This window comes from Thalassotalea ponticola, assembly GCF_041379045.1.
GTDB lineage: Bacteria > Pseudomonadota > Gammaproteobacteria > Enterobacterales > Alteromonadaceae > Thalassotalea_A > Thalassotalea_A ponticola.
On the sequence record NZ_CP166871.1, the window covers coordinates 2,709,521 to 2,824,863 of the forward strand.

Genomic DNA, 115,343 nt, shown 5'->3' on the forward strand with positions numbered 1-115,343 from the left:
TACTGGTAATGTTAGAATCCAAAGCAATAACACCCAAACAATATCAGTAGCCCAATATGCGATTAATGGTATTAAAACCAAAAAGATATTGGATATCATAAAATATTGACACTTACTCGAAACATTAACGCGTATACCTAGCGCCGCAAACAGGGGCCGCAACGCAGGCGCGAAGCGCCGGAGTGGAGGTCCCGGCCGTGCAGCGGCCCTTGCTGGTTTGCTTTGTTAAATGTGCTCAATTTCGAACCACTCTCAGTTTTTGGGCAGTAATTACACTAAGCTCGTGTTCGTTGAGAGATCCTTTTACTTCGCGAACCTGATAAGAATCATCGCTATATTCTAGTGCGATCATTCTTGAATCTTTAGGATCATCTGATCTTTCAATGATATAAAAAGGATACCCCAACAAAATAACTTTATGGTCCCCCTTTAGTGGTATCAGTGAGGACCTCCAGCACATAACCGCAGATGTGCTGTCTTTGACGCCTGATGGAAGCTCAATTGCTCCCTTGCGGGCTTGATCAATAACACTGAAACCTTCTAGTTCGGTAAATTTCCCGTCCTTTGTTTGTACGCCGCACATATATTCAGTTGTATCTGCTTGTGCGGAAAGTGAAATAAATAAAAATAAATATATTGCCCGTTTTATCATGTTCATATCGGAGCTTCTTGTACATTTAACGAATGATATGGACTCCCCTACATAACGGCATCAATGTGCCATATTGATTGTGCAAACATTCAATTAAAGAGGAGAGTCCATATGTCCTTAATTAAAGTTGTTGGCATTGATTTAGCCAAATCTGTTTTTAGTATCCACGGTGTTGATGAGCATGACAAGTGTAAATTACGTAAAACTATCAAAAGAAACAAACTGTTAGAGGAAATCGCAAAACTTCCACCGTGCATTATTGGTATGGAAGCGTGTTCTGGCTCTCACTATTGGGCAAGAGAATTTTCGAAGTTTGGTCATGATGTTCGTATCATGGCATCGAAGTTTGTTATTCCTTATCGTCAAAACGAAAAGAACGACGCCAATGATGCGGAAGCTATCTGTGAAGCCGTTAGCCGTCCTAAAACACGATTTGTAACCATCAAAAGTGAAGAGCAACAAGCCGTCCTTTGCTTGCATCGTATTCGACAAGGAGCTATCAAAGACAGAACGGCATTAATCAATCGTCTACGTGGATTATTAGCAGAGTTTGGTATTGTTATGCCTAAGGGGCGATATCCAGCACAAAATGCCATTTCCAGTATTTTGGAGGATGCTGAAAATGGCTTACCAGTACTCGCTAGGGAATTACTACACGACCTTTGGCAAAACATTAAAATGTTAAATCAAGAAATACTCAAGCATGATAGAAAGCTATATCAATTAGCTAATCAAATGAACGCTGCAAAACGGTTAATGACCATACCAGGCGTCGGTGAAATTACGGCAACTGCAGTCGTTGCCACAGTCAATGATGCAAAAGACTTCGATACGAGTCGTGCCTTTAGTGCATGGATAGGCTTAGTGCCTAAGCAATACACCACAGGCGGCGTAGCAAGGCTGGGGCGAATCAGCAAGCGAGGTGAAAAACATATTCGAACCTCATTAATTCATGGTGCCCGAGCCGTTATTGCTAACTGCAAAAACAAAACAGACCGCACCAGTCTATGGGTTAAAGACCTCATAGAAAGACGCGGCTTCAAACGAGCGACAGTTGCATTAGCGGCTAAAAATGCACGCCTCATTTGGGCACTACTACGCAGTGAAAAAGAATACCAGATTGATTATGTGAAATAGACAAGTTTGAAGTAAAGAACGGTTAACCCCACCGAGTCTTAGCACTAGCAATTGACGATAACACGGTCAGACCGAGAGCATAAAAGCCTGTTTATTCGGGAAGAGATAAAAACTCTGTTTAACGAATGAGGCCATGCTCAAGCGCAAATCATCAGGGCGATAGCACAAGCTGTTACGGCAGTATGCTAATAAACGCCGAATGTAGAGCTGCTGTCAGATCTTCTTGTTATCCAGGATAGCTATTGCTTGACAAAGGGGAGTCCATGTAGCCCGCATAAGGGGCTAAGTAATGCTTGCTAAAATGTGCAGCGAAGCGGAACCGAGCAAGCTTTACGTGTCCCGTGCTTAATGCGCTTGTTAGGAGTACTTTACAACAACCCCATAAAATATTGTATTGGTGGCACAGAAACCAATAAACAGCCCAAAGCCAGCAACCACTTCTTACTTGGAGGGTAAAAAAGCGTTTTACTAACACCTGCCAAGCCTTTAAAAAAAATACACATATTGGTTTTGAAATACGCTAATAAACATATGCAACCAAGAAAAACAGCATAGATTACAGAAAGCAGAGTTTTTTCAGGGGTTAGGAACCAAGGCGGAATAAAAACTAAAGCAGTCAATAAAATGCTTATAGCTTTATTTTCACCTTCTGAATTCTGGAGTCCTGATTTCCATATAATAACCAAAATAGTGGTTACTATTATTAGGGCAAACCAGTGCCCAAATATGAACTCCATTTCAGTACTCCTAACAGTTGTAATAAGTGGAAATATCCATGAAATACGGAATTATTCCACGTTTTATTTAATGATAATTATCGGTATTACTAGAACGACCGTTGTTCGCTCTTTTCAGCCCGTGGGCTTTTGATTACATTACGTTAATTCATTGAACGGTTCAACAGTGCCAATAGCCACCAGTAGTAAACACGCAGATTACTTTGTTAGCGGTGAAAGAAACTTGCATATTTAACCTTATTATCACCTACTATGCCTTTAATGTTTTCGGTGAAAGCCTCCATGTTATTAATACCTTCAATCTTTTCTAAGGAACCTGATGATGGAAAAAGCAATATCGATATAGGCTGTTTTTTTCTGGTTTGAATAACTACCTTTTTTACGGATGTTAGTAAGAATTTACTTTCGAATTCAGGACCTGAAATCACCAAGTTTGAACCATCAAAACCAAATCGTATCATTCTGGAAGTTTCTACCCAGCTCTGCATTCCTTTATATGCTTGCCAAGCCATACCCAAGAATATTAAACCAATAAACATTCCGTAATTTTTCGTTGAAACACCAATTAATGCAAGAACTAAAGCTACAGTAGTAAACATAACTACCGCTGTAACCATACCTCTCTTTCGTTTTTTTAAGTATTCTTCAGATAATTGGTATTTCATAATTTACCGCTAACAGCTTAATAAATAGAAAGCACCTACATTAGCTGTGTAAAATCTAGGTCTTGAAGAGGGTAGCGACTGTCGCCTAATCGCTCTCAGCGGCCGCCGACGGCCACTTTATCCTTACATTAATTTACCGATTAATAAACCAAAGTCAAAGTAAATACATGCCTAAACCCTCATGGATAGGAGCAACATCCATTAGCTTTAGCACTTTATTCGCGGTATATCATGCCAACGCGTTGTGTAATGCGGTGATAAATACTCTCGCCGCATGTGCAACTTTGTTTGTTTCGTTGAAGCGGTGTGCAATGCGCCGGCGCCGTAGCGCTGATTAATGGCATCAATGCAGGCCATCAATGTCGGGTTGTCATGATTTGTACTTAACAGATCTGTTTGGATAAAACCCGTTTGCAACTCAACAGCCCCCACGCCGCAACGAATAAAGTCAACACCCTCCATAAAAACGCTAGCCAGCCCCCGACGAATCGCATTATTAATCACCAGCGTATCATTTGAAGGATTTACTAAGTCGATAGATAACGTTTTCGCATAATGACTTTCCTTAAACGGAGAGGACGCGGCAAACATTATTAATCGTTTAACGTATGAGCCTTGCTGCCTAGCTTTATAGGCGACAGTTGCACCATGTGTTGCAAAGGCACTCGCTAATTGATCGATATCTCGAATAGGCTCACCAAACGAACGAGTACTAAAGATTTGTTGCTTGGGTGCCTTAACATCTTCCCAATCTAAAGCTTTTAAACCGTTCAGTTCATTGACAGTGCGTTCAAGCACTACAGAGAATTGTTTACGGATATCTTTAGGTGACTGTTGTGATAAATCCAATGCACTAGTCAGATTTAATAATTTTAGTTTTCTCGATAATCTGCGACCAACGCCCCAAACATCAGAAAGTTCCATTTTCGATAAAACTTGAATACGATGCTGCTCATCATCAATCACACAAACACCTCGGTAACCATCCATTCGCTTAGAAGCGTGATTGGCTGCTTTGGCAAGCGTAGCCGTATTGGCTATGCCGACACCAACAGGTAGCTTCACTTCACGCCAAACAGCTTTGCGAATTTCCAAAGCAACACTTTGATGGTCGGCATCGTCAGGTAGGGTAATAAAGCTTTCATCGATACTGTAAATGTGTTGTCGTTGCGCAAAGCGCCCTATTACGGTCATCATGCGTTCTGATAAGTCAGCATACAGCTCATAATTACTCGAACGGATGACAACGCCAGCTTGATCTAAAAACTTACGAAGTTTAAATAAAGGTTCAAATTTAGGGACACCTAACGCTCGTGCTATCGGGCACATTGCCACGATACAGCCGTCGTTGTTGCTCACACAAACCACCGGCTTATTGCGTATCTTAGGATCAAAAACCTTTTCACAAGCACTGTAAAAGCCAGTTGCATCGATAAGACCTATCACGCCTTTAGCTCCCTTGGTTGCCGGTGTAATCGTATCGACGAAACGACAACACCTTCAATTGAAAAGCTATCTTCTGAGGTAACGGTTACCGGTGCATAATGAGCTGAGGCTGACAGTAATTGCGCTTTTTCCTTATGAATAATTTTGCATACGAATTCACCGTTAAAGGCAGCAACAATCACATCCCCAGTATGAACGTCAACAGAACGATCAACAATCAGCAAGTCACCGTCAAAAATGCCGACCTGCTCCATCGAACGACCTTGTGCTATGCCAATAAAGGTGGCGTTAGGATGCATGATAAGCAAACTATCTAACGATAGCCCTATCTCTTTATACTCCGTAGCAGGACTCTCAAAGCCAGTTATCCCAGCTTGAATATAGTAAGGACAAACTTTCATTTAATTAAATACTGTATACATATACAGCAATAATATACCAGCAACACTATAACTAACAAGTTCAAATTAATCAGAGGTAAAAATGTAAGCCGTTATCGCCAACGAGATCCTCCGACAGTTCATCGTCTAAATGGAGTTCATGTTTGGTTATATTGTGCGTACCGCTAAAAATAGATATACGAAGATTTTTGAATCGCACGAACGGACACTCAAGAACTGACCTGAAAGCCACACCTTTTGGAGTAGGTAAATATCCTCCTCGTCTGCATACGAAACAATGCTACTACTTAACTCGACTTTCTAGACAGAAGAAGGATTTGCGTGAAGATAAGAATGTTATTAATCACTTAAGGAGAACGAATGAATAACATAGCAAGTATCGATTTTACTGTTAACGCAGTTAAGAATTGTCTAAAAAAAGGGCTTTTAAACGCCGGCGTTATTAACTTAAATGATCATATCGCCGCGTATTCAGAGGGCATAAGAATGTTGGTCGACGATGCCATGGAAGGCAACACACTGACAAAAACTGACGCAATAAAGCTCGCTGATAAACTTGCTTCAAAAATATTAACTAACCAAGGTTTCTAATACGCATAGGAGAAAAGTTAAACATTAACTCTGTTTTATACATTACTGTTACAATAGCTTGAACAGCCAAAAACAGAGTTAGTGTTCTATGGTCTGTCGTACCAAGACCACGAAATAGGCCAGTGAGTTAAACAAATTTTAGCCCAGCTTTGCTGATCTCGAAAGCTAAAGCTCATGGGAACTACTTAGAAGATGCGCTGGTATTAAAAATGCCCCCTCACACGCTAACCCTCTTCAATAGAGTGAGAAACTAAGAATTACTGAAAAATCACTTAGTCACTTAAAGTTTTGCCAGCTAGAGTGGTGCTTTTGCTAAAGCAAAGTTTATCCTGACCAGTGCTTATTAGTGCCTGGTTAAGCTGTTCTAGGATATCCTCACTAACCTCACTTGTATTTATCTTCAATAGAAGACCATCAAGGCCGAAAAATTCAGAATATACCTCTTTGGCTTTCAAGAGGTATGTGATCAATTTAGCCAGAGAGTTCGAGTGATGCACAGCCCAATCTTTATTATTGAGACTATAAACCAGATGAGAGTGACGTAGATCAGGAGCAGGCATTTGAATAGCAACCTCAACTAACTCATCAAAAAGCTCTGGAATACTTCCCAGCAGTCCTAACATAGCTCCTGCCTCTTGTGCATCAAGAGGAAGTGGCCTTCCATTAATACGATTCAACCAATAATCTTTCAACCAGTTTCTCCAAACCGCTACTCGAGCTTCAGCAGGTTTACCAGAAAGGTGACTATATAATTTTCTGGCTACTATGCTTCTATGTCCGGCTGATAAGTTATTCAATATTTGGGGTAACCACTCAATATGTGGATCTTCAATATGCCAGAATGCGACTGCAACATAGTGATCAATAAAAATATCTTCTTTCCCAGGTAATATTTCAAAAAGTCGCTCTCGCATTTTCTCAAAATAAGGTTTTACACTCGCGAATGAAGCTGCTTGAATGCCACCGCTAGTAAATAGCCCATCCCAAGCTTGCTTTGCTTGATCAACACTAGGATTGAGCAAAGGTAATAAACGCTCAATAGTCCACTGAGCATTTACGTGATATAGAAAATTGATTTGCCTACTCACAAGTGGAATCGTATAGATTGTTTTTGGATTTTCGGTATTAACCAACGCGCTGATCTGATCAAGATACTCAGTATACTGACTTTCTTGACCTAACTTCACTATAATATCTAATGCTGAGATCCAATAACTTGCAATTTCACCTTCTAGTGTATTAATAGATTGGGTAATCCAGTCTATAGTATCTCCTGATAGAGGCGCTTGCGATAAACTACAGCTCTTCCATATATTCAGCACTACTCCGTTAGCTTTATGATGTACTTCACTTAACGAGTCGAATGCATCGCATTTCAGATGCCCCTCTAGAGCTTTTACAACTGCCCGAGGATGATGCTGATAAAGCCCTGGCAATGAAAGTATGGATATGACTTGGTGAATGGAACTATCATCACTTGGCCATTTGTTAAATGATGCGATTAAGCTGGGCCAAAGATCATTTTCCCAATCTTTAATGTTTTCTAGATAGAGGCAAAATTTCAAAGCCCATGTAGGTTGCTCAATGGCAGCTTGTTGCACTACTTGAATGAGGTGCCAACGATCGAAGTGAGCAGATTGCTGAGGCTTAAATTTTTTTATTTCTTCAAACCAATCGTTAGTTTGCTTGCCTAAGAGTTCGGTAACACTCCAAGGGCTATTTAAATCATTAGAGGCCAAAATGCTCGAATGCCACATATTAAGGTCTGGATATTCTCGTGCTGTCAGATCAGGATATTTCCTTTTTAAAGCGTTCATTTGGATTTTCAGCAACTCGCAGTTTTCGTCAGCTTGATGTAAAACATACAGCCATTGCCAACTTTCAAACGCTTGTTGTTCGGCATTTAAGTCTTCTTTAGAGCTATTAGATTTTAAAATTGTATGAATTAGTTGATGTCGGTCTGCCCCTCCTAGGTTCGGGTAGAGTTCACGTATCAATTCAAATATTTCATGCCTCAAATCTGATTTATCAATTCCACATTGCTGTCCCCAATTTAACTTGGTTGCCGCACTTAAGTATTTATTTTTCCTCAGGCCATGAACAGCTATGCGAGATACTAAAACATTATCTGACTCAAGGTGCTCAATACACCAACGTGTAGCCCAAGCTGGATCAGTATCAATACATGCCTCGATACAGTCTCTCATTGCATGAATAACTACATCAATAGCTCTTCTATCACTATCCTGCTCATGCTCTTCAATGGCAGAGCGTGACCAACTATCAATTCTCGTCGCGGAAATTCTTTTCATCCAGACACTTCGACTTTCTAAAGTATCCTTAAACCATAAGCAGCCTTTATTGAGTAGATCTTTGCAAATAAATTGTATTTCTGGTTTAAGTAACTTTTGCCAGACTTCGTTTAAATTCCAATGCGGTGAATGTATATCAAGCTCAACTTTCCATATAGGATCTTTGTTGGCGCTTGAGTAGTCTATTCCTTGATTTATACGAACATAACGTTTAGCTAATTTAAAAAACAGTCTAAGTACGTGATACCTCATACCTGACTTTGAGGCTTCAGTTGCTAAAAATTGTAGGCCATGTATGTTAGGATGATGAGGGCAAAGGTGAAGTAGCAAATCAATCCATTGCTTAAGTTGTGAAACATTTTCACTTGTATGGATTGTTCGCACTAGGTTAAACCAAAGCCTGCTGCTGATCTGATGACGCTCCTTTGCAATCAACTCAAATAAAACTTCCGGTTTACTGCAAACAAACGTATTAAGAAGCCAACTTTCAAAACAGAGTGAAATTTCATCAACATTCTCTCTGCGAAACAAAGGTTCCAAGACTTTTTGTTCATACAACCAAAAAGCCCATTTTTCAGATGACGCTTTTGACGTAAAGTATCTAACTTTTGAAATATCCTTTAAAGCATGTTGAATAGTATGCTCTGCAACAATATCAAGCGGCCCATCTTGTTCAGCAATAAAGCCTATATGGGTCTGCCAATCACTAGGCTGACGAGATAAGAATTCTGCTAATTTAAGGGTGCACAAATCTAACTTTGTATAGTCGCCAACATCCTGCTGTGGAAAATATACAGGCGTTATACCCAGACTGCGCCATTTTGATTGATTTCTTTCTTGAGATTTACCCTCTAAGGCAAACCGCTTTCCTTGTGCCTTATCAGGTAATGCTCGGGCTAAATAGCTCATTACCACATCATCATGGCTATAGCCGACAAAGAGCACAGTATAGGCTTCAAACATCTTAACCAAAAATCGACTTGCCCAACCATCTGCCAAATAAGCTTTACCAAAACCACGATCAGTAATGATGATACTTTTAGGGTGAGTGTTTGCACCATGAATATGAACAATACCTTCAAAATCATCGCCAATTGGTAGCGCTGGTGCAGTAAATATTTCGGGCTTAGTTGACCACAGTAAGTCTGCTGCATCAGTGAAAAGAGGGTCGAAATTCGTCGTAACAATTCTCACTTTTTCACTTGAAGGGAAAAGGTTTAACAAATGTTGGTGTAAATATTTAGGTTTACTATTAATTTCTTCCAAGGAACTTATTGCTGCTTTTTGAATAACAAGTTCTTCTGGAGATAAGCTACCAAGAAACTGATCTAGCGGTTTTTTTGGTTCCTTACCAAATCCATTTGCAATATCTCCGGCCAGTTGCTCAAAACTAGGTAAATTAGCAGGAGCCCCCATCGAAACACCTGCACCAGCAAAAATAACCAGTTTACCTTCAATTGCCGCATCAACTAATTGAGATGGAAAGTCCACTTCTCCAAGAATCATAGGTACTTCTTCCTTGCTCTGATTTTTAAATAATTAGCCTGTCATATTAACAACAAAATGTTTTAAACGATAACAGTAAAAGCATGTTTTATATTATAAAATATCATTTTCAACTGACCATAACATCTCCTAGAGTCTCGTTTGGTCATAGTCTTTTAAGCTCAGTATTAGCAAATAAACAATCGTTAATTCGGTATCGGCGGTACGATTCTTTTCAACGACATCTTTCAGCGTTACGGCTTTATCCAGTAGCTTTTTAGTCCAAGCTTGAGCCTTTCGTTTACTTATATCTAGGTGCTCTAGGTCATCGTACTTAAAGATGCCTGAAATAAATAATGTTGCGATAACGTCTTTATGGAATTGGCTAATTTCTTTCATGAGTAAGTTCTCTGCTCTTTTTGATGTAAGAGCAATCTAGCGCACTTAATAAGTCTACAAAGCTTAAAAAAGGCTCGAATTCCGTCTAATTTTAAAGTATTCAAAATAGTCGACGTTAAGTGACGTTAGTTTTTTATTGGCTTTTCCTGTCCCTTGCGTGACTACACGGTGAAACGCACAGATGGTTGGTAGCATTATACGATACGGTACAATATTGACCTGTTGGTAATATCACCTCCCCTGTTAAGCAAAGTTATACTGGTAACAACATTGACTGATAGTGCGTTGGCTATAATGAGGTGACAATCACCTAATAACCGAGATAGTCCATGGACGAGTTACCATCGCCGATACTTTGGGGTAAACAAACAACACTATCATTAAAGTATTTTGATATTGGTGAGCACAAGTTTTCATCCGATTTCATCTATGCATTGGTTGAAATAAAACGTGCTTGCGCTGCCGTAAACTACGAGCTAAATGTTTTATCAGTATCGCAAATGCAAGCGATAGTTAAAGCGTGTGACGAGGTATTAGCCGGAAGCTTTAACGAACAGTTTCCCTTACGAGTCTGGCAAACTGGCTCTGGTACGCAAACGAACATGAACGTCAACGAAGTACTTGCCACAATAGCAAATCAGTTGTCTCAAAGCGGAGACACCGATAACGCTCATTGCAATGTGGAGCTGTTACATCCGAATGACCACATCAACCGTTCACAGTCGTCTAACGATGTTTTTCCAACAGCCATGCACATTGTTGTTAGTCAATGGACAGAAAGAAAGTTACTCCCCGCAATTAACGTATTGCAACGGCAACTGCGATTGAAACAGCGCGAATTTACCCGTGAATATTCTGTCGCGCGAACTCACTTAATGGATGCTATACCCATCGATGCAGGTGCCCTATTATCAGCCTTTGACAGTCAACTTGAATTGTCAGAAGTAGCAATAACGGATAGCTTGCAATATGTCTATCGGCTGGCCATTGGTGGTACTGCTGTTGGCTCTGGTGCTAATGCACCAAAGGCATTTGGCAAGATGGTCACCCACAAGCTTGCAGAACGTTTACAGCTCCCTTTTAAACAAGATGAAAATCTTTATGCTGCGGTGAGTGGCGAAGATGCCATGATCCGCTACAGCGGTGCGTTAAAGCAATTAGCTTCAGCCTTGTTGAAAATAGCTAATGATTTTCGCCTGCTGGGTAGTGGGCCTCGGTGTGGTTTAAATGAGTGGAAGCTACCCGCCAACGAACCTGGCAGCTCAATAATGCCAGGGAAAGTAAATCCAACTCAGTGCGAAGCTCTGAGCATGGTGTGTTTTCAAGTCTTCGGTAATGACCTTACAACGTCTCTAGCGGGCGCCAACGGTCAGTTACAACTTAACGCCTGTCGGCCGGTAATTATTCATAATGTGATGGAAAGTATCTCATTGCTAACCGATGCCATATTATCGTTTGCACACAATGCAGTTATGGGATTGGAACTCAACAGCGAACAAGTACAGCATAATATGCAGAAAAACTTATCTGTTATTACCTTACTTACCGAACAGTTAGGCTATGACATGGCGGCGAAAATCGTTCAAAAAGCACAGCATGACAATACCTCTTTAGCACTATCCGCTGAGTCACTTGGGGTATGTTCAGTAACAGAGTTTGAACTGTTGATAACAACCAAGCTTAAAGAGCAAAAGCTTAGCGATAATACGAACTGATAACCATGAATTGATACGCCACTTCTCGTCCTACATAGTTACTCAGATACAACGGGTCAGATTTAATTAACACACATTACCAGTAAAGCTTGCCTCGATTGCTAGCGAGCCGTTTGTAAAGCTGGTAATGAGAATATATAAACTGAGTTAACTCGCTCGATTTACTGGCTAGGTGTGTCGCTTCAAATGACTCAACGAAAGAGCATCAACGAGATAAAGTTTTGATCTGATGTTGTCTCACTGAGACTGTGTTCCCTGTTGCTCACGAAAACTGTATTAGAACATAGCTAAATGCTACCGCTTGTTTCGTTGCAGCCATGAGATATTGGGTGACTAAAAAATTAACTTACTCGCTCTTTCACGCTAATATAATTAACACATATACATTAACGAGGTAATTTAAGTATGAGTATCGAGCTTTTATGGTTATTACCGACAGCGGTTATTACTCTCGGGATAATTTACAAAGTGGTGAAGCTGAAGTATTACTAAATCCTTTTGTTTGACCAAACGTTAACTTTTTACTTAATTTGTAAAACTTTCTCTCTGGAGATTATTCTAGATTACCGCGAAAGCCATTATCAGCGTCCTTTAAAAGGGCTGTCATCCATCGTTTTATCATTTGCTCCGAAATACCTAATGACGACAACTCCTCTATTGAAACGACATCGGTTAGCAAGAGTAATACGAAAATTGAACGTTGTGCTGCATTTGTTCTCATGAGTGCCTCAGTGTTGATTAATGACAGCACTATCGTATAACGCTTTGGAGCGCGCCTTGATTCAAAACAGAGGTTTTACGGCCCGCCTTTTTACCCCTTATTAATTACTCGCCGGATACCGACACAACTATTTATCGAAAATATACCACCAATTATTCTGCGTATTATTCCTCGCAGGAAATGCGTTTTTCTGCGGTAACGCCCATTGTTATATTTGCAGCAAAGTCTGCAATACCTCGCAGGTTTTACTGCATGAAGCAAAAAACTGCTAACAATAGCTTAATCAAATCTCTGCGAGTTCTCGCAGAAGTCTCTGCAAGATAAAAAAATAGAAAGTTGTCATTTAATGAAAAGTCTGCGAGAACTCGCGGGTATTGCTAATACCCATAAAACTTTCACTACTCCATCAAGGGGAATTTAGACTCCCCAAATTTAGCTAAAAAACGTGCGCTAGAAAATTTTTTATCGAATGCTTCGCGAATAATTGAGGGAAAAAGATCACGACGGTATCGTGGCAAGCAAATATTTTAGATTATCTTTTTTAATGGCATTTTTTACTCTTAATCAAGCTGCTGAACTCCTTGGTGCCCCGGCACCGTGGTTGCTATCGGCTATTGAAAGTAAACAAATGTCTGCATGGAAACCGGTTGGTTGTGATGAATATCAAGTTTGTGCCGCTAACTTAGCCGAGCTATATAATGTCGATGTTGCTGAAATGCTAACTCAATTAGAATGGCAGCAAAATAAAATACCCCAGCAAAAGACCAGTAACGTGCAATCTAATGATAGGGGCAGTCAATGCACTCCTGCCGATAATGGCCAGGTACCCAATCATGTTATCGCTCCTAACGCTCACGATTCATTATTAGAATCGGAGAACGTTCTAATAACAGCTAATGCTAACGGAAATGGTGCAGATAACGGCGATGCAAACAAGACTATAGCTAGCGAACAACAAAATGAACACCCTTTAGCAAGCGACGAAAGTATTAACGACAGCAACACCAATACACTGTCAGAAACGAGCCTGCATAGCTCTGAGTTACATACTGATGCTAAAGGCGGTAAGGCACATTCTCACCTATTAGCCGAAGATCCAATAACAGTCGTCAAAAATAACATCGATAAATATAAAGAATACGTGAAATTTCGAACTTCTCAGCGCAAAGCTTTTGATGATTATGCGGAAAATAACGTTAAAGGTATTCCAGATTACGTCACGGCATACAATTTAAAAATAACGACAAGCAATGGCCGAAATTTAACCCTAGATACCAGAAAGAATAGCCTCCCTATGCTCAAGAAACTATTCCCTAGTGGTCGGAAAAGCTTAGGAACCAAATGTGAAAATGAGGCTATCAACATCGCCAACAAGATAATTTATGAGGGACTTTTGGAGCATGGCTACTCAACCATTGAAAAGACTAAAGAATCCGATTTATGGCATCACTGCTTTAAAGATACGTACTTAAAAAATAAAGTAGCGAAGAATAAAACCATGTCTGACATGCAATCAAAGCTATCGTTTTGGTTTTATGTATTGAGCCCGATTTCTCCTGAACAAATAGACCGCTCGATGATATTGTTAATTTGTGATCACCTAATGGATAAGCATGGTATGCAAGGGTCGACTATTAGTGGGTATTTTACCGAATTACGAAAGGTGCTAACGTACGCACATGAACGAGGGTTAATAAAGTCTGAACTCAACATACCTTACCTGAAGAGTAATCAGCGCGGACTTATTATGGTAAAGCAACTTACTATGGCTTTATTTATTAAGATCTATGCACGTAATAAAAGCGAAAAAGTACTTCTCTGGCTACTTTGGCTAACCGGCCTGCGCGTAGATATGATAATAAGCCTGACTGTAGAACAAATTGACTTTAAAGAGAGAGTGATTACCTATGCTCCTGACAAAAACAAGTCACAGAAATTTATATCTATCCCTATCAGTAAGTTGACGGCAAGGTTACTCCAATCACAATGGAAAAGTATAGGTGCGCCTGTATCAGGCTATATATTCCCCGGTCTCAAAATCGATTACAAAAGATCCAAAAAAGCTGCTGAACAAGCAGGCTTAGGAAAGGAATTTGTGCCACATCACCTGAGACACAACGCTGTTAGAGTGTATTTAGATGCCGGAATTTCTGTAGAAGACATAAAGGTCATTTGTGGCTGGACATGCTCTGAGTCTATGAAAAGATACATGCACAACCATATCCCTAAAACGGCTAAAGATAGTTTAGATGAAGTCAGATGCAATCGCCCCATCAATAAGGAGGAAAATCTGGACAATCATGTTTCTCATATTACTGTGACAGGTAACAACAACAGTGTAGAGATAAATCAGAGTAATGCTTTACAAAAAAAAGAATAGTAAGTATTGGTACACGAAATTTGAACTAACTCACAATGGCGTTAGGAAACGTTTTCATAAAAGCACGAAGGAAACGAAAAAGTCAGAAGCCGAGAAAATTGAATTGGCTTTAAAGCAGCAAGCCTGGGAACGGCTTATCAATCCAGAACGAACGCAATACAGGTGCTCTGACGCCCTGCCTATTTACTTACAATCGAAGCAATCCAATAGAACCCTAGCCGAGAAGAAAACCAAGCTTGAGTGGTGGCTAAAGAAACTCGACAACTGCCCTATCAAAGCTATCACGTCGCAGACTTTATTATCGATTTTAAGTCATAAGCAAGGCATAGCCGTTGCCACACGAAATCGGTATTTATCTGAGATAAAAGCCTTTCTCAATTTTTGCTACCGCGATCTGGAGTGGATTGATAAAGTCCCAAACATACGGCTCATCAAAGAGCCTCCGAGAGACTTTTATAAACTCGACGGCACCGACATTAAAAGATTACTCCACGCCAGCCCTGATTATTTAAAACCCGTAATATTATTCGCGCTTTTTACCGGTTTTAGACGAAGTAATATATTAAACCTATGCTGGCGTAACATCGACTTTAATACAGGGCAAGTTTACATCAGTAGCAGTGAACACAAATCTAAAAGCAGTGTGGCAACACCATTATCGGACGACGCAATACGATTATTAAAAGCGATCTACCACAATAATAGCCCTTATGTATTTCTCAACTCACGTAATAACCCAATCAAGGATATCAAACATTACATGTGGAAACGTATCGTCAAAAAGGCCGGACTAGAAGGATTTCGATTTCATGATCTGCGTCATAACTGGTGTCATCAACACCTCAATGCACAAACACCGCTGATGGCGCTTAAAGAACTTGGTGGTTGGAAAACATTAGAAATGGTTCAACGATATGCTCACCCGAATGAAAGTTACTTAAAAGCTCACGTTAACAACGTGCATGCAAAGCAAGTTATTCAAGATGAAATTAATGCGCTTACTGTGGCAAAGAAAAGTGTGTCAAAAACGGGAGAAAAGTCAGAGTGTGGCAAAAAATCGTCACACTTGGAGGTTGTCACTGAGGACTACGTGATAATTGGGGAACCCCAAAAACTAAAAAACCTGCTTAAAATCAGCAGGTTAATTATGGTACCGGAAGCCGGACTTGAACCGGCACGCCCGCAAAGGCAACGGATTTTGAATCCGTCGTGTCTACCAATTCCACCACTCCGGCAACACGTGCATCAACGTTTCGTTGATGTTTGGCATTATAGGCAAGAAATTTTTTGGCGCAAGTGTTTTTATTACCTAGCGCTATCAAACGAACATTTTTTCAACGATTTTAAATTTGGTAAGCAAATTTAGCAGGTCAAATTGGCGATACAGTCGTTGTGACAACAAAGCATTGCGGTCTTTTACATTTGGATAACGGAATTGATTGGGCTTAGGGAGTACTATTACTGCAAGTTAACTTTTCATAGTTTTCCTCCCTGAAATGCTGTATTCGCCTCGCTCTTTAGCGAGGCTTTTTTTTGCCTTCTCTCCCCTCGCTGTTTACAGATAATGTCTTAGACTCTTATACACGTCATATCTCTGTCAAAACATTACCCAGATAAGCGCTATACTAAGCATTAGTTAGACTTACGCCAGCATAGCAATTAAGGCGTATATTCAATAAGGCGCCAATAAGGGTAATATATGAACGCTTATCACTCGAAGCAAACGCACTACATCAGAGTCAGTTTGATTGTATTTATTATGCTTTTATTGGGTGCATGTAGCTCGTCAAAAAGCAATATTGATTATGATGTAAATACCGATTTCAACGCCATTAACAGTTTTCAATTTTCAAGCTCAACTAAGGTCACCAATCTAGCTTTGGATGATTTAACCGAGCAACGGGTAAAGAATGCCATTGCAGATGAGCTAGCCAACAAAGCTCTGTTAGAAAGTTCGGATGGTGCAGACGTACAAGTCAGCTTTTTTCTCAGTGAGCAACAAAAGGAAAATAACTCATCGTTCAGCATTGGCTTAGGAGGCAGTACTGGCGGTCGAGTATCAACAGGTATTGGCCTTGGCACAACGTTCCCTATCGGTGACAGGGTTGATACACTGACGAACTTAACAATTGAATTTTATCGAAATGGCAAACTCATTTGGCGTGGTTTTGACGAGTTAGATTTCGGCAAAAATGCATCGCCAGACAAGCGTACTGAGGCTATCAATAAAACTGTAGCCAACATTTTAACCAAGTACCCACCTAGCTAAAGGTACCACTAACGCTGAAGGTGAATAGATATAGCTAGCTTGCGGTTCGATTGTGGACGTATCTGGTCGGTGCTATAAACAATACCACGCTACACAGACAGGCTTTAAAGTAATAAGGAGTATATTTCTTATTACTTTAAGCTTTATTGATATAATCGCAAAACCGCCAATCGTAAAACTATATTTACACCCATAGTAAGTCGCAAGTGCTATTGTTTATCTATTAGGTTATTTATCTCGCCCTTAAAAGCCCTATGGCTCAGATGTTTAGATGTGTTATGTAATATGTGTGGTTCGCAGCCGCTACAATGATCAACCCTATTTCGATTTACTCCCCCTCTTGATTGGCAATCACAGACTCTGCTAGTTTTTCGCTTTAAATGGGCAAAATATTATTTTTTAACGAGGAAAATTGTTACCATAGCGCACTGCGCTGGTCTGTCCATGCCCGTAACCAAGCCGTTGTGTTAAGGCGCTAAATTGAGCCCTTATATCAAGCGGCGTGTGAATACCATCCTCGAAGAAAGTTAGGAAGTAAGATGTCTAATGAATTAATTGAAAATCAGAATGAGTCTGCCAAGCACTCTTCTGCTTTTAATCGTTTTCTTGCCACCGTCGAATGGTTAGGCAATTGCTTGCCACACCCAATCACCTTATTTGCCATGTTTTGCTTATTCATTATTGGTTTAAGTGGTATTGCAAGCTTTTTTGAATTGAGTGTTATCGACCCACGTCCAGAAGGCACTGTTGGTCGTGCTGCCGACGGCGTGATAAGCGTCGTAAACCTACTTAGCGCGGAAGGTTTACGTATGATTGTGGCCAATCTAGTCACTAACTTCACCGGTTTTGCTCCGCTAGGCACTGTTTTAGTTGCGTTGCTTGGTGTGGCTATTGCAGAAAAGTCTGGGTTACTAGAAACCGCGATGCGCAGCTTGGTTATGGGTGCATCGAAGAAGATGGTGACCTTTACCATAGTGTTTGCCGGTATTCTTTCCAACACAGCCTCTGAACTAGGCTACGTGGTACTGATTCCGTTAGCGGCAATGATATTTCACTCTCTTGGACGTCACCCACTGGCCGGCCTTGCTGCCGCTTTTGCAGGCGTTTCGGGTGGCTACAGTGCCAATCTATTACTCGGTACTGTTGACCCATTATTGGCCGGTATCACATCTGCCGCGGCGCAATTGATCGAGCCTGGATATAACGTTGGCCCAGAAGCCAACTATTACTTTATGTTTGTCTCGGTGTTTTTAATCTCAGGGGTCGGTACCTATGTTACCGAAAAGATTGTCGAGCCGCGTTTAGGTACCTATAACGAGAAAGAAGCGTCAATCGATTTACATGCACAAAAGATTAGTCATGTTAGCGCTAACGAGAAGCGCGCTTTAAAAATGGCCGGTTTATCGTTTGCCCTAATGTGTGGGCTTCTAGCGTTAACAATTGTCCCAGAGTGGGGTATTTTGCGCCATCCTGAAACTGGCGAAGTAAAAAATTCACCCTTTTTAAAAGGTATCGTTGCCTTTATCTTTATTACTTTCGCTATCCCTGGTTACGTATACGGTCGGTTCGCCGGAACGATGCGCACTGATCGCGACGTTATTAAAGCAATGAGCGATAACATGGGGACGATGGGGATGTACATTGTACTTGTGTTCTTTGCCGCCCAATTTGTTGCCTTATTTAAATGGTCAAATCTAGGTACTATTATGGCGATCAAAGGCTCACAGCTGATTCAAACCCTAGGCCTAGCTGGACCTGAACTGTTTATTATTTTTATCTTAATGTGTGGCTTTGTTAACCTAATGCTCGGCAGTGCGTCAGCTCAGTGGGCAGTGACAGCGCCCATTTTTGTTCCTATGCTAATGCTTGTTGGTTACTCTCCAGAAGTGATTCAGGCAGCCTACCGCATTGGTGATTCAGTAACCAACCTCATTACCCCGATGATGAGTTATTTTGGCTTGATATTGGCGGTTGCGGTGCGCTACAAAAAAGACTTAGGTATTGGTACGTTGATTGCTACTATGTTGCCATATACCATTTTCTTTATTATTGGCTGGTCGACTCTATTCTACCTTTGGGTATTCTTATTCGGTATGCCGGTTGGCCCAGGTGCGCCAACCCTTTACCCTGCAAGTTAACGCACTACTGACAACATAGTGGTGCTATGACACAGGCTTAACTGACACTTGCTCAGTTAAGCCTTTTTTATAGGTTGTAAAAGGGTACTACGCTTAAAAACTGCGCTTAAGAACTGTGAAAACCGGCATAGCGAATACCACTTAAGCGCGCCATCTCAAAGTTCCACGTAGCCAAATCGCTGTGATTAAATTTTGACAAGCTGTCGTGACCACACGCTCTGGCCATTACCTGCATCAATGCCACGCTTGCATTAAAGAAATTGGCCAACTGCTGTGCAGACTTATCCACATTTAGCCGCTGTCGCAAGTCTTTATTTTGCGTTGCGATACCTGCAGGACAATTATTGGTGTTGCAAATACGAGCCGCTACACAGCCGATTGCTTGCATAGCACTTGTTGATATTGCGACACCATCAGCTCCCAGAGCCATTGCTTTAACAAAGTCGATCGGCAACCTTAAACCGCCGGTAACAATTAAGGTTACCTTGCCACTTGCGCCCTGTTGATCTAAATAACGACGGGCTCTCGCCAGCGCAGGAATGGTTGGCACACTTATGTGGTCTCGAAACATTTGCGGTGCCGCGCCTGTGCCACCGCCACGTCCATCAATAATAAGGTAGTCGGCACTGGCGTCTAAGGCGAACTGAATATCGCGTTCAATGTGATTGGCACTGAGTTTAAAGCCAACCGGGATACCACCTGTTATTTCACGTACTCGGTCGGCAAAGTTTTTAAAGTCAGCTACCGAGGACATATCAGCAAAGGTTGGTGGCGAGATGGCTGGTTTCCCCTCGGCAATACCGCGCACTTGCGATATCTTACCAACGTTTTTATTTCCTGGAAGATGCCCTCCCGTGCCTGTTTTAGCGCCTTGCCCTCCTTTAAAGTGAAAGCTTTGCACCTTTTTTAACAGTTGTTCACTATAACCAAATTTAGCACTGGCAAGTTCATAAAAGTAACGACTGTTCTCGGCTTGCTCTTCGGGTAACATTCCGCCTTCGCCTGAGCAGATGCCGGTGCCAACAAGCTGTGCGCCTCGTGCCAAAGCAATTTTTGCTTCTTCTGATAACGCACCAAAACTCATATCCGAAACAAACAGCGGTATCTTTAACCGCAATGGTTTCTTCGCCTCGGGACCTATCACCAACTCGGTGTTAACTTCGTCGTCTTCCATCAGTGGCTTGCGCGCTAGTTGTGCAACCATGAGTTGAATATCATCCCATTTGGGTAAACTATCTCTTGGCACGCCCATAGCCACCATTGGCCCGTGACTACCAAGCGATGACAGCCCCTCTCGAGCGAGTTGATGAATAAGCGTTACCGTCGGCTCTTCTGGCGTCGCACTGACGGTAGGCGGTTTATCTTTTGCCTGTTCAGTTGACTTGTCTGCAATTTGAGGCCCCTGTTGGCCAACCATTTGATCGCTAAATTGCTTGTGCGAACCATCACAAAATGGCGTGTTATTACTGTACTTACATTGGCATAAGTACTGCTCTTCATCAGCGTTGGCAGTGAACGCTTGAGGTGTAAAAGGCGAGCCCGCATGAGAACCATCACAAAATGGTTGATTACTTGAGCGACCACACGTGCAAAAGTAGTATTGCTTGTCTTTTTCCAATTGAACCTTAATCGGCTTATTGTCGGCAATTATCGCGGGCTGTTTATTATTCATAAGCGGTTCCAATAACAAAACGTAAGTTAACTATAGAAGTAAAAGATGACTTTGCTTAATGGCTAAGCTAAACCATTGTCATTGATATGCTTGACAAACGACCATAAAAAAACCCGAGTGGTTACTCGGGTTTTTCGATAGCTGTTTACGCTAGGGACTGTTGAGGATTACTGCATTTCTGGCAACGATTTTTTAGCATGTTCTCTTTGTTGCTAAGTGTTGGTATGGCCTAACCACACTGCTCTCAAAGCACCTCGATTAAATCCGTTTTAATTCGAACAAAGCCTATATCAAAACGTTCTAGATGTTTTTCACGTCAATCGCGTTTTCTTTTAACGCGGCTTTACGCTCACGCTCTTGGCGTTTTTCACAGGGATTGTCACAGTTACACGCCTTATCAATACCGATAGAGCCTAAACCACCACAGCTACCCGCTAATGTTTTCTTTTGCAAAATATAACCGATGGCCATCGCCACGACGATGATCATGAAAAAACCAAATGTTAATAAAAATAAGGTCATAATATATCTCGTTCAGCTGGCTAATATTATTCAGCCAGATACTGCTTAAACTGTTCCGTCATGGTTTCGCTAAACGCGTCACCATCTTTACTAATAAGGTACACCGCAAATTGCTGCTGCTGGGCAAAAGCTAAGCCTTTTTCCGGGCCCATGACTTCAATAGCTGTCGCTAAACCATCCGCGGTCATCGCCGATGGATGCACCACCGTCACCGATACCAATTTGTGGCTTATCGGCCAGCCGGTTGTTGGATCGATGGTGTGAGAATAGCGCACGCCACCCTCTTCAAAATAGTTGCGATAATCGCCTGAGGTGGCCACCGCGTTATCGCCCGGCATTATAACCTTTTGTACCGCTCTTGTCCCAGAAATTGGCTTCTCTACCGCAATACGCCACGCTTGACCATTGAGCTTTTTACCTTTTAAGCGCATTTCACCACCAATATCGACTAAGTAATTGTGATGTCCTTGTTGCTCTAAAAGGTCAGCAACCATGTCTACCGCAAAACCTTTAGCGATAGCTGACAGATCGACATAAACCTCGGCGTCTGTTTTCGCGAGCAAATTTTGGTTTAGCGTAACTTTATCAATACCAATGCGCTGCTTGGTTTGCAGGATTAACTCGTCGCTTGGCACACGTTCAGGGCGCTTCTCAGGCCCAAAACTCCATAGATTAACCAATGGACCAACGGTAACGTCTAACGCACCGTGAGTAATCTCGGCCAGCCTAATTGACTCTGCTAAGACCTGATTAAGTTCAGGTGACACTGAACGCGCTTCAAAACCGCGATATTGATTAAATGCCGATAACTCCGAATTAGGATCATAAGTCGACATTTGACCGTTAATTTTCTTTAATAACTGATCAACTTGCTCGGCAAGCAGTGTGTCTTCAATGTGTTGCTTATTGGCAATGAGCTTAACCGTATAAACAATCGGCCCCATAGTTCGGCCCGATAGTTGCAGCTCCTGCAACTGTGGCTGCTCTGGCGCTTCAGTGCAAGCAAGAAGCATCAGTAACGTTGTCGCTAAGATAATTTTTTGAATCAAGGCGCGCATGCAAAATTCCAATGACTAAAAACCGAGCGGATTATAAGGGAAAATAGTCAATAACGCTAATAAGCCAAGTACGAGTTCGTAACTAATCGTCACCCACTTGTATCTAATTAGAAAACAGTGAATTCTGTGCTCGCTGTGTGCCTTGGTCTGCCATAACCGCACGGCCATAGCGCTAACCATCACCGGTATCAATAAACTCGTTAACTAGAGACAAAAAGAGCGCCCTAAGGCGCTCATTTTAGTGATTCTTTCGATTAACCACCGAAGTCATCTAATAGGATGTTTTCATCTTCAACACCCAAGTCTTTCAACATGCCGATAACAGCCGCGTTCATCATTGGCGGCCCACACATGTAGAATTCACAATCTTCTGGTGCTTCGTGGTCTTTCAGGTAGTTTTCATACAAAACGTTGTGGATGAAACCTGTGTAACCTTCCCAGTTGTCCTCTGGCTGAGGATCTGAAAGTGCTACATGCCACTGGAAGTTGTCGTTTTCAGCCGCTAAGCCATCGAAATCTTCAACGTAGAACATTTCACGCTTAGAACGCGCACCGTACCAGAAAGAGATCTTACGCTTAGATTGAAGACGCTTAAGCTGGTCGAAGATGTGCGAACGCATTGGTGCCATACCTGCACCACCACCAACGAATACCATTTCTGCATCAGTATCTTTGGCAAAGAACTCACCAAACGGACCAGAAATCGTTACTTTATCGCCAGCCTTAAGGCTCCAGATGTAAGACGACATTTTACCCGCAGGCAAATGTAAACGTCCTGGAGGCGGAGTCGCGATACGAACGTTTAGCATGATGATGCCTTCTTCTTCTGGGTAGTTAGCCATTGAGTAAGCACGCAATGTATCGGTGTCTACTTTTGACTCTACATCGAAGAAACCAAAGTGTTCCCAGTCTGGGCGGTATTCTTCTGGAATATCGAAATCAGAGTACTTAACATGATGCGCAGGTGCTTCGATTTGGATATAACCACCAGCGCGGAATGGAACCACTTCACCATCAGGGATCTTAAGCTTAAGTTCTTTGATGAAGGTCGCTTTGTTATCGTTAGAGATAACTTCACATTCCCATTGCTGTACACCGAAGATTTCATCTTCGATTTCAATGTCCATGTTTTGCTTTACGGCTACCTGACACGATAAACGACAGCCTTCTTTGGCTTCGCGCTTAGTGATGTGACCTAGCTCAGTCGGCAGAATGTCACCACCACCTGAGTGAACGTGTACACGACACTGGCCACAAGTACCACCACCACCACAGGCTGATGGAATAAAAATACCTTGATCAGCTAAGGCGCCAAGTAATTTACCACCCGCTGCTGTTGTTACAGCTTTGTCTGGGTCGCCATTAATTGAGATTGTTACATCGCCTTCAGCTACCAACTTCGACTTGGCAAATAAGATAACCAATACCAAAGCGACAACGATAGCGGTGAACATACCTACGCCTAGAATAATTTCTTGCATAGTTGTTTTCCTTTAAAACATCTTGCTAGGGAGCCGTAACTCCCTAGACGCAATAACTTTATAACGAAATACCACCGAATGATAAGAAGCCAAAAGCCATCAAACCAGTCGTGATAAACGTAATCCCCAAACCTTTCAAGCCATCTGGTACATCAGAGTACTTCATCTTCTCACGGATACCCGCAAGAAGGACAATAGCTAATGCCCAACCAATGCCCGAGCCGATACCGTATACTACTGATTCACCTAAGGTTAGGTTTTTAGCAACCATGAACGATACCGAACCAAAGATCGCACAGTTTACGGTGATCAGTGGTAAGAAGATACCTAACGCGTTGTATAACGGCGGGAAGAACTTGTCTAGTACCATCTCAAGGATTTGTACTAATGCCGCGATAACACCGATAAAGGTGATGAACGACAAGAATGATAAGTCAACCGACTCAGCAGGATCTGTGATACCTAATACGCCATCAAGTGCACCTGGTGCCAAAATCGCTTGGTAGATGATTTGGTTGGCAGGTACCGCGATACCTAAAACCACAACTACCGCAACACCAAGTCCCATGGCAGTGCTAACTTTCTTTGATACCGCCAGGAAAGTACACATACCTAAGAAGAAGCTTAGGGCGATGTTTTCGATAAAAATCGTTTTAATAAATAAGCTAATGTAATGTTCCATGTCGCTTAGTCCTTCTCAACTTGCTCTGGTTTCCACTGGCGAATTGCCCAGATGATTAAACCAATGATGAAGAATGAGCTAAATGGTAGTACAAGAAGACCATTAGCTTGATACCAGCCATCGTTTTGAATCAATGGAAGAATTTCAATACCAAATACGGTACCAAAACCCAATAACTCACGGAAGAAAGCAACTAGCATTAGGATCAAACCGTAACCTAAACCGTTACCGATACCGTCCATGAACGATACCACTGGCTTTTCTTTCATCGCAAACGCTTCTGCACGACCCATTACGATACAGTTGGTGATGATCAAACCAACGAATACCGATAGTTCTTTAGAAAGCTGATACGAGAACGCTTTAAGAACTTGGTCAACCACGATTACCAATGACGCGATAATCGCCATTTGCACGATAATACGCACGCTTGATGGTATATGGTTACGGATAATCGAGATAAACAGGTTTGAAAATGCTGTTACCAAAACCACCGCAATGGTCATAACCAAAGCGTTAGCCATTGAGCTGGTTACCGCTAGGGCAGAACAAATACCCAGTACTTGTAAAGCAATTGGGTTATTGTCAACGATAGGTTTCGTTAACACTTGTTTGGTTGATACATCACTCATTAGTTAAGCCCCTTTTCACGAATTTTAGCGATGTATGGACCGTAGCCTTCATCGCCTAACCAGAAGTGGATTGTGTTCTCTACGCCAACACTGGTCAACGTAGCACCAGATAAGCCGTCAACACCGTGAATATCGCCAGGTTTAGCACCGCCTTTAACTAGACGGATCGCAACGTCGCCGTTTTCATCAAACAGCTTTTTGCCTGGCCATAACGCTTTCCACTTAGGGTTCATAACTTCCGCACCTAAGCCCGGAGTTTCTTTGTGGTCAGAGTATACAACCGACTTAACTGTGTTCAGGTCAGATTCTAAACCGATGAAACCGTACATAAGATCCCAAAGGCCTGAGCCTACGATTGGTAAAATTACCGTATCGATTTCACCTGCACCGTTTTTCACTAAGTAAACAACTTGTTGATCAGCGCGGCGGTTAATACCTGCAATGTCGTTTTCTGGTTTTGATGATAGTGCCGGGTCACGTGCGTCGCGACGCTCGTCAAACATGTTCGGGTTACCGTCAACATATTCACCGGTGGCAACGTCAATCATTTTTGCTTCGACAAATTGGTTGTAGGTAGCAACAACATCATCGCCCGCCTTCTCCAATAAGCCCGCTGCTTCTAAGATTTTCGTTTGCTTATCAAGTAGCTTGTTGGCTGTTTGCAGTGGTTTTAGCTGTACCGCTGAAATCGATACTAACGCAGCACAAACCAAACATACTGCTACAACAAAGCCAACGGTTTTGCCAAAAGTTTCTTTTTTATTAGACACGTGCAAGTCTCCGTTTGATGTTTGACTGAACCACGAAGTAGTCAAATAGCGGTGCGAATAAGTTAGCGAATAAGATTGCTAACATCATACCTTCAGGGAATGCTGGGTTAACTACACGAATTAGTACCACCATGACACCAACAAGGGCACCGAAGAAGTACTTACCAGTGTTGGTAAATGACATAGTTACCGGATCGGTTGCCATGAACATCATACCAAAAGCAAAGCCACCCAATACTAAGTGCCAGTACCAAGGCATCGCGAACATTGCGTTAGTATCTGAGCCAATTGCGTTAAATAGGAACGCAGTTGCTACCATACCGGCAAACACTGACAACACGATACGCCATGAAGCAATACCTTTGTACAAGATGTATGCACCACCAATAAAAATAGCTAAGGTAGACACTTCACCAACTGAACCAGGAATAAAACCGTAGAATGCATTCAACCAATCTTGTGAGAAGATTGGTGCGTATTCAAAGGTACCAGCTGCCGCTGCGGCTAATGCCGTTGCGCCAGAGAAACCGTCAACAGCAACCCACACTTGGTCACCTGAGATTTCTGCAGGGTATGCAAAGAATAAGAACGCACGACCAGCAAGCGCTGGGTTCAAGAAGTTTTTACCTGTACCACCAAAGATTTCCTTAGCAATAACAACACCGAAGGTAATACCTAAGGCTGCTTGCCATAAAGGAATCGTTGCCGGCAAAATTAGCGCGAATAAGATTGAGGTTACGAAGAAACCTTCGTTAACTTCGTGCTTGCGCACTGCAGCAAACATGACTTCCCAGAAACCACCTACAATGAACACCGTCATATAGATAGGTAGGAAGAAACACGCACCGTAAAGCATCTTAACGAACCAGCCAGACTGGGCTGTTAGCTCAGCACCAAACATGCTAAATAAGCTTACTTGCCATGTATCAGCTAGTGCGTAACCAGCAGCTAACGCTTCAGCTGCTTGATGACCGATGTTAAACATACCAAAGAACATGGCAGGGAAAACCGCTAGCCATACAGTGATCATGATACGTTTTAAGTCAATACTGTCACGAATGTGGGTTTTACCTTTGGTTACGTACCCTGGGGTAAACAAACCGGTAGCAACCGCTTCGTATAACGCAAACCATTTTTCGTGCTTACCGCCTTTTTCAAAATGCGGCTCGATGTCTTCAATAAACTTTTTCAAGCCCATGACTAACCTTCCTTCTCAATCGTGGTTAGGACGTCACGCAACAATACGCCGTAGTCAGTTTTACCAGGACATACGAATGTACATAATGCTAAATCTTCTTCGTCAAGCTCTAGGGCACCTAGCAGCTGGGCGCTGTCAGTGTCTTTAGCAGCTAAATCACGCAACAACATAGTTGGTAAAATATCTAGCGGCATAACGCGCTCGTAGTTGCCAATTGGCACCATGGCACGGCTTGAACCATTCGTGGTGGTTGTCATATTAAACAACTTGCCTTTGAAAAAGTGTGACATATACGCACGAGTAACCGAGAACTTGTTCGGACCTGGGTACATGTAACCAATAAACTCTTTTTCACGACCTTCTAACAACGCAGCCACTTGCACGTGAAAGCGACCAAGGTAGGCATGTGCGCCAACCGCTTTAACGCCTTGTAGTGGAGAACCAGAGATGATACGTACTTCGCCGTCAATTAGTTCGCCTGCAGTTAATTCGTCTGTGCTCGCACCAACAATTGTACGCACTAAACGCGGGTTCTTGGCGGCCGGACCGGCTAGCGCAACAACGCGGCTTGAGTCTAACTTGCCCGTTGTGAATAGCGTACCAATAGCAATAACGTCTTGGTAACCAAGGTGCCAAGCCATTTTATCAGCAGAAACTGGCGCTAAGAAATGAATGTGGGTGCCAACGAGACCGGCCGGATGAGGACCAGCAAATTCGTTAACAGTCGCGTTACCGGCTGGAATATCAGCACCAGGCGCTTTAGAAACAAACACCTTACCTTCGGTTAAACGCGACAACACAGTCAAACCGTCTACAAACGCTTGTTTTTGCTCAGCGATAATGACTTGCGGATCCGCAGCAAGCGGATTAGTGTCCATGGCGCTAACAAAAATGTTGGCAGCTACACTGCCCAGCGCTGGCGTTTTGCTGTACGGACGAGTGCGCAAAGCAGTCCACAAACCTGAGTTCACTAGGTTTGCTTCAACGTCTTGGCGAGATAAAGACGCCAATTGCTTTGTTCCGTAGGCGTTGAACGTTTCTTCATCGTCGCCATTGATTTCAATCACAACAGATTGTAAAACGCGCTTTTCGCCACGATTAATTTCTTTAACAACACCAGCAACAGGAGATGTGAATTTCACGCCAGGGTTCTTCTTGTCTTCAAAAAGAACTTGGCCTTTTTTAACGCTGTCACCTGCTCTTACGAACATGGTTGGGCGCATACCCACAAACTCTTCACCTAGTGCCGCCACGGTTTTGATGGCCGAACCATCATGGATTACTTGCTGGGGCGCCCCTTTTACAGGGATATCCAGACCTTTTTTTATTGTAATCATAAACACATGCACTTGTTGAAAGGAGTTACAGCCATCGAAATAACGCCGATGACCCAGTTTCTTGTCACAAGTATTGACGATATTCGGGTTGAAATTACCCGCGCAATAGCTTGTTTAGACAAGGCTTTAGTTCAAAAATTTTTCCGGCGCGAATTTTAGCACATATGACGGGGTAATATCTATTGATTTGACAACAATAACCGAGATTTTCCTAGCGGACGCAGGTGGTTGTTTTTAAGTTGTCAAAAAAAACAATGAAAACAGAAGCTAATGAAAAAGTAAGCAAAAGGCGAGTTTCGGTGTAGAGCATTTGAGCAACGGCCATATCGCGGTGATTTCGATGATGGCCGTGTTCTTATTTAACTTGTTAAATTACAGCAAGTTATTGATTGGCGCGAGCGGACTTACATCAGCGTCATAGTCAACGCCATCCACTTCAAAGCCAAACAGTTTCATAAACTCGTGATTGTAACCAACGTAATCAGTTAACGCGTCGATACTATCGGTATCAACTTGATCCCAAATTTGTTGAACGCGTTGTTGGACGCTATCATCGAGTTCTTTTAGGTTTTGCATGATCCGATTTTTTTCGTCTAAATCGCGAGTAGTCGAGTACAAGTTATCGCGGAATAAACCTTGAATCTGTTGGATCGGATTCTCATGAGTACCGTCTTGTTTCATCACCTTGAACAACCCCGAAATATACAACGGCATAATCGGAATCGCAGAGCTGGCTTGTGTTACTACTGCGTTTAACGAGGTGACGAATGCTTCGCCGTCAATATCGGCGGTGACTTTGCGGATTTCCGTCGCCGCGCGATCTAAGTCTTCTTTCGCTCGGCCAATCGTCGCCTTGCCATACAATGGCCAGGTAAGTTGTTTACCAATGTAGGTGTAAGCAACCGTTTTACATCCAGTTGCCAATACACCGGCGTCTTTTAGCGCATTCATCCAAAGTTCCCAGTCTTCGCCACCCATTACTTTGATGGTGCCGGCAATTTCTTCTTCCGTCGCAGGTTCAACCGCCACTTCTTCAATTACCCGCTTACTGGTGTTTAACGATTTGGTCGTAAAGCCATTGCCGATTGGCTTAAGTGCAGACGCGTATACTTCACCTGTTACCGGATCGGTGCGACGAGGTGCAGCCAACGAATACACGACTAAATCAACTTGCCCCAAATCTTGTTTAATGGTTTCAATGGTTTGCTCTTTAAGCTCAGTAGAGAAAGCGTCGCCATTGATATTTTTAGAGTACAAGCCGGCGTCTTCTGCGGCGTGTTGGAAAGCGGCGGTGTTATACCAACCTGCTGAGCCAGTGCGCTTTTCAGTCGGTTCTTTTTCAAAAAAGATCCCTAATGTTGATGCGCCACCACCAAAGGCCGCGGTAATGCGCGATGCCAAACCGTAACCTGTTGACGCACCGATAACCAACACTTTCTTTGGCATATTGTCGGCTTGTGGTTGTGATTTTACGTAATCAATTTGTTCCTGAACGTGCTGAGCACAGCCCACTGGATGAGCATTAGTACAGATAAAGCCACGTACTTTTGGTTGAATAACCATAGTTAAAACCTTTTCGTTATTATGTTAGTCGCAGCGTATCGCCGCTGATAAATTGCTGCTATTGTACCTAAAATTTATCGGTATGAGGTCTGAGCAGCACATCTTGCTGTATTTTGTGCCGCTACTGGCGATTTTCAAGATACGCTTGCTCACTTAGCTGATGATAGCGTTTGATCTCATCGTAAAATGCCTTGTAAGAGGTCCACACCTCCTTTACCGACGCATCTTGCTCAGCCATCTCATTAATAACCTCTTTTGTTGTACTTTTTAGTACATCGATCACATCATCGGGAAAGGTTCTAACTTGCACATTGTGCTGGGTAATTAAGGTCTGCAACGCACGCGCATTACGGGCGGTATATTCGTTGAGCATATCATCGTGAACCGCTCGAGCCGCGACTAATACCATTTCTTGTAAATCGCTCGGCAGTTGATTAAACGCCTGTTCGTTGATCAAAAACTCCAACGTTGCGGTCGGCTCCTGCCAAGCGGTTGAATAATAATACTTGGCCGCCTTGTGAAAACCAAACGCCAAGTCATTGTATGGACCTACCCACTCGCTGGCATCTAACGCACCACTTTGCAACGATGAAAAAATCTCACCGCCAGGCATATTCACCGGCAAGGCTCCGGCACGGCTCATCACTTCACCACCAATGCCGCCAATGCGCATTTTCAAACCTTGTAAATCAGCAATCGAGTTAATTTCTTTGTTAAACCAACCGGCAAATTGAGCACCAGAGTTACCGCCAGCAACGGGAATGATGCCAAACGGCTTGTATAACTTTTGCCATAACTCTAAGCCGCCACCATAGTGCAACCAAGCGTTGGTTTCTGACGCCGTCATACCAAATGGTACGGCGGCAAAAAACGACGCTGCCGGAATTTTTCCTTTCCAGTAGTACGCCCCAGAATGGCCCATTTCGGCGGTACCTTCGGCAACCGAGTCGAATACCTCAAATCCTGGAACCAATTGACCTGCGCCAAATACTTCTACCGTTAAACGACCATTACTCATTTTATTAACGTGTTGAGCAAACTTTTCCGGTGCGCTACCCAGTCCAGGAAAGTTTTTTGGCCACGATGTGACCAATTTCCACTTAAAGCGTTGCTGGTCTTGCGCAACCTGAGTGCTTTCCCCTCGCTCACCACATGCGGTGAGCGCAACGCAGGTGGTTGCGATAACTAGAGCGGTTATTAATTGTTTCATACGATTCCTTGACGCTGTTAATCAGCCATTAATTATTATTGTTTAAGAATAAATTTTGGTTGGTAACCAAGTAACCAATTCGGGCCATATCGCCATGCCTACGAGTAATAGTAACTGCATGATAATAAAAGGTATCACGCCGCGATAAATTGCTTTTGTTGGGATCGACTTATCGGCAACACCACGCAAATAAAACAGAGCAAAGCCAAATGGCGGGGTTAAAAATGACGTTTGCAGATTTACGGCAATCATAATCCCAAGCCACAACGGGTTGATATCCATCATCAACAAAATCGGCGCAACGATGGGGATGACGACAAAAGTAATTTCGATAAAGTCTAAAATAAATCCCAGTAAAAAGATCACCACCATAACAATCAACATAGCGCTCACCGCCCCACCGGGCAAGCCATTAAAAAAATGCTCGATCAGTTGCTCGCCACCTAGACCTCTAAATACCAGCGAAAACACGCTCGCACCAAGTAAGATTAAAAACACCATAGAGGTGATTTTTAACGTGGCAAGCATCACCGCTTTAAGGTTGGTCAAGGTCAATGAACCGTTAATTGCAGCCAGAACTAGTGAACCGAACGCGCCAACACCTGCCGCTTCGGTTGGGGTTGCTAGCCCAGCTAAAATAGAACCAAGCACTAAGGTTATTAGTACTAATGGTGGCAACAACGCCTGAAAAAGCTGGCGATAATTAACCGTGTCTTGCTCTTGTTGTATGCTATCGCCAGTTGAATGGCGAAAACTGTGATAGACACAGTAGATGATATACATAGCAACCAAAATCAAACTGGGTATCACTGCGCCAGCAAATAAATCGCCGACACTAATTGCATCTGGGTTAAAGTTGCCCTGCTTTAGTTGCGCCAACTGATATGAGTTAGATAACACATCGCCCAGTAATACTAGGGCAATAGACGGTGGGATAATTTGCCCTAAGGTTCCCGTCGCACAAATGACTCCGGTTGCGTAGGACTGCTGATAACCTCTGTTTAGCATGGTCGGTAGACTAAGTAAGCCCATAGTAACCACCGTTGCTCCAACAATGCCCGTACTCGCCGCCAATAACATCCCCACTAGCACAACCGAGATTGCTAAGCCGCCGCGAAACTGGCCGAACAACGACGCCATTGAGGTTAATAATTGTTCGGCGATTTTGGCTCGCTCCAGTACTACGCCCATAAACACAAACAGAGGAACAGCCAACAGGGTTTGATTCGTTAGAATACCGTAGTAGCGAGAGGGTAAGGCAGTTAAAAAGGCGTAATCGAAAGCGCCAAATAGAGTCGCGACAGCGGCAAATAACAATGCCGTACCGGCCAGTGAAAAGGCCACTGGATAGCCAAGTAACAACACTAAGCAAACGCAGACAAACATTAATAAAGCAAGGTATTCCATTAGCTTGCCTCCCCTTGCTGATGTTGTTTTGACTGGGCTAAAACGATAATGTTGCGCCCTATTTCAGCTAACCCTTGAACAAACAGGGTGATCACTAATAACCAAATCAGGGTTTTATTTAAGTAAACAGCGGCGAGCCCACCTGGCTCTTTTGAACTTTCTAACAATTGCCAAGAAAGCAAGACGTAATCGAGGCTGACATAAAAAATAAACAGGCAAACCGGCATCAGTAAAAACACGGTCCCAAGAAGGTTTACCCAGGCTTTACCGCGCACACTAAAGCGCTGGTAGAAGATATCAACACGCACGTGTTCATTGTGCTTTAAGGTGAATGCCGCCCCCAACATAAACACACAACCGTGGGCGTATAAGACGAGTTCTTGCAGGGCTATAGAGCCTATACTAAAACCGTAGCGCAGCATTACGATGGCAAAGCTGACTAGCACCACAAACAAGGTTAACCACGCAACACCGCGACCCGTGATTTCACTGCAACGGTCGGCAATAGCCACAGCGCGCGCCAGTACATCTAACTTCATTATCTATTTCATTTATTATCGTTATTATTGATGACCCTTATAGATAACAAATTTTTTACAGTTAGACCATATTTAATGTACCAAACGCGACAGTAACCGCACCTGCTGCATTGCACGAGAGCGGCGTGGCTCAATCTGAGTTGGTTGCTCTGTGTGAGGGACGTTTGCTATTAACAAAGAAAAACGGCGCGTTTTTAACCTTGCGTATTGCCGTTGATAAAAGGCTTTTGCCAGAGCAAAGGCGCAAAGCCTAAATCTGATACCGCGCGCCTCAGATATTGACGGCCCGGCACACGCTTATAGCGCGAATAAACGTGCGATAAGCAATGGTGACGGTTGCAGACTATCACCGGCAACTTAATAATCAACAAAAGATAAAGTTAGCGCTTACTACCACCTAAACAATCAGGTGAATTAGGCACCGCAGTAGCCGCCATATTTTGCCATTGCTCAAGAGTATAGGTGTGCATAGCTAGGGCGTGGATGGCATGAGCAAGCTCGTCACTTAGCACCTCATTCACTTGGCGGTGACGCGCCAACAAACGCTGTCCGTCAAACTTATCCGAAACAATAATCACTTTAAAATGCGATTCACTTCCCGCAGGAACGTTGTGCATAGAACTTTCGTTAATAACCTGTAAGTGATGGGGCTGAAAATACTGTTGTAGCTTAGTTTCGATAATCGATTGTACACTCATGTCGTTACTTCTCTATATTCGGATTGTGCCTTATTTAGTTAACTTGGCATCAATAAAGCGAAAGGTTAAATTAATACGCCCTGACATCGGCCGTCGCGATTTAGGCACTGCGTGTTGCCACTGTTGTTGCAACGCGCCACGCATAATTAATAGGCTCCCAGATTTTAAAGCCAATTGATGCTTTTCACCAGTGATATTGTGACGCAGGCAAAAGCTGCGTTCACAACCGAAACTCAGTGATGCAATAACGGGTTGTTGCCCCAGTTCTTTTTCGTTGTCACTGTGCCACCCCATTGAATCTTGTTGATGTCGATAAAAATTGGCCAACACCGAATTAAAGCGCTGGTTCGCTACCTGCTGGCAGTGATATTTTAATCCAGATAACAACCAATGCCACGGCTGTGGCTGCAAGGCAACCTGAGAATAGCGATAAACCGCATCTGCATCACCATACCAGGCCTGTAATCTGGGAATGGTGACCATTTTACCAAACAGCTTTATTTGTCCTTGATGCCAACTGAGTTGCTCTTCTAGCGCAGTGAACAAGTGGGGGGCAAGGCGATGTAAAAAATTGGGATAGTAAATGAGTTGCCCATCAATAAGGGCTAACCTATCGCTTAAATCAGGTTCAATACTGACAAGCTTTTGCTCACTATCTATAGTTAAATGGTCTGAGGTTTGCGATAATGCACTCATCACTTATATTCCTATTTACACCGTTGACGTCTGCTCATGCTAAGCCCATTTATTGTTGATGATAAACCACTTCACTTAGAACGCTATCCGCTAGCGCAAGTTAATCGAAGCCTGCAGGCTTGGGATGCCGCTGATGAGTATATCATTAGCTATCTCAGTGAGCAGAACCTTTTACAACAGCCGTTATCCATAGTTATTTTTAACGACCAGTTTGGTGCTCTGACAACGAGCTTATATCAACACAAAATACAGGCGGTTAATGATTCCTTTATCTCGCAACAGGGCATTACCTATAACTTAGAACAAAATGGCTTGGTTCAATCAACTATCCGCTTGCTCTCTAGTGTTGACTCAATCGACAGGCCAGTTGATCTCATTTTATTAAAAATTCCTAAAACGAACAGTTATCTAGAATATCAGCTGCAGCAAATACAACGAATTGCCAGTCCCAAAACTAAGGTGATCAGTGCCGCTCGAGCCAAAGACATCCACAGTTCGACGTTAAAGTTGTTTGAGCAACACTTAGGTCCAACGACAACGTCGTTGGCCGTGAAAAAAGCAAGATTAGTGTTCAGTAGCATCGAACCTAGTCGCAAACAAGACACTAGCCATAACAAAGTATGGCAACTCGATGGAACGTCAATGATGATTAACAACTTAGCCAACGTGTTTTCACGTGACAGAGTGGATATTGGCGGAGCTTTTTTATTACAGCACTTAGACGCTGTCCCAGCCGGTAGTAAAGTTGCAGATTTAGGCTGCGGCAATGGCATTCTCGGGTTATCGTTATTGGCCAATAACGACGACATCGAAGTTGGTTTTTACGACGAATCACATATGGCTATTGCCTCAGCGCGGAAAAATGTCGAACACAACCTTGCCGACAAACTCAACCAGTGCAATTTTGTCGTTGGTGACTGCCTTGGAGACACGCCTGCCAACAGTTTGGATTTGGTGGTTTGCAACCCGCCATTCCATCAACAGCACGCGGTCACAGACCACATTGCTTGGCAAATGTTTAAAGAAAGCCATAAGGCTTTGAAAAAAGGTGGCGAATTAAGGATAATAGGCAACCGCCAGTTAGCTTATCACGTAAAGTTGAAGCGGTTATTTAAACAGTGCCAGACGCTGGCTAGTAATAAAAAATTTGTCATTTTATCAGCGAAAAAGTCATGAAACATAGAATCTTAGCCATTGCCTTCTCCACATTATGTCTTGTCGCATGTGCACAAGAGCCGAGCAGTATCAGCATCAAGCCGGTGGTGTTTCCGCAAACCAATAAAGTATACAACAACACGGTGGCCGAGTTATCGGTTAACGATTTGCGCACCACGGCACACGTTGTTGAGGTGCTATCAGCAAGTCAACCGACCGAATTAATCGCCACTGCTGACTCGCTCAAAGGGGTATTACACCAAGAGTTTAGTAATCAATTGGCGGCTCAAGGCTTAAAGTTGACGAAAAAAGCCCCTGTCAACATTAAGTTTAATGTCGAGCGCGCACGCACCTTCGTTAATCAAGACGTTTTGGATTATCGCGCCAATACCATCATTAAATTATTGGTCAACGTCGAAACCAACAAGCAAGTGATGTCTAAAACCTTTACTCTGCGCGCAACCAGTCGCGGCCCGTTAACGGCAGACTTAGACGATTTACAGAAAAACTTTAACCGTCAGTTGGCCAAACTCATCACCCAAGTGGTTGAAGACGAGCAATTACAGAAATTTATTCAAGGATAAACCATGTTGCGCCTGTTATTGATACTGAGCTGTTTGCTGTTCACCGCGCCATCATGGTCGGCAAAGCAAGCCATCATTGATGGCAACAATTTGTACCCACAAGTAAAACTAGAAACCTCAATGGGGGTTATTATTGTCGAACTCGACCGGGTTAAGGCACCACTGGCGGTGAATAACTTTTTGTGGCATGTGGTCAGTAAAGAGTACGACAACACCTTGTTTCATCGAGTAATCGAAGACTTTGTCGTGCAAGGTGGTGGTTTTGATCGCAACTTTATTCCGCGCAAAGAACCAGAGCCTATTTTTAATGAATCGGGCAACGGTTTAAAGAACAGTTACGGCACCATAGCCATGGCGCGCCAATACGACCCGCACAGTGCAACACGCCAATTCTACTTTAATGTTGGCGATAACGCCGATCTCGATCCGGGACGCAACTGGGGCTACACCGTTTTTGGCATTGTCACCTCTGGCGATGCGGTGCTCAATAAAATGGCTTCAGTCGAAACCGACTTCAATGAACAACAAGGTTGGCCAGATGTCCCGGTAGAGCCACTCATTTTACTCAAAGCAACCTTATTACCGGCGGATTACATCCATCAGGAATAACATTTAAAAGTCTGTAACTAAATAATTTTCTGTGTTATTTTTGATGACCAAATGTAAAACCTGATGGCAATTTACTCGCCCCAATAGGCTTTCTTATCGAGCGTTGATATAAGCCGTAAACCTCAACTACCACGGAAGGCAGTTTAAATTGCGAACACAACAATAATAATAACGCGGAGTATCTGTGTACGTAGAAAGTTTTATTAATGAAAAAATTTCTCAGTTAGTTTATTACCTTAAGGCGCTGCTTAAAAATTCAATTCACTACACCGAAGTAGATACCTTTATTTGGGACTGCTTTGAAGAGTGGGGCCAGCTAAATGTTACTGACGACACCCCCTACTGCGCCAAGGAGCGGGTATTTTGGCATTTAATTCACGAAATAAAATTAGCGTCATTAGGCAATGTGCAAAGTGACATGGCACTGCGCAATGAAATTCAAGTTTGTGTGAATTTTTTAACCGACCAAGGACGTTACCCCGTTCACTGTGTTGGTTGGCGCCCCGTTGCAGAATTTTAATCACCAGCCGCTTTTTTTAACGGCGGCTATCTGTTAGCCTAGCGACATAACAACAACGGTATATTAGGTTCCATTCATGGCCGAGCGCCAAGCCCCAAACACAGCATCTGTCGGTATCATTGATACCATTTTCAATAAACGCATGTTGATCTGTATTTTCACCGGCTTCAGCTCGGGCATGCCTTTGTTTTTTCTCTACCAACTGGTTCCTGGCTGGTTGCGCAATGAAGGGGTTAGCCTCGCCGAAATTGGTTTGTTTTCGTTAATTGGCATTCCCTATGTTTGGAAGTTTGTCTGGTCTCCCGCTATGGACAGATATAGCTTACCGTTTTTAGGACGACGACGCGGCTGGATGCTACTCACGCAAATAGCCTTATTGATATCCATTGCCTCTTTCGCCTACATTGACCCGCAAATGGATATCTGGGCGGTCGCCTATTTGGCCGCTGCCGTGGCGTTCTTTAGCGCTAGCCAAGATATCGTGCTCGATGCGTATCGACGTGAATTGTTGCTCGATCACGAGCTGGGCCTCGGTAATTCACTGCATGTTCAGGCATACCGTTTATCCGGTTTAGTGCCCGGGTCTCTGGGGTTTATTTTGGCCGATCAAATGCCTTGGTCGATGGTATTTATTGTCATTGCCGCCTTTATGCTAATTGGCGTCATTATGACCTTGTCGGTAAAGGAAGCGCATATTAACGGCAACACCCCAAAAACGCTTCATCAGGCAGTTACCTTGCCGTTTAAAGAATTTGTGCAACGTCAAGGCCTGCGTTCCGCCCTACTTATTCTGTGTTTTCTGTTTTTATATAAACTTGGCGATAATATGGCGACGGCGTTACAAACTCCGTTTTTTATTGATCTCGGCTTTTCTAACACCGATATAGGGGTCATTGCGAAAAGCGCATCATTAATTGCGATGACCATCGGCTTGGCATTTGGCGGTATCATCATGATTAAACTGTCGATAAATCGCGCGCTGTGGATTTTCGGTTTTGTGCAAATCATTTCAATATTGGGTTTCGCCGCATTAGCAGAAATCGGCGATAACAACCTTGCTCTGGCACTGGCCATGGGGTTTGAATACCTCGGTGTTGGTTTAGGCACGGCAGCGTTTACCGCCTATATCGCCAAAAATACCAACCCCGCATTTGCCGCAACCCAATTTGCGTTGTTTACTGCACTCACCGCCTTACCGCGTACGTTTGCCAATGCAAGTACCGGATTTATCGTGGAACACGTAGGTTGGACCTCGTTTTTCTTATTGTGTACAGCACTCGCCGTACCCGGTATGCTGATGTTATTGAAAGTGGCACCGTGGCGAGAACAGCCGAGTTCACAATAGTCCTTAACAAGGGTCGATAAATTGTTCTATAGTTAGCAAAACAACAATTACATATTACTAAAATTTTAAGGTTGCTCATGTTGTTACGTTTGTTTTTTATTCTTCCCGTGATTATGTGTTTAATTTGGTGGTGGTACCTTAAATCACATAATTACTCGGTAAAGCAAGGTATGAAAGGGTTTGCCTACATCATAGCGTTTAACTTAATTTTGGTGGGCTTTTTTTCGCTAATGATTCACTTAACCCGCTAACCCTTGGCAATTAGATCGCACCTTTGATTGCAACCGCCTACACTATACTGTACATTGCGCCCGCCGTTGCCCTTATATTGCCGACCAAATTGTCGGTGTTAGCATGACAATGCGCATATCATTAATCGTTCAGCAATCAGAGAGTGACTATGAGTTTTGAAACTCTAGGCTTACGCCCGCAAATATTATCGGCTTTACAAGACAAAGGCTACACCACCCCATCCCCCATTCAACAACAAGCGATACCGGCTGTATTGTCTGGTCGAGATGTGATGGCAGCAGCGCAAACCGGAACAGGTAAAACCGCCGGTTTTACCCTACCCATATTACAGCGCTTAGATAACGACAAAAAAACGCGCCCAAATCACATCCGCGCCTTAATCTTAACCCCGACACGCGAATTAGCGGCTCAGGTAGGCGATAACGTTGCCACCTATTCAAAAAACCTAAACTTGAGCAGTGACATCGTCTTTGGTGGGGTGAAAATTAATCCGCAAATGATGCGCCTGAGAAAAGGCATTGATATCTTGGTCGCAACGCCTGGGCGATTACTCGATTTGTATCAACAAAACGCAGTAAAATTTAATCAAGTTGAAGTACTGGTGCTCGATGAAGCCGACCGCATGCTTGATATGGGCTTTATCAACGACATTAAAAAGATCATTAAGTTACTGCCACAAAAACGCCAAAATTTATTGTTTTCAGCAACCTTTTCCGATGAAATTCGCGAACTGGCACGCGGTTTAGTCAACGATCCTGTTGAGGTTTCTGTAAATCCGGCTAATACCACAGCGAAAACCGTCGAACAAAAGGTGATCACCACCGACAAAAACAAAAAGCCTCGCTTGCTATCGTATTTAATAGGCCATCACAACTGGCAACAGGTACTGGTGTTTACCAAAACCAAGCACGGCGCAAACCGCTTAACTCGCCACTTAGAAGCCGACGGCATCAAAGCGGCCGCTATTCACGGCAATAAAAGCCAAGGCGCGCGAACCAAAGCTCTGGCGCAGTTTAAAGAAGGTCAAATTCGGGTACTAGTAGCCACCGATATCGCCGCCCGCGGTATTGATATCAATGAGTTAGAGCAAGTGGTCAATTTTGAATTACCACATGTCGCCGAAGATTACGTGCATCGCATAGGTCGCACCGGTCGTGCGGGTAAGAGCGGCAACGCCATTTCCTTGGTTTGCTTTGATGAATTTAAATTGCTAGTAGCCATTGAGCGGCTTACCCAAACACTGCTTCCCCGTGAAGAAGTCGCCGGATTTGAAGCGGGAAACCCAGTGCCTAAATCGCATGATATACGCCCGTTTAAAGCGAAAAAACCCAAAAAGCCAAAAGCAGATAAGGCAGAACATCACGACGGGCAACGAAGCGGTGATGTGGCCAGAGGTCACAAACCGACAGGTAAAAACAAGCGACACATTAAAAAAGACAACCCGTCTGGCAAGTCAACCTCTACAAAGGGCACAGGGCCAAGCACTAAACCAAGTGGTCGACGTCGCAACAACCGCAATGTAGCTGGTTAGTATACTCATCGTTACGACGTTAAACCGACGAAACCGCGGATCCAAACAATTAACGACAGCCTCTGCTTACTCAGTGAGACGCTGTCGTTTTTACCGCTACCTTCTGGTAACACACGTCTAACTTGTTATTGCCTTTATAGTCAAAGAAGTCGTCTTGATACAAGCGTCTTTGCGCGAGTTTCTGACGAAAATGTTCGCTACTGGTGTCTTCAATCCATACCTGTTGATGAGGTGCTTGCTGCGAACCTAAATAAGCGCGTTTGATAATCGTTGCCGATCGCAGATCAGCGAAACCTCCTGCGCCGTTATCGCCCAGTGTTATTCTATACAATGTCTGCCAACCGTCGATTACCCGACCGAATACGCTCATATTGCGATCCAAATGGCGCGGTGGCACGCCGAGCATAATGGCAAAGTCCGTTGTCCCAGAATGAATATCCGTACCCCGCGCCAAGTTGATGACACCCGGACAGTGTATCAACCACTGTTTATTCTCCTGTGGTGAACGAGCTACTGCGAAACCGTTAATAAATCCGGTTTGTGGCGCTAGTAAATCACCGTCTTGAACCAAAGTAAATGGTTCATCGATCGGTCGCTCATCGCCTACCTGTTGACCGACATTCGACTTTTGTGCCTCGATCGGGCGAGTCATTTCAGCCCGAATTGCGTTGCTACTGCCAGTTGACTGTTGATAACCTTGATCACCCGCTTGGACAACAAAGTTCTCTATCACGCGATAAAACGGTAAGCCGTCATAAAAGCCCCGGCGAACAAGCTGTTGTATATGAGCAACATGGCGCGGGGCAAAAAACTCGGCGAGTTCAATCGTGATCAAGCCATGTTCAGTTTCAATGTACAGTAGATTTTGTTGGTCAACCAAACGCCAAGTAGGTTGTTGACCGTGTACATTGAAGCTCAACCATATTAATAACACCGCCAATGCTCTCAATATGATCACTGCGTATCTCCATTATTCATTGTGCTGTAAAAAAAACTGAGTCCGACATCGGTTAAGCTTTTAGCCCCTCGACCTTGTTCAGCCAATAAAAAAGCCACATCATCAATTCGCTTATGTGGCTCTCACTCATCAACTAGTAACCATTTTTTAATTTGACTAGCCAACTAACGCCAATAAAACACCGGCGGCAACCGCAGAGCCTAAAACCCCAGCAACATTTGGCCCCATCGCGTGCATTAACAAGAAGTTATGGGCATTTGATTCAAGCCCTACTTTGTTTACCACCCTCGCAGCCATCGGCACCGCTGACACCCCTGCAGCGCCAACCAATGGATTGATAGGTTCGCTCGATAGCTTGCTCATTAGTTTAGCCATTAACACCCCTGCAGCCGTACCGATTGAAAACGCAACAGCACCTAATGCCAGTATACCGAGTGTCTCAACGTTGAGAAATGATTCTGCACTTAACTTCGAGCCAACCCCTAAGCCTAAGAATATCGTTACGATATTGATCAGTTCGTTTTGCGCTGTCGCACTTAATCGATCGACCACACCACATTCGCGCATGAGGTTGCCTAAGCAGAACATACCAACCAACGGCGTTGCCGCCGGCAAGAAAAAGATGGTCAACATCAACACCGCTAATGGAAATAGAATTTTCTCTAGCTTGGTTACATGACGCAGCTGTTTCATTTCGATTCTGCGCTCTTTTTCACTGGTTAGTGCCTTCATGATCGGCGGCTGAATAATCGGTACTAATGCCATATACGAATATGCGGCAACGGCGATGGCGCCCAGTAATTCAGGTGCTAGCTGCGACGCTAAAAAGATCGCCGTCGGCCCATCTGCACCACCAATAATGGCAATGGCTGAGGCGTCTTGCAGAGTAAAATTAAAACCCGGTAGTGCGTTTAATGCGATGGCGCCAAATAAGGTAGCAAAAATACCAAATTGTGCCGCTGCACCAAGCAATAACATACGCGGATTGGCAATTAGCGCACCAAAGTCGGTCATCGCACCGACGCCCATAAAAATTAATAATGGAAAGATGCCGGTGTCGATACCAACGTAGTAGATGTAGTGCAACACGCCACCCGCTTGGCTAAACCCTGCGACCGGTATATTGGTTAAAATGGCGCCAAATCCGATAGGTAACAGCAATAGTGGTTCAAATTTTTTGGCAATTGCCAAATAAAGTAATCCCAAACCGACTAACATCATCACCACCTGGCCAACCTCAAAGTTAGCCAGCCCCGTGGACTGCCAAAGGACATTTAATGAATCCATAACAGCCCCTTACAGTGAAAACAACGGTTCGCCGACGGTGACGCTATCACCTTCATTTACGTGAATAGCCGACACCTGTCCTGAGGCATTCGCGCGAATTTCAGTTTCCATTTTCATCGCTTCCATAATCATTACCACATCGCCTTCTGTGACTTGATCACCGACCTTGACCAGCACCTTAAATACGTTGCCTGCTAGCGGAGCATCTATGGTTACAGAGGCAGTGGGTGATGGGGATAACTGCGCGTGGTTACCAGTTGTTTTGCTCTCATCTCGGGCCACCTCGATACTGTCAATGCTACCTCCCGGTGCAACCACCACGTCATAGACGCGCCCATCAACTTGCACTGCGTAACTCTCAGGTTTTGCAACGTCAACTCCAGTATCGCCGCCAGTATCAGTAACACTGACATCGCTTGCACTCGGAGCTGGTTCAAACGCATCCGGATTATTGCGGTTTTGTAAAAACTTGAGACCTATTTGCGGAAACAAAGCATAAGTTAGTACGTCATCTATCGCCTCGTCAGCTAACACGATGCCCTTTTCCTTAGCTAAGACATTGAGTTCATCGGATAGCTTGTCAAGCTCTGGCTCTAGCGCATCTGCGGGACGAGTTGTTATCGGTTCACTGCCGTCGAGTACCTGTTGTTGCAGCTGCTCGTTAACCGGTGCCGGCGTTGCGCCGTATTCCCCCTTCAGGACGCCAGCGGTTTCTTTGGTTACCGACTTATAACGTTCCCCCGTTAACACATTGAGTACCGCTTGGGTGCCAACTATCTGTGACGTAGGGGTAACCAAAGGGATATAGCCCAAGTCCTTGCGCACTCTAGGTATTTCTTCTAGCACTTCATCAAAGCGATCACTGGCGCCTTGCTCGCGTAACTGATTTTCCATATTGGTTAACATACCACCGGGTACTTGAGCGAGGAGTATGCGTGCATCTACTCCCTTTAAGTTACCTTCAAATTTGGCATATTTAGCCCGCACTTTACGGAAGTAGGCAGCGACTTCAGCAAGTTTTTCTAAATCGAGACCGGTATCTCTATCTCGCCCTTGAACCGTGGCGACAACAGATTCTGTTGGCGAGTGACCATAGGTCATTGCCATTGACGAAATAGAGGTATCAATAACATCAACACCGGCATCAATAGCTTTGATGTGAGTCGCCATACTCAACCCAGTAGTGGCATGACAGTGCAGTGAAATCGGCAATGCAACCTGCTCTTTCAATTTACCGATCAGCTCTTCACCATCGTATGGTTTGAGCAACCCCGCCATATCTTTAATACACAGTGAATGCGCACCCATATCTTGCAAACGCTTAGCCATATCTAACCAGGTGTTGATATTGTGCACTGGTGATTCGGTAAACGACAACGTTCCTTGCGCGTGCGCCCCCACTTTTACCGCGGCTTTGATCGCCGTTTCAAGATTGCGAATATCATTCATTGCATCAAAGATGCGAAACACATCAACGCCGTTAACGTGGGCGCGTTCAACGAACTTTTCTACCACATCATCTGCATAGTGACGGTAACCGAGGATGTTTTGGCCGCGAAACAGCATTTGCTGTTTGGTATTGGGCATGGCTTGTTTTAGTTTTCGAATGCGCTCCCAAGGATCTTCACCTAAGTAACGAATACACGAATCAAACGTCGCCCCTCCCCATGACTCAATCGACCAGAAGCCAATTTCATCCATCGTTTTAGCTATCGGTAGCATATCTTCTATGCGCAGGCGCGTCGCAAGTAACGATTGGTGACCATCGCGCAACACAAGCTCAGTAATGCCTAGTTTAGCTGAAGAGTTGGACATAACGTGCTCCTAATATTATTTGTTTGGTTTTCGGTATTGAGCAATGGCAGCGGTAATCGCCGCGACAACTTGCGGCGACACTTTAGTGCCATCGGCCGAGGAGACTGAAGAGGTCCTGGTTACCGGTACCGATTCAGGAAAAAGGCTGGCGACATAAGCAAGTAATTTAATGGCGTAAATAAGCACACCTAAAAAGGCAAACACAAAACCCATGCCAACCAATAACAGGCCAGCAGCTTCGATAAAAATTTGTGATAAGTTATCCATAGTCATTCAAAATGCTTTTGTCGATTAATCTAAGTTAGAATAATCACTCAAAATCTAAATGGCAATGATAATTGTAAAGTAAATGATAAAAACGTTAACACAATGTTAGTGCAATATAGTTTCAATTGCGTTCGATATTGACAGTATGATGGGAACTGGCAGGCACAAATAACCAATATAAAAACCGACAACGAGCCGTGATTGTTGAAATATAGCGAGTAAAATAAAGCCTTAAACCTTAATACCATAAAGAAAAAAAGCCCGACTAACAAGTCGGGCTTTTTCAATAGTTGCGGACACGGCAAGAGTCGAACCTACAACCGCCTAGGCTCTTATATTAGGCCAGGTACTACCCTGGCGAATCAGGCGAGTTATATAGCAATAAAGCCTCAAAATTTGTAAGAGCTAAAAAGCAAAAAACCCGACTAACAAGTCGGGCTTTTTCAATAGTGGCGGACACGGCAGGAGTCGAACCTACAACCGCCTGGGCTCTTGTATTAGTGCCAGGTACTACCCTGGCGAATCAGGCGATTACAATAGAATCTTATACTTAAATGCCAGAAAGCAAAAAACCCGACTAACAAGTCGGGCTTTTTTAATAATGGCGGACACGGCAGGAGTCGAACCTACAACCGCCTGGGCTCTTGTATTAGTGCCAGGTACTACCCTGGCGAATCAGGTGATTACAATAGAATCTTATACTTAAATGCCAGAAAGCAAAAAGCCCGACTAACAAGTCGGGCTTTTTCAATTGTGGCGGACACGGCAGGAGTCGAACCTACAACCGCCTGGGCTCTTGTATTAGTGCCAGGTACTACCCTGGCGAATCAGGCGATTACAATAGAATCTTATACTTAAATGCCAAAAAGCAAAAAACCCGACTAACAAGTCGGGCTTTTTTAATAATGGCGGACACGGCAGGAGTCGAACCTGCGACCGCCTGGTTCGTAGCCAGGTACTCTATCCAGCTGAGCTACGTGTCCGCGGTCGGTAGTTTTAAGTGATACCTCACTTGATTGTATACCACTTTCAAAATTTTGAAAGTAGCGGACACGGTAAGAATGAATCCACACCGCCTGGGCTCTTATATTAGAGCCAGGTACTTCCTGGCGAACCAGGTTGCAGCCCCCTATTTATTTAACCACTCTAGGAATAAGTGGCGGACACGGCAAGAATGAATCTACACCGCCTGGGCTCTTATATTAGAGCCAGGTACTACCCTGGCGAATCAGGCGATTACAATAGAATCTTATACTTAAATGCCAGAAAGCAAAAAACCCGACTAACAAGTCGGGCTTTTTCAATAGTGGCGGACACGGCAGGAGTCGAACCTGCGACCGCCTGGTTCGTAGCCAGGTACTCTATCCAGCTGAGCTACGTGTCCGCGGTCGGTAGTTTTAAGTGATACCTCACTTGATTGTATACCACTTTCAAAATTTTGAAAGTGGCGGACACGGCAGGAGTCGAACCTGCGACCGCCTGGTTCGTAGCCAGGTACTCTATCCAGCTGAGCTACGTGTCCGCAATCGAAAACTAGTTCACTTGCTAGTGCAAGCCCTGATATTTCAGGGAATAAAAAACCGACCTATGGTCGGTTTCTAAAAATAGTGGCGGACACGGCAGGAGTCGAACCTGCGACCGCCTGGTTCGTAGCCAGGTACTCTATCCAGCTGAGCTACGTGTCCGCGGTCGGTAGTTTTAAGTGATACCTCACTTCATTGCATACCACCTCTAAGAGAAGTGGCGGACACGGCAAGAATGAATCTACACCGCCTGGGCTCTTATATTAGAGCCAGGTACTTCCTGGCGAACCAGGTTGCAGCCCCCTATTTATTTAACCACTCTAGGAATAAGTGGCGGACACGGCAGGAGTCGAACCTGCGACCGCCTGGTTCGTAGCCAGGTACTCTATCCAGCTGAGCTACGTGTCCGCAATCAATTTTCGAATGGCGGTGAGGGAGGGATTCGAACCCTCGATACAGCTACAAACTGTATACTCCCTTAGCAGGGGAGCGCCTTCAGCCTCTCGGCCACCTCACCGTTTCGATGGCGTGCATATTAATAGATTCGAAAAATAAGTCAACGGATTTTTGTGTCTTTTTTTCTGTTTGCTCACAATTCAATCAAACAGAGCATTTTTCAATTAAATATGCCAAACGACGCAACACTATAGCAACAAATGCCGCGTCTATTTTTACATCTAGGTGAGGTTATGGATTATCCGAAGAACTCGGTTCATCTTTTTCTGCCTGGATTCGCATGTAAATTTCTTCACGATGTACAGAAACTTCTTTCGGTGCATTTACACCAATGCGAACTTGGTTCCCTTTTACCCCTAAAACTGTGACGGTGATATCATCACCAACCATCAGAGTTTCACCTACTCTACGAGTTAATATAAGCATCCTACTGCTCCCTTTTCATTTAGTCAGAAATCAATCGCTATGTTATCAGAGTGACGGCATCAAAAACTAGCCCCTGTTCTTTTTTATAGCGACTCAATGTAAATTTAGCAAAAAAACAAAAAAAAACTTAATAAACTAGTTATTTAAATTAAATTTTGTCATCAACAAACGAACCGTTTTTTCACCATCATCGCTGGCTACCAGTACCGACAGTTTTATTTCAGCGGTCGAGACCAGGTGGATATCAATATCATTTTCTTGTAACGTTGAAAACACATCTGCTGCTACCCCGCTGTGTGAGCGCATGCCATTGCCAATTACCGATACTTTACTGAGCGATTTTAGGCATTGATAGCGGGATATGGCTTTATCAATGAGCAAATCTTTACACAAGTTATCCGTCATCACCATGTCTTTACGATTAATGGTGAAATTAAGATCGTTGGCTTGCTCGCTGAGATGGTGTGAAATCATATCCACTTCCACTGCGTGCTCTGCCAAATCATTGAAAACACGCGTGCGTAGTTGTGCAATATGCTCCGTTGCCTCCAAGGTAAATAATACCTCATCCGTTTGGCACGCAATCGCAGTTACTGGATGCTGCTTGTCCACTTCGCCTTCGTAGCAAATTTGGGTGCCATCGGTGGTGCCATCGGTAAAGCTAGACAACACACGCAGTGGCATCTTGTTTTGCCCTGCAAATTCAACCGAACGAGATTGTAAAACCTTGGCGCCGGCACTAGCCAACTCAAGCATCTCTTCAAAGGTGATGTAATCGAGCTTTTTGGCGCGTTCATCAATGCGTGGATCGGTGGTATACACGCCATCAACATCGGTAAATATTTGGCATTCTTTAGCTCGTATTGCACTGGCGATCGCCACCGCAGACGTATCTGAGCCACCACGCCCCAGTGTCGTCACATTGCCTTCGCTATCCATTCCCTGAAAACCAGCCACGATCACGATATGACCGCGTTGTAACTCACCATAAATGCGATTGGTATCAATGTGCTTAATACGAGCTTTGTTAAAGCGGTTATCGGTTAACAAACCAATTTGATGAGCCAACAGTGAAATTGCCGAATAACCTCGCTTAATGAGTGCCATCGCCAATAAGGCTATCGTCACCTGCTCGCCACTGGCAAGCAACATATCGAGTTCTCGCGGCGATGGATTTTTATCGATTTGCGAAGCGAGTTCAACCAAGCGATTGGTATCACCCGCCATCGCAGAAACCACCACCACCAGAGAATGCCCTTGATTCTTGGTGGCGATAATTTGCTCAGCGACTTTTTCAATACGAGAAGGGGAACCAACAGAGGTTCCCCCGAATTTTTGTACAATAATAGCCATTAAGCCAATTCGTCCATTACAACTTATCTGCCAGCCACGGCTCAACGCTGGCTAACGCTGCAGCTATGTTTTCAGGTTGAGTACCGCCGGCCTGGGCCATATCAGGACGTCCACCGCCCTTACCGCCAACCTGTTCGGCAACCATTTTCACTAAATCACCGGCTTTCACTTTACCTATTAAGTCTTTGGTTACACCCGCAATCAAGTTTACTTTGCCGTTGTTCGCCAATGCTAACATAACGATACCTGAGCCCATTTTGTTCTTCAGATCATCAACCATGTCGCGTAACGCTTTAGGATCAGCCCCTTCAACATCAGCAATCAAGGCTTTAACACCGTTGACTTCAATCGCTTTTGACAGCAAATCAGAGCCGGCTGCCGCAGCGAGTTTTTGCTGTAAAGCAGCAAGTTCTTTTTCAAGTTGCTTGGTCTTAATGATTACCTGTTCAACCTTGCCTAAGGTGTTAGCCGCATCAGATTTCACTAAAGCTGCAATGGCATCAAGCTTCGCTGCTTGCTCGTCAACATAATCAAGTGCTGCGTCGGCAGTTACCGCTTCAATACGGCGAATACCAGCAGCAATACCGCCTTCAGATACAATCTTGAACAGGCCGATATCACCAGTGCGATTAACGTGCACACCACCACATAATTCGGTAGAGGTATTACCTAGAGTAATTACACGCACCTCATCTTCGTACTTCTCACCAAATAAGGCCATAGCGCCTTTTTCTTTAGCTGCATCAATATGCATTAACTCAGCCTGTTGAGCATGGTTAGCTCGAATTTGCTCGTTCACCATACGCTCAGCTTGTTGCAGCTGTGCCGCCGTTACGCCTTCAAAGTGCGAGAAGTCAAAACGCAATTTTTGATCATCTACCAATGAACCTTTTTGCGTTACGTGCTCACCTAATACGCTGCGAAGAGCCGAGTGCAATAAGTGCGTTGCCGAGTGGTTTTTAATGATCTTTGTACGACGTACGCTGTCGATAACAGCTTCGGCTTTGCTGTTTAATTGGATATCTGCTTTTGCTTCACCGTGATGGGCAATCGCGTTACCTAATTTTTGCGTATCGGTAACGACAAACTCACCAGAGGCCGTTTTGATCACACCTGTATCGCCAACTTGACCACCTGATTCAGCGTAAAACGGTGTTGCATCTAAAATCAGCACGCCCTTTTCGCCAGCTGACAGGGTGTTTACCGGACCTTCGCTGTTGAATAACTCAACGATTGTGGCGTTAAAGCTGTGCTTATCGTAGCCTTCAAAGTTAGAGGTTTTGTCTGACTTTAACGACTCATTGTAATCAGCCCCAAAGTTACTGGCTTTCTGTGCACGCTCGCGTTGTGCTTGCATCTCGCTGTCAAAGCCTTCTTGGTCAATCGCGATGTTGTTTTCACGCGCGATATCGGCGGTTAAATCTGCTGGGAAACCGTAAGTGTCGTATAACTTAAATACATCTTTGCCGGCAATGGTATTGCCTTCAAGGTTAGCGATAACATCGTTAAGCAAGTTCATACCGCGATCAAGGGTACGTCTAAATTGCTCTTCTTCAACTTTAAGGATTTTTTCCAACACGCTGCGCTGTTGCTCTAGCTCTGGGTATGCGTCACCCATTTGCTCAATTAATGCCGCCACAAGCTTGTAGAAGAATACGTCTTTAGAGCCCAAGATGTGACCATGGCGAATCGCACGACGAATAATACGGCGCAACACATAACCGCGACCTTCGTTTGACGGCATCACACCATCGGTGATTAAGAAGCTACACGAACGAATATGGTCGGCAATAACCCGCAGTGATTTATTGTCTAAATCGCTAACACTTAAGATTTCAGCGGCCGCCTTGATCAAGCCTTGGAAAATATCGATTTCGTAGTTTGAATGCACGCCTTGCATAATCGCTGCAATACGCTCTAAACCCATACCGGTATCTACAGACGGTTTTGGTAATGGTTCCATAGTACCGTCAGCGTGACGATTAAATTGCATGAATACCAAGTTCCAAATTTCGATGAAGCGATCGCCATCTTCTTCTGGTGAGCCTGGAGGACCACCCCAAATGTGCTCGCCGTGATCGTAGAAAATTTCGCTACACGGACCACAAGGGCCAGTATCACCCATCGACCAGAAGTTATCTGACTCGTATTTTTTACCGCCTTTTTTGTCACCAATGCGTACAATTTTTTCGGCAGGAACACCAATTTCTTGGTTCCAAATAGCGAATGCTTCGTCGTCGGTTTCGTACACAGTCACCATCAGCTTTTCAACAGGTAGCTGCAGTGTTTCGGTCAAGAACGCCCAAGCAAAACGAATTGCGTCTCGCTTGAAGTAGTCACCAAAACTAAAGTTACCTAACATTTCAAAGAAAGTGTGGTGACGTGCAGTGTAACCTACGTTTTCTAGGTCATTGTGTTTACCACCAGCGCGCACACAACGTTGAGAAGATGTAGCTCTTGTATAACTGCGTTTTTCCGCCCCTAGAAATGCATCTTTAAATTGCACCATACCCGCATTAGTAAATAGCAAGGTGGCGTCATTACCTGGTACTAGCGAACTGCTCGCAACGACTTGGTGTTGTTGTTTAGCAAAATGGTCTAGGAATGCCTGTCTAATTTGGGCACTGGATTTAATCATCATCTTCGTCCAATTTAATCTATGCTCATCGCAGCTGAGATCTGTTCGAAATCAAACCCGCGATATTGTAAAAATCTCATGCGTTTGGCTTTGTCTTTTTGATCAACAATGGCGTTATCAGCAAAACGCTTGTGATAAACCTGTTGCGCTAATTCAAACCAATCAACCGCTTCACTTGCAAATGCTTGGTTAATGACACTGCTGTGCAAGCCTTTTTGTTTTAATTCATTGTTGATGTAGGCGTAGCCATAGCCCTTGGCAATCCGTTGTCGCAACATACTTTGCGCGTAACGCAAATCGCTTTGAATATCATGCTCTTGTAGTTTATCGAGCACCACTTCAATGTCATCATCGGCAAAATCTTTTTGTCGTAATTTTTGCTTTAATTCGTCACGCGAATGCTCTCGACGAGCCAAATAATTATAGGCTGCCTTTTTCACTGCTTTGTTGATACTCGGCTCTGTTTGGCTTGTCACGGATAACCTTTTAATGTTTGAAAACTCGCCTATTTTACCGACATAAAAATAAAAATACAGTTGAATAGCCCAGGTATTTTCTGCAAAGCGAAAAAAACTGGTAAATTAACTAACTTTTTTCCAAATGCTAACGTATTAACGCTACAATCGAAACGATTACATACGCTGCGCGTCATTTTCATCCGGCTATGCCGTCGGCGATAATAAATATATAAAAAACAAAAACTAACACAATATAAGGGATCATATGAGGTTAAAGAAGTCGATCATTGCCGGCATCATCGCCCTAGCAACATCACCCGTTAATGCAAAGCAACAACTCGGTTATTTTAGCTCGCCTGCATTGCATCAAGATTCATTGGTGTTCACCGCTGAAGGTGATTTATGGCACAGCAAACTCAATTCAGGTAAAGCCCAGCGATTGACCACGCATGAGAGCATCGAGACCATGGCCAGTATTTCGCCAGACGGTCAATTTATTGCCTATGTTGCCAATTATGAAGGCTCAGATGAGGCTTACCTTATGCCGATAAACGGCGGCAAACCAACGCGCCTTAGCTATGAAAACTCGCGAGTACGCGTGCAAGGTTGGACGCCTTCAGGCGAGGTTATCTACGCCACTAATGCTGGTTTTGGTCCTGCGAATTACTGGACGCTAAAAACCGTCAACCCAGACACACGAGTAAGCAAAGATATCCCACTGGCTGATGCCATTGAAGGCGCTGTATCTAGCGATGGTAAATACCTATTTTTCACCCGCTTTGGTTTGCAAGTTACCGGCGACAACACAAAGGTTTATCGGGGTGGTGCGAAAGGCAAGCTTTGGCGTTGGCAAATGGGCAGTGAACAAGAAGCAACGCCATTAACCCAAAATCACCTAGGTTCAGTGCGTGAACCTATGTACTACAACAATAAAGTGTACTTTGTATCGGACGCCAGCGGCAGCGATAACCTATGGTCGATGAATATTGATGGTAGCGACAAAACGCAGCTAACGACGCACCGAGATTGGTCAATTCGCTTGGCATCGAATCACAACAATACCGTGGTTTACCAATTGGGCGCAGATATTCACCAATTTAACCTTGATGATAACAGCGATAAGCGCATTGACATATCACTTGTTTCTGATTTTAGCGAGCGCCAAGAGCGCTGGGACAATAAGCCGCTAAATTATTTTAACAACGCCGCAGTTGCCCAAAATGGTGACAAAGCGGTGATCACAGCCCGCGGTAAGTTAGCGGTCGCGACAGCAGATAAAAGCCGTTTAATTGAAATAAACACACCGGCACAAAGTCGCAGCCGTAGTGCGGTGTTATCGACAGACGGCAAGTACGTATTTGCTATAAACGACGCTAGTGGAGAACAAGAAATCTGGCGTTTCACTGCCAACGGCGCAGGTGAAGGTAAGCAACTTACCAAAAATGGTAACTCTTTTCGCTGGAATCTGTACCCGTCACCGGATGGAAAATACCTTGCTCACGATGACCGCAATGGCGATTTATGGTTGTTAAATTTGGACACTTTAGCGAACCGTAAAATTGCTAGCAACGGCAGCGGCTTTTCAGCATTTGACTCAGTTGTTTGGTCAAGCGATAGCACGCTAATTGCCTTTAGTGGTGAGCACACCGAACGCCAACGCCGTGGTGTGCGTTTATACTCTGTTAGTGAACAAGCTGAGCAATTTATTACCTCTGATAAATACGAGGCATTCTCACCGGCGTTTTCAACGGATGGGCAGTGGTTATACTTTATTTCTAACCGCCACTTTGCTTCATCACCTACCTCACCATGGGGCGATCGCAATTTAGGCCCGGCGTTTGATAAGCGCGGCCTAATTTATGCCTACCAACTTACTAAAGAAGCAAGCTTCCCGTTTAAAACATTAACTGAGCTTGATCACGCGGCGTCGGAAACAGACAATAATGATAAAGACCAGGACAATAAGGATAACGACAAAGCCAAAGTAAACTGGCAAGCGATTACCGACAAGCTTTACCAAGTACCCGTTGCAAATGGCAATTACGCGGATCTTAGCGTCAACGATAAAGGTCTATATGTCACCGTAAGAAATGGCACTAAACGCGACATTCAGTTTATTAAATACGCCAACCGCAAGATAAAAGCCGGCACCTACCTCAATGATGTTCGCGGGTATCAGTTAGCAGCCGATGGCAAAACGTTAATGGTTGCCAAGCGAGCGGGTGATGAAACAAAATTGTATTTATTACCCGCCGGTGAAAAAGCGCCCAAAGCGCTAGCCGATCACCAAGTTAATTCAGCACAATGGCAGTTATCGTTCTCGCCTGCCGATGAATGGCAACAAATGTTTGACGATGCATGGCTTATGCACCGCGAGTTTTTATTCGACGTCAATATGCGTGGTCTAGACTGGCAAGCGGTTAAAGAAAAATACCAACCTTTGGTTAACCGCATAACCTCGCGCAGCGAGTTAAACGATATTTTTGCGCAAATGATGGGCGAGCTCAATGCTCTGCACTCGCAAGTACGCGGTGGCGATATGCCAAAAGCAGATAACGCCGCCAACGGCAGCAGTTTAGGTGCGCGTTTTAGCGAGGTGAAAAACGGTGTTCGCATTGATGATATTTTTGATACCGATAAAGACCTACCATCGTTAGCATCACCATTAGCTAAAGCCGAAGTCGATGCCGTCGAGGGCGATATTATTACCCATATCAATAACCAAGCGATTGGTTCGTTAGTGGCAATGCACAAAGCTCTGCGCAATCAAGCTGGTAAGCAAGTGCTGTTAACCATACAGCGCAAAGGCAAAGCTCGCCAAACGGTTGTTGTACCGGTAACAACGCGTAGTGATGCCAATATGCGCTATCTCGATTGGGTAGAGCACAACAAGCAATTGGTCACTAAAGCCAATAACAATATTGGTTATTTACACATGAACGCCATGACTGCAAATGATATTAACAGCTTTGCTCGTGAGTTTTATGCCAATGTCGAAAAAGACGGCTTGATCATAGATGTGCGCCGAAACCGTGGCGGCAATATAGACAGCTGGCTAATTGAAAAACTATTACGCAAAGCATGGATGTTTTGGCAAGAGCGCGACAGCGCACCATACACCAATATGCAGCAAACCTTCCGTGGTCATTTAGTGGTGCTAACCGATCAGCTAACCTACTCTGACGGTGAAACCTTCTCGGCCGCTATTAAGTCACTTGGTTTGGCGCCGCTAATTGGTAAACAAACCGCAGGTGCCGGTGTATGGCTAACGGGTCGTAACCGTTTAACCGATAACGGTATGGCGCGAGTTGCAGAATTACCGCAATACTCACTAGACGGTACGTGGGTAGTAGAAGGTACTGGTGTGTCACCTGATATTGAGGTCGATAACCTACCATACGCTACCTTTAACGGCTTTGATGCCCAGCTACAAAAAGGTATTGAATACCTTAACGACAAACTAAAAGCTGAGCCTATTGCGCCACTAAACGCCAAGCCCATGCCAAAAACAGGCCCGGCAGCGGATGTGATTAAAATTCAGTAACTTCCGGTATTAGTTAGATTAGAAAAGGGCATCATTGATGCCCTTTTGTTTTTAAGGTTCGTAATTCAAATTCGGCGCGAGCCACTTTTCTGCTTCGCTTAATGACCAACCTTTGCGCTTGGCATAACTTTCGGCTTGTTGTTGGTCGACTTTTGCCACCGCAAAATACTTGCTTTGAGGATGGGCAAAGTACCAACCGCTGACGGCCGCTCCTGGCCACATGGCATAACTTGAGGTGAGCTGCATACCAATATTGTGTTCAACATTAAGCAAATCCCAAAGGGTTTGTTTTTCGGTGTGCTCAGGGCAGGCGGGGTATCCCGGTGCAGGACGAATACCTTGGTATTGCTCGCGGATTAATGACGCATTATCAAAGTCTTCATCAGGGCAGTAACCCCAATAGTGTTTGCGCACTTGCTCATGTAAATACTCTGCGCTCGCTTCGGCTAAGCGATCGGCAACCGCTTTGAGTAAAATAGAATTGTAGGTGTCGTGCTCAGCGTCGTACTTTGCCACTAAGTCATCAACACCAAACCCCGATGAGACGGCAAACGCGCCGATGTAATCGTCAATGTCTGAATCTTGGCTTGCTACGTAATCACTCAAACACCGGTTAAACTGACCTGCTGGTTTGGCGGTTTGTTGTCGCAAATGGGCGAGTCTCGCAATAACCTGCTGTTTGCTCTCGTCGGCGTAGACGACAATATCATCGCCGTCGCTCGCTGCTGGGAATAAGCCTAACACCGCTCGCGCTTCAATGCTGCTATTGGCAACTAACTCATCGAGCATGCGGTTGGCATCATTAAAAAGCTTACTGGCTTCTTCGCCAATCAGTTCATGTTCGAGAATGGCGGGGTATTTACCCGACAATTGCCAGGTTAAGAAAAATGGCGTCCAATCGATGTAATTACGCACGACATTTAAGTCAAGCCCATTCAATACCGTTACCCCAAGCTTATTCGGTTTAACGGGGGTGTAGTTGCTATAGTCGGCCACAAATGCATTAGCACGTGCATCAGCTAACGATATCAGTTCGCTACGAGGGCTTTTTTGTAAGTGGCGCTGACGAATGGTTTGGTACTCTTTTTCAGTGCGCTGCATTAAATCAGCTTTAAGTTTGTCATTTAACAGTGCGCTGACAACAGACACCGAACGCGAGGCATTGGCAACATATATCACAGGGTGTTGATATTGCTGATCAATCTTCACCGCAGTATGCGCCTTTGAGGTAGTCGCGCCGCCGATTAACAAAGGCAAATTAAAATCAAGGCGTTGCATTTCTTTCGCCACGTGTACCATCTCATCAAGACTTGGAGTAATAAGCCCTGACAAGCCAATGATATCAACCTCTTCTTGTTTAGCCACTTGTAAGATTTTCTCGCAGGGCACCATCACCCCAAGATCGATCACCTCAAAGTTATTGCACTGCAATACCACGCCAACAATGTTTTTACCTATGTCATGCACATCGCCTTTTACCGTTGCCAATAAAATTTTGCCATTGGATTTACTGGTGGTTTTGGTCGCTTCGATAAACGGTTGCAAATGCGCCACCGCTTGTTTCATTACTCGTGCAGATTTCACCACTTGCGGCAAAAACATTTGTCCTTCACCAAATAAGTCGCCAACGACATTCATGCCATCCATCAATGGCCCTTCAATCACTTGCAGCGGATGTTCAGCGCCGAGACGAGCCTGTTCGGTATCGGCAACGATATATTCATTAATGCCTTTCACCAATGCATGCTCTAAGCGTTTATTTACTGGTAACTCGCGCCACGCCAAATCAGCCTTAGATGTTTTCCCTGTCGCTTGGTCGCGATATTGTTCGGCTATGGTTAGCAACCGCTCAGTCGCGCCACTATCACGGTTAAGCACAACATCTTCAACAGCAACTAACAAATCTTTAGCTATGTCTTGATAAATCGCTAACTGACCAGCATTGACAATGCCCATATCCATGCCGTTTTTAATGGCGTGAAATAAAAACACCGCGTGAATCGCTTCGCGCACCGGGTTATTGCCGCGAAACGAGAACGACACATTGGACACGCCGCCCGAGATCATCGCGTGCGGTAAGGTTTGCTTTATTTCACGCGTAGCTTCGATAAAGTCGACCGCGTAGTTATCGTGCTCTTCGATGCCGGTGGCGATGGCAAAAATGTTTGGGTCAAAAATGATGTCTTCGGGTGGAAAGTTCAGCTCGTCGACCAAAATTCGATAGGCGCGCTGACAAATCTCCACTTTGCGCTGCTTAGTGTCCGCTTGACCTACTTCATCAAACGCCATAATGATAACGGCAGCACCATAACGGCGAATAAGCTCAGCTTGGCGTTTAAATTCTTGCTCGCCTTCCTTTAACGAGATGGAGTTAACAATGCCCTTGCCTTGTATACATTGCAGGCCAGCTTCAATAATCTCCCATTTTGACGAGTCGAGCATAATGGGCACTTTGGCAATATCCGGCTCGCCAGCAACAAGGTTGAGAAAGGTCACCATAGCCGCTTGACTATCAAGCATGCCCTCATCCATGTTGATGTCGATAATTTGTGCGCCGTTTTCCACCTGTTGTAACGCCACGGCTATGGCGTCATCGTATTTTTGTTCGGTAATAAGGCGCCTAAAAATAGCAGAGCCGGTAACATTGGTGCGCTCACCGACGTTTACAAACAAGCTGTTTTGATCAATATTCAACGCTTCTAAACCCGATAAGCGACAGGCGATAGGCTGCGACTTGACCACTCTTGGTTTAATATCTTTTACCGTATCAGCAATGCCTTTAATGTGCTCGGGTGTGGTACCACAACAACCGCCAACAATGTTTAAAAAACCTGATTCAGCCCACTCTTTAATATGCGCATTCATATCGGCCACTGTAAAGTCGTATTCACCAAAGGCGTTTGGTAATCCGGCATTGGGGTGTGCCGATATGGCAAAATCGCTGATATAACTGAGCTCTTCAATGTATTGGCGTAGCTCCACGGGACCAAGCGCACAATTAAGGCCGATCGCAATTGGATTAGCATGACGCAGTGAGTTATAAAACGCCTCTGTCGTTTGGCCGGAAAGTGTCCGTCCCGAAGCATCGGTGATGGTGCCGGAGATCATAATTGGTAAACGCATTTGACATTCGGCAAAGACCTCTTCAACGGCAAAAATGGCGGCCTTAGCGTTTAACGTATCGAAGATGGTCTCAATCATAATGATATCAACGCCGCCGTCGATCAGTGCTGCGGTAGATTCGCGATACGCTAAGGCGAGTTCATTAAAACTGATGTTGCGAAATGCCGGATTATTAACGTCTGGCGAAATAGAACAGGTGCGATTGGTCGGCCCTAACACCCCTGCAACAAAACGCGGTTTGTGCGGCTCAAGCTTGGTGATTTCATCGGCCACTTGGCGAGCTATACGGGCAGCTTGTAAATTGATTTCGGCCGATAACTCTTGCATATCGTAATCTGCCATGGCAATGCGTGTGGCATTAAAGCTGTTGGTTTCGATGATATCCGCACCAGCGAGCAAGTATTGACGATGGATGTCTTTGATTGCCTCAGGTTGGGTTAGTACCAGTAAATCGTTATTGCCCTTTACGTCACAATGCCACTTGGCAAAGCGCTCACTGCGAAAATCACGCTCGCTAAACTGGTGTTGCTGAATCATCGTCCCCATGGCGCCATCGAGGACTAATATGCGCTGTTGTAATTGTTGTTCTATTAATAATGCCGATGCTGATTTCACAAGATTTCCTAACTGAGCCACTATCGTTTAACGGTTTGCGTATTGCCGTGCTGCAATTGATATGGAGTAATCTGATACACGTAGTAATTAAGCCAATTGGTAAATAACAAGCTACCGTGACTGCGCCAACTATTGACCGGTGTGTTTATTGGGTCATCGTCCGGATAATAGTTTTCAGGACAGTGAGGCGATACGCCAGAAGCTAAGTCACGTTGATATTCGTCGTTTAACGTGGTGGCGTCATACTCGGGATGGCCGGTCACAAACACGTGTTTCTTATCTTTTGTCGCCGCTAAATAGACTCCGGCTTGCGCCGAGTGCGCTAATATGGCTAGTTGCTCGACTTGCTTATAGGTATCCAAGGGTAGTTGCCCAAACCGAGAATGGGGTACTAGAAAGTACTCGTCAAATCCCCGGGTTAACGGTTCGTTGGCGACCATGGTTTGATGGCGATAAACCCCGGATAGCTTGGTTTGTCGCAATTGTCGCTCGATGCCAAAGCGATAGTACAATGCAGCGTGCGCTGCCCAACACGAATACAGAGTTGAGGTAACGTGGCTGTTAGCCCACGCGAATACGTCACATATTTTTTGCCAGTAGGAAACCTGCTGGTACTCCAGTTGAGCAAGTGGTGCGCCAGTAATAATTAACCCATCGTAACGCTTGTGCTTAATATCATCAAATAGTACATAAAACGCATCTACATGGGCTTTGGCAGTATGCTTTGGCTCATTGAGATGAAGACGCACTAAATCCACATTTACTTGTAGCGGTGTATTTGACAACATGCGCAGTAATTGAATTTCGGTTTCAATTTTATTGGGCATTAAGTTGACAATCGCTAACTGCATCGGTCGTATATCTTGGCTCTGCGCTCGCCCTTGTGACATAACAAAGATATTTTCATTAGCCAAAACCGACAATGCCGGTAGGCTATCCGGTATTTTTATTGGCACAAATATCTCCTTAAGTCGCTTACTGTCTTCTTTTTATACTACTAAACACCCACTACAAGTCAACATCTAAACGTATAGACGTCTAAATAAAAGAGTTCGTTAGGGCCATCATTTACTCGCCATTGTATTGAAAATAAACGACAAACGTGTTAAAAAACAGACAACTTTTAACAAAATAATAACTTAAATAATAGGGATGTTATGAAGCTACTTCAGCGCATATTCGCCATACTTATCAGCTTAAGCGTCACGTCAGTTCAGGCGATCGAGCTGCACGATTTTGCTCGTGATATCGAAAACGATCTGATCAGAATCTCTCCAAATGGTAAGCACATTGCCATTCGCTCCGTCAACGAAGGCAAAAGAAACTTGGTGTTTGTTGATACCAAGACCAAAAAAGTAACCTATGCGGTTAACATGTCGGGTGAAGAGAGTATCGGCTATTTCGATTGGGTAAATGATGAACGTGTGGTGATCAGCATTAACTCATTTTACGGACCGTTAGACCTAACCTACTCTACGGGTCGTTTATTTGCGGTCAACTACGATGGCAGTCAGCCTGAATCAATATTTGGCGCAACTGCTGCGGTAACCGAGACCAGTTCAATACGAGGTCGAACAGGAAGTAAAGTATCTGCCGGTCACGCCTATATTGCCTCGCTTTATAAACAAGACCCTCGAAAAATTATTATTAGTGTGAGTCCCTGGCAAAATGCACGACATAAAGAGGCCGCCAACGCGGAGATCTACCTGCTTGACGTTTATACCGGCAAACAACGCAAACTGTTGCGCTCGCCAGGTCGAGGTAATGATATACTTCTTGATCACAATGGTGAAGTGCGATTTGCGCAGGGTGTTAATGTCGATAGAACTCAAGACCTGTTTTACCGAGACGTCGACGGTGAATGGCAATCGTTTGATGTTGGTCTAGATACCTCTGATGGTGATATCGACCCACAGGGATTCTCCGCAGACAATGACAAAGTGTATTTCATTTACTACAACAGTGGTGATACCGGAACCTTGTATTCTTATCAATTTTCAACGCAAAAATTGCATAAGATTTATCACAACGAGTACGTTGAAATCAGTGATGTGTTAACCAACTACAAAAACCAACCCTATGGTATTCGCATCGACGAAGACTACTCAAACTATCTGATTTTTAACGATAAGGTAGAGCACGCGAATGTACACAAAAACCTGTACGCCGCGTTTAAAGGCGACTCGGTCGAGATCACCAGTGCTACCGAAGACGGCAAAATTCTCACCGTATATGTGTCTGGTGATCGCAACCCAGGTACGTATTATTTATACAATACTGAAACCAATAAAGCCCAGTTTCTCACCCACCGAGCAAGCTGGCTTGATCAGAAAAAGCTTGCCCGAGTTGAGCCGTTTCACTTTACCAGTCGCGACGGCTTGAAGTTAACCGGTTATTTGACCTTACCAAATGGTAAGAAAGATGCTAACTTACCACTTATTGTTCACCCACACGGTGGACCGCACGGGCCACGTGATTATTGGGAATACGACTGGCGTACCCAAGCCATAGCATCTCAGGGTTATGCGATATTGCAAGTCAACTTTCGCGGTTCTGGCGGATACGGTGCAACATTTGAGCAAGCAGGCTATCAAGAGTGGGGACGCAAAATTCAACACGACATAATTGATGCCACTAAGTGGGCTATCGCCAGTAAGGTTGCCGATAAAAATCGAATTTGTATTTGGGGTGGCAGTTTTGGTGCTTATTCCGCGGTGCAAAGCGCTATTTTAGCGCCTGATTTATACGAATGTGTCATTGGCGCATCGGGTGTCTACGATTTAGAAATGATGTTTACTGATGGTGATACTCCCGGCCACCCGTACGGGCGCCACTACTTAAACAAAGTACTCGGCGGTATCGACCATGAAACCATTAAGCCATTTTCACCGGTTCACAATGTTGATCAATTAAAGGCGCCAATATTGTTGATTCACGGTAGTGCCGATGAACGCACGCCGATCTCACAAGCCGAAGCGTTGGAAAAAGCGTTACGCGATAAAAAACACCCTTATAAAACCTTGTATATCGACAACGAATACCACGGTTTTATCACCCCTGAACACCGAGTTACCACGCTGCAGACGATGCTGGACTTTATAAAAGAACACATCGGTAGTTAATTTGGCGTTAACATAAAAACACCTCAGTCACTTAGGTGAGTGAGGTGTTTTTTTATTGTGATCTCGTGCACTTGTCCAGTCAGATTGTTTTTAATATTTCCTTAAAACAAGATTTGGCAAATATGCCACAGATTTGCGCTGACAAAGTGAGATTGATTGGCGATGATTAACGCGAGTTTGGTCTGTGTCAATTGATGACAATACGCATGGTTAATTCACATGGTACACTCGCCCCATTAACAAACACAAATAAAAAAGGCCGCTGATGCGGCCTTTGGTTATTTCTTATAGCTAAACGCTAAGTTATTCAGATTCTTCTTCTAGAGCTTCTTCTACCGGCGTCGCTGGTGTTAGTAGTAATGCGCGCAATTTAGTATCTAAATCTTTAGCCATGGCTGGATTTTCTTTTAAGAAGTTACAGGCATTGGCTTTACCTTGACCGATACGCTCACCGTTACAGCTGTACCATGCACCGGCTTTTTCAACTAGCTTGTGTTGTACACCTAAATCGATAAGCTCACCGATGTTGTTGATACCTTCACCGTACATGATTTGGAATTCAGCTTGTTTAAACGGTGGAGCAATTTTGTTCTTAACCACTTTAACGCGAGTTTCGTTACCAGTGATTGCATCACCTTCTTTCACCGCACCTGTACGACGAATATCTAGACGTACTGACGCGTAGAATTTCAATGCATTACCACCAGTTGTGGTTTCTGGATTACCAAACATCACACCAATTTTCATACGAATCTGGTTGATAAAAATCATCATCGTATTTGATTGCTTAAGGTTACCGGTAAGTTTGCGCATAGCTTGCGACAACATACGCGCTTGTAGACCCATGTGGCTATCGCCCATGTCACCTTCAATTTCAGCTTTCGGTGTTAACGCTGCTACCGAGTCAACCACGATAACGTCAACGGCACCTGAGCGCGTTAGCATGTCGCAAATTTCTAATGCTTGCTCACCGGTATCTGGCTGAGATACCAACAAGTCGTCAATGTTCACACCTAACTTTTCAGCGTAAATTGGGTCTAAGGCATGCTCGGCGTCTACGAACGCACACACTTTGCCGTTGCGTTGGGCTTCGGCAATAACTTCAAGGGTTAACGTTGTTTTACCACTTGACTCTGGACCGTAAATTTCGATGATGCGTCCCATCGGTAAACCGCCTGCGCCAAGCGCAACGTCTAACGACAATGAACCGGTAGAAATTGTTTCAACATCCATGCTGCGGTTCTCACCTAATTTCATGATTGAACCTTTTCCGAATTGACGTTCAATTTGGCCTAATGCCGCGGCTAACGCCTTTTCTTTATTCGCATCCATTGTGGTCTCCAGTGAATTTTTTTATAACTTATCCAGTAATTAATGAACAGTATACTGTATAATCGTACAGTATCAATACCTTTTGCTAAAAAATTTAAACAAAAAACATAACACTTTGAAAATAAACAACTTTTAATGAGTTGACCTGTAGTTACCACCATATTTAAGCTGGTCAACAAGCGAATTTAGCTTTGTTTATACAGTGGTTTTATTGCAAGGTGTAATTAACTCTACAACCATTACATTGAATGCAACAACCGCCTTTCAATGTTAGCGCTAATTGCTGTTCGCTATTGATTCACAATAATCTACATAAACAAGGATTATTGGCAAAACGTCTTTGCGCTTTTGCGCGGATTATTTTAACATCTTTACAGAACACATTTCATCAGATATTTCACGGTTCAATACTGCAGAAAAAGCGCCTTTATTGACCTTGATTTTTTTTCGTCAAACAGATCAACTTAAGTAAATCCATGACAAACCATCTTTCTGACAACGCCAATCACACGCCTATGATGCGGCAATATTTAACCATAAAATCGGAGTTTCCAAATATACTGCTGTTTTATCGCATGGGTGATTTTTACGAGTTATTCTATGACGATGCGAAAAAAGCCGCTGATTTACTTGATATATCCCTAACCGCACGTGGAAAGTCGGGCGGTAACGCAATCCCTATGGCGGGAGTACCCTACCACGCCGTTGAAAATTATTTGGCTAAGTTAGTGCAACTTGGCGAGTCTGTAGCCATTTGTGAGCAAATTGGCGATCCTGCGACAAGTAAAGGTCCCGTAGAGCGAAAGGTGGTTCGCATTGTTACTCCTGGTACCCTATCTGATGAAGCGCTACTGCAAGACAAGCAGGACAATTTATTGGTATCGGTGTTTGAAAAATCGAATCAAGGGTTTGGCATCGCCTATCTCGATATGAGCTCTGGCCGTTTTGTTATTTGCCAACCCAAAACCCGTGAGCAGTTGCAAGCCGAGTTACAACGTCTCAATCCAGCGGAGTTGCTTTACCCCGAGTCCTTTGCCGCTATCGACCTTATCAATGATTTAAAAGGCACACGTCGCAGACCTGATTGGGAATACGACTTAGCAACAGCAAACAAACTACTCAACGAGCAGTTTAAAACCAAACAGCTATCTGGGTTTGGTGTCGCCGATTATCCCTTGGGGCTCAGTGCCGCTGGCTGTTTATTGCAGTACGTCAAGGACACTCAACGCGGTGCTTTGCCACATATTAGATCGATCAAGGCTCAAGCCTATTCAAGCGGCGTTATTTTAGATGCAGCAACCCGTAAAAATCTCGAATTGACAACAAATCTCGCCGGAGGCTATGACAATACTTTAGCATCTGTGCTCGATAAAACCGCTTCCGCTATGGGCTCGCGCTTACTGAAGCGCTGGTTGCATTTTCCACTGCGCGATGTCGCCCTACTTGAACAACGCCAAGATGCAATCGCCGATATTCTGCAGCAAGATTTACAGCAGGATGTGTATGAGGTGATCAAAAGCATTGGCGACATTGAGCGCATAGTCGCGCGTATTGCGCTGCGCAGCGCACGCCCAAGAGATTTTGCCCGGTTGCGCAATGCGTTAACGCGACTGCCTGAATTACATCAGCTCTCGGCACTTTGCCAAGCACCGCTAATGCAGCAATTGGCCGAAGACGTAGCGCCGATAGAATATTTACAACAACTACTGGATAATGCCATTGTTGAGAATCCACCAGTTCTCATCCGCGACGGCGGTGTTATTGCACCTGGCTACAATAGTGAATTAGACGAACTTCGGTCACTTAGCCAAGGCGCCACAGATTTTCTCCAGCAATTGGAAGCCCGCGAACGAGAAAGCAGCGGTATTCAAACGTTAAAAGTTGGCTTCAACAAGGTACACGGCTTTTATATTGAAATCAGCCGCGCCCAGTCTCAGGATGTTCCCGAGCATTATATTCGCCGGCAAACGCTGAAAAATAATGAGCGCTTTGTTACCCACGAATTAAAACAACACGAGGAAAAAGTGCTCTCGGCACAAAGTCGTTTTTTGGCCCTTGAAAAACGCCTCTACGAGCAGTTGTTTGATTTATTTGAACAGTACATAGAACAATTACAGCACTGTGCTGAAGCAGTCGCTAGCTTAGATGTGCTCAACACCTTTGCCGAACGGGCTGAAACACTCAACTATCAACGTCCCAAGTTAACCGACCAACCGGGTATACACATCAGTGCCGGCCGTCACCCAGTAGTTGAACAAGTGACAGATGATGCTTTTATCGCCAATCCGGTTGAACTTAACAACCAACGGCGCATGTTAATAATTACCGGACCTAATATGGGCGGTAAGTCGACCTATATGCGACAAACCGCGTTGATCACCTTACTTGCCCACGTCGGTAGCTTTGTTCCCGCTGACAGCGCGGAAATTGGCATTGTTGACCGTATTTTTACTCGCATTGGCGCCTCTGATGACTTAGCCAGTGGTCGATCAACATTTATGGTTGAGATGACTGAGACCGCTAATATTCTCAATAATGCCAGCGAGCGCTCTCTGGTACTCTTAGATGAAATAGGCCGCGGTACGTCGACCTATGACGGCTTGTCGTTGGCATGGGCGTGCGCTGAATATTTGGCGGTTAAAACCCAAGCGTTTACCTTATTTGCTAGCCACTACTTTGAATTGACGCAACTGGCTGAGCAAATGCCACACGTCGCCAATGTGCATTTAGACGCAATAGAACACGACGAGAGCATTGTGTTTATGCATGCTGTGCAAGAAGGCGCGGCCTCAAAGAGCTTCGGTTTGCAAGTTGCACAGCTCGCTGGTGTCCCAAAAGTGGTGATCAATAGAGCGAAGCAGCGTTTGAGTGAGCTAGAGAGTCAGTCAACGCCAACCGTGCTGACGAGCACGCCGATGCAAGTCGAACAAATTGATCTGTTCAACGAACCTCATCCGGTGATACAGCAGATCCAACAATTATCGGTTGATGAGTTAACGCCCAAACAGGCACTGGATTTACTCTATCAATTACAGCGCGAAGTGTAAGGTGTAACCGTTAGACAACAAAAGCCCACTTAGAGAGTGGGCTTTGTATTTGAGTTTATTGCGCTGTATATCAAAACGATCTTGCTGAGTGAGCTTTTCCTACAGAATGCTGTGCACGGTTGCTCTATTACGACTCAGCTTGAAACAGCGACTCTATCGACAAGTTTTGTGACGATAAGATATCGCGTAAACGCTTTAATGCTTCCACTTGAATTTGACGCACCCGCTCACGGGTCAAGCCAATTTCGTGTCCTACATCTTCTAGCGTCGCCGGTTCATAACCGAGCAAGCCAAAGCGACGTGCCAATACTTCTTTTTGTTTCGAATTGAGTTCATTTAGCCAGTGAACAATGTTCTGGCGAATGTCTGAATCTTGCAAATCAGATTCGGGGCCTTGGCTCTTTTCATCGGCGATAACATCTAACAGAGCTTTGTCTGATTCACCGCCAAACGGGGTATCAACAGATGTTATACGCTCATTTAATTTGAGCATTTTACTGACGTCTGCAACGGGAACGTCTAACTTCGCGGCGATGTCATCAGCGGTGGGTTCGTGGTCGAGTTTTTGCACCAACTCACGAGCTGCGCGCAAATAGACATTGAGTTCTTTAACAACGTGAATGGGAAGACGAATGGTTCGAGTTTGGTTCATGATAGCTCGTTCTATTGTTTGACGAATCCACCATGTTGCATAAGTTGAAAAGCGAAAGCCCCGTTCTGGGTCAAATTTTTCGACGGCTCTGATAAGACCGAGATTGCCTTCTTCAATAAGGTCGAGTAACGGTAAGCCACGATTGTTATAGCGTCGTGCGATTTTAACAACTAAACGAAGATTACTTTCAATCATCCTCGCCCTAGAGGCTTCACAACCCTTTAACGCTTTGCGCGAAAAGAATACCTCTTCTTCAGCACTCAACAATGGCGAGAATCCAATTTCACTCAAGTACATTTGCGTTGCATCTAAACTTGATACGGTTTCTTCGCTAACTGTGTCTTTCACTATTACAGTTGCATTGGCGTCTGCTGTTTTTTGTGCAGTCGCATCTGGAGTTTTAACGTTACTCATCGACGTCTCCCAATTAATCCCAAATTATTATTAATCGATCACATTTGCCTCGTTATTTTTATTGTTTATCAACGCATCAATTCGGTAAATAATGCATAGGGTTTACCGATTTTCCTCTAAAGCGAATTTCAAAGCGCAACTTGGTACGGTCGGTACCTGTGCTACCCATCTTCGCAATGACTTTTCCCGCACTTACTGTTTGCTGCTCATTAACCAATAACTCATCGTTATGTGCATAAGCGCTTAGATAGTCATCATTGTGTTTTATTATTATTAAATTGCCATACCCTCTAAGGGCACTACCTGCATACACAACCAAACCATCGGCGGCGGCTTTTACGGGTTGACCGCGTTTACCGTCTATTTCGATACCTTGGCTGCCTTTATCAGCGGTGTCAAACGCAGATAAAATATTACCTTTAACAGGCCAAATCCATTCGTTTACTTTTTGTTTCAAAGAAGGCACTTTTACTGCAGTGAATGTGCTCTCCTTTTTAACACCATACTCTTTGGGTTTGTCATTTGCAACCGTTTTTTTGATTATTTTTTGCGCACTTACTGAGTTATTTTTAGCCGTTACTGCAGGGCTCGCAACTGCTGCGCTGGCTGCGGATAAGAGCAATATTTGATCGGGGTAAATGTGATAAGGCGGTTTTAAATTGTTCAGTTGTGCCAGAGCTCGCACATCCGTTTTTGCGCGAAATGCAATAGAGTATAGGGTTTCCCCTTTTTTCACTTTATAACGCTCGCTATCAATGGGGGGTAGCTGTTTTTTTGCGACAACGTGATTTGACAAGTTGACAACCGGTGCGGGCTTGGTGCGCTCAGCACAGGCTGATAACAAACCAACCCCTACCAGCATTGCTAAGCCAGGCGTTATGCGTTTTTGTTTTCGGTTATTAATCATCGCAAGTTACTTCGCTACCTAGTTAAAACAGAGAACCGCTCATGTTGTCAAACAGCACAATAATTACACGCCGTTTGATACAGTTAGCTCACTTTACATGTAAAATTAAATCAGCCAAATACAACATACAATATTGCGGCCAGAATAACGACCCCCCAGCCGATGGCATCAACACTGTTGCGAAGCTTGTGTTCCATTTTTGCACCACCGGCTTTAATTAATGCGGCAACTAAATAAAAACGCATTCCCCGACCAACCGCTGAAGCTAATAAAAACGGTAAAAAGAGCATTTGTAAAAAGCCGGCGCTTAACGTAAACACTTTGTATGGAATAGGTGAAAAGCCGGCTATAAACACAACCCATACTCCGTATTGCTGAAACCATTGCATGGCGTGTTCAAACTTACCCATATAGTTAAAATCAATTAACAAAGGCTTAATGACTGGTTCGAATAACCAATAACCGAGAAAATAGCCAACGACGCCACCTAATACCGACCCCAAGGTGGTTATCCCTGCTAACCGCCATGCGTGCTCCGGTTTTGACAACACCATTGGGGCTAATAGTACATCCGGGGGAATGGGAAAAAATACCGATTCGGCAAACGACAACACCGCTAAAACCTTCGGTGCGGCGGTATGCGTTGCCCAACGCATGGTCCACTGGTAAAGGGCCGAGAAGATCTTCACAACAACTCTCCTGCAACGAGTGGCACGAAACGCACCGCTGTAATATTTTTAACCTGTATGCTATCACCATGACGCTCAACCAGCTTTAACGTTTGCTGTGCCTCGCCTACGGGAATGATCAACTTGCCGCCGTCGGCTAATTGCTCAACCAGTGCTTGTGGAATTTCACTGGCCGCTGCGGTCACTATGATGGCTTTAAACGGCGCTTTGTTTTTCCACCCTTTCCAACCATCGCCGTGTTTCATTTGTACATTGTGCAAATCCAATTTTTGCAAGCGGCGTTTAGCTTGAAATTGTAGCGACTTTATACGCTCTACCGAATACACTTGATCAAATAGCTGAGCTAAAATTGACGTTTGATAGCCCGAGCCGGTACCTATTTCTAACACACTGTTTTGCGGTGCGTTGTCTGCTAGCAGTAACTCACTCATTTTAGCGACAATATAGGGTTGCGAAATCGTTTGCCCTTGCCCTATTGGTAAGGCGGTATTGTCATACGCCTTATGGGCGAGAATTTCAGGCACAAATAGATGCCTCGGAGTACAGGCAATAACGCTTAGTACCTGTGGATTAGTGATCCCCTGTTGATGAAGTTGCTGAGCCAGACGCTCCCCACTGCGTAACGATTTACCACTTATTCGTCGAGTTGCATTCATAGTTCTAATTCGTTTATCCAATCTTTCATATCGTTCATACTGTTATAGGCGGTCATGTCCACCGTTAGCGGTGTTACCGATGCGTAATTTTCAGCAATGGCGTGAAAATCAGTACCTGGTCCAGCATCGAGTTCAGCCCCCAACGTACCATACCAATAGATATCCCGTTGCCAGGGGTCTTGCATGCGTTTCATGGTTTCTGCTTTGTGACGATGGCCAAGACGGGTCACTTTAATGCCCTTTAACTGGTGCAATGGCACATCAGGCACATTGATGTTAATAATTTGGTCGTTTTTAAGCGGGTGCTGCTGTAGTCGCTTGATAAATTGAGCCACTACCACAGCGGCAGTATCAAAGTGTTCACCGTTGGCGCCCACTAAAGACACCGCAACCGCAGGCAACCCCATATGACGTCCCTCAGTTGCCGCCGCAACAGTACCTGAATAAAGCACATCATCACCCAAATTGGCGCCGTGGTTGATACCTGCGACAACCAAATCAGGTTGCTGCTCATACAATTGGCTAATACCTAAATGAACGCAATCAGTCGGCGTGCCGTTAACACTGATAAAGCCATTGTCAAGTTGCTGGGTGCGCAGTGGATTTAGCAACGTTAAAGAATTACTCGCACCACTGCAATTGCGATCAGGGGCGACGACTTTGGTATCGGCAAACACACTCAAGTGTTGATGCAATACTTTAATGCCTTTGGCGCTGACGCCATCGTCATTGCTGATCAGTATCTTCATTGTTGTGTTCTCTTTTGCTGATATCGGTATAGTTAATGAGTTCGCGTAGTACAGTCGTCGCAAAACAGCCCGCCGGTAAAGTAAAGCTGACGGTAACTGTGGATTCATGGCAGTCTAATTGCGCGTCTTGGACAAACAGCGCCATCGTTCTGCGCTCTTGTTTCAAACCAAACTTTTCTAAACCGCGGCAATAGCTTGATAACTCATCAGCAATGGCTTGTTCAAACGCTCTGGCTTGGCCTGTGGTCATCAATTCACCTTGTCCCCAAAGCGGTAACGTCGGGGCGATATCGCCTTGTGCGATACGCTGAACTATGGTGTCATCCGCTTGCTCACAATGAAATACACTGCGACTGCCACTTAACATAAACACATCGCCTTGCATCGGCTTGCTAAAGTGACCTTTTCGTATGCGCGCATCCAACATACAATTAAACACATGCGAGCGAGCCGCAGATAAATAAAAGCCGCGTTTGTTGCGATCGTGGACCCGTTGCCCGGCAAATAACTGCAACGCGCCCGTTAGATTGTTGCCATTGATGCCAAAGCGCTGTTCGCCAAAATAGTTGGGAACGCCGTCTTCAACAATGTAATGCCAACGGCGCTGAATGTCTTTTAGATTATCCACGTTGCGCAGGGTGATAACAAAGCGATTACCTGACAACGCTCCTGTTTTCAGTTTTTTGTTATGCCGCTGGCACGACAGTATATCAACGCCGGGTAACTCAAAGGTCGATACATCAAACTGTTGTTTGCCAGGTACGTGAACGCCAAAGTATTGCTCGGTTATGGCGTGCCGATCTTTAAGACCTGCGTAGGTTACAAGGTGTGGTTTCACCTTAAAAAAACGCGCTAATTGTTTGGCGACAAAAACGGTGTTGGCTTGGCTTTTACGCACTTTTATCAATAAGTGCTCACCTTCGCCCGAAGCGCTAAATGGCAATATTTCGGTAACCTTAAAGTCTTCAGCTTGAGTGCGCAGATCGCCGGTTGCTTGCGGCGGCCCATACAAGTGAACTGGGTTATTCATTAGTGCACTCCACGAGTAGTACGACAGCATGCACTTCAACCCCCTCCTTGCGACCGACAAAGCCAAGTTTTTCTGTGGTAGTTGCCTTGACGTTGACATTGTCCATTGAAGTCTGTAAATCGCCGGCTAAACATTGACGCATTGCCTGCAAATGTGGGGCTATTTTAGGAGCTTGGGCGGCGATGGTAATGTCGGCATTGCCAAGCTTATAGCCCTTGTCGCGCATTAGTTTAACCACATGGCGCAGCAGGATACGCGAGTCGATATTTTCAAACGCACTGTCCGTATCGGGAAAGTGATTGCCAATATCAGCCAAGCACAAGGCGCCTAAAATAGCATCGCACAGTGCATGGATAGCAACATCGCCATCAGAGTGGGCAATAAAACCGCTATCGTGTGCGATTTGAACTCCCGCTAGTGTGACCGGCCCTTGGCCGCCAAATTTGTGAACGTCATAACCGTGGCCTATTCGCATATCGACTCCTGTTGCTGCAATATAAATGTTGCCAATGGCAAATCTGCTGGGCGCGTGATTTTAATATTATCTTCGCGTCCCGATACGACGTGAGCCGTTTGTCCCGCATACTCGATCGCTGACGCCTCATCGGTAATTGGCACCTGTTCTGTTAACGCTGTTTGCAATGCGTTAATCAGCATATTTCGCTCAAACATTTGCGGGGTAAGCGCGTGCCAAAGGCCAGCTCGCTCTTCGGTGCGGTCAATTTGATTGGCGCTATTGGTTCGTTTCATCGTATCGCGCACCGGCGAAGCTAAAATGGCACCTTGTTGATGGAGTTGACAAAACTCAATGAGCTTATCGATGTCCTCATGGCTTACACACGGTCGTGCGGCATCGTGAACAATAGCCCAACGCTGAGGGGGCATGGCCAGTAATCCGGCAAGTACAGAGTCAGCCCGCTCCTTACCGCCAACCGCGGTACTCACCCTAGGGTGTTGCGCAATTGGCAGTGTCGCAAAATATTGATCGTGCTCAGCTAAGACGACAATAACCCGATCTATTTTGGGGTGATTGAGCAAGCGTGTTAACGTGCGTTCGATAATTGTTAAGCCATCAATGTGCAAGTACTGCTTGGCCAACGGTTGTTGCATTCGAGATCCGACACCCGCGGCTGGAACAACCACAGTGTAGCCTTGTTGATCGGTCGTGTTAGTCAAAATTATTTCTCTTGCGGAATTACGCGGATGAAGGTTTCGCCACCCTTGATCATACCGAGCTCATTGCGAGCTCGCTCTTCGACAGCCTCTAAGCCATTTCTCAAATCTTCAATATCGGCCCATACCAGCTGGTTGCGTTGACGCAATTGTTTGTTAACCTTTAACTGCTCATCAATACTTGCAACCTGTTGCCAATAATCAGGCACGCTGTTTTTGCCAAACCACAAACGGTATTGCAGCAAGACTAAAAAGATAACCAAAACGGTAGTAATTATTCGCATGCCTAGCACTGTTGTTATTTAAGATGATAAACACATTATAAAATGCCCAAATCACAAGTCCATCATTTAAATGATATTCTATTCAGTTTGTGGATTAAAAACGCAGTAGAGGGTACTCAGTGATAACGATCAGTTTGAATAGGTGCTGTTTTGCGCATGTCTTGCCAATTGATTTGACAGGACAATAACAATTCTCGCAGTGATAACAGGCGCGGCCTGATCGGCTTGTTACCTTGCCATTGGTGACCACTGCACGCCGCCGCAAATGCTTTTTTGGTCGGCTTAAGCAATTGGTACTGGGTATTGTTGTTGCTCAGCTCGGGCGCTAGGGTATACCAACTACTAACGTTTAGGCGAATGCGCGACTGAGTGGAGTCGATGCGATCTATGCAATCGAGTATGACGTAAAAACGGTCATCAGTGCATACCAAAACCGGTACCACTAAACCTAATGGCACAGGCTTTTTTAGATACCACTGACTGACTTGCTGCGCGCTTTGATGTTGATCGGGTAGTTTAGTCGCTTGTTTTTGCTGCCAGCTGGCATTGTGCAAATCAAGAGTGAGCGGACTGTCGCTAGTCAACAGCGAACCGGCGGTGCGCTTGATATAATAAGGCAAGCTTTTTAACCGCCCCTGAATTGAGGCTAAATGATCGCTAGGCTGCTTAGCCAACCACTGAATTTCTCGCTCATATAATGCGCTACACAATTCTGAGAATTGCGCCGAGTGTTGCAATGCATCGGCTAGTAAATCTCGCATCATCCTTACCCTTATCAAAATACGTCATTTGAATCAGGTCTTTATACTTTATTATTGACCTTTGATTAAATAATAAACTAATTGACGTTATTTACAATGGAGATGTTTTGCCGCTGTTAATGTGTATCACACTGAGCGTTGCTCGTCAGAAAATAAGGTATAAAAAAACCGCTCACAAAGAGCGGTTTTGACTGCGCACTAAGCGCCAATCATCGAGGTGTTGTTGCTCAATTACTGGCCTTTAATCTCACTGCGTCCGTTGTAAATAGCGTTATCACCAAGAAACTCTTCAATGCGTAACAATTGATTGTACTTAGCAACGCGGTCTGAGCGACACAACGAGCCAGTTTTAATTTGTCCCGCTGCAGTGCCTACGGCTAAGTCAGCGATTGTCGCGTCTTCGGTTTCACCACTGCGATGTGAAATAACGGCAGTAAAGCCTGCGTCTTTGGCCATTTTAATCGCATTCAACGTTTCGGTTAACGAACCGATCTGGTTAAATTTAATCAAAATTGAGTTACCGATGCCTTGTTCAATACCACGTGATAAAATTTTGGTATTGGTAACAAATAAATCATCACCTACCAACTGTACTTTGTCACCGATTTTATCGGTTAACAGTTTCCAGCCATCCCAGTCACTTTCGTCAAGACCATCTTCAATAGAAACGATTGGGTAGCGAGCGGCAAGATCGGCTAAGTAATCACCAAACGCAGCAGAGTCAAACTGCTTGCCTTCACCAGCAAGATCGTAAACGCCGTCTTTGTAGAACTCAGACGCAGCGCAATCAAGAGCCAATGTCACATCTTCGTTCATTTTGTAGCCCGCATTTGCTACTGCAGTTTCGATTAACGACAGCGCTTCTTCATTCGAGGCTAAGTTTGGTGCGAAACCACCTTCGTCACCAACCGCTGTATTTAAGCCTTTCGCACTTAATTCCTTTTTCAGTTGATGGAAAATTTCAGCGCCCATGCGCAGCGCTTCTTTAAATGATGGAGCGCCTACCGGTTGAACCATGAACTCTTGAATATCAACGTTGTTATCAGCGTGCTCACCACCGTTGAGGATATTCATCATTGGTACTGGCATAGAGTACTGACCCGAGGTACCGTTAAGGTCGGCAATGTGCTCGTATAATTCCACACCTTTGTCGTTAGCAGCTGCCTTAGCCACCGCTAAAGACACCGCCAAAATGGCGTTTGCACCAAAGTTTTCTTTGTTTTCAGTACCGTCTAAATCAATCATTATCTGATCAATTTGCGCTTGTTGCTGAGCATCTTTGCCTAACAAAGCCGGTGCGATTTTATCATTAACAGCCGCAACAGCATTTAGCACGCCTTTACCTAAATAACGCGCTTTGTCACCATCGCGCAATTCAAGCGCTTCACGCGAGCCAGTCGATGCACCAGAAGGTGCACAAGCACGCCCAAAGGCTCCTGATGCTAAACGAACATCTGCTTCTACTGTAGGGTTGCCGCGAGAGTCCATTACTTCACGGGCAATAACCTTAACTATTTCTGACATGTTTACCTACCTTAAATGGTCAAATGATGTGATCGTGGAAAGACCGAAAAAAAAGCCGCAATCCAAACTGACTACGGCTTAGTATAAATTAATTTTTGTTATTTTGTTGATTCGCAAACGCTGCTGCGATAAAGCTCTCAAACAATGGGTGCCCATCACGTGGCGTAGAATTGAACTCAGGATGGAACTGACCTGCAACAAACCACGGATGGCCTGGGATTTCGATCATTTCTACCAATTTCTTATCTTGCGACAAGCCAGAGAATACCAAACCAGCTTGTTCCAGCTTTTGGCGATAGTGATTATTCACTTCATAACGGTGACGGTGACGCTCGTATACGCTTTCTGCGCCGTATATATCAGCCGCTTTGGTACCGCTAACCAAGTGACATAACTGTGAACCAAGACGCATTGTACCGCCTAAGTCAGAGTTTTCATCGCGAGTTTCAACATTGCCCTCTTCGTCTAGCCACTCTTCGATTAAACCGACCACAGGATATTGCGTGTCGCTGTTGAACTCAGTCGAGTGAGCATCACTAAGGCCGGCAACGTTACGCGCGTATTCGATTAACGCCACTTGCATACCTAAACAAATACCGAAGTATGGAATATTGTTTTCACGAGCGAATTTTGCCGTTGAGATTTTGCCCTCAACACCGCGCTCACCAAAACCTCCCGGAACGAGAATCGCATCGAGACCTTGAAGTTCTTCTTCGCCGCGTACCTCAACACTTTGTGAATCAATATACTTGATGTTCACCGTAAGCTGATTTTTCAGGCCGGCGTGTGCCAATGCTTCGTTTACCGACTTATAGGCATCAGGTAATTCAATGTATTTACCAACCATACCAATCGTGACTTCGCCTTTGGGATTAGCCTCTTGATATAACACTCGCTCCCACTCGTGCAGGTCGGCCTCAGGTGCATCAATACCAAAGCGCTTACAAACCAGTTCATCGGTACCTTGCGACTTCAATAGCGCAGGAATTTTGTAAATACTGTCCACGTCGCGCATGGCCACAACCGCATTGTCCGGTACGTTACAGAACAAGGCAATTTTAGCGCGTTCGTTGGCTGGAATCGCCACTTCACTGCGACAGACAAGAATATCTGGGAAAATACCAATCGAACGCAATTCTTTAACCGAGTGTTGCGTTGGCTTGGTTTTGATCTCGCCACTTGCTTTTAAATAAGGCACAAGTGTTAGGTGCATGAACATTGCGCGTTCACGCCCTAGTTCAACGCCTAATTGGCGAATCGCTTCTAAAAACGGTTGCGATTCGATATCACCAACCGTGCCACCAATTTCAATCATCGCCACATCGTAGCCTTCAGCGCCTTCGATTACGCGACGTTTGATATCATTGGTGATATGAGGGATAACCTGAATTGTGGCACCCAAAAATTCACCACGACGTTCGCGAGCAAGAATGTCTTGGTAAATTCGACCGGTGGTAAAGTTGTTCTTTTTGGTCATCTTGGTGCGAATGAAACGCTCGTAGTGACCTAAATCGAGATCGGTCTCGGCACCATCTTCGGTAACAAACACTTCACCGTGCTGAATCGGACTCATCGTTCCCGGGTCAACATTTATGTAAGGGTCTAGTTTAAGTATGGTTACTTTCAGGCCTCTAGCTTCCAGAATCGCCGCCATTGATGCTGCAGCAATGCCTTTACCAAGGGAAGAAACTACCCCACCTGTTACAAAAATATATCTCGTTGTCATGTGAAACCCGGAATTAAGGAATTAACAGAAATCGTGTGTCTGTAACTGGCTATCAGACAGAATATACGCGCTCAGTTACAGTTAGCTACTCAAGTAGCAGGACGGGGCGTTATTGTAACAAAAGCCAACTTAGACAACAATATGCTTTTTACATATCCTTGCATAATAGTTGACTCTGTTAATTGTGCAAAAAACGAATGAGGAAATTAACCATGTCTTGGCAACAATACACCTTTGAACTTGGCCCGATGCGGCGCGGTTTTCATTTAATCACCAGCCAGGTCATCGAAGCCTTGCCGCAAATAAGCCAATACGACGTTGGCCTGTTGCATTTATTTTTACAACACAGTTCGGCGTCGCTGACCATAAATGAGAATGCTGACCCAACGGTGCGCAGTGATTTAGAACAACACTTCAATCGCTTTGTTCCAGAAGATGCGCCCTATTACCAACACGATTACGAAGGCAGTGATGATATGCCGGCGCACATCAAATCATCGACTATTGGTTGTCAGCTGACCGTGCCCATTACTAACGGGCAGTTAGCGCTGGGCACGTGGCAAGGCATTTACTTGTGCGAGCACCGCAATCACTCTGGTGCGCGTCGCATTGTCGCGACGATACAAGGTCAATAAACAGCGAGCTAATCAGGTCAATTGGCGTGTACGCGGTAAGCTGTAAGCGATAAGCTAAGCGGTAAGTAGGAATAGGTGAGCTTTAAGTTGTCAGCTAGAACCGGTAAAGATGAAACGGTGACATCATCAACCGATAAAGATAAGTCATTACCCCTGAGCGAAAATTAGGATATCTCGCTGTTACTGTGTTGTTTAGCTTTTACCCACAGCGATTCCAAAAATTCCAGACTCGATTGATGAATATCTAACGCCTGCTGTTGATGATAGCGTTCGATATAAGCAAAGCGCTGTTTAAATTTAACACTGGCATGGCGCAACGCTTGCTCTGCATCGACTTGGCAGTGGCGAGTTAAGTTGACCACGGCAAACAGCAAATCACCGAGTTCTTCTTGCAACGCCGCTTGGTCGCGTTGACTGCGGCTGAGTTCCAGCTCAACTTCGGCGAGTTCTTCTTTCACTTTATCGAGGACACCGTCAATATCGGGCCAATCAAAACCGACGTGGGCGCAGCGCTTTTGAATTTTGGTGGCTTGCATAAGCGCCGGTAACGCGTTGGGAATGTCGTCTAGCATTGAGGTTTGTTGATTGTTTTCAACTCGCTCTTTGGCTTTTTCATTTTCCCAATTGGCTTTAATTTCTCGCTCCGAGGCAAACTGTTGATCGGTAAAAACGTGCGGGTGACGACGGATCAGCTTTTCACAAATCGCGTCGATAACCGAAGATAAATCAAAGCGCTGTTCTTCTTCGGCGATGCGTGCGTAAAAAACCACCTGAAACAGCAGATCGCCCAACTCTTTTTCAAGCTCTTGGTAATCTTGTTTGTCGATGGCTTCGGCAACTTCGTACGCTTCTTCCAGAGTATATGGAACAATAGTTTGGTAACTTTGCTTTTTATCCCACGGACAGCCGTGTTGAGGGTCTCTCAGTTGGCTCATAATCCACACCAGTTTTTCAATACTGCTGGGTGCGGCTAACATAGTTAAATCTACTTGTTTGTTGGTCACCTGAACCGCCCCTTTGTTAATTGCGCAACCGCTCAACGGCAATTACATCATCAATTTGATCTAATTTATTTATCAATCGCGATAACACGTCAATATTGGCCAATTGCAATTTAAAGCGAATGTCATTGCAGCTCAACCGCGCATCGTAACGCGATGACATGTCTAAAACATTAACTTTTTCGTTGGCAATCACTGTGGTTAAGTCTCGTAATAAGCCTTGTCGCTCACCAGTGGTGATTTTGATTTCAACTTGGTAGTGTTGCTCAAACGTCTCGCCCCACTGGACCTCGACTTGTCGTTCAGGACTTTGCTGTAACGACTGCTTCAACTGTTCACAACTGCGTCGATGCACGCTAATACCTCGACCGTGAGTAATAAAGCCTAAGATCTCATCTCCCGGCACAGGATGGCAACACTTAGCCATATGTGTCAGTAAGTTACCTACTCCTGAAACAGTAATACCATTGTCGTCCACCGCGGATTTTTGTGTATTGGCTTTGATCACCATTTTCGGATCGATATCGTTTTTGGTCTTGGCCCGATTGGCGATGGTTTTTAACACGTTAACGACTTGGATAACCTTGGCGTGACCTGAGCCTATTGCAACGTGTAAATCAGCTATTGATTTGACATTGAATTTTCTCAGCACCGGTTTTAAATCAGCATCTTGTAACTCGTTTTTGTGTAGCGCTTGCTCTAGTAACTCTTTGCCGTTTTGTTCGTGTTTGTCGCGATCTAACGACTTAAAAAAGCTCTGAACTTTAGAGCGTGCACGGGCGGTAAAGATGTAACCGAGCGACGGGTTAACCCAGTCGGGACTGGGGTTCGGTTGCTTACTGGTTAAGATATCGACCTGTTCACCGGTGTGTAACTTGTAGGTAAATGGCACGATGCGACCATCGACCTTAGCGCCAATACAACAATGGCCGACATTGGAGTGAATATAGTAAGCAAAGTCGAGCGGGGTTGCACCGTTGGGTAAATCGATGACATCGCCATTCGGGGTAAACACGTAAATTCGGTCTTCAAATACTTCGTTGCGAATTTCATCTACCAGCTCATCCGAGCTTTGTACGTCTTCTTGCCACTGTAATAGTTTGCGCAACCAGTTGATTTTCTCGTCAAAACCACCGTCTTTTCCGCCGGCACTGCCCTCTTTATAGCGCCAGTGGGCAGCGACCCCCAATTCGGCATCATCGTGCATTTGCTGGGTGCGAATTTGTATCTCTACGGTTTTGCCACTCGGTCCGAACACCACAGTGTGGATCGATTGATAGCCGTTGGCTTTTGGCGTCGCTACATAGTCATCAAATTCACTTGGCAAGTGTTTCCATGAGGTGTGTACAGCTCCTAGGGCTCCGTAACAGTCCTGCAGTTTTTCAACGATAATTCGAATCGCGCGCACATCAAACAACTGATCAAAGTCGAGAGACTTTTTCTGCATTTTTTTCCAAATGCTAAAAATGTGTTTTGGCCGCCCGTAAACGGTTCCTTTAATACCTAGCGCATCGAGCTGCTGTTGCACACTGGCGACAAAATCAACCATGTACTGTTCGCGCTCTAACCGCGTTTCATCGAGTAGTTCGGCAATTTTCTTGTAGGTTTTAGGGTGCAAATAGCGAAATGATATATCTTCCAATTCCCACTTGATTTGACCAATACCAAGGCGATTTGCAAGTGGCGCGTAGATATTTGCCGTTTCTTTGGCGGCTAAGACTTTTTCATCTTCAGGCTTGTTTTTAACTTCGCGTAAATTACACACTCGCTCGGCCAGTTTGATCACCACCGCGCGCACATCTGCCACCATAGACAACAACATCTTGCGAATGTTATCAATTTGCATACTGCCAAAGTGCGAGCCACTTGGCTGTTGCAAGCTGCGAATGGCATCCATCTGATGAACACCGTCAACTAAGGTGCAAATGGCGGGGCCAAATTGCAGTTCGATGTGCTCTAGCGATATCTGCTTGGCGTCAAATAACGGAACCAGCATAGCGGCAACGAGCGACTCTTCGTCCATGTTTAACGACGCTAATATTTCCACCATTTCCGTGGCTTTAACCTGGCAATTAGGGCTCTGCTCAAATTGCTCCGCTAACTGAGCAAAGGCCTGGGTTAACGCTTCGTGCTTGCTTTTGGGCAAGTTTAATTGCGCCAAGTGACTATCAAAATTTGACGTTGATAGCTGATGTGATTTACGCACCGATACCATTAAAATTCCTACTCAACTTTTACAAATAAAGCCATTGTTTCAACATGGCGAGTCTGGGCAAACATATCCATGATAGCTATTTTCTCAAGCCGATAATTGTGCTCTAACAACACTAAACTATCGCGACTCATCGTCGCAGGATCACAGGATACGTAGACAATTGAATCCGGATTCATCGCCACAATGCGCTGCATAGCGCCGAACGCTCCAGCGCGCGCAGGATCAAGCAGCACCTTGTTAAATCGCTGCGCTCGATAATCGTCTAACCACGGCCAATCAACGTTCGGATCATTGAGATCCGCCTGATAAAATCGACAATTGCTTAGCTTGTTTGCCCGAGCGTTGTGCTGTGCTTGTTCAACCATCGCGTCGACGCCTTCAACACCGACAACGCAGTGAGTCCGTTTTGCCATTGGTAAGCTAAAATTACCAAAACCACAGAATAAATCGAGTACATTATCGCTTTTATCAAGTTCGAACCAGTCAATCGCTTGTTTGACCATCGTCTCATTGAGTTCGGCGTTAACTTGCAAGAAATCAGCATAGCCAAATTCGAGTGAGCATCCATCGACATCAACCGTTAAGCGAGGCGCGTCTTCTCCGTCTAAGGTCGTCACTTGGCGGCCGTTGTCGAGCATAACCTGCACGTCGTGTTGTTGGCCAAAATCAGCTAACCGAGCAAGTGATTGTTGATCTAATTTTTTTAGCACACGCAACAGTAATACCTCGCGCTGCGCTTTGATGTACTCGCAATGGCCTATCGCTTTACTCGGCGCGACAGTGGCCAAAACGCCTTGTAACGGTTTCAACAATTTACTGATGTTCTCGGGCAGTACCAAACACGAATTTACCCCAGTCAGCACATTTGACTGGCGCTTTCTAAACCCCAAAGTGAGCTCACCTGCTTTGTTGTACTGCACGCCAATGCGCGCTTTGCGTCGATAGTGCCAAGGTGTCGATAACAACGGCGGCTGCCAGGGCAACTGAGATAGCTTGGTTTGACGCTTAAACAGCTCTGCGACTTTTTGCTGCTTAAATGTCACTTGCTGTGCGTAATCGACGTGTTGTAAATCACACCCACCACATTGCGAGTAATGCGGACATGCCGCTTCAATCCGAGTATCACTTGCTGTGTTGACCTGTGTCGTCACCGCGCGAAGGTATTTGCTTTTCTGTTCAACAATGCGCGCTTGCACCGTTTCTCCGGGTAGTGCTTGACTGACAAAGACTGGTTTTCCTTGATATTGAGCCACGCCATCGCCATTGAGATCGAGTCGTTCAACGGTTAGCGTTAGCGACTGCTTTGCAGGGCGCTTAATAGATTTGGGTTGATATATTTTAACCATAGGATTTCACGGCGCATTTTTACTATAACTTTGCTGCAAAAACTGTCATTATAGACAGGCAACTAGAGAGTATCAGTCTAACACGTATAGAACAAAATTATTATGAAAATAACGCTTAGGGATAGGCTTATCCTACTCACTGTTATCCCACTACTTGTTGTCGGTTCTGGACTGAGTTTATTTTACGCTTGGGACCGCTATACCACGGTCGATAAACACATCGAAGACAAAGCCAGCACCTTAGTTGATGTGCTGACAATGCAAACTCGATTGATCATCGAGTCTGGCAAATTAGAGAACCTAAAACCGATATACCACTACGTGTTATCACGCCACAATGAACTGATAAAAAATTTAGCGGTAGTGAGTAATGACAACACGGTGTTATACAATGCGACACCGACGTTCGTTCCCGAAGAGCATCTACTAAACAGCGATTATCAAAATAAAAACGACACCAGTTTTAACAACATTCGCATCTATAAAACACCGGGTAGTTACTTGTATTATGTGCCGATAGTCAAAGAAGGCGTCGGCGACAACCGTCTTGATTTTCGTTATAACTCACTGGGCTATGTGGTGTTTGAGGTCAGTAAACTGCCCTATCAGGCACAAATGCGTTCGGCGTTTGCCCTTGCGTTTGCAAGCCTTGTGCTCACCGTCCTGCTGTCGATGTTATACAGCCAACAAATCGTGCGCTTAATTTTCAAACCTTTATCCGCGCTGAATCAATGTCTGGTAAAGATTCGCCAAGGTGACACCGAAGCGAAAGTGCATCAGCCATTTGAAGACGAGTTGGAAACACTGCGTTTAGGCGTCAATAGCTTGTCGCAAACTCTAAGTGACTTGCAACGCGACATGGAAATGAATATTGAGCACTCGACTCAAGAATTGCGACAAAACTTATTGCAGTTTGAAACGCAAAACGTACAACTGGAACTGGCAAAGCGCCGCGCTATAGAGGCAAACCAAGTCAAGTCAGAGTTCTTGGCCAATATGTCACATGAACTGCGCACCCCGTTAAATGGGGTTATTGGCTTTACTCGCCAACTGTACAAGACCGAATTAAATGCGAGTCAAAAGGACTTTTTACAGACCATTGAAACGTCGGCAAATAATTTGCTTTCTATCATCAATGATATTCTTGATTTTTCTAAGCTCGACTCCGGCAAAATGATTTTAGAGGCGGTACCATTTAACTTTCGCGATGTTATCGATGAATCGGTGTCACTGCTGTCCGAGTCAGCCAATAATAAAGGCTTAGAATTTTCAATTAACATTCACCCGCAATTACCCAACTCTCTGATTGGCGATGCGCTGCGTATTAAGCAAGTGTTAATTAACTTAATTAATAACGCGATTAAATTTACCGAACAGGGCCACGTCGCTGTAGTGATTGATTATCAGTTACTCGAAGATAGCCAGATCGCCATTACCGTCGATATTGAAGATACCGGAATCGGGATTTCAGAGGCGCAGGCAAAAACCCTGTTTGAAGCCTTTAACCAAGCCGATAACAATATAACCCGTATGTATGGAGGCACAGGCCTTGGTTTGGTTATTGCTCAACGCCTAGCCGATAAAATGGGTGGTGAAATCACTTTTGAAAGTAAGATCAGAGAGGGATCGACATTTCGCTTTAAGTTTGTCAGTGGCATCAACCAACTGCCTGTTGACGCCATTATTGAGCCACTTGAACTGGCACAAAAACGAATATTGTTTTTTGAGTCGAAAGCGAGTACGCGTGAAGCGATTTGCCGTCAATTGAGTTTTTGGCAGATGCAAATAACCACCTGTAGTGACCAGTTGGAGTTGTATCAAGCGCTAACCCAACAAGCGTTCGACTATGTGGTCTTGGGTGTACAAGTTACCCCTGCCAATATCAGCGCCATTAAACAGCTGATCACCTCCACCGCAGGCGCCATACACGACGTACCATTGATCGTCGCCATGAACTCATCATCTCTACCGCTAAAAGAGGCGTTCATTGATGCCGGTGCCACACACGTGTTCAGTAAACCGGTAACCTATAAAAAGCTACGCCGGGCATTGCAGCACACACCTGAGCCAACCTCGATTGCCAGTCGTCTCAAATTGCCGCAAACAAATGATGTAAAAGCAATGAAAGTGCTCGCCGTAGACGACAATGAAGCCAACTTAAAGCTGCTCACCAGTTTGCTACACAATAAGGTCAGTGAAATCGATACCGCAGACAACGGGCGCAAAGCGGTCACTTACTGCAGTGATCACAAGTACGACTTAATCTTGATGGATATAAAGATGCCTGTCATGGATGGCTCGCAAGCGATGCAAAAAATTCGCGCCAATACCATTAACACCCAAACGCCGATTATCGCTGTGACGGCTCATGCCTTAGCCGGAGAAAAAGAGCAATTTATCGCTGCCGGTTTTGACGGTTATTTAGCCAAGCCGATTGATGATAACTTGTTAGACAAATTGCTGTGCAAATATGAACAGCCAACAGTCAGCTCGACGCCGGCCGTTGCGGATAACAGTTTAATTAACTTGGGCATCGATTTTGACCTGTCACTTTCGATAAAACGCAGTGGTAACAATCAGCAACTAGCAGTGGAGATGTTGACCATGCTGATTGACTCATTAGAGCCGACGGTAAGTGAGCTTAAACATTACATCGAGATCAACGACGTCAACAGTCTCGCGAGTGTGATTCACAAATTAAACGGTGCGTGTTGTTACGTAGGCTTGTCGCGTCTAGAGCAACTGGTCAATGAATTAGAAACGCAAATTAAACTCACCGCATCAATAAAGCAGGTTGAGCCAGAATTGTTTGAACTGTTTGATTTAGTCGATACGATACTCGACCATAAACACTTATTGCTAGCGACCGCAAGTCGCCAAGCATTGACCCAATAGTAAGTATTGTACGCGGCTGTTTAGTCAGTTTGTGGCGTTATCGAGATAACACCACAAACGCCAACGCGTAGTGCTTTTCATCAGATAAACTGATATGGATATGACGGGCGCCCATCTGCTGAGCAAGCTCTTGAGCGCGACCGGTCAGTTCCAGCGTCGGCTGCCCTGACTCTAAGCTGACAATATCAAAATGTTGGAAGGACACACCATCGGCAATACCGACACCGAGGGCTTTAGCTGCTGCTTCTTTACCCGCCCAACGCTTGGCCAGATACGGAGCCTTAAAACTAAGAGACGCATAGCGTTGATACTCTCTTGGCGTTAACACCCGTTTGGCTAAACGCTCCTGAACGGCCTCAGCCATTTCGCTAATACGTTGAATTTCAACGATGTCATTGCCAATTCCCAGCACTGACATCGGGATTAACCACCAACTTGCGCACTGCGCGCTTCAACCATCAAACGCTTCATATCGCGAACGGCTTTTTCTAGGCCATCAATTGCTGCGCGGGCAATAATCGCATGACCAATATTGAGTTCGATAATGTCATCGATAGCAGCAATCGGTTTGACGTTAAAATAGTGCAAGCCGTGTCCCGCGTTAACTTTTAAGCCGAGTTTGGTTGCATAAGCAACCCCGTGCTTTATTTTATCCAGTTCACACGCTTGCTGATGCTCTGATTCTGCATCGGCGTAATGACCTGTATGTATTTCAATAAACGGCGCGCCGCTTTGCTTGCAGGCATCCAGTTGCTTTTCATCGGCATCGACGAATAAGCTCACCGTAATACCGGCGTTGGCCAGTCGATAAACCGCATCGGTAATTTTAGTCAGTTGACCGGCGACATCAAGGCCGCCTTCCGTTGTTAACTCTTCTCGCTTTTCAGGCACTAAGCAGACAAAGGCGGGTTTGATTCGACAAGCGATATCGAGCATTTCCTCGGTAACCGCCATTTCTAAATTCATACGGGTTTGTATCGTGTGCGCCATCACCTCGACGTCGCGATCATTGATATGGCGTCTGTCTTCGCGCAAGTGAATGGTAATACCATCGGCACCAGCGTGCTCAGCGACCGCTGCAGCATGTGCTGGATCGGGATAGGTGGTGCCTCGTGCTTGGCGCAATGTGGCTATGTGATCAACATTGACCCCTAAGAAAATATCGTTCATGTTTTACCTTTGTTTAAATAGTTAGCGAACAATCGTCGACTGTGTAATGGCTTACCGCCTAATTGTAAGTTAAGCAACTGACGCATCAACTGTTTACACGTCTTTAATACATTTGCATCGGTTAATTCTAGCTCACCAATACACTGTAAATGGGAACCCGGATAGCGAGCTTCGCGATAATTTTCAGCTAAGATAAAGCCTTGTTCAGAGCGATAGTGATAATAGTATTCTCCCTGATTGAAATACATTGCTGATGGCTCTTTTAGCGCGAACTCATCCTCGGCGTTATCAGGTATTGTCGACTGCGTGTGCTGTAGCGCTAATTCGTCAACAACAGCAAAGTCGAGGCCCTGGCCGAGCTCCTCAAGTAGTGCGATTTCAAAGTATCGCAAGGTAGGTTCGATGGGGTGCCCCTCATTGAGGGCGTGAAGCGTCTGTGCGTAAGTTGCAAAAAGGCTATCGGCGTTGATGTTTTCCGGCAGTAACCTGACTAGTAACTCGTTAATATAAAAGGCACTGTACAATTGTTGTTGTTTTAAGGCCAAGCTCTTTTGCGCATATTCAACCTGGCCTAAAATTTTTAATGGTCCATCGCCTTTTAGTTCGAGCTCCAACGGTGCGAACGGTTGTAAAAATCCGGCTTTGTTATTTTTGCCCTTTGATGACGAATAGGCGATAACACTAATATGCCCTTCGTCACGGGTAAATACATTGAGCAAGCGACTGTTGTCGCGATAAGGTCGTGAATGCAGCAAATATGCGTGCTGCAATTTACCCTGTCTAAAGCCCATAGCCGTTATCCGGAATAATCATCCCCGTAACCCAAGCTCCGCAAAGCGCGTTCATCATCGGCCCATCCGGATTTCACTTTAACCCAAGTTTCTAAAAACACCTTGCGCTCAAATAACTCTTCCATGTCACGGCGAGCTTCTCGGCCGATAACCTTCATTTTCTCGCCTTTATTGCCGATAATCATCCGCTTTTGCGAGTTGCGTTCAACCAAAACCAAGGCATTGATGTGCAAAATACCTTTGTCATCAGAGCGAAATTGCTCTATTTCCACCGTGGTTGAATAAGGAAGCTCATCTCCGGTGAATCGCATTAATTTTTCGCGCAAAATCTCTGACGCCATAAAGCGCGAAGAACGGTCGGTAATGTAGTCTTCGGGAAACCAAAACTCGCCTTCAGGCAAACTTTGCAAACACATCTCTCGAACTTTATCTACCTTGTCACCTTTGCTCGCGCTAATAGGGATAATTTCTTGAAAGTCATAACGTTGGGCAATTTTCTGCAAGTGAGGCAGTAACTCTTCTTTGTCCTGAACGTAATCGACTTTATTAACCACTAATATAGTCGGTCGCTTAGCCTGCTGTATCTTGTTGAGCACCATCTCATCGTCTTCAGTCCAATGGGTTCCTTCAACCATAAACACAATCAGTTCCACTTCGGCTATCGAACTGGATGCGGCGCGATTCATCAGGCGATTAATCGCACGCTTCTCTTCTTTGTGTAAACCTGGGGTGTCAACCAATACCGCTTGTCGATTGTCTTCAGTTAGAATGCCTAAAATACGATGACGGGTAGTTTGTGGCTTGCGCGATGTAATACTCACTTTCTGACCTAACATCGCATTGAGTAAAGTTGACTTACCCACATTAGGGCGGCCAACGATGGCCACCAAACCACAATAATTTTGCTTATTTGACATTGAGTAACTCCAATGCTCGTTTTGCTCCAGCTTGCTCAGCTTTGCGCCTCGAGGTGCCTGTGGTAATAATAGCATCTTTGATGCCTTCTACTTGGCAGCTGACGGTAAACTGCTGATTGTGTGCCTGCCCCAAAGTATCAATGACTTTGTATTGAGGCAATGGCATTTTCCGCCCTTGTAAGTACTCTTGTAAGCGCGTTTTGGGATCCTTTTGTGACTTACCCGGATGAATGGTCTGCAAGCGCGGTTCAAACCAGGTTAAAACCAATTTGCGACAGGTATCCATATCTGAATCTAAAAACACCGCGCCGATAATCGCTTCGATCGCATCTTCTAAAATAGAGTCGCGACGAAAGCCACCGCTTTTCAACTCACCAGGACCGAGTACTAAGTGCTCTCCCAATTCAAATAAGCGCCCTAATTCGGCCAAGGTAACGCCTCGCACCAATGTCGAGCGCATCCGAGTCAATTCGCCTTCCGATGATTTTGGAAATTGTTCAAATAACGCGCGAGCAATAACGTAACCTAATATCGAGTCGCCAAGAAACTCGAGGCGCTCGTTATTACGACCTTTGGCGCTGCGATGCGTTAATGCTTGAATCAATAACTGTTGATTCTCAAACTGATAGCCTAACTTGTTTTGCAGGCGCTGTAATAAGTGTAACTTGTTCAAACTACTCTATGCCGCCTATTCGAGAAAAACGCACGCCTGATGGAACCCACGTTGGTAATAGGTCGCTCTCTTGGCGCTCAAAATCAAAGCTCATCCAAATCGCAACCGCTTTACCCACTAGGTTTTGCTCTGGTACAAATCCCCAAAAGCGACCATCAAGTGAATTGTCTCGGTTGTCTCCCATGACGAAATAGTGTCCTTCGGGCACTAACCATTCGCCTCTGCCAAGCCCCGGTTGAACGTAAAAGCGCGACGCCTGCTCAGGCGTGTGATTGTTAATCAAAATCTCGTGAGATTTATTATCCATTACCGACTCATAACGGGTCAGCGGCACACCGCGTTGGCTATATTCACCGTTTTGCTTGAAGTTGGTCAACACTTGCGTCATTTTGGGACACGTATCGCTTTCTGGTGCGCACTTTGGTTGAATATACAGCGACTTGTTTTTATACATTATGCGGTCACCGGGTAAGCCAATAACGCGTTTAATGTAATCGACTTGCGGCTGCTTTGGGTATTTAAAGACAACGACATCGCCGCGTTCTGGCTGACCGATTTCTACAAATTTGTGGCGGGTCACCGGTTCGCGCAAACCGTAACTGTGCTTGTCGACTAAAATAAAATCACCGTCGAGTAATGTAGGCATCATTGAGCCCGACGGAATTTGAAACGGTTCCCATAAAAAAGATCGCAAGATCAATACGAAAGCTACGACAGGGAATATTTGCACAGAGGTATCAACCCACACATTCGGGGTGAGGATCTTTTCAACGGCAGCCTCATCGAGCGGTTGAGCGCATTGTTGCTGTGTCGCTTTGAGGTTGTCTCTGCGTTTAGGGGCATAAACCAGTTTGTCCAGCATATAAACCACACCGGTGATCAACGTAATTGCGACCAACAAAATTGAAAAGTAGACTGCCATAGTTTTTTATTTCCCTAATTTTAACACTGCTAGAAACGCCTCCTGAGGAACTTCAACATTACCTACTTGTTTCATGCGTTTCTTACCTTCTTTTTGTTTTTGTAATAATTTCTTCTTACGAGAAACATCACCACCGTAACACTTGGCAATTACGTTTTTGCGCAGCTGTTTGACCGTTGTGCGAGCAATGACGTTGTTGCCAATAGCCGCTTGAATGGCAATGTCAAACATTTGACGGTGTATTAATTCTTTGAGCTTTTCAACCAACTCACGGCCTCGAGATACCGAATTGTCTCGGTGAGTGATCATCGCTAACGCGTCGACTCGGTCACCGTTGATCAAAATATCAACGCGAACCATATCCGACGCTTGAAAACGAACAAAATTATAATCAAGCGACGCGTAACCGCGACTGGTTGATTTGAGTTTGTCAAAGAAGTCCATAACCACTTCTGCCATCGGCAATTCGTATTTCACCGCAACTTGGTTGCCGTGATAGGTTAAGTTCTTCTGCACACCTCGCTTCTCGACACACAGGGTAATCACGTTACCCAGATGCTCTTGCGGTACGAGAATATTGGCTTCGACTATCGGCTCGCGAATTTCGCTGATGTTATTAACCGGTGGCAGGTCGCCAGGGTTATCAATCAATTTAATGCTGCCGTCGCTACACAGTATTTCGTAGTTTACCGTTGGTGCCGTGGTAATCAAATCGAGGTCGTATTCACGGGCTAAACGCTCTTGAATGATCTCCATGTGCAGCATACCAAGGAAGCCACAGCGGAAACCAAATCCTAGCGCGCCAGAACTCTCTGGCTCGTAAAATAACGAGGCATCGTTCAGGCTTAGTTTGCCCAAAGCGTCACGGAAGTTTTCAAACTCGTCAGAACTGATTGGGAATATACCGGCGTACACTTGTGGTTTAACCTTTTGGAAACCCGGTAATTGCTTGTCGGCAGGATCGCGAGTAAGCGTTAGCGTATCACCCACAGGTGCACCGTGGATATCTTTGATACCGGCGATAATAAACCCTACTTCACCAGTGCGCAATATGCCGGTATCATTCTGTTTTGGCGTGAAAATACCGACTTTGTCGATGATGTGGCTTTGTCCTGTTGACATCACCGTCATCTTGTCGCCTTTCTTAATTTCACCATTGACAACGCGCACCAATGATACAACACCTTGGTAGTTATCAAACCACGAGTCAATGATAAGCGCCTGCAGTTTTTCGCTTGGCTCACCCACAGGTGGTGGAATGTTGGCAACGATACTCTCTAGCACATCTTCAATACCAATACCAGTTTTCGCCGAACATCGCACAGCATCCGTGGCATCGATACCAATAATGTCTTCAATTTCTTCACTAACGCGATCGGGGTCGGCCTGTGGCAAGTCAATTTTGTTTAAAATTGGTACCACTTCGAGATCCATTTCAATGGCGGTATAACAGTTGGCAAGCGTTTGAGCTTCAACGCCTTGCCCAGCGTCAACAACTAATAAAGCACCTTCACACGCGGCAAGAGATCGAGATACTTCATAAGAAAAGTCTACGTGGCCCGGTGTATCGATAAAGTTGAGTTGATAGGTCTCCCCATCTTTGGCCTTGTAATCTAAGGTAACACTTTGCGCTTTAATGGTAATACCGCGTTCTCGCTCTAAGTCCATTGAATCAAGGACCTGTGCCGCCATTTCGCGGTCGGAAAGGCCACCGCAATGTTGGATAAGGCGATCGGATAATGTCGACTTACCATGGTCGATGTGGGCAATAATTGAAAAGTTGCGTATATGCTTCATTTAAATAAATTTTCATTGAAACTTTAAGTCGCTGGTCACGTTACCCGTAAAGCTTTTGCTAAATCGGTCTATCGGTGCGATTACCGATCGCGACTTAAAAGTGGTTAATAAATACAGTTAGCGCGAATTTTACATGAATAATCAATGTGGCGCTAATTAAAAGTTTGTCGCGCTTAACGCAACAACGGCCTGTTACTATAATCTCAGCCAGTTATCAGCAGTCACTAATCGCGATTGGATAACTCGACTACGTCAATTTTTAACGATTGCTCCGGCGACTGATTACAGCGCCTAACAATATGCGGGCGCAACCCTTGTTGGTCTTTCTTGCGCTGGTGTCGCTTGGCAAGCCACCAACCACAAACCGCGCTGAGCATAGCACCAAGCACGGCCCATAATTCACTGTATTGCATGCGCTCAGCAATCCATAGCTGGCTGACAACCGCGCCAATCAACAAGCCAAACAACGGCCATAAATAAACCACAAAGGCAGTTGCTAACATCGCTTTTTCGTCAAGCGCTATGACCACTTCATCGCCCACAGCCAAGTTGTCAATGTCGTGCTCAACACTGAACACAACCCGCTTTTGTGGAAAGGCATTAGCGACTTGCCCACTGCCGCAACTTTGTTGTTGCTGACAGCCACTGCACGAGGACTTAACCATGCTTTCTACGTCAGCAATACCGCCGTTTACTCGGGTGACAAACGCCGTTTCTTCAATCATCTGTACTCTACTTCAAGGATTTGCTTTTGCTGTTGCAGTTTACCACAAAAACAAGCGGCTAGTTAAAGACAACAGATTCTGCGATGTGAGCGGCCGTTTTGGCTGGTATTTTTCCAATGACGGTAATTTCATGCCCGTCTTTGAGTAGCGATAGTAGGGTTGTCGCTCCCGTTTGATTAACGGTTGCTGCGCGAGGTTGCTCGTTAGAAGGTGCTACGTAAACAGAGATATCGACTAAGCCATCGTTAAACAGCATGGTTTGCATGCGTTGACCTATTTTTGCGACATAGCGAATCTGTGAGCTAACCGGCTCAAACCCCTTTGGCAGGTAGGTAACCGACCACGGCAAACTGACGTCGACGCCCTGATCGTGAACTAATTCGGGTAAATCGATTGCTTTAACTTGCTCAAACAATTCGCTGGCATCGTCTTTCAACTGCAAATGAGTAAATTGGATTTGTTCCAGTATTTCCGCATTTTTCGACACCACGGCAACCTTTAACATCAACCCGGTTTCAGCATCAAGCCAGAGCCAATAGCCAAAGCGGTTTTTGTCTTTACTCTCTAAGCGAATCAATTGCGCTTGACGACCGAGAATGCGACTTTTGCCGACCAGGATGAAGTGGTAATTTTGCTCGAGCTTGGTGTAGTCACTGTATAGCGTTGCGGGTATCGGCCCGTTAATGGTGTCGCTCGCCACCGAATACGGTGTGCGGTCAGGTTCAAAATAACTGACCACTTGATTGTAGCGAATCGCTTCGTGGCGAGCGCCGTTGAGGACGGTAAGAAATTCAATTTGCTGTTGATCTTTAACCCCGTGTAACCATCGATACGGTTCGGCGCGATTGTTGCGCACAACCACAAATGAGGTATCAAAATTGAGACTTTGCATCGCCTTGTCAAGGCGAGTCATCCACTGTTGTGCAGTGAATTTGTGACTGGCATTTAAGCGCTCATCAGTTGCCGTCTGTTGACTAGCAACCGCGTTGTTTTCTGACTCTGCTGAAGACGAAAGCGCTTCGCTATCGTACACGTATTGAGGGGGAGTAGCCTGAACCGTGTTGCTTGCGACGAAGGCAAGCAACACACTATAAAAAAATTTCATTCACTAATCGTTATTGTCTAGGTTATTCGAATCTTCTGCGCTAGATGGTTGCGTTTCATCGGTTTGCTTGCGCCACTTCAATTGCAACTCGTGATCGCTTAGCAACGACTGCAATTTTTGATGATGATTAATCGCTTGTTGGCGCTGCTCAGTCGCCGTTCGTTGCGGGTAATTATAACTCACGGGGTCTGCGACACCGCCAATCGGTAGCGGTTGCCATGTTTGCGTTGGAATTAGCGCCTCATCGTTGTTGGTATTCACTTGCTGTACACCAAGCACCATTAACCCTGCGGCGGAGGCTGCAATGGCCATCTGTCCTGCCGGTTTGGCCAATTGAATTACCTTCGCTTTCGCCCAAGCACCCAAGCCCGCTTTACGCTGCGGCGCGAGTACCGTCGGCTCTATGGCTATTGCCATCGCAATATCATCAGCTAAGTCTGGTGCGATTACATCTGCACTGTCGCCACGCATAATGTCACCGTATAGCTGATAACGGCCATAGGTTTGCGCTAATGTATCACTGCGCTTCATATGCTCGATGACTTCACCGCTCATTTCTTGCATATCGAGAAACGACGACACGGCTTCAAACTTATTATCACTCATACCTAAACTCATTTGTTATTACTAATAATCATAACGCAACGCGCTACAAATACGAACTTCGACGAAAAACATCATCGGGCATCTGCCCATTGCCACTATCTTTGCCTTAGCGCTGCATCAACGGACGAACCTTTTTGTCGATAGCGTCTCGAGCTCTAAAGATTCTCGATCTCACCGTTCCGACAGGGCACTCCATCACCGCGGCAATTTCCTCATAACTCAAACCATCCATTTCGCGCAAGTTTATTGCCACACGCAATTCTTCAGGCAACTGTTCTATGGTGTCAAAGATAATGGTTCTGATCTCTTCGGTTAACACCAGCCTCTCGGGGGAGGCATTTTCTCTTAGGGCATCGCCACTATCGTAAAACTCAGCGTCTTCCACCTCGACGTCACTACCGGGAGGCTTGCGGCTACTGGCCATTAAATGGTTTTTTGCGGTATTGACCGCAATCCGATAAAGCCACGTATAAAACGCACTGTCGCCTCTAAAATTGGCTAACGCTTTATACGCCTTGATAAACGCTTCTTGCGTCACATCAGCGACATCGGCTTGATTCTTTACATAGCGAGATACCAAGTTCATGACCTTCTGCTGATATTTGCGCACCAGCAGGTTGTAAGCGTTCTTATCCCCTTGCTGAACTTGCTCAACCAACATCTGGTCGACATTCTGCTTGCTCATTTGAGCCACATCTCCTTAATCCGTATTGACCGCTTTAGGCGATCACCTGCTGCTTATGTCACGGACGCTTTGCATTATTTGCCCGTATCGCTGCAGTGTGTAACAACATTGCTTGCTGGCTCATCACAAACATACCTTTGAGACTAGGGCCGGTTAAAAAAGTTCGCACAATGTTAAGTTTTTTCTCAATTGAATAAAAAGACACCAACTCAAGAGTCTGTTTTTGCCTTTATCGCCAAAAGTAAGTTAATATTAACAGGATCACAAGTAACTACAATCTCCGTATGAAACAACAACATAATTGCGACGTACTAATTATAGGTAGCGGCGCTGCTGGTATGACTTTGGCTCTTAAACTAGCGGCTAACGCTGACGTTATTTTGTTGAGTAAAGGCCCCGTTAACGAAGGTGCGACATTTTACGCCCAAGGTGGTATTGCCGCCGTTTTCGACGAAAGCGATTCTATCGAATCCCACGTTCAAGATACTCTGATTGCCGGCAACGATCTCTGTGACACAGAGATTGTTCGCTTCACCGCTGAAAATGCCAAACAAGCAATGCAGTGGCTGATAGCTCAAGGCGTTGAATTCGACCAACAAACCGATGAACACGGACAAAAAGAGTACCACTTAACCCGCGAAGGTGGGCATAGCCATCGACGCATCCTACACGCCGCCGATGCAACGGGTCGAAATGTCCAGCTTACCTTAGCAGAACAAGTGCACAGACACACTCGTATCCGTGTGTTTGAACGCTTTAATGCCGTTGATTTAGTTCATCGCAACATAGACGGACAGCGTCAGTGTATTGGCGCTTATGTGTGGAATCGTAACGCTGAAAAAGTCGAAGCCATTCACGCGCAAAAAACCATACTGGCAACAGGTGGTGCGTCAAAGGTGTATCAATACACGTCGAACCCCGACGTTGCGAGCGGTGACGGCATCGCCATGGCTTGGCGAGCGGGTTGTCGCGTGGCTAATATGGAGTTTAATCAATTTCACCCCACCTGTTTATATCACCCGCAGGCGGGCACCTTTTTGCTCACCGAAGCGCTCAGAGGCGAAGGCGCTATTTTACGTCGACCTGACGGTTCGCGCTTTATGCCGGAATTTGACCAGCGCGCCGAACTCGCGCCTCGCGATGTGGTTGCTCGCGCGATTGATTACGAAATGAAGCGCCTTGGTGCCGACTGCATGTACCTCGATATCAGCCATCGCGACGAATCGTTTATCAAATCTCACTTTCCCACGATTTACGAGCGCACCAAACAACTTGGCCTCGATATGACCAACCAACCTCTGCCAGTTGTCCCCGCGGCACACTACACCTGTGGCGGAGTGATGATTGATAAGTACGGGCAAACAGACCTCGCTAACCTCTATGCCATTGGTGAAGTGTCTTACACTGGTCTTCACGGTGCTAACCGATTGGCCAGTAATTCATTACTCGAGTGCATTGTGTTTGCTCGTTCTGCTGCGGAAAAGATCAATCAAGAACTCGACTTCAACGCACCTATTCACACCATCAAAGCGTGGGATGAAAGTCGGGTAAGCAACTCCGATGAAGAGGTCGTGATTCAGCATAACTGGCACGAGTTGCGCCTGTTTATGTGGGATTACGTCGGCATCGTGCGCACCACCAAGCGATTAGAACGAGCGCTAAACCGGGTCAATTTACTCAAAACGGAAATCCACGATTATTACAAAAATTTCAAAGTTAGCAATAACTTGCTCGAATTGAGAAACTTGGTACAAGTGGCCGAATTGATCATCTTAAGCGCCATGGAACGCAAAGAGTCGCGCGGTCTTCACTACACGCTTGACTATCCGCATCTGCTGCCACAATCGGGACCGACGATTTTATCGCCGACAACCAGCAAAGAAACCACTGACGACTGAGATGACAATAAGCTGGTGGTAACGGCGATGTTGGCTAAGGCGTGTTGAGCTTTGATTCGTAAACACACACTCAAGTCAACACGACTTAGAGGCTTGAAGTATTAACCGGCACAAGTGCCGATAAGCGTTACGGTCAAGAGCATCGTCAAAAATCAAATAGCGCTGCGCCACTAACTGAGGTTGCGTTTTTACAAGACTGTTCTCTCGTTCCGCAGGTAGTTGTTGCGTCAGTACCAATAAACACGCAAACGGCAGTACCTTACTGTTCGTGTCGATATCAAAAACTACGCCAGCTCGCTGCACTAATTGGCCGGCGTCATTTGCCATATACACGCCAAGTAGACCGGGCTTGTGCACTAACTTGCACCAAGTTAGCACGGTGCAAACGGCTATCGAGATACTCGATACCACTAGAGTTAGACGATGTTCAAACGGTTGGCTAAAAAACAACAGGGCGAGATTGATAAGGGTAAAAGCCAAGGTTACAAAAACGATAAACCGTTGGCTTTTCATCGAACGAGAAAAAATTAACTTATACTTTAACTCGGTTGAGGATGTGTTGTACCATGGCGTTGAGTGCTTCATCCTTGCATTCCTCGTGTCCCATAAACCAAGCAAACAACTCAGGATCGTCACACTCTAGCAAGCGCTCAAAGTCTACTTTTTGCTGATCTGATAAGTCGTCCCATGCTTCATCAACAAACGGTAAAAACAGCACGTCTAATTCCAACATGCCACGACGGCAAGCCCAACGTAATCTAGCTTTATTATGCGATAATGACATCATTTACCTACAGCATTGTAAAAAGAAGCGCTATTGTAACCGCTGCTTGAAATGATGACTACAAATATCATTAATGCGCTTGATTTTTATCAACAACACCCCCATAACTAGCGCATAGTCCATCAGTAATTTTCAAACAGGTTAACCTAACCTTAGTATATGCCTATGAACATTCAAGCGAGTCACCCTGCACTTGACCAATTACCAGCAAATTTTGCCATCGTCGCAGACAACATAAGCGCCATTCGAATTAGCGGTCCTGAAACGGTTGCTTACTTACAGGGCCAAGTGACCTGTGACGTTGAGCAACTCACCGAGAAAAAGCTACTTGTAGGTGGCCATTGCGATGCCAAGGGCAAATTGTTTTCAGCGTTTCGTTTACTGCGTTATAAAGATCAATGTTTGTTAATTCAAAGCAAAGGCAGTCTCGCAAGTTCGTTGAGTCAATTGCAGAAATATGGCGTATTTGCCAAAGTAGAGATCAGCAAAAGCACAGATTTAGGCTTTTTAGCCGTTGGTGGCGATGGCGGTGTTGAATTTTTACAGCAGCAATTCAACAAAGTACCTGACTCGTTTAACCCGGTTATCGAACTCGACAACGCTTGCCTGATATACATAGCAGGTAGTGTCGATAGATATTTGATTATCGCGACTAATGAGCAAATAACGCAATTACAACAGTGCTGTGAGCTGCCTATGTATGACAGTAGCTTGTGGACAGCGATAGAAATTCAATCGGGTTTTGTACACTTAAACCCAACAGCGGTAGGTGAATACGTACCCCAGATGGTTAATCTACAACTGGTCAACGGCATCAGCTTTTCAAAAGGTTGCTACATGGGCCAAGAAACCGTTGCCCGAATGAAGTACCTTGGCAAAAACAAACGCGCCCTATTTGCGTTACAGGGGCGTAGCGATAGCCGCTTAGACATCGTTGATGATGCCACCTTAGAAATTCAAGTTGGCGACAGTTGGCGTCGCGCTGGGGCAATTATCTGCTCCTATCAAGCCGATAGCGGAGAGCTTTACCTGCAAGCGGTACTTGCAAAAGACTGTGATCAAAACTCTTTACTGAGATTGAAACAGCAACCGCAGGTTACCTTAACGCTGCTGCCTCTACCTTATTCACTTGCCGATTAACGGCATTCAATCATGGAATACAATATGAAAATAGCAAACGACAAAGTGGTTATCATGCACTACGCGGTTATGGACAAAGAGGAAAACCTAATCGATAGTTCGTACGATAGCCAACCACTGGCCTTCATTCACGGTACTGGCTTTCTCATTCCTGGTCTAGAAGATGCGTTACAAGACAAACAACAAGGCGACACCTTTGTTGTTGATATCGCCGCAGATGATGCCTATGGTCAACGCCACGATGGTTTGGTACAAACCGTACCCAAAGCCCTTTTTGCCGGTATTGACGATTTAGATGTCGGTATGCAACTGCGCGCGCAAACGGATCAAGGTGAGCAAACCGTGATCGTTATCGGTATGGAAGATGACCAAATTACGGTTGATGGCAACCATCCGCTTGCAGGTATCGATTTAAAATTTGACGTAGAAATCATTGAGGTGCGCGATGCGACTAGCGAAGAACTCGCTCACGGTCACGTTCATGGCGAAGGCGGTTGTGAGCACTAGCGCACAAACAAAGCTATATTGGCTTGGCTTAGTTATCTAAGCCTTGCAACGTACACCCTACAACGCCACAAGCAACGAATGCAGTGTGGCGTCGTAAAGTACTGCACTTACTAAGTCAACTTAGCTCACAGCAAACATTATGCATGGCCAATGTCTGTCGACAAATGGCCCAAATCAATACCCAATTTTTGAGTCGCTTTTTGCCAGCGCAAGTCAACGGGGGTATCGAATAAGATATCTCTATCGGCTTGGGCAACCAACCATGAGTTATCCTTAATTTCTTGCTCTAACTGACCCGGTCCCCAGCCTGCATAGCCCAAGGTGACTAGAAACTGTTCTGGCGCTTTATCGGTACCCAATGCCTCTAAAATATCTCGAGAGGTGGTGATCATAATCTCTGAGTTCAGAGCCATAGAGCTACTCCACTCGCCTTGATTATTGTGCAGTACAAACCCCCTATCTGGTGAAACAGGCCCACCTGCCAGCACCCTCTGCGATAACCGATAACTGTCTCCTTGATGGGCATCGATCTGCGATAACAATTCACCGAGAGTAATGCGCACCGGGACATTGACAATAAGCCCCATCGCGCCTTGCTCATTGTGCTCACAAATGTAGGTTACCGTCTTTTGAAAGTAAGGGTCATGCATATTAGGCATGGCAATCAACAGGTGATTTTCGAAGCTAGTCATGGCCCTCTCCTTTTTATCAATCGTCAACCATTAGTGATTACAGCGTATCGAAAGCGCGCATCTTCTCAATGCCAATTTCGTTTCTGTTACTATTAAACATGGGGCCAAACTGCGCATTTTTCAAGCAAGGTAGACAATCTTTAGCTCAGGCCTCTCAAAGCACGTTAGCTGCGTTTTGCCAACTCGTGTTCAATCGCATCAAAAAGCTTACCGCTAATATTAATCGGAAAAGCTTTTTCAATCTCTCTAATACAGGTTGGGCTAGTGACATTGATTTCGGTTACTTTATCGCCGATCACATCAAGTCCAACAAAATACAAACCGCGTTTTTTTAATTCTTTGCCTATTGTTTCAGCCATCACTTTATCGCTAGCTGACAAAGGTCGAGCTTCACCGCGGCCGCCAGCAGCGAGGTTACCACGGGTTTCCCCTTGTGCCGGAATACGCGCTAGACAGTATGGCATCGGCTCGCCGTTGACGATTAAAATACGCTTATCGCCATCGCTGATTTGCGGTAAAAACTCTTGTACCATAGCGTACTGACTGCCGTGGGCGGTTAGCGTTTCAATGATCACGCCAACGTTGGCGCAATCGGCTTTCATCCGAAAAATAGACGCGCCACCCATGCCATCTAGTGGTTTAACGATGACATCTTGGTGTTGCTGATGAAATTGGCGAATACGCTCGCTACTGCGAGTAATTAGCGTGGTCGCGGTGTATTGAGAAAACCAAGCAGTAAACAGCTTTTCATTACAGTCGCGTAAACTTTGCGGCTTGTTAACAATGAGCGTACCTTGTTCTTCAGCGCGCTCTAACATGTAGGTTGCGTAGATATATTCAGTGTCAAATGGCGGATCTTTGCGCATCAAGATGACATCCAAATCAGCTAAAGCAATATCCGATGTGTTTTCAATATCATACCAATGAGACGCATCGTCAAATACGCTAACGCGCGAAGCACTAGCTCTGGCTTGTCCATCGAGCAGGTATAAATCGTCCATTTGCATGTAATACAATTCGTGCCCTCGACTTTGAGCTTCTAGCATCATCGCTAGCGACGAATCTTTGGCCACATTGATGTTTTCTATCGGGTCCATGACCACGCCTACTTTTAACGTCATAATTGTTCCTGCTCGGTATATTGTTATAAATCGCCAAATTTACATTGCAATGCGGTAATCGCACACAGCGCTGCAGTCTCAGTTCTCAATACTCTAGGCCCGAGTAAAACCGGTATAAAGTCCGCTTGTTCTGCTTGTTCTATTTCCGCATCGGACAGTCCACCTTCCGGACCAACCAATAAGCGAACCGACGATGTTTGCATTGGTAACGTCGAAATTGAATATTGCGCTTTGGGGTGTAAATTTAGCTTTAAATCGTCATTGGGCTGTTGTAGCCACTGTTCTAACGACATTGCTGGTTTGACTTCTGGTACTGTTGCACGACCACTCTGCTCGCATGCACTAACGACAATTTTTTGCCATTGCTGACGCTTTTTTTCCAAGCGCTCGCTGTTGAGCTTAACGCCGCAGCGTACGGTAAATAGCGGGGTTATTTGACTCACGCCAAGCTCTACCGACTTTTGCAAAGTAAAGTCCATGCGGTCACCGCGAGAAATGCCTTGACCTAAGTGAATCGACAGCGGCGATTCATTGTCGATTTGTTCAACGCCTTCAATAAGTGCACTGGCCTGCTTTTTACTTACCTCGCTAAGCGTTGCCTGGTAATCACACCCATCGCCATTAAACAGCGATATGTTATCGCCAGTTTGCAGTCGCAATACCCTGACGACATGACCAAACACATCATCACTTAAGACCACCTGCTGGCCCACTTGCAACGGGCTATCTTGAAAAAATCTATTATTACTCACGACGCGGCTACTCTGCTGTGCTATCTGCCCTACAAGATAGGGTCGATGCGTTAAAAAAACAAGACATAACTGGCATTTAATCTGGGTTCAAACCCACAGACACCAATACATTATGCGTAAAAAAGCCAGACTAAAACAAGGCTTAGTCTGGCTTTGTACAAGCTGATTTTACGGTGGTTTAATCTAAACCAGCGGCCTGGCGAAGCGCGTCGGCTTTGTCGGTTTTTTCCCAACTGAACGCGGTAAACGTATCATCGCCAACGGTCATTTCAAATGGCTCGCGCCCGAAGTGGCCGTATGCTGCCGTCAATTGATACATCGGGTGTAACAAATCGAGCATTTTAGTGATCCCATAAGGACGCAAGTCAAAATGTTCACGAACGAGTTTGATCAGCGTTTGCTCATCAACTTTACCTGTGCCAAATGTTTCAATCGCAATTGAGGTCGGCTCGGCAACACCTATGGCATACGACACTTGTATTTCACAGCGATCGGCAAGTCCGGCAGCAACGATATTCTTTGCTACGTAACGACCGGCGTAAGCAGCACTACGGTCAACCTTTGATGGATCTTTTCCTGAGAACGCGCCACCGCCATGGCGTGCCATGCCACCGTAGGTATCAACGATGATTTTACGACCCGTTAAACCACAATCGCCAACTGGACCACCGATAACAAAACGTCCGGTCGGGTTGATAAAGTACTTGGTGTCTTCCGTTAATAGCTCAGCCGGCAGGGTGTGCTTGATGATGTTTTCCATCACTGCATCTTGTAAGTCTTCTTGACTGATCTCAGGACTGTGTTGAGTTGATAAAACCACCGCGTCAATTGCTACTGGCTTATCGCCTTCATAAACAAAAGTCACTTGTGACTTGGCATCTGGTCGCAACCACGGAAGCACTCCAGATTTACGCATTTCTGCTTGACGTTCAACCAGGCGATGTGAATAGTACAACGGCGCCGGCATCAATGAAGGCGTTTCATTGGTTGCATAACCAAACATCAGACCTTGGTCACCAGCACCTTGTTCTTCCGGCTTGGCGCGGTCAACACCCTGAGCAATTTCTGGTGATTGCTGCCCAATAAGGTTCATAATGCCACATGTTTCGCCGTCAAAACCAACATCTGAAGAGGTGTAACCGATATCAGTAATCACCTTACGCGTGATCTTTTCCAAGTCGACCCAAGCTTCGGTGGTCACCTCACCCGAGATTATCGCTACCCCGGTTTTTACCATTGTTTCACATGCTACGCGAGCGTGCTTATCTTGCGCGATAATTGCATCTAGCACTGCATCAGACACTTGGTCTGCAATTTTATCAGGATGTCCTTCCGATACTGACTCAGAAGTAAAATAATGTTTAGCCATGACGCCTCTTCCACTTATACCAGCAACAATCGCAACGTTTTTCGCTTGCTACCAGTTACTAATAAATGCCTAAATAATAGACGATAAATTTACAATACGAGGAATTTTACACAGCTTGAATTTAGAAATCCACACTTTTACGTCTAGACGTCTAAAAATAAGATTTATTTGCTTAAAGAAAATGCAACAGTGGCGTACTAACACAGGTTGTGGACAGATAAAAAAAAGCGCCCATAGGCGCTTTTTCACTTGGCTTATTAGTGGATTATTCAATCCCGTCTAGGGTTGCCCCTTTTAAGCCACCCATGCCACTTTGATCATTGCTGCGCAATTTAATCATCAAGCGCAGATCATTTGGCGAATCCGCGTGATGTAAGGCATCGGTATAACTGATGTCACCCGACTCGTACAAATCAAACAACGCTTGGTCAAAGGTTTGCATGCCTAATTCACGAGATTTCGACATCACTTCTTTAATTTCGCCAACATCACCTTTCTTAATCAATTCAGCGATGTACGGTGAATTTAACAAAATTTCGATGGCCGCACGGCGTCCGTTGCCATCTCGAGTTGGCACCAATTGTTGAGCGACAATCCCGCGTAAATTTAACGCTAAATCAAATTGTAGTTTTTGGTGTTGCTCTGCCGGTACCAAATGCATAATCCGATCAATCGCTTGGTTGGCGTTGTTGGCATGCAGCGTGGCAATACACAAGTGGCCAGTTTCGGCGAAACTCAATGCGTGCTCCATAATTTCTTGCGAGCGAATTTCACCAATCAAGATAACATCGGGCGCTTGACGTAACGAGCTTTTCAGCGCCGCATCAAACGACTCAGTATCCATACCCACTTCGCGCTGAGTAATCATTGAACGACCGTGATCGTGAACGAATTCCACCGGATCCTCAATGGTTAAAATATGACCGCGAGCATTGCGATTGCGGTAACCAATAAGCGACGCCATCGATGTTGACTTACCGGTACCCGTACCACCGACAAATAGCACCAGGCCGCGCTTTGACATCACCAAGTCTTTTAGCACTTGCGGTAAACCTAGCTTATCAACATCAGGGATATCGGTAACAATGCGACGTATTACCATGCCCGGCATTTCGCGTTGCCAAAACGCAGAAATACGGAACCGACCAACGTTGTCTACCGCAATGGCGTAGTTACATTCCTTGGTCACCTCAAATTCCTGTTGCTGCTTGTCGCTCATCGAACTGAGGACAAGTGCTAAGGCATCGTCATAAGTTAACACTTTGTCATCAATGGCGGTTAATTCGCCATTGATTTTAGCGCTTGGTGATAGGTTGACGGTGATGAATAAATCGGACGCCCCCTGTTCAACCATTTCGCTTAACAATTTATGTAAATACATGGCTTTACCTTAGTACACTTTAAATTGGTTCTTATCTACCGCTTTGGCCATCGCATCTTCACGCGTGATCAAACCGCGACTTAGCAAGCCTTGTAAACACTGATCCATGGTTTGCATACCATGTGACATACCGGTTTGAATAGCTGAGTACATTTGGGCAATCTTATCTTCGCGAATCAAGTTGCGAATCGCCGGTACACCGACCATGATCTCGTGGGCCGCAACACGGCCGCCACCATTCTTTTTAATCAGTGTTTGCGAGATAACTGCGCGCAATGACTCAGATAGCATCGAGCGCACCATATCTTTTTCTTCACCAGGGAATACATCAACAATACGGTCAATGGTTTTTGGTGCAGACGTGGTGTGCAAAGTACCAAATACTAAGTGACCTGTTTCTGCCGCAGTCATCGCCAAGCGAATGGTTTCAAGGTCACGCATCTCACCAACTAGAATAACGTCGGGGTCTTCACGAAGTGCACTGCGCAATGCATTGTTAAAGCTCAAGGTATCGCGATGTACTTCACGCTGGTTAATCAAACACTGTTTGTTGTCGTGCACAAATTCTATCGGATCTTCAATGGTAAGAATGTGATGACGCTTGGTTTCGTTGATGTAATCAACCATTGCCGCTAGTGTTGTTGATTTACCCGAACCCGTTGGGCCTGTCACCAGTACTAAGCCACGTGGGTTTTCAGCGATAGTGCGGAAAATATCTGGGCAACCGAGTTCGTCCAGTGATAGTATTTTACTAGGGATGGTACGAAATACCGCTGCTGGACCTCGGTTTTGGTTAAACGCATTAACCCTGAAACGCGCAAGATTTGGTACTTCAAACGAGAAATCCACTTCCAAGTTTTCTTCGTACTCTTTGCGTTGGCGATCGGTCATAATGTCGTAGACCAAGCCATTGACTTCTTTGTCTTCTAACGGCGGAATGTTAATCTTGCGCACGTCACCATCAACGCGAATAGCCGGTGGCATGCCAGTAGAAAGGTGTAAATCGGAAGCGTTGTGTTCCACACTAAACGCTAAAAGTTCGGTAATATCCATAATATTCCTATTAATTATTGTTATCCAGAATAAAAAACTATGAGTTCAATCGCTGACAACCTAGCTAACGTTTTAACATCTATTGAGCAAGCAAGCTGCGACAGTCAGCGCACGGCTAACTCGGTTCAATTACTCGCAGTAAGTAAAACCAAACCCGTTGACGATATCAACGCCGCCTACCTTGCCGGCCAACGTCAATTTGGTGAAAACTACGTTCAAGAGCTTGCGAGTAAAGCCAAAGCGTTATCAGAATTTGATATCATCTGGCACTTTATCGGTCCAATTCAAAGCAATAAAACCCGCTTAATCGCTGAGTATGCCGACTGGGTACACTCAATTGACCGAGAAAAAACGGCAAAACGCCTTAACGAACAACGTGCTGTTAACATTACCCCGCTACAAGTCTGTTTACAAGTGAATATTAGTGGTGAACCGAGCAAATCCGGTGTGACCGTAGAACAATTAGACAGCTTAGCCGCCTTTGTCGACGCTTGCCCTCACTTAGTACTACGTGGCATCATGTGCATCCCTGAAAAAGGCAATAGCGAACCGAGTTTTGTAAAAATGCAAAGCTTATTCAAGCAATTGCAACAAAAATACCCAACAATAGATACTCTATCGATGGGCATGAGTGGTGATATGGCTACAGCCATTGCCTGTGGTTCAACCATGGTGCGCGTCGGTACAGCAATATTTGGAAGGAGAGATTAATTGATGAAAAACGTCGCATTTATTGGCGCAGGCAATATGAACCGCTGTATCCTAATCGGCATGGTCAACGGCGGTTTCGATGCCAATACCATTACCGTTACCAATCCGAGTTCTGAAAAACGCGAAGCGCTAGCAAAAGAGTACGGCGTGTCACAAACCAGTGACAATCTGGCCGCCGCAGAAAAAGCTGACATAATCATTTTAGGGGTTAAACCACACCTAATAAAAGAGGTGTGCAAACAAATCAGTGAAGCGGTTGACGTGAGTAAAAAATGCTTCGTTTCGGTTGCTGCCGGGGTCAGTGTTGCCCAAATGCGCAGTGTCCTCGGCCCTGAGCCAGCCATTGTGCGCTGTATGCCAAACACTCCATCACAGCTCGGTTTTGGTATGTCTGGTCTATACGCCGATGACAACACCGCAGATGAAACCAAACAATATATCGATGCGATGTTTGCCTCCGTAGGTAAAACGCAATGGCTAAACAACGAAGAAGAAATTGACAATTTAATTACCGTGTCAGGCTCGGGTCCTGCGTACTTCTTCGCCTTTATGGAAGCCATGCAAAAACAAGCGATGGACTTTGGCTTTGATCAACATACGGCGCGTCAATTAGTGCAGCAAACAGCGCTTGGCGCAGCGCAGATGGCGGTGCACAATTCAGAGTCACTTACCACCTTGCGGGAAAACGTCACCTCTAAAGGTGGAACAACCCATGCGGCGCTAACTACTCTGGCTGAAGGCGGTCTTGAACAATTGGTCGCTAAAGCGATGGTTAATTGCAAGAAACGCGCGCAACAAATGACCGAAGACAACAACTAGTGAACGAGTCAGTGCTATTTGGGTTGCAGAGCCAAGGGTTAATCACAGTTGCCTCGCAAAATAGTGTAGACTTTATCTAACACTGGTATCGCGTGTAATGAGCAAGTGAGTTAAATACCATCTCGACATTGCACGCGCGAACAATAACAACTTATTAATAACAGTGCCTTTGCGCATGGAGTCATAATGGAAGCATTGCTGATCTTACTAAACTTTGTCTTTGACACATTTTTTATGTTGTTAATTTTACGAGTTTGGTTGCAAGCGGTTCGAGCCGATTTTTACAACCCGTTAAGTCAATTTGTGGTTAAAGTAACCAATCCCGTAGTGATTCCGTTCCGGCGCGTTATTCCGGGTATCAAAGGTATCGATCTGGCGACAATTGCAGTCGCATTTATCGTTGCCGTAGCCAAACTTTACACCATTAGTAGCCTGCAAGGTTCCGCACCGGATATTGGTTTATTGCTGTATCTTGGTTTATTGTATTTAGTCAAAGAAAGTGGATACTTGCTGTTTGTGGTTATGCTGATAATGGCACTGATGAGTTGGGTTGTGCAGCACCCAACCCCAATCCAAATGGTATTTGGCCAGCTTACCGAACCGTTTTTACGCCCCATACGACGCATTTTACCCGACTTGGGCGGGATTGATTTATCAGTGGTGATTGCGTTTTTACTACTCAGTATGATCAATGCCTTTTTCAACACCACCATTCCATACTGGTACGCGTTATAAAAGCAGGTCTAGTGTCCCCTCAGTCACAATGTGTTAAACATTTTGACTGGGGCTGTCACCAAGCACCGTCTATACTTACATATCAATCATAGTTTTTAGCGATAAAAGAGAGGCGATGATGATCAAGCGCTTTAATCAATTGATGTTTTCGATACTGTGTTTAGGTTTGGTGACATTCACAGCCAACGCAGAACAAATGGTCAAACTGGGTGATTTAGAAGTTCATTACATCGGCTTGTCTACGGCAATTTTACAGCCTGATATTGCGACCAATTATGGTATTGAACGCAGCCGCTACAAGGGCTTTGTTAATATTTCAGTACTCGATGCCAGTCAACCTGGCAAGCCGGCCAAGGCGGTTGGCATATCGGGTACGGCAATTAACCTCGTTGGTCAGACAATGAACTTAGAGTTTGAGCAAATAAAAGAGGGTGATGCGATCTACTACATCGCCATTGTTGACTACCCTAATGACGAAACCTACAAGTTTAATATTTTGATCAACGACAATGGTGAACAACACACGCTAGAGTTTAGCCAAAAGTTTTACGTAGAATAAGCAATACATGGTAGAATCGCCTGCTATGTATTACCTAAAAAAGTGCGTTCGCCCGCACTTTTTTACTATAACAGCCCGACTAATCGATCAGTAAGTCCAAACATATGATGAAAAAAATTGTGCTTGCCACTGGCAATCAAGGCAAAGTAAAAGAGTTGGCCGAATTACTTGCAGACCAACATATCGACGTGGTTCCACAAAGTGATTTCGACGTGTCCGATGCCGAGGAAACCGGCACTACGTTTGTTGAAAACGCCATCATTAAAGCCCGTCACGCGGCAAAAGTGACCGGCTTACCAGCTATTGCTGATGACTCTGGGTTGGCTGTCGATTATCTCAATGGGGCTCCTGGTATTTACTCAGCGCGTTATTCTGGCGACGAGGCGACAGACCAAAAAAACAATCAAAAGCTACTTGCCGCCCTCGACGGGGTGAGTGCAGAACAGCGCGGTGCTCAGTTTCATTGTGTGCTGGTTTTTATGCGTCATGCCGATGACCCGACGCCCATTATTTGTCACGGTATTTGGCCTGGAAGTATCACTACTGAGCCTCACGGCGACCAGGGATTTGGCTATGACCCCTTGTTTTGGGTAGAGCAATACCAACAAACATCGGCACAACTTCCACGCGATATAAAAAATCAACTAAGCCATCGTGGTCAGGCGCTACAACAGTTGATAAACGCCTTACAAAGTCGAGACTAAACGTGCTAAAAACACCACCGCTGTCCTTGTATGTGCACATCCCTTGGTGTGTACAAAAGTGCCCCTATTGCGACTTTAACTCACACACCTTGAAGTCACAAATTGATGAAACGGCTTACATTAACGACCTCATTGCTGACTTAGACAGTGATATCAAGCGCTTTGATATAAACCGACCGTTATACTCTGTATTCATTGGTGGTGGTACGCCGAGTTTATTATCCAGTGCGGCGATAGAGCAGTTAATTTTAGCTATCAAGCAACGCTTCGACTGTCGTGATGATATGGAAATCACTATGGAAGCCAATCCCGGCACTGTCGAAGCGGAAAAATTTAAAGGCTTTGCCAATGCCGGCGTTAACCGTCTATCAATTGGCGTACAGAGCTTTGCCTCAGACAAACTGCTAAAGCTCGGTCGAATTCACGACAGTCAACAAGCCATTAATGCCGCTCAAATAGCCAAGCAATGTGGCATAAAAAGTTTTAACTTAGACTTGATGCATGGCTTAGAGCAACAATCGATTAATGGCGCCTTAGACGATTTGCGACAAGCCATTGCTCTGCAACCCGATCACTTATCGTGGTATCAGTTGACTATTGAACCAAATACGTCATTTTATTCAAAACCACCAACACTACCTGCCGACGATGTTCTATGGGACATCCAAGAGCAAGGGTTTGCCTTACTGGCCGAAGCGGGATATCAACAATACGAAGTATCGGCGTTTGCCAAAAGCGACTCAAAACGCTGTCGTCATAATCTAAATTATTGGCAACACGGAGACTACTTGGGGATTGGCTGTGGTGCCCATGGCAAGATAACCGATGCGACAACCAATACTATTTGGCGTACCGTCAAAGTTAAATCACCAAAGAGTTACATGCTCGCCGAGCGAGATTACCTCGAACGCATAGATAGCGTGGACGATAACGATCGAACATTTGAATATATGATGAATCGACTGCGTTTATTTTCGCCGTTTAGCGCGGCAGATTTTGAATCGGCGACAGGCATCGCTATTGCCTCAATTGAACCGATGTTGTCTAAGGCGATAGCCAAAGGCTTGCTAAACCAGAACGCACCGAACGAATGGCAAATAACCGCGCTAGGGCGGCGTTACCTCAACGACCTCCTCACCCTGTTTTTATAAATGGCGTGCTGTTATCCGCGTGATCTCGGCGACCTGATACACAGTGATTACGCCCACAGTACCGGACGCTGAGGTTATTCGATTAACGCTTACCCTATCTAAGCAACGTCAGGGCAATACAAACTACTTATTCGTGCGATATTACAAATCGTCGATTTCTTGATTCACCTGATAACCTTTATCGGTGACTATTTTTTCTAGTACCTCAACCCGCTTTTTTAACGCCGTTAACTCTTGATCCACTTCTTCGGAGCTTGATGATTGACTTTGTTGCTGTTTGAGCACAAGGCGACGATGTTTAAAAAACTCATAAAAACCGTAGGCAATAACAAACACGATTAAAAATTCAAATATACGCACTGAGCTACCTCTCTTTATTTCGTTAATATCAACAATCGCAACGCTTACAGGTAATTAAACCGGCTATAACTGGCGTCTTAACTCATAGGGCTGCAAATTGCATACCGAAATAAAACGCACATTGTTTCAATACTTTGTATAATATCGCCAATAGGACTCGTAAAACTTTAACCACTTATTGGTAAAAACCGCGACATTTATGACAGCAGCAAGCCAACAGCAATTAGATCTTTATTACATGCGACGCGCCTTAGAACTAGCGGATATCGCCGAGCAGCAGGGGGAAATTCCAGTTGGCGCTGTTATCGTCCACGACAATAAGATCATAGCAGAAGGTTGGAATCAGTCGATTCAGCTGAACGATCCATCGGCCCACGCCGAGATGCAAGCCATTAGAGCCGCAGGTGAACAGTTAAATAATTATCGAATGTTAAACTGTACGCTGTATGTCACGTTAGAGCCGTGCCCTATGTGTGCGGGGTTGTTAGTGCACAGCCGTATTCAACGACTGGTATTTGCAACGTCAGACTTAAAAACAGGGGCCTGTGGTAGTCTGTTCAACTTAACTGATGATCAGCGCCTTAACCATCAAGTGGAGGTCACATCGGGAGTTTTGGCAGAGCAATGCGCTAGTAAACTGTCGAGCTTTTTTAAACGACGTAGGGCGGAGAAAAAGGCGTTAAAAAAAGCCCACAAAGCCGCACTTGCTAAGGTAAATAACACGCCTGATAACGATTAGTCGTTTTGTTCGTTAGGCTCTCGCGCCAACACTACTCGGTAATACACTCGATAACGCGTTGTCACTTTGCGGTGGTTTGCTCTAACCAAACGCCGGCGCTGATTCGCTTTACACGTATATTTTCTCATTTTACCTCCTTATTTACCGCACCAAGGTTAAGCCAACAATGTGACAATTTAATGACACAACCACTATTGGTGTGCCCCTCTATTTCTTTGTCCGTCTAGCGCTCTGCCAGGTCAAATCACGTCAGTGTTATTCAACCCTGTTCGCCCCTTAGGGTGCGGCAGACACGTCACTATTAACAACCTTACTCTCAGTGTCAAAAAGACGTGATTTTTGTGCCATATAAACAAGCGTGTCGTAATATGCGCGAATGTTTTCTACGTAGTCAACGGCTTCACTACCACGAGCAAAACCATATCGGGTGTGCTGGTAATATTTTCGCTGTTGCAATAGCACTAAGCGCTCCTTGACATCAATCCATCGATCCGGATCGCCCCCTTGTTGCTCAGTTAAACGACGCGCGTCTTCTAAATGTCCCCAACCTATGTTGTAGGCAGCAAGGGCAAACCAGCGGCGATCGGGATCTTGAATGCGCGCCGGTACACGTGCCATTAAGCGCGCTAAATACTGTGCTCCGCCACGAATACTTTGCTCGCTATCCAGGCGATTAACAACCCCCATTTGCTTAGCGGTTGGCAGCGTTAACATCATCATTCCTCGCACCCCTGTATACGAACGAGCATGGGGATTCCAATGAGATTCTTGATAACTGAGTGCCGCTAATAATCGCCAATCGATGCTTTTGCTGTAACGCTGAAATAAGTGCGCATACTGGGGGAGTTTATGCTCAATAGCACCGATAAATGCGCGCGTATCAACGTAATTAAAGTCTTGAACATGACCGTAGTACTTATCATCGAGCGCTAAAATCATCCCATTGGTGTGGCGATCACCAAAAAATTCGACCAGCGATGCCAGTAGCGCATCATCACTGTTTTGGCTTATCGCCCAAGCAATTGGTTTTGCGGTGTCAATGGTAAACGCCACCGATAACTCGGGATAATAACGTCGCTTCAACGCCAAACTATGGCTGTCGGCAACGGTAAAATCGATACGCCCCTCAATGACCTGTGCTAATAATTCGTCGCTGTCAAAGACGTCAGTGGAAGCCACGTCTAGGTTGGCGTATTGCCGCTGTAACTGCTGCAGGTTTTCTTCGTGACTTGAATGTTTGACTACTGTAATCGGTGCGTCGACATCTTCGATACTGCGCGGCCACGCTCGGCCTTGTTTAAACACCAGCTTTTGACTGACATTTTTATAGCTTGGGGCAAAGCGAAAACGCTTGCGCCGCTGTTCAGTAACTGCCAAACCGGCGGCGAGAATATCAACCTCACCCTGCTCGAGCTTACTAAATAGCTCGTCTAGTGAATACGTTGGTACAATATTTAATTCAACACCCAGACTTTGCGCATAGCTTTTGGCCAACTCGTACTCAAAGCCCTGCGCACCTTTTGCGCCAATATAGTAACTATTGGGACCAAACAAAGTACCGACGTTGACTTGCTTGCGTTCAAGTATATTATCTAGAGAGGTTTCAGAAGTGGACTGTTTGCACCCTGTAATCAGGGTTAATAAAAACACTAAAAACAGCGACCGAAACTGACCAACATTTTGAATTATATTTATTATTTTTTTCATAACGATGTCATTGTGACGGCATTAAAAAAAATATTACAGCTTTTTTTTACAATAAATATGTAATCAAACTGTTTTCCTCTTACTAAATTGTGTGATTTCTTTTATAATGCGCGCGAAAAATCAGCTCCCGAGACGTGATACACCTCAATTTCCTTGATAAGTATTTATTCCATTGCGATTAACCTCTATTTTCGCAATGGAATTGGTATTTAATTAATAACTATGGTGAGACAAACTATGGAAATCTTACGTGGCGCTCCGGCGCTTTCCGATTTCAGAATTAACAAGCTACTCGAGCAATGCGCACAGTTAAATCTGCCGGTCACTGATATCTACGCAGAGTTCATGCACTTTAGTCATCAAAGCGCCGAGCTTTCAGCTGACGAGTCAAGCAAGCTAGCGAAGCTATTAACCTACGGTCCAAAGATCGAAGAGCACGAACCACAAGGAACTTTACTTCTTGTAACTCCTCGCCCGGGCACTATCTCACCTTGGTCTTCTAAAGCGACTGACATCGCTCACAACTGTGGTCTTGATAAAATCATTCGTCTTGAACGCGGTCTCGCTTACTACGTAACTACATCAGCCGAGCTTACAGAGCAACAAAGCGCTGATCTTGCCTCGTTAATCCACGACCGAATGATGGAAACCATCTTTACTGACAGTGGCGATGCACAGGTATTATTTGCCACAGCGGAACCTGGTAAATTAAAGTCGGTTGATATCTTAACTGGCGGTCGCGACGCACTTGTTAAAGCCAATATCGAGTTAGGCTTAGCACTTGCTGAAGATGAAATCGACTACTTAGTAGAAAACTTCACTGAGCTTGGTCGTAACCCGAACGACATTGAACTTTACATGTTCGCACAAGCAAACTCAGAGCACTGTCGCCATAAGATCTTTAACGCCGATTGGACTATCGATGGTGTAGAACAGCCTAAGTCGCTGTTTAAAATGATCAAAAATACCTATGAAACTAACCCAGATAACGTACTAAGCGCTTATAAAGACAACGCTGCAGTAATGGTTGGTTCAGAAGCTGGTCGTTTCTTCCCAGACCCAGAAACTAACGAGTACGCCTACAACGTTGAAGACATCAACATTCTTATGAAAGTTGAAACGCACAACCACCCTACGGCAATTTCGCCATTCCCAGGTGCAGCAACAGGCTCTGGTGGTGAAATTCGCGACGAAGGTGCAACCGGTATCGGTTCTAAGCCAAAAGCAGGTTTAGTTGGTTTCTCTGTATCTAACTTGCGTATTCCAGGTTTTGAACAACCGTGGGAAACGGACTTTGGCAAGCCAAGCCGTATCGTTAATGCATTAGACATTATGATGGAAGGCCCACTAGGTGGCGCGGCGTTTAACAACGAATTTGGTCGTCCAAACATTTTAGGTTACTTCCGTACTTACGAAGAAAACGTAAACTCGTTTAACGGTGAAGAAGTACGTGGTTACCACAAGCCAATCATGATCGCAGGTGGTTTAGGTAACATCCGTAGCGAGCACGTAGAAAAAGGTGAAATCGTTGTTGGTGCAGCGCTTATCGCACTAGGTGGTCCAGCGATGAACATCGGCCTTGGTGGCGGTGCTGCCTCATCAATGGCTTCAGGTCAATCAGACGAAGACCTAGACTTTGCTTCGGTACAACGCGACAACCCAGAAATGGAGCGTCGTTGTCAGGAAGTTATCGATCGCTGTTGGCAACAAGGTGACGATAACCCAATTCTATTTATCCACGATGTGGGTGCCGGTGGTCTATCGAACGCCTTCCCAGAGCTAGTATCTGATGGCGGCCGCGGTGGTAACTTTGAACTTCGCAACGTACCAAACGACGAGCGTAGCATGTCACCACTAGAAATTTGGTGTAACGAATCACAAGAACGTTACGTATTAGCGGTAGCACCAGAGCGTGTTGAAGAGTTCCGTGCAATCTGTGAGCGTGAGCGCGCACCGTTTGCAGTAGTAGGTTACGCAACCGAAGAAGAGCACTTAACGCTAACTGACAGCCACTTTGCTGACGACGAGTCGCTTGCTAAGCCTATCGATTTACCGCTAAACGTATTACTAGGTAAAACACCGAAAATGCACCGTGATGTTGAGTCACGCACTGAAACTGGTAAAGAGCTTGAGCTAGCAGATGTTGATTTAGCCGATGCGGCAGACCGTTTATTACGTCTACCAACTATCGCTGAAAAAACATTCCTTATCACAATTGGTGACCGTTCAGTAACGGGTATGGTTGCACGTGATCAAATGGTTGGCCCATGGCAAGTACCTGTAGCAGATTGCGCGGTAACAGCAGCAGCGCTCGATACCTACCACGGTGAAGCAATGTCGATGGGTGAAAGAACACCTGTTGCTCTACTTAACTACGGTGCATCAGCACGCTTAGCAGTAGCAGAATCATTAACCAACATCGCAAGTGCCGACATTGGTGATTTAAACAACATCAAGCTTTCAGCTAACTGGATGGCTGCAGCGGGTCACCCAGGTGAAGATGCAGGTCTTTACGAAGCGGTTAAAGCGGTTGGTGAAGAGTTATGTCCAGCACTTGGCCTAACCATTCCTGTTGGTAAAGACTCAATGAGTATGAAGACCAAGTGGGAAGAGAACGGCGAAGAAAAAGCGGTTACTGCA

General features: G+C 45.0%; 99 protein-coding genes, 7 tRNA genes and 1 pseudogene (1 of these 107 cut by a window edge). 29 read left to right on the plus strand and 78 right to left on the minus strand.

Annotated elements, in window-relative coordinates; genetic code table 11:
• Positions 1-235: 235 nt before the first annotated feature.
• The gene (locus ACAY30_RS11795; protein ID WP_290252172.1) at positions 236-658 is read right to left on the minus strand and encodes a hypothetical protein; all 423 of its coding nucleotides are present in this window, start codon (positions 656-658) and stop codon (positions 236-238) included.
• 105 nt (positions 659-763) lie between these two features.
• Between ACAY30_RS11795 and ACAY30_RS11800 the strand changes: the two genes are divergently transcribed.
• Entirely contained in the window at positions 764-1,789 is a 1,026-nt protein-coding gene (locus tag ACAY30_RS11800; protein WP_371189921.1) for an IS110 family transposase, read from the plus strand.
• Positions 1,790-2,157: 368 nt separating this feature from the next.
• Here ACAY30_RS11800 and ACAY30_RS11805 read toward each other — a convergent pair whose 3' ends face one another.
• The 4 genes from ACAY30_RS11805 to ACAY30_RS11820 all read right to left on the minus strand — a co-directional run bounded on the left by ACAY30_RS11805 (position 2,158) and on the right by ACAY30_RS11820 (position 5,038).
• On the minus strand, positions 2,158-2,526 hold the full coding sequence (locus ACAY30_RS11805) for a hypothetical protein (protein WP_371189922.1): 369 nt from the start codon (positions 2,524-2,526) through the stop codon (positions 2,158-2,160).
• 206 nt (positions 2,527-2,732) lie between these two features.
• On the minus strand, positions 2,733-3,191 hold the full coding sequence (locus ACAY30_RS11810) for a hypothetical protein (RefSeq protein WP_290251621.1): 459 nt from the start codon (positions 3,189-3,191) through the stop codon (positions 2,733-2,735).
• Positions 3,192-3,398: 207 nt separating this feature from the next.
• Entirely contained in the window at positions 3,399-4,637 is a 1,239-nt protein-coding gene (locus ACAY30_RS11815) for a Y-family DNA polymerase (protein ID WP_290251622.1), read from the minus strand.
• Entirely contained in the window at positions 4,634-5,038 is a 405-nt protein-coding gene (locus ACAY30_RS11820; RefSeq protein ID WP_290251623.1) for a LexA family transcriptional regulator, read from the minus strand. Before ACAY30_RS11820 ends, ACAY30_RS11815 begins: the two co-directional genes overlap by 4 nt.
• 360 nt (positions 5,039-5,398) lie before the next feature.
• Here ACAY30_RS11820 and ACAY30_RS11825 point away from each other — a divergent pair, with 360 nt between their 5' ends.
• Positions 5,399-5,629, plus strand: a complete 231-nt coding sequence (locus ACAY30_RS11825) for a hypothetical protein (RefSeq protein ID WP_290251624.1) — start codon at positions 5,399-5,401, stop codon at positions 5,627-5,629.
• A 272-nt stretch (positions 5,630-5,901) separates the two neighbouring features.
• Here the strand turns inward: ACAY30_RS11825 and ACAY30_RS11830 are convergent, their stop codons facing one another.
• Positions 5,902-9,447 (minus strand): DUF4020 domain-containing protein, encoded by a 3,546-nt coding sequence (locus ACAY30_RS11830; protein ID WP_290251625.1) that lies wholly within the window; start codon positions 9,445-9,447, stop codon positions 5,902-5,904.
• A gap of 129 nt (positions 9,448-9,576) precedes the next feature.
• On the minus strand, positions 9,577-9,825 hold the full coding sequence (locus ACAY30_RS11835) for a hypothetical protein (protein WP_290251626.1): 249 nt from the start codon (positions 9,823-9,825) through the stop codon (positions 9,577-9,579).
• Between the two features lie 329 nt (positions 9,826-10,154).
• Between ACAY30_RS11835 and ACAY30_RS11840 the strand changes: the two genes are divergently transcribed.
• Positions 10,155-11,540 (plus strand): lyase family protein, encoded by a 1,386-nt coding sequence (locus tag ACAY30_RS11840; protein ID WP_371189923.1) that lies wholly within the window; start codon positions 10,155-10,157, stop codon positions 11,538-11,540.
• 553 nt (positions 11,541-12,093) lie between these two features.
• Here the strand turns inward: ACAY30_RS11840 and ACAY30_RS11845 are convergent.
• Positions 12,094-12,261, minus strand: coding sequence for a hypothetical protein (locus ACAY30_RS11845; RefSeq protein ID WP_290251033.1), 168 nt, complete (start codon positions 12,259-12,261; stop codon positions 12,094-12,096).
• 511 nt (positions 12,262-12,772) lie between these two features.
• Here ACAY30_RS11845 and ACAY30_RS11850 point away from each other — a divergent pair.
• Both ACAY30_RS11850 and ACAY30_RS11855 read left to right on the plus strand, forming a co-directional pair.
• Positions 12,773-14,641, plus strand: a complete 1,869-nt coding sequence (locus ACAY30_RS11850) for a site-specific integrase (protein ID WP_290251032.1) — start codon at positions 12,773-12,775, stop codon at positions 14,639-14,641.
• Positions 14,619-15,512: pseudogene (locus tag ACAY30_RS11855) on the plus strand (tyrosine-type recombinase/integrase); the annotation flags it as partial. The gene ACAY30_RS11850 and the pseudogene ACAY30_RS11855, both read left to right, overlap by 23 nt.
• Positions 15,513-15,789: 277 nt before the next feature.
• Here the strand turns inward: ACAY30_RS11855 and ACAY30_RS11860 are convergent.
• A tRNA-Leu gene (locus ACAY30_RS11860) sits at positions 15,790-15,876 on the minus strand.
• Between the two features lie 464 nt (positions 15,877-16,340).
• On the opposite strand from ACAY30_RS11860, the gene ACAY30_RS11865 reads away from it, so the two are divergent.
• Together ACAY30_RS11865 and ACAY30_RS11870 are read left to right on the plus strand one after the other, a co-directional pair.
• A complete protein-coding gene (locus ACAY30_RS11865; protein ID WP_290251031.1) occupies positions 16,341-16,910 on the plus strand; it encodes a DUF4136 domain-containing protein in 570 nt (189 codons plus the stop codon).
• Positions 16,911-17,449: 539 nt separating this feature from the next.
• A complete protein-coding gene (locus ACAY30_RS11870; protein ID WP_290251030.1) occupies positions 17,450-19,048 on the plus strand; it encodes an AbgT family transporter in 1,599 nt (532 codons plus the stop codon).
• A 106-nt stretch (positions 19,049-19,154) separates the two neighbouring features.
• On the opposite strand, the gene ACAY30_RS11875 is transcribed toward ACAY30_RS11870, so the two are convergent.
• The 15 genes from ACAY30_RS11875 to ACAY30_RS11945 form a co-directional block, all read right to left on the minus strand.
• A complete protein-coding gene (locus tag ACAY30_RS11875; RefSeq protein WP_290251029.1) occupies positions 19,155-20,720 on the minus strand; it encodes a glutamate synthase-related protein in 1,566 nt (521 codons plus the stop codon).
• 300 nt (positions 20,721-21,020) lie between these two features.
• Positions 21,021-21,242: a (Na+)-NQR maturation NqrM gene (nqrM, locus tag ACAY30_RS11880; protein WP_290251028.1), complete on the minus strand. Its 222-nt coding sequence runs from the start codon at positions 21,240-21,242 to the stop codon at positions 21,021-21,023.
• A 26-nt stretch (positions 21,243-21,268) separates the two neighbouring features.
• Positions 21,269-22,300, minus strand: a complete 1,032-nt coding sequence (locus tag ACAY30_RS11885) for an FAD:protein FMN transferase (protein ID WP_290251027.1) — start codon at positions 22,298-22,300, stop codon at positions 21,269-21,271.
• 254 nt (positions 22,301-22,554) lie between these two features.
• Complete coding sequence (gene nqrF / locus ACAY30_RS11890; RefSeq protein ID WP_290251026.1) at positions 22,555-23,781, minus strand: NADH:ubiquinone reductase (Na(+)-transporting) subunit F; 1,227 nt, start codon at positions 23,779-23,781, stop codon at positions 22,555-22,557.
• A gap of 58 nt (positions 23,782-23,839) precedes the next feature.
• The gene (nqrE, locus tag ACAY30_RS11895) at positions 23,840-24,463 is read right to left on the minus strand and encodes an NADH:ubiquinone reductase (Na(+)-transporting) subunit E (RefSeq protein ID WP_290251025.1); all 624 of its coding nucleotides are present in this window, start codon (positions 24,461-24,463) and stop codon (positions 23,840-23,842) included.
• Positions 24,464-24,468: 5 nt separating this feature from the next.
• Complete coding sequence (locus ACAY30_RS11900) at positions 24,469-25,095, minus strand: NADH:ubiquinone reductase (Na(+)-transporting) subunit D (RefSeq protein ID WP_290251024.1); 627 nt, start codon at positions 25,093-25,095, stop codon at positions 24,469-24,471.
• Entirely contained in the window at positions 25,095-25,865 is a 771-nt protein-coding gene (locus ACAY30_RS11905; protein ID WP_290251023.1) for a Na(+)-translocating NADH-quinone reductase subunit C, read from the minus strand. Before ACAY30_RS11905 ends, ACAY30_RS11900 begins: the two co-directional genes overlap by 1 nt.
• On the minus strand, positions 25,858-27,063 hold the full coding sequence (locus tag ACAY30_RS11910) for an NADH:ubiquinone reductase (Na(+)-transporting) subunit B (protein WP_290251022.1): 1,206 nt from the start codon (positions 27,061-27,063) through the stop codon (positions 25,858-25,860). The genes ACAY30_RS11905 and ACAY30_RS11910 overlap by 8 nt, the downstream gene beginning before the upstream one ends.
• Before the next feature lie 2 nt (positions 27,064-27,065).
• On the minus strand, positions 27,066-28,400 hold the full coding sequence (locus ACAY30_RS11915; protein WP_290251021.1) for a Na(+)-translocating NADH-quinone reductase subunit A: 1,335 nt from the start codon (positions 28,398-28,400) through the stop codon (positions 27,066-27,068).
• A 372-nt stretch (positions 28,401-28,772) separates the two neighbouring features.
• The gene (fabV, locus tag ACAY30_RS11920) at positions 28,773-29,963 is read right to left on the minus strand and encodes an enoyl-ACP reductase FabV (protein ID WP_290251020.1); all 1,191 of its coding nucleotides are present in this window, start codon (positions 29,961-29,963) and stop codon (positions 28,773-28,775) included.
• A 121-nt stretch (positions 29,964-30,084) separates the two neighbouring features.
• The gene (locus ACAY30_RS11925; RefSeq protein ID WP_290251019.1) at positions 30,085-31,173 is read right to left on the minus strand and encodes a TRAP transporter substrate-binding protein; all 1,089 of its coding nucleotides are present in this window, start codon (positions 31,171-31,173) and stop codon (positions 30,085-30,087) included.
• Between the two features lie 42 nt (positions 31,174-31,215).
• Positions 31,216-32,580, minus strand: a complete 1,365-nt coding sequence (locus tag ACAY30_RS11930; RefSeq protein ID WP_290251018.1) for a TRAP transporter large permease subunit — start codon at positions 32,578-32,580, stop codon at positions 31,216-31,218.
• Positions 32,580-33,119 (minus strand): TRAP transporter small permease subunit, encoded by a 540-nt coding sequence (locus tag ACAY30_RS11935; protein WP_290251017.1) that lies wholly within the window; start codon positions 33,117-33,119, stop codon positions 32,580-32,582. The genes ACAY30_RS11930 and ACAY30_RS11935 overlap by 1 nt, the downstream gene beginning before the upstream one ends.
• Before the next feature lie 380 nt (positions 33,120-33,499).
• A complete protein-coding gene (bolA, locus tag ACAY30_RS11940; protein ID WP_290251016.1) occupies positions 33,500-33,817 on the minus strand; it encodes a transcriptional regulator BolA in 318 nt (105 codons plus the stop codon).
• Between the two features lie 30 nt (positions 33,818-33,847).
• Positions 33,848-34,513, minus strand: coding sequence for an alpha-ketoglutarate-dependent dioxygenase AlkB (locus ACAY30_RS11945; RefSeq protein ID WP_290251015.1), 666 nt, complete (start codon positions 34,511-34,513; stop codon positions 33,848-33,850).
• 36 nt (positions 34,514-34,549) lie between these two features.
• On the opposite strand from ACAY30_RS11945, the gene ACAY30_RS11950 reads away from it, so the two are divergent.
• The 6 genes from ACAY30_RS11950 to ACAY30_RS11975 all read left to right on the plus strand — a co-directional run bounded on the left by ACAY30_RS11950 (position 34,550) and on the right by ACAY30_RS11975 (position 40,509).
• Complete coding sequence (locus ACAY30_RS11950; protein WP_290251014.1) at positions 34,550-35,689, plus strand: methyltransferase; 1,140 nt, start codon at positions 34,550-34,552, stop codon at positions 35,687-35,689.
• Complete coding sequence (locus ACAY30_RS11955; protein WP_290251013.1) at positions 35,686-36,252, plus strand: YajG family lipoprotein; 567 nt, start codon at positions 35,686-35,688, stop codon at positions 36,250-36,252. Before ACAY30_RS11950 ends, ACAY30_RS11955 begins: the two co-directional genes overlap by 4 nt.
• A 12-nt stretch (positions 36,253-36,264) precedes the next feature.
• On the plus strand, positions 36,265-36,861 hold the full coding sequence (locus ACAY30_RS11960) for a peptidylprolyl isomerase (RefSeq protein ID WP_371190281.1): 597 nt from the start codon (positions 36,265-36,267) through the stop codon (positions 36,859-36,861).
• A gap of 184 nt (positions 36,862-37,045) precedes the next feature.
• Positions 37,046-37,381: a hypothetical protein gene (locus ACAY30_RS11965; protein ID WP_290251011.1), complete on the plus strand. Its 336-nt coding sequence runs from the start codon at positions 37,046-37,048 to the stop codon at positions 37,379-37,381.
• A 76-nt stretch (positions 37,382-37,457) separates the two neighbouring features.
• Positions 37,458-38,726, plus strand: coding sequence for an AmpG family muropeptide MFS transporter (locus ACAY30_RS11970; RefSeq protein WP_290251010.1), 1,269 nt, complete (start codon positions 37,458-37,460; stop codon positions 38,724-38,726).
• A 400-nt stretch (positions 38,727-39,126) separates the two neighbouring features.
• Positions 39,127-40,509 carry a DEAD/DEAH box helicase gene (locus ACAY30_RS11975; RefSeq protein WP_290251009.1) on the plus strand — a complete coding sequence of 461 codons (1,383 nt, stop codon included), beginning with the start codon at positions 39,127-39,129 and terminating at the stop codon, positions 40,507-40,509.
• Positions 40,510-40,579: 70 nt separating this feature from the next.
• Here ACAY30_RS11975 and ACAY30_RS11980 read toward each other — a convergent pair whose 3' ends face one another.
• From ACAY30_RS11980 to ACAY30_RS12045, 14 genes are all read right to left on the minus strand, one after another.
• Positions 40,580-41,467 carry a peptidylprolyl isomerase gene (locus ACAY30_RS11980; RefSeq protein ID WP_290251008.1) on the minus strand — a complete coding sequence of 296 codons (888 nt, stop codon included), beginning with the start codon at positions 41,465-41,467 and terminating at the stop codon, positions 40,580-40,582.
• Between the two features lie 156 nt (positions 41,468-41,623).
• On the minus strand, positions 41,624-42,754 hold the full coding sequence (locus ACAY30_RS11985; protein ID WP_290251007.1) for a sodium ion-translocating decarboxylase subunit beta: 1,131 nt from the start codon (positions 42,752-42,754) through the stop codon (positions 41,624-41,626).
• A 9-nt stretch (positions 42,755-42,763) separates the two neighbouring features.
• Positions 42,764-44,569, minus strand: coding sequence for a sodium-extruding oxaloacetate decarboxylase subunit alpha (oadA, locus tag ACAY30_RS11990; RefSeq protein ID WP_290251006.1), 1,806 nt, complete (start codon positions 44,567-44,569; stop codon positions 42,764-42,766).
• A gap of 15 nt (positions 44,570-44,584) precedes the next feature.
• Positions 44,585-44,836, minus strand: a complete 252-nt coding sequence (locus ACAY30_RS11995; protein ID WP_290251005.1) for an OadG family protein — start codon at positions 44,834-44,836, stop codon at positions 44,585-44,587.
• Between the two features lie 906 nt (positions 44,837-45,742).
• Positions 45,743-45,819: transfer RNA gene (locus ACAY30_RS12000), tRNA-Arg, on the minus strand.
• 324 nt (positions 45,820-46,143) lie between these two features.
• Positions 46,144-46,220: transfer RNA gene (locus tag ACAY30_RS12005), tRNA-Arg, on the minus strand.
• A gap of 61 nt (positions 46,221-46,281) precedes the next feature.
• Positions 46,282-46,358 (minus strand) — tRNA-Arg (locus tag ACAY30_RS12010).
• 86 nt (positions 46,359-46,444) lie between these two features.
• Positions 46,445-46,521 (minus strand) — tRNA-Arg (locus ACAY30_RS12015).
• Between the two features lie 169 nt (positions 46,522-46,690).
• Positions 46,691-46,767: transfer RNA gene (locus tag ACAY30_RS12020), tRNA-Arg, on the minus strand.
• Between the two features lie 16 nt (positions 46,768-46,783).
• Positions 46,784-46,876: transfer RNA gene (locus tag ACAY30_RS12025), tRNA-Ser, on the minus strand.
• A gap of 170 nt (positions 46,877-47,046) precedes the next feature.
• Positions 47,047-47,241, minus strand: a complete 195-nt coding sequence (csrA, locus tag ACAY30_RS12030) for a carbon storage regulator CsrA (protein ID WP_290251004.1) — start codon at positions 47,239-47,241, stop codon at positions 47,047-47,049.
• Between the two features lie 135 nt (positions 47,242-47,376).
• Positions 47,377-48,594, minus strand: a complete 1,218-nt coding sequence (locus ACAY30_RS12035; protein WP_290251003.1) for an aspartate kinase — start codon at positions 48,592-48,594, stop codon at positions 47,377-47,379.
• Positions 48,595-48,610: 16 nt separating this feature from the next.
• A complete protein-coding gene (gene alaS / locus ACAY30_RS12040) occupies positions 48,611-51,235 on the minus strand; it encodes an alanine--tRNA ligase (RefSeq protein WP_290251002.1) in 2,625 nt (874 codons plus the stop codon).
• A gap of 11 nt (positions 51,236-51,246) precedes the next feature.
• Positions 51,247-51,708 (minus strand): regulatory protein RecX, encoded by a 462-nt coding sequence (locus ACAY30_RS12045; protein WP_290251001.1) that lies wholly within the window; start codon positions 51,706-51,708, stop codon positions 51,247-51,249.
• A 247-nt stretch (positions 51,709-51,955) separates the two neighbouring features.
• Here ACAY30_RS12045 and ACAY30_RS12050 point away from each other — a divergent pair, with 247 nt between their 5' ends.
• Complete coding sequence (locus ACAY30_RS12050; RefSeq protein WP_290251000.1) at positions 51,956-55,234, plus strand: S41 family peptidase; 3,279 nt, start codon at positions 51,956-51,958, stop codon at positions 55,232-55,234.
• Positions 55,235-55,285: 51 nt separating this feature from the next.
• Here the strand turns inward: ACAY30_RS12050 and metH are convergent, their stop codons facing one another.
• Together metH and metA are read right to left on the minus strand one after the other, a co-directional pair.
• Positions 55,286-58,972 (minus strand): methionine synthase, encoded by a 3,687-nt coding sequence (gene metH / locus ACAY30_RS12055; protein ID WP_290250999.1) that lies wholly within the window; start codon positions 58,970-58,972, stop codon positions 55,286-55,288.
• A 20-nt stretch (positions 58,973-58,992) separates the two neighbouring features.
• Positions 58,993-59,928: a homoserine O-succinyltransferase gene (gene metA / locus ACAY30_RS12060; RefSeq protein WP_290250998.1), complete on the minus strand. Its 936-nt coding sequence runs from the start codon at positions 59,926-59,928 to the stop codon at positions 58,993-58,995.
• A 201-nt stretch (positions 59,929-60,129) separates the two neighbouring features.
• On the opposite strand from metA, the gene ACAY30_RS12065 reads away from it, so the two are divergent.
• The gene (locus ACAY30_RS12065) at positions 60,130-62,094 is read left to right on the plus strand and encodes a S9 family peptidase (protein WP_290250997.1); all 1,965 of its coding nucleotides are present in this window, start codon (positions 60,130-60,132) and stop codon (positions 62,092-62,094) included.
• A gap of 303 nt (positions 62,095-62,397) precedes the next feature.
• Here ACAY30_RS12065 and recA read toward each other — a convergent pair whose 3' ends face one another.
• Positions 62,398-63,426 (minus strand): recombinase RecA, encoded by a 1,029-nt coding sequence (gene recA, locus ACAY30_RS12070; protein WP_290250996.1) that lies wholly within the window; start codon positions 63,424-63,426, stop codon positions 62,398-62,400.
• A 476-nt stretch (positions 63,427-63,902) separates the two neighbouring features.
• Here recA and mutS point away from each other — a divergent pair, with 476 nt between their 5' ends.
• Positions 63,903-66,473 (plus strand): DNA mismatch repair protein MutS, encoded by a 2,571-nt coding sequence (mutS, locus tag ACAY30_RS12075; RefSeq protein WP_290250995.1) that lies wholly within the window; start codon positions 63,903-63,905, stop codon positions 66,471-66,473.
• A gap of 127 nt (positions 66,474-66,600) precedes the next feature.
• Here mutS and rpoS read toward each other — a convergent pair whose 3' ends face one another.
• From rpoS to ACAY30_RS12135, 12 genes are all read right to left on the minus strand, one after another.
• Positions 66,601-67,539 (minus strand): RNA polymerase sigma factor RpoS, encoded by a 939-nt coding sequence (rpoS, locus tag ACAY30_RS12080; protein ID WP_290250994.1) that lies wholly within the window; start codon positions 67,537-67,539, stop codon positions 66,601-66,603.
• A 76-nt stretch (positions 67,540-67,615) separates the two neighbouring features.
• Positions 67,616-68,446, minus strand: coding sequence for a peptidoglycan DD-metalloendopeptidase family protein (locus tag ACAY30_RS12085; RefSeq protein ID WP_290250993.1), 831 nt, complete (start codon positions 68,444-68,446; stop codon positions 67,616-67,618).
• A gap of 110 nt (positions 68,447-68,556) precedes the next feature.
• Entirely contained in the window at positions 68,557-69,135 is a 579-nt protein-coding gene (locus tag ACAY30_RS12090; RefSeq protein ID WP_290250992.1) for a YqaA family protein, read from the minus strand.
• Entirely contained in the window at positions 69,132-69,791 is a 660-nt protein-coding gene (locus tag ACAY30_RS12095) for a protein-L-isoaspartate(D-aspartate) O-methyltransferase (protein ID WP_290250991.1), read from the minus strand. Before ACAY30_RS12095 ends, ACAY30_RS12090 begins: the two co-directional genes overlap by 4 nt.
• Positions 69,788-70,540: a 5'/3'-nucleotidase SurE gene (gene surE, locus ACAY30_RS12100; RefSeq protein WP_290250990.1), complete on the minus strand. Its 753-nt coding sequence runs from the start codon at positions 70,538-70,540 to the stop codon at positions 69,788-69,790. The genes ACAY30_RS12095 and surE overlap by 4 nt, the downstream gene beginning before the upstream one ends.
• Positions 70,518-71,570 (minus strand): tRNA pseudouridine(13) synthase TruD, encoded by a 1,053-nt coding sequence (gene truD, locus ACAY30_RS12105; protein ID WP_290250989.1) that lies wholly within the window; start codon positions 71,568-71,570, stop codon positions 70,518-70,520. The genes surE and truD overlap by 23 nt, the downstream gene beginning before the upstream one ends.
• Positions 71,563-72,045, minus strand: coding sequence for a 2-C-methyl-D-erythritol 2,4-cyclodiphosphate synthase (ispF, locus tag ACAY30_RS12110; protein WP_290250988.1), 483 nt, complete (start codon positions 72,043-72,045; stop codon positions 71,563-71,565). Before ispF ends, truD begins: the two co-directional genes overlap by 8 nt.
• A complete protein-coding gene (gene ispD, locus ACAY30_RS12115) occupies positions 72,036-72,680 on the minus strand; it encodes a 2-C-methyl-D-erythritol 4-phosphate cytidylyltransferase (protein WP_371190283.1) in 645 nt (214 codons plus the stop codon). Before ispD ends, ispF begins: the two co-directional genes overlap by 10 nt.
• Before the next feature lie 68 nt (positions 72,681-72,748).
• On the minus strand, positions 72,749-73,027 hold the full coding sequence (ftsB, locus tag ACAY30_RS12120; protein ID WP_290250986.1) for a cell division protein FtsB: 279 nt from the start codon (positions 73,025-73,027) through the stop codon (positions 72,749-72,751).
• A gap of 116 nt (positions 73,028-73,143) precedes the next feature.
• Positions 73,144-73,791, minus strand: coding sequence for a hypothetical protein (locus tag ACAY30_RS12125; protein WP_290250985.1), 648 nt, complete (start codon positions 73,789-73,791; stop codon positions 73,144-73,146).
• Between the two features lie 228 nt (positions 73,792-74,019).
• Entirely contained in the window at positions 74,020-75,312 is a 1,293-nt protein-coding gene (gene eno / locus ACAY30_RS12130; protein WP_290250984.1) for a phosphopyruvate hydratase, read from the minus strand.
• An 88-nt stretch (positions 75,313-75,400) separates the two neighbouring features.
• Positions 75,401-77,038: a CTP synthase gene (locus ACAY30_RS12135; protein WP_290250983.1), complete on the minus strand. Its 1,638-nt coding sequence runs from the start codon at positions 77,036-77,038 to the stop codon at positions 75,401-75,403.
• A 212-nt stretch (positions 77,039-77,250) separates the two neighbouring features.
• Here ACAY30_RS12135 and ACAY30_RS12140 point away from each other — a divergent pair, with 212 nt between their 5' ends.
• On the plus strand, positions 77,251-77,673 hold the full coding sequence (locus ACAY30_RS12140; protein ID WP_290250982.1) for a secondary thiamine-phosphate synthase enzyme YjbQ: 423 nt from the start codon (positions 77,251-77,253) through the stop codon (positions 77,671-77,673).
• Positions 77,674-77,837: 164 nt separating this feature from the next.
• Here the strand turns inward: ACAY30_RS12140 and mazG are convergent, their stop codons facing one another.
• Genes mazG through rlmD form a run of 3 tightly spaced genes read right to left on the minus strand, consistent with a single transcriptional unit; the run spans position 77,838 to position 82,235 of the window.
• Positions 77,838-78,677: a nucleoside triphosphate pyrophosphohydrolase gene (gene mazG, locus ACAY30_RS12145; protein WP_353958581.1), complete on the minus strand. Its 840-nt coding sequence runs from the start codon at positions 78,675-78,677 to the stop codon at positions 77,838-77,840.
• A 16-nt stretch (positions 78,678-78,693) separates the two neighbouring features.
• The gene (gene relA / locus ACAY30_RS12150; protein WP_290250981.1) at positions 78,694-80,889 is read right to left on the minus strand and encodes a GTP diphosphokinase; all 2,196 of its coding nucleotides are present in this window, start codon (positions 80,887-80,889) and stop codon (positions 78,694-78,696) included.
• Positions 80,890-80,897: 8 nt separating this feature from the next.
• Positions 80,898-82,235: a 23S rRNA (uracil(1939)-C(5))-methyltransferase RlmD gene (gene rlmD, locus ACAY30_RS12155; RefSeq protein ID WP_290250980.1), complete on the minus strand. Its 1,338-nt coding sequence runs from the start codon at positions 82,233-82,235 to the stop codon at positions 80,898-80,900.
• A 102-nt stretch (positions 82,236-82,337) separates the two neighbouring features.
• Between rlmD and barA the strand changes: the two genes are divergently transcribed.
• Positions 82,338-85,130: a two-component sensor histidine kinase BarA gene (gene barA / locus ACAY30_RS12160; protein ID WP_290250979.1), complete on the plus strand. Its 2,793-nt coding sequence runs from the start codon at positions 82,338-82,340 to the stop codon at positions 85,128-85,130.
• A 37-nt stretch (positions 85,131-85,167) separates the two neighbouring features.
• Here barA and acpS read toward each other — a convergent pair whose 3' ends face one another.
• The 11 genes from acpS to rpoE all read right to left on the minus strand — a co-directional run bounded on the left by acpS (position 85,168) and on the right by rpoE (position 94,521).
• The gene (gene acpS, locus ACAY30_RS12165; RefSeq protein WP_290250978.1) at positions 85,168-85,548 is read right to left on the minus strand and encodes a holo-ACP synthase; all 381 of its coding nucleotides are present in this window, start codon (positions 85,546-85,548) and stop codon (positions 85,168-85,170) included.
• Between the two features lie 5 nt (positions 85,549-85,553).
• Positions 85,554-86,300: a pyridoxine 5'-phosphate synthase gene (pdxJ, locus tag ACAY30_RS12170; protein WP_290250977.1), complete on the minus strand. Its 747-nt coding sequence runs from the start codon at positions 86,298-86,300 to the stop codon at positions 85,554-85,556.
• Positions 86,297-87,091, minus strand: coding sequence for a DNA repair protein RecO (gene recO, locus ACAY30_RS12175; RefSeq protein WP_290250976.1), 795 nt, complete (start codon positions 87,089-87,091; stop codon positions 86,297-86,299). Before recO ends, pdxJ begins: the two co-directional genes overlap by 4 nt.
• 5 nt (positions 87,092-87,096) lie before the next feature.
• Positions 87,097-88,008, minus strand: a complete 912-nt coding sequence (gene era, locus ACAY30_RS12180) for a GTPase Era (protein ID WP_290250975.1) — start codon at positions 88,006-88,008, stop codon at positions 87,097-87,099.
• Positions 87,998-88,681, minus strand: coding sequence for a ribonuclease III (gene rnc, locus ACAY30_RS12185; protein ID WP_290250974.1), 684 nt, complete (start codon positions 88,679-88,681; stop codon positions 87,998-88,000). Before rnc ends, era begins: the two co-directional genes overlap by 11 nt.
• 1 nt (position 88,682) lies before the next feature.
• Positions 88,683-89,603 (minus strand): signal peptidase I, encoded by a 921-nt coding sequence (lepB, locus tag ACAY30_RS12190; RefSeq protein WP_290250973.1) that lies wholly within the window; start codon positions 89,601-89,603, stop codon positions 88,683-88,685.
• A 6-nt stretch (positions 89,604-89,609) separates the two neighbouring features.
• Positions 89,610-91,400: a translation elongation factor 4 gene (gene lepA, locus ACAY30_RS12195; protein WP_290250972.1), complete on the minus strand. Its 1,791-nt coding sequence runs from the start codon at positions 91,398-91,400 to the stop codon at positions 89,610-89,612.
• Between the two features lie 224 nt (positions 91,401-91,624).
• Positions 91,625-92,125 carry a SoxR reducing system RseC family protein gene (locus ACAY30_RS12200; protein WP_290250971.1) on the minus strand — a complete coding sequence of 167 codons (501 nt, stop codon included), beginning with the start codon at positions 92,123-92,125 and terminating at the stop codon, positions 91,625-91,627.
• 58 nt (positions 92,126-92,183) lie between these two features.
• Positions 92,184-93,230, minus strand: a complete 1,047-nt coding sequence (locus ACAY30_RS12205; RefSeq protein ID WP_290250970.1) for a MucB/RseB C-terminal domain-containing protein — start codon at positions 93,228-93,230, stop codon at positions 92,184-92,186.
• A gap of 3 nt (positions 93,231-93,233) precedes the next feature.
• The gene (locus ACAY30_RS12210; RefSeq protein WP_290250969.1) at positions 93,234-93,836 is read right to left on the minus strand and encodes a sigma-E factor negative regulatory protein; all 603 of its coding nucleotides are present in this window, start codon (positions 93,834-93,836) and stop codon (positions 93,234-93,236) included.
• Between the two features lie 106 nt (positions 93,837-93,942).
• On the minus strand, positions 93,943-94,521 hold the full coding sequence (gene rpoE, locus ACAY30_RS12215; RefSeq protein WP_290250968.1) for an RNA polymerase sigma factor RpoE: 579 nt from the start codon (positions 94,519-94,521) through the stop codon (positions 93,943-93,945).
• A gap of 284 nt (positions 94,522-94,805) precedes the next feature.
• On the opposite strand from rpoE, the gene nadB reads away from it, so the two are divergent.
• The gene (nadB, locus tag ACAY30_RS12220) at positions 94,806-96,419 is read left to right on the plus strand and encodes an L-aspartate oxidase (RefSeq protein WP_290250967.1); all 1,614 of its coding nucleotides are present in this window, start codon (positions 94,806-94,808) and stop codon (positions 96,417-96,419) included.
• 75 nt (positions 96,420-96,494) lie between these two features.
• Here nadB and ACAY30_RS12225 read toward each other — a convergent pair whose 3' ends face one another.
• The gene (locus tag ACAY30_RS12225; protein ID WP_290250966.1) at positions 96,495-97,004 is read right to left on the minus strand and encodes a protein YgfX; all 510 of its coding nucleotides are present in this window, start codon (positions 97,002-97,004) and stop codon (positions 96,495-96,497) included.
• A complete protein-coding gene (locus ACAY30_RS12230; RefSeq protein ID WP_290251035.1) occupies positions 96,952-97,203 on the minus strand; it encodes a succinate dehydrogenase assembly factor 2 in 252 nt (83 codons plus the stop codon). The genes ACAY30_RS12225 and ACAY30_RS12230 overlap by 53 nt, the downstream gene beginning before the upstream one ends.
• A gap of 165 nt (positions 97,204-97,368) precedes the next feature.
• Between ACAY30_RS12230 and ygfZ the strand changes: the two genes are divergently transcribed.
• Positions 97,369-98,343: a tRNA-modifying protein YgfZ gene (ygfZ, locus tag ACAY30_RS12235; RefSeq protein WP_290250965.1), complete on the plus strand. Its 975-nt coding sequence runs from the start codon at positions 97,369-97,371 to the stop codon at positions 98,341-98,343.
• 24 nt (positions 98,344-98,367) lie between these two features.
• Entirely contained in the window at positions 98,368-98,850 is a 483-nt protein-coding gene (gene slyD, locus ACAY30_RS12240) for a peptidylprolyl isomerase (protein ID WP_290250964.1), read from the plus strand.
• A 137-nt stretch (positions 98,851-98,987) separates the two neighbouring features.
• Here the strand turns inward: slyD and ACAY30_RS12245 are convergent, their stop codons facing one another.
• The 6 genes from ACAY30_RS12245 to ACAY30_RS12270 form a co-directional block, all read right to left on the minus strand.
• On the minus strand, positions 98,988-99,542 hold the full coding sequence (locus ACAY30_RS12245; RefSeq protein ID WP_290250963.1) for a YqgE/AlgH family protein: 555 nt from the start codon (positions 99,540-99,542) through the stop codon (positions 98,988-98,990).
• 164 nt (positions 99,543-99,706) lie between these two features.
• The gene (gene gshB, locus ACAY30_RS12250; RefSeq protein WP_290250962.1) at positions 99,707-100,663 is read right to left on the minus strand and encodes a glutathione synthase; all 957 of its coding nucleotides are present in this window, start codon (positions 100,661-100,663) and stop codon (positions 99,707-99,709) included.
• 23 nt (positions 100,664-100,686) lie between these two features.
• Positions 100,687-101,415, minus strand: coding sequence for a 16S rRNA (uracil(1498)-N(3))-methyltransferase (gene rsmE, locus ACAY30_RS12255; RefSeq protein WP_290250961.1), 729 nt, complete (start codon positions 101,413-101,415; stop codon positions 100,687-100,689).
• 178 nt (positions 101,416-101,593) lie between these two features.
• Complete coding sequence (metK, locus tag ACAY30_RS12260; RefSeq protein WP_290250960.1) at positions 101,594-102,784, minus strand: methionine adenosyltransferase; 1,191 nt, start codon at positions 102,782-102,784, stop codon at positions 101,594-101,596.
• Positions 102,785-103,049: 265 nt separating this feature from the next.
• Complete coding sequence (locus tag ACAY30_RS12265; RefSeq protein ID WP_290250959.1) at positions 103,050-104,165, minus strand: PilT/PilU family type 4a pilus ATPase; 1,116 nt, start codon at positions 104,163-104,165, stop codon at positions 103,050-103,052.
• Positions 104,166-104,174: 9 nt separating this feature from the next.
• On the minus strand, positions 104,175-105,218 hold the full coding sequence (locus ACAY30_RS12270) for a type IV pilus twitching motility protein PilT (RefSeq protein ID WP_290250958.1): 1,044 nt from the start codon (positions 105,216-105,218) through the stop codon (positions 104,175-104,177).
• 39 nt (positions 105,219-105,257) lie between these two features.
• On the opposite strand from ACAY30_RS12270, the gene ACAY30_RS12275 reads away from it, so the two are divergent.
• The 6 genes from ACAY30_RS12275 to hemW all read left to right on the plus strand — a co-directional run bounded on the left by ACAY30_RS12275 (position 105,258) and on the right by hemW (position 109,897).
• Positions 105,258-105,929: a YggS family pyridoxal phosphate-dependent enzyme gene (locus ACAY30_RS12275; RefSeq protein ID WP_290250957.1), complete on the plus strand. Its 672-nt coding sequence runs from the start codon at positions 105,258-105,260 to the stop codon at positions 105,927-105,929.
• A gap of 3 nt (positions 105,930-105,932) precedes the next feature.
• A complete protein-coding gene (gene proC / locus ACAY30_RS12280) occupies positions 105,933-106,748 on the plus strand; it encodes a pyrroline-5-carboxylate reductase (RefSeq protein ID WP_290250956.1) in 816 nt (271 codons plus the stop codon).
• 186 nt (positions 106,749-106,934) lie between these two features.
• On the plus strand, positions 106,935-107,483 hold the full coding sequence (locus ACAY30_RS12285) for a YggT family protein (RefSeq protein ID WP_290250955.1): 549 nt from the start codon (positions 106,935-106,937) through the stop codon (positions 107,481-107,483).
• Between the two features lie 115 nt (positions 107,484-107,598).
• Positions 107,599-108,042: a DUF4426 domain-containing protein gene (locus ACAY30_RS12290; protein ID WP_353958580.1), complete on the plus strand. Its 444-nt coding sequence runs from the start codon at positions 107,599-107,601 to the stop codon at positions 108,040-108,042.
• A gap of 104 nt (positions 108,043-108,146) precedes the next feature.
• A complete protein-coding gene (locus ACAY30_RS12295; protein WP_290250954.1) occupies positions 108,147-108,746 on the plus strand; it encodes an XTP/dITP diphosphatase in 600 nt (199 codons plus the stop codon).
• 2 nt (positions 108,747-108,748) lie between these two features.
• Positions 108,749-109,897, plus strand: a complete 1,149-nt coding sequence (gene hemW, locus ACAY30_RS12300) for a radical SAM family heme chaperone HemW (protein WP_290250953.1) — start codon at positions 108,749-108,751, stop codon at positions 109,895-109,897.
• Positions 109,898-110,038: 141 nt separating this feature from the next.
• On the opposite strand, the gene ACAY30_RS12305 is transcribed toward hemW, so the two are convergent.
• Entirely contained in the window at positions 110,039-110,257 is a 219-nt protein-coding gene (locus ACAY30_RS12305) for a hypothetical protein (RefSeq protein WP_290250952.1), read from the minus strand.
• 199 nt (positions 110,258-110,456) lie between these two features.
• Between ACAY30_RS12305 and tadA the strand changes: the two genes are divergently transcribed.
• Positions 110,457-110,996, plus strand: coding sequence for a tRNA adenosine(34) deaminase TadA (gene tadA / locus ACAY30_RS12310; RefSeq protein ID WP_290250951.1), 540 nt, complete (start codon positions 110,457-110,459; stop codon positions 110,994-110,996).
• On the opposite strand, the gene ACAY30_RS12315 is transcribed toward tadA, so the two are convergent.
• Both ACAY30_RS12315 and mltF read right to left on the minus strand, forming a co-directional pair.
• Positions 110,993-111,124 (minus strand): hypothetical protein, encoded by a 132-nt coding sequence (locus ACAY30_RS12315; RefSeq protein ID WP_290250950.1) that lies wholly within the window; start codon positions 111,122-111,124, stop codon positions 110,993-110,995. The genes tadA and ACAY30_RS12315 overlap by 4 nt on opposite strands.
• Positions 111,125-111,272: 148 nt before the next feature.
• Positions 111,273-112,703, minus strand: coding sequence for a membrane-bound lytic murein transglycosylase MltF (mltF, locus tag ACAY30_RS12320; RefSeq protein WP_290250949.1), 1,431 nt, complete (start codon positions 112,701-112,703; stop codon positions 111,273-111,275).
• Positions 112,704-112,940: 237 nt separating this feature from the next.
• Here mltF and purL point away from each other — a divergent pair, with 237 nt between their 5' ends.
• Positions 112,941-115,343, plus strand: partial view of a phosphoribosylformylglycinamidine synthase gene (purL, locus tag ACAY30_RS12325; protein WP_290250948.1) — the 5' portion only. The gene runs 1,518 nt beyond the window's last position; 2,403 of the gene's 3,921 nt are visible here — the first part of the coding sequence; it begins with the start codon at positions 112,941-112,943; its stop codon lies beyond the right edge, outside the window.

What these genes read in the sequence shown, in the direction of transcription:
- ACAY30_RS12275 (WP_290250957.1), top strand. Translation starts at nt 105,258, where the DNA reads ATGAGTTCAATCGCTGACAACCTAGCTAACGTTTTAACATCTATTGAG.
- ACAY30_RS11840 (WP_371189923.1), top strand. Translation starts at nt 10,155, where the DNA reads ATGGACGAGTTACCATCGCCGATACTTTGGGGTAAACAAACAACACTA.
- barA (WP_290250979.1), top strand. Translation starts at nt 82,338, where the DNA reads ATGAAAATAACGCTTAGGGATAGGCTTATCCTACTCACTGTTATCCCA.
- truD (WP_290250989.1), bottom strand. Translation starts at nt 71,570, where the DNA reads ATGAATAACCCAGTTCACTTGTATGGGCCGCCGCAAGCAACCGGCGAT.
- ygfZ (WP_290250965.1), top strand. Translation starts at nt 97,369, where the DNA reads ATGAACATTCAAGCGAGTCACCCTGCACTTGACCAATTACCAGCAAAT.
- ACAY30_RS12225 (WP_290250966.1), bottom strand. Translation starts at nt 97,004, where the DNA reads ATGAAGCACTCAACGCCATGGTACAACACATCCTCAACCGAGTTAAAG.
- ACAY30_RS11795 (WP_290252172.1), bottom strand. Translation starts at nt 658, where the DNA reads ATGAACATGATAAAACGGGCAATATATTTATTTTTATTTATTTCACTT.
- ACAY30_RS11915 (WP_290251021.1), bottom strand. Translation starts at nt 28,400, where the DNA reads ATGATTACAATAAAAAAAGGTCTGGATATCCCTGTAAAAGGGGCGCCC.
- ACAY30_RS12265 (WP_290250959.1), bottom strand. Translation starts at nt 104,165, where the DNA reads ATGTATTTACATAAATTGTTAAGCGAAATGGTTGAACAGGGGGCGTCC.
- ispF (WP_290250988.1), bottom strand. Translation starts at nt 72,045, where the DNA reads ATGCGAATAGGCCACGGTTATGACGTTCACAAATTTGGCGGCCAAGGG.
- ACAY30_RS11925 (WP_290251019.1), bottom strand. Translation starts at nt 31,173, where the DNA reads ATGAAACAATTAATAACCGCTCTAGTTATCGCAACCACCTGCGTTGCG.
- tadA (WP_290250951.1), top strand. Translation starts at nt 110,457, where the DNA reads ATGACAGCAGCAAGCCAACAGCAATTAGATCTTTATTACATGCGACGC.
- ACAY30_RS11995 (WP_290251005.1), bottom strand. Translation starts at nt 44,836, where the DNA reads ATGGATAACTTATCACAAATTTTTATCGAAGCTGCTGGCCTGTTATTG.
- ACAY30_RS11875 (WP_290251029.1), bottom strand. Translation starts at nt 20,720, where the DNA reads ATGAATAATAAACAGCCCGCGATAATTGCCGACAATAAGCCGATTAAG.
- ACAY30_RS12125 (WP_290250985.1), bottom strand. Translation starts at nt 73,791, where the DNA reads ATGATGCGAGATTTACTAGCCGATGCATTGCAACACTCGGCGCAATTC.
- ACAY30_RS11835 (WP_290251626.1), bottom strand. Translation starts at nt 9,825, where the DNA reads ATGAAAGAAATTAGCCAATTCCATAAAGACGTTATCGCAACATTATTT.
- ACAY30_RS12285 (WP_290250955.1), top strand. Translation starts at nt 106,935, where the DNA reads ATGGAAGCATTGCTGATCTTACTAAACTTTGTCTTTGACACATTTTTT.
- ACAY30_RS12200 (WP_290250971.1), bottom strand. Translation starts at nt 92,125, where the DNA reads ATGATTGAAGAAACGGCGTTTGTCACCCGAGTAAACGGCGGTATTGCT.
- ACAY30_RS12140 (WP_290250982.1), top strand. Translation starts at nt 77,251, where the DNA reads ATGTCTTGGCAACAATACACCTTTGAACTTGGCCCGATGCGGCGCGGT.
- ACAY30_RS11805 (WP_371189922.1), bottom strand. Translation starts at nt 2,526, where the DNA reads ATGGAGTTCATATTTGGGCACTGGTTTGCCCTAATAATAGTAACCACT.
- ACAY30_RS12035 (WP_290251003.1), bottom strand. Translation starts at nt 48,594, where the DNA reads ATGGCTATTATTGTACAAAAATTCGGGGGAACCTCTGTTGGTTCCCCT.
- ACAY30_RS12270 (WP_290250958.1), bottom strand. Translation starts at nt 105,218, where the DNA reads ATGGATATTACCGAACTTTTAGCGTTTAGTGTGGAACACAACGCTTCC.
- ACAY30_RS11985 (WP_290251007.1), bottom strand. Translation starts at nt 42,754, where the DNA reads ATGGATTCATTAAATGTCCTTTGGCAGTCCACGGGGCTGGCTAACTTT.
- ACAY30_RS12210 (WP_290250969.1), bottom strand. Translation starts at nt 93,836, where the DNA reads ATGAGTGATAATAAGTTTGAAGCCGTGTCGTCGTTTCTCGATATGCAA.
- ACAY30_RS12295 (WP_290250954.1), top strand. Translation starts at nt 108,147, where the DNA reads ATGATGAAAAAAATTGTGCTTGCCACTGGCAATCAAGGCAAAGTAAAA.
- pdxJ (WP_290250977.1), bottom strand. Translation starts at nt 86,300, where the DNA reads ATGAACGATATTTTCTTAGGGGTCAATGTTGATCACATAGCCACATTG.
- ACAY30_RS12135 (WP_290250983.1), bottom strand. Translation starts at nt 77,038, where the DNA reads ATGACAACGAGATATATTTTTGTAACAGGTGGGGTAGTTTCTTCCCTT.
- mltF (WP_290250949.1), bottom strand. Translation starts at nt 112,703, where the DNA reads ATGAAAAAAATAATAAATATAATTCAAAATGTTGGTCAGTTTCGGTCG.
- eno (WP_290250984.1), bottom strand. Translation starts at nt 75,312, where the DNA reads ATGTCAGAAATAGTTAAGGTTATTGCCCGTGAAGTAATGGACTCTCGC.
- acpS (WP_290250978.1), bottom strand. Translation starts at nt 85,548, where the DNA reads ATGTCAGTGCTGGGAATTGGCAATGACATCGTTGAAATTCAACGTATT.
- nadB (WP_290250967.1), top strand. Translation starts at nt 94,806, where the DNA reads ATGAAACAACAACATAATTGCGACGTACTAATTATAGGTAGCGGCGCT.
- recA (WP_290250996.1), bottom strand. Translation starts at nt 63,426, where the DNA reads ATGGATGCGAATAAAGAAAAGGCGTTAGCCGCGGCATTAGGCCAAATT.
- bolA (WP_290251016.1), bottom strand. Translation starts at nt 33,817, where the DNA reads ATGAGTGTACAATCGATTATCGAAACTAAGCTACAACAGTATTTTCAG.
- nqrM (WP_290251028.1), bottom strand. Translation starts at nt 21,242, where the DNA reads ATGACCTTATTTTTATTAACATTTGGTTTTTTCATGATCATCGTCGTG.
- ACAY30_RS11800 (WP_371189921.1), top strand. Translation starts at nt 764, where the DNA reads ATGTCCTTAATTAAAGTTGTTGGCATTGATTTAGCCAAATCTGTTTTT.
- ispD (WP_371190283.1), bottom strand. Translation starts at nt 72,680, where the DNA reads ATGCAACAACCGTTGGCCAAGCAGTACTTGCACATTGATGGCTTAACA.
- proC (WP_290250956.1), top strand. Translation starts at nt 105,933, where the DNA reads ATGAAAAACGTCGCATTTATTGGCGCAGGCAATATGAACCGCTGTATC.
- ACAY30_RS11825 (WP_290251624.1), top strand. Translation starts at nt 5,399, where the DNA reads ATGAATAACATAGCAAGTATCGATTTTACTGTTAACGCAGTTAAGAAT.
- ACAY30_RS11810 (WP_290251621.1), bottom strand. Translation starts at nt 3,191, where the DNA reads ATGAAATACCAATTATCTGAAGAATACTTAAAAAAACGAAAGAGAGGT.
- oadA (WP_290251006.1), bottom strand. Translation starts at nt 44,569, where the DNA reads ATGTCCAACTCTTCAGCTAAACTAGGCATTACTGAGCTTGTGTTGCGC.
- ftsB (WP_290250986.1), bottom strand. Translation starts at nt 73,027, where the DNA reads ATGCGAATAATTACTACCGTTTTGGTTATCTTTTTAGTCTTGCTGCAA.
- recO (WP_290250976.1), bottom strand. Translation starts at nt 87,091, where the DNA reads ATGGGCTTTAGACAGGGTAAATTGCAGCACGCATATTTGCTGCATTCA.
- lepA (WP_290250972.1), bottom strand. Translation starts at nt 91,400, where the DNA reads ATGAAGCATATACGCAACTTTTCAATTATTGCCCACATCGACCATGGT.
- alaS (WP_290251002.1), bottom strand. Translation starts at nt 51,235, where the DNA reads ATGATGATTAAATCCAGTGCCCAAATTAGACAGGCATTCCTAGACCAT.
- csrA (WP_290251004.1), bottom strand. Translation starts at nt 47,241, where the DNA reads ATGCTTATATTAACTCGTAGAGTAGGTGAAACTCTGATGGTTGGTGAT.
- gshB (WP_290250962.1), bottom strand. Translation starts at nt 100,663, where the DNA reads ATGACGTTAAAAGTAGGCGTGGTCATGGACCCGATAGAAAACATCAAT.
- nqrE (WP_290251025.1), bottom strand. Translation starts at nt 24,463, where the DNA reads ATGGAACATTACATTAGCTTATTTATTAAAACGATTTTTATCGAAAAC.
- ACAY30_RS12230 (WP_290251035.1), bottom strand. Translation starts at nt 97,203, where the DNA reads ATGTCATTATCGCATAATAAAGCTAGATTACGTTGGGCTTGCCGTCGT.
- ACAY30_RS11900 (WP_290251024.1), bottom strand. Translation starts at nt 25,095, where the DNA reads ATGAGTGATGTATCAACCAAACAAGTGTTAACGAAACCTATCGTTGAC.
- ACAY30_RS11930 (WP_290251018.1), bottom strand. Translation starts at nt 32,580, where the DNA reads ATGGAATACCTTGCTTTATTAATGTTTGTCTGCGTTTGCTTAGTGTTG.
- ACAY30_RS11910 (WP_290251022.1), bottom strand. Translation starts at nt 27,063, where the DNA reads ATGGGCTTGAAAAAGTTTATTGAAGACATCGAGCCGCATTTTGAAAAA.
- ACAY30_RS11885 (WP_290251027.1), bottom strand. Translation starts at nt 22,300, where the DNA reads ATGCGCGCCTTGATTCAAAAAATTATCTTAGCGACAACGTTACTGATG.
- mutS (WP_290250995.1), top strand. Translation starts at nt 63,903, where the DNA reads ATGACAAACCATCTTTCTGACAACGCCAATCACACGCCTATGATGCGG.
- ACAY30_RS11975 (WP_290251009.1), top strand. Translation starts at nt 39,127, where the DNA reads ATGAGTTTTGAAACTCTAGGCTTACGCCCGCAAATATTATCGGCTTTA.
- metK (WP_290250960.1), bottom strand. Translation starts at nt 102,784, where the DNA reads ATGGCTAAACATTATTTTACTTCTGAGTCAGTATCGGAAGGACATCCT.
- fabV (WP_290251020.1), bottom strand. Translation starts at nt 29,963, where the DNA reads ATGGTTATTCAACCAAAAGTACGTGGCTTTATCTGTACTAATGCTCAT.
- ACAY30_RS12050 (WP_290251000.1), top strand. Translation starts at nt 51,956, where the DNA reads ATGAGGTTAAAGAAGTCGATCATTGCCGGCATCATCGCCCTAGCAACA.
- ACAY30_RS11845 (WP_290251033.1), bottom strand. Translation starts at nt 12,261, where the DNA reads ATGAGAACAAATGCAGCACAACGTTCAATTTTCGTATTACTCTTGCTA.
- slyD (WP_290250964.1), top strand. Translation starts at nt 98,368, where the DNA reads ATGAAAATAGCAAACGACAAAGTGGTTATCATGCACTACGCGGTTATG.
- rpoS (WP_290250994.1), bottom strand. Translation starts at nt 67,539, where the DNA reads ATGAGTAACGTTAAAACTCCAGATGCGACTGCACAAAAAACAGCAGAC.
- relA (WP_290250981.1), bottom strand. Translation starts at nt 80,889, where the DNA reads ATGGTATCGGTGCGTAAATCACATCAGCTATCAACGTCAAATTTTGAT.
- era (WP_290250975.1), bottom strand. Translation starts at nt 88,008, where the DNA reads ATGTCAAATAAGCAAAATTATTGTGGTTTGGTGGCCATCGTTGGCCGC.
- ACAY30_RS12095 (WP_290250991.1), bottom strand. Translation starts at nt 69,791, where the DNA reads ATGAATGCAACTCGACGAATAAGTGGTAAATCGTTACGCAGTGGGGAG.
- ACAY30_RS11870 (WP_290251030.1), top strand. Translation starts at nt 17,450, where the DNA reads ATGTCTAATGAATTAATTGAAAATCAGAATGAGTCTGCCAAGCACTCT.
- rpoE (WP_290250968.1), bottom strand. Translation starts at nt 94,521, where the DNA reads ATGAGCAAGCAGAATGTCGACCAGATGTTGGTTGAGCAAGTTCAGCAA.
- ACAY30_RS12085 (WP_290250993.1), bottom strand. Translation starts at nt 68,446, where the DNA reads ATGATTAATAACCGAAAACAAAAACGCATAACGCCTGGCTTAGCAATG.
- ACAY30_RS12290 (WP_353958580.1), top strand. Translation starts at nt 107,599, where the DNA reads ATGATGATCAAGCGCTTTAATCAATTGATGTTTTCGATACTGTGTTTA.
- rlmD (WP_290250980.1), bottom strand. Translation starts at nt 82,235, where the DNA reads ATGGTTAAAATATATCAACCCAAATCTATTAAGCGCCCTGCAAAGCAG.
- surE (WP_290250990.1), bottom strand. Translation starts at nt 70,540, where the DNA reads ATGAAGATACTGATCAGCAATGACGATGGCGTCAGCGCCAAAGGCATT.
- ACAY30_RS11950 (WP_290251014.1), top strand. Translation starts at nt 34,550, where the DNA reads ATGCTAAGCCCATTTATTGTTGATGATAAACCACTTCACTTAGAACGC.
- ACAY30_RS11820 (WP_290251623.1), bottom strand. Translation starts at nt 5,038, where the DNA reads ATGAAAGTTTGTCCTTACTATATTCAAGCTGGGATAACTGGCTTTGAG.
- lepB (WP_290250973.1), bottom strand. Translation starts at nt 89,603, where the DNA reads ATGGCAGTCTACTTTTCAATTTTGTTGGTCGCAATTACGTTGATCACC.
- ACAY30_RS11935 (WP_290251017.1), bottom strand. Translation starts at nt 33,119, where the DNA reads ATGAAGTTAGATGTACTGGCGCGCGCTGTGGCTATTGCCGACCGTTGC.
- ACAY30_RS11865 (WP_290251031.1), top strand. Translation starts at nt 16,341, where the DNA reads ATGAACGCTTATCACTCGAAGCAAACGCACTACATCAGAGTCAGTTTG.
- ACAY30_RS11830 (WP_290251625.1), bottom strand. Translation starts at nt 9,447, where the DNA reads ATGATTCTTGGAGAAGTGGACTTTCCATCTCAATTAGTTGATGCGGCA.
- ACAY30_RS11945 (WP_290251015.1), bottom strand. Translation starts at nt 34,513, where the DNA reads ATGAGTGCATTATCGCAAACCTCAGACCATTTAACTATAGATAGTGAG.
- ACAY30_RS12205 (WP_290250970.1), bottom strand. Translation starts at nt 93,230, where the DNA reads ATGAAATTTTTTTATAGTGTGTTGCTTGCCTTCGTCGCAAGCAACACG.
- ACAY30_RS11970 (WP_290251010.1), top strand. Translation starts at nt 37,458, where the DNA reads ATGGCCGAGCGCCAAGCCCCAAACACAGCATCTGTCGGTATCATTGAT.
- ACAY30_RS12065 (WP_290250997.1), top strand. Translation starts at nt 60,130, where the DNA reads ATGAAGCTACTTCAGCGCATATTCGCCATACTTATCAGCTTAAGCGTC.
- nqrF (WP_290251026.1), bottom strand. Translation starts at nt 23,781, where the DNA reads ATGCAAGAAATTATTCTAGGCGTAGGTATGTTCACCGCTATCGTTGTC.
- ACAY30_RS12245 (WP_290250963.1), bottom strand. Translation starts at nt 99,542, where the DNA reads ATGACTAGCTTCGAAAATCACCTGTTGATTGCCATGCCTAATATGCAT.
- ACAY30_RS11955 (WP_290251013.1), top strand. Translation starts at nt 35,686, where the DNA reads ATGAAACATAGAATCTTAGCCATTGCCTTCTCCACATTATGTCTTGTC.
- ACAY30_RS12315 (WP_290250950.1), bottom strand. Translation starts at nt 111,124, where the DNA reads ATGAGAAAATATACGTGTAAAGCGAATCAGCGCCGGCGTTTGGTTAGA.